84 protein-coding genes, 1 tRNA gene, 1 pseudogene and 1 riboswitch are annotated in these 94698 nt (G+C 67.8%); of the genes and pseudogenes, 35 read left to right on the top strand and 51 right to left on the bottom strand.

Annotation, left to right across the window (positions count from 1 at the left end; genetic code table 11):
- Positions 1-331, top strand: a 331-nt coding sequence (locus tag AC07XS_RS06180) for a GcrA family cell cycle regulator (protein WP_321207993.1), incomplete at its 5' end; no start/stop codon positions are given.
- Between the two features lie 249 nt (positions 332-580).
- Here the strand turns inward: AC07XS_RS06180 and apaG are convergent.
- Complete coding sequence (gene apaG / locus AC07XS_RS06185; RefSeq protein ID WP_152949141.1) at positions 581-988, bottom strand: Co2+/Mg2+ efflux facilitator ApaG/CorD; 408 nt, start codon at positions 986-988, stop codon at positions 581-583.
- 81 nt (positions 989-1069) lie between these two features.
- Between apaG and AC07XS_RS06190 the strand changes: the two genes are divergently transcribed.
- Positions 1070-2095 carry a 2'-deoxycytidine 5'-triphosphate deaminase gene (locus tag AC07XS_RS06190; RefSeq protein WP_182713903.1) on the top strand — a complete coding sequence of 342 codons (1026 nt, stop codon included), beginning with the start codon at positions 1070-1072 and terminating at the stop codon, positions 2093-2095.
- A gap of 107 nt (positions 2096-2202) precedes the next feature.
- Here AC07XS_RS06190 and AC07XS_RS06195 read toward each other — a convergent pair whose 3' ends face one another.
- Positions 2203-3495 (bottom strand): MFS transporter, encoded by a 1293-nt coding sequence (locus tag AC07XS_RS06195; protein WP_321207992.1) that lies wholly within the window; start codon positions 3493-3495, stop codon positions 2203-2205.
- Entirely contained in the window at positions 3492-3968 is a 477-nt protein-coding gene (locus tag AC07XS_RS06200; RefSeq protein ID WP_182713902.1) for a cupin domain-containing protein, read from the bottom strand. Before AC07XS_RS06200 ends, AC07XS_RS06195 begins: the two co-directional genes overlap by 4 nt.
- Positions 3969-4010: 42 nt before the next feature.
- On the opposite strand from AC07XS_RS06200, the gene dapE reads away from it, so the two are divergent.
- The 3 genes from dapE (at position 4011) to AC07XS_RS06215 (ending at position 6221) form a co-directional block, all read left to right on the top strand.
- Entirely contained in the window at positions 4011-5198 is a 1188-nt protein-coding gene (dapE, locus tag AC07XS_RS06205) for a succinyl-diaminopimelate desuccinylase (protein ID WP_182713901.1), read from the top strand.
- Positions 5199-5394: 196 nt separating this feature from the next.
- On the top strand, positions 5395-5748 hold the full coding sequence (locus AC07XS_RS06210; RefSeq protein ID WP_054764233.1) for a hypothetical protein: 354 nt from the start codon (positions 5395-5397) through the stop codon (positions 5746-5748).
- 41 nt (positions 5749-5789) lie between these two features.
- Positions 5790-6221, top strand: a complete 432-nt coding sequence (locus AC07XS_RS06215; RefSeq protein WP_054764234.1) for an SRPBCC domain-containing protein — start codon at positions 5790-5792, stop codon at positions 6219-6221.
- A gap of 4 nt (positions 6222-6225) precedes the next feature.
- Here the strand turns inward: AC07XS_RS06215 and AC07XS_RS06220 are convergent, their stop codons facing one another.
- The 9 genes from AC07XS_RS06220 to AC07XS_RS06260 all read right to left on the bottom strand — a co-directional run bounded on the left by AC07XS_RS06220 (position 6226) and on the right by AC07XS_RS06260 (position 15624).
- Positions 6226-7206 carry a type II secretion system F family protein gene (locus AC07XS_RS06220; RefSeq protein WP_054764235.1) on the bottom strand — a complete coding sequence of 327 codons (981 nt, stop codon included), beginning with the start codon at positions 7204-7206 and terminating at the stop codon, positions 6226-6228.
- A gap of 9 nt (positions 7207-7215) precedes the next feature.
- Complete coding sequence (locus AC07XS_RS06225) at positions 7216-8196, bottom strand: type II secretion system F family protein (RefSeq protein WP_054764236.1); 981 nt, start codon at positions 8194-8196, stop codon at positions 7216-7218.
- 4 nt (positions 8197-8200) lie between these two features.
- Positions 8201-9655 (bottom strand): TadA family conjugal transfer-associated ATPase, encoded by a 1455-nt coding sequence (locus AC07XS_RS06230; RefSeq protein WP_494732657.1) that lies wholly within the window; start codon positions 9653-9655, stop codon positions 8201-8203.
- Between the two features lie 192 nt (positions 9656-9847).
- The gene (locus AC07XS_RS06235; RefSeq protein WP_321207991.1) at positions 9848-11416 is read right to left on the bottom strand and encodes a cellulose synthase operon protein YhjQ/BcsQ; all 1569 of its coding nucleotides are present in this window, start codon (positions 11414-11416) and stop codon (positions 9848-9850) included.
- Positions 11417-11421: 5 nt separating this feature from the next.
- On the bottom strand, positions 11422-12105 hold the full coding sequence (locus AC07XS_RS06240; RefSeq protein WP_182713899.1) for a CpaD family pilus assembly lipoprotein: 684 nt from the start codon (positions 12103-12105) through the stop codon (positions 11422-11424).
- A 4-nt stretch (positions 12106-12109) separates the two neighbouring features.
- On the bottom strand, positions 12110-13768 hold the full coding sequence (locus AC07XS_RS06245; RefSeq protein WP_321207990.1) for a type II and III secretion system protein family protein: 1659 nt from the start codon (positions 13766-13768) through the stop codon (positions 12110-12112).
- Complete coding sequence (cpaB, locus tag AC07XS_RS06250) at positions 13765-14742, bottom strand: Flp pilus assembly protein CpaB (RefSeq protein ID WP_287397193.1); 978 nt, start codon at positions 14740-14742, stop codon at positions 13765-13767. Before cpaB ends, AC07XS_RS06245 begins: the two co-directional genes overlap by 4 nt.
- Positions 14743-14818: 76 nt before the next feature.
- Positions 14819-15340 (bottom strand): A24 family peptidase, encoded by a 522-nt coding sequence (locus AC07XS_RS06255; protein ID WP_054764240.1) that lies wholly within the window; start codon positions 15338-15340, stop codon positions 14819-14821.
- Between the two features lie 107 nt (positions 15341-15447).
- Positions 15448-15624, bottom strand: a complete 177-nt coding sequence (locus AC07XS_RS06260) for a Flp family type IVb pilin (RefSeq protein ID WP_182713898.1) — start codon at positions 15622-15624, stop codon at positions 15448-15450.
- A 240-nt stretch (positions 15625-15864) separates the two neighbouring features.
- Between AC07XS_RS06260 and AC07XS_RS06265 the strand changes: the two genes are divergently transcribed.
- Genes AC07XS_RS06265 through AC07XS_RS06275 form a run of 3 tightly spaced genes read left to right on the top strand, consistent with a single transcriptional unit; the run spans position 15865 to position 17366 of the window.
- On the top strand, positions 15865-16278 hold the full coding sequence (locus AC07XS_RS06265; RefSeq protein ID WP_182713897.1) for a pilus assembly protein N-terminal domain-containing protein: 414 nt from the start codon (positions 15865-15867) through the stop codon (positions 16276-16278).
- A gap of 3 nt (positions 16279-16281) precedes the next feature.
- A complete protein-coding gene (locus AC07XS_RS06270; RefSeq protein ID WP_182713896.1) occupies positions 16282-16812 on the top strand; it encodes a TadE/TadG family type IV pilus assembly protein in 531 nt (176 codons plus the stop codon).
- Positions 16812-17366, top strand: coding sequence for a TadE/TadG family type IV pilus assembly protein (locus tag AC07XS_RS06275; RefSeq protein WP_054764243.1), 555 nt, complete (start codon positions 16812-16814; stop codon positions 17364-17366). The genes AC07XS_RS06270 and AC07XS_RS06275 overlap by 1 nt, the downstream gene beginning before the upstream one ends.
- Here the strand turns inward: AC07XS_RS06275 and AC07XS_RS06280 are convergent.
- The 5 genes from AC07XS_RS06280 to AC07XS_RS06300 all read right to left on the bottom strand — a co-directional run bounded on the left by AC07XS_RS06280 (position 17318) and on the right by AC07XS_RS06300 (position 22223).
- Positions 17318-18664, bottom strand: coding sequence for an anthranilate synthase component I family protein (locus tag AC07XS_RS06280; RefSeq protein ID WP_182713895.1), 1347 nt, complete (start codon positions 18662-18664; stop codon positions 17318-17320). The genes AC07XS_RS06275 and AC07XS_RS06280 overlap by 49 nt on opposite strands.
- Positions 18661-19452 (bottom strand): tyrosine-protein phosphatase, encoded by a 792-nt coding sequence (locus AC07XS_RS06285; protein WP_182713894.1) that lies wholly within the window; start codon positions 19450-19452, stop codon positions 18661-18663. Before AC07XS_RS06285 ends, AC07XS_RS06280 begins: the two co-directional genes overlap by 4 nt.
- A 144-nt stretch (positions 19453-19596) precedes the next feature.
- Positions 19597-19899, bottom strand: a complete 303-nt coding sequence (locus AC07XS_RS06290; protein ID WP_054764246.1) for a winged helix-turn-helix domain-containing protein — start codon at positions 19897-19899, stop codon at positions 19597-19599.
- A complete protein-coding gene (locus AC07XS_RS06295) occupies positions 19899-20522 on the bottom strand; it encodes a hypothetical protein (RefSeq protein WP_054766769.1) in 624 nt (207 codons plus the stop codon). The genes AC07XS_RS06290 and AC07XS_RS06295 overlap by 1 nt, the downstream gene beginning before the upstream one ends.
- Positions 20523-20777: 255 nt before the next feature.
- Entirely contained in the window at positions 20778-22223 is a 1446-nt protein-coding gene (locus AC07XS_RS06300; protein WP_054764247.1) for an AMP nucleosidase, read from the bottom strand.
- A 128-nt stretch (positions 22224-22351) separates the two neighbouring features.
- Between AC07XS_RS06300 and AC07XS_RS06305 the strand changes: the two genes are divergently transcribed.
- Entirely contained in the window at positions 22352-23596 is a 1245-nt protein-coding gene (locus tag AC07XS_RS06305) for a multidrug effflux MFS transporter (RefSeq protein WP_182713893.1), read from the top strand.
- A gap of 84 nt (positions 23597-23680) precedes the next feature.
- Positions 23681-25633 (top strand): M1 family metallopeptidase, encoded by a 1953-nt coding sequence (locus AC07XS_RS06310; protein WP_182713892.1) that lies wholly within the window; start codon positions 23681-23683, stop codon positions 25631-25633.
- 179 nt (positions 25634-25812) lie between these two features.
- On the opposite strand, the gene AC07XS_RS06315 is transcribed toward AC07XS_RS06310, so the two are convergent.
- Positions 25813-26244, bottom strand: a complete 432-nt coding sequence (locus AC07XS_RS06315; protein ID WP_182713891.1) for a DUF488 domain-containing protein — start codon at positions 26242-26244, stop codon at positions 25813-25815.
- Positions 26245-26648: 404 nt separating this feature from the next.
- Here AC07XS_RS06315 and AC07XS_RS06320 point away from each other — a divergent pair, with 404 nt between their 5' ends.
- The 3 genes and pseudogenes from AC07XS_RS06320 (at position 26649) to AC07XS_RS06330 (ending at position 29949) form a co-directional block, all read left to right on the top strand.
- The gene (locus tag AC07XS_RS06320; protein WP_182713890.1) at positions 26649-27626 is read left to right on the top strand and encodes a complex I NDUFA9 subunit family protein; all 978 of its coding nucleotides are present in this window, start codon (positions 26649-26651) and stop codon (positions 27624-27626) included.
- A gap of 85 nt (positions 27627-27711) precedes the next feature.
- Positions 27712-29586, top strand: a pseudogene (gene recQ, locus AC07XS_RS06325) (DNA helicase RecQ); the annotation flags it as partial.
- 66 nt (positions 29587-29652) lie between these two features.
- Positions 29653-29949, top strand: coding sequence for an endonuclease domain-containing protein (locus AC07XS_RS06330; protein WP_444581308.1), 297 nt, complete (start codon positions 29653-29655; stop codon positions 29947-29949).
- A 163-nt stretch (positions 29950-30112) separates the two neighbouring features.
- On the opposite strand, the gene AC07XS_RS06335 is transcribed toward AC07XS_RS06330, so the two are convergent.
- The 3 genes from AC07XS_RS06335 to mutM form a co-directional block, all read right to left on the bottom strand.
- Positions 30113-31009: an alpha/beta fold hydrolase gene (locus tag AC07XS_RS06335; RefSeq protein WP_182713888.1), complete on the bottom strand. Its 897-nt coding sequence runs from the start codon at positions 31007-31009 to the stop codon at positions 30113-30115.
- Positions 31010-31062: 53 nt separating this feature from the next.
- Positions 31063-31848 (bottom strand): enoyl-CoA hydratase, encoded by a 786-nt coding sequence (locus tag AC07XS_RS06340; protein ID WP_182713887.1) that lies wholly within the window; start codon positions 31846-31848, stop codon positions 31063-31065.
- 67 nt (positions 31849-31915) lie between these two features.
- Positions 31916-32779, bottom strand: a complete 864-nt coding sequence (gene mutM / locus AC07XS_RS06345; protein WP_054764254.1) for a bifunctional DNA-formamidopyrimidine glycosylase/DNA-(apurinic or apyrimidinic site) lyase — start codon at positions 32777-32779, stop codon at positions 31916-31918.
- 198 nt (positions 32780-32977) lie between these two features.
- Here mutM and AC07XS_RS06350 point away from each other — a divergent pair, with 198 nt between their 5' ends.
- Together AC07XS_RS06350 and AC07XS_RS06355 are read left to right on the top strand one after the other, a co-directional pair.
- Positions 32978-33712, top strand: coding sequence for a phosphatase PAP2 family protein (locus AC07XS_RS06350; RefSeq protein ID WP_321207989.1), 735 nt, complete (start codon positions 32978-32980; stop codon positions 33710-33712).
- Between the two features lie 78 nt (positions 33713-33790).
- Positions 33791-35851 carry an OPT family oligopeptide transporter gene (locus AC07XS_RS06355; RefSeq protein WP_182713885.1) on the top strand — a complete coding sequence of 687 codons (2061 nt, stop codon included), beginning with the start codon at positions 33791-33793 and terminating at the stop codon, positions 35849-35851.
- 50 nt (positions 35852-35901) lie between these two features.
- On the opposite strand, the gene ubiG is transcribed toward AC07XS_RS06355, so the two are convergent.
- On the bottom strand, positions 35902-36717 hold the full coding sequence (gene ubiG / locus AC07XS_RS06360; RefSeq protein ID WP_182713884.1) for a bifunctional 2-polyprenyl-6-hydroxyphenol methylase/3-demethylubiquinol 3-O-methyltransferase UbiG: 816 nt from the start codon (positions 36715-36717) through the stop codon (positions 35902-35904).
- A gap of 56 nt (positions 36718-36773) precedes the next feature.
- Between ubiG and AC07XS_RS06365 the strand changes: the two genes are divergently transcribed.
- The 6 genes from AC07XS_RS06365 to AC07XS_RS06390 all read left to right on the top strand — a co-directional run bounded on the left by AC07XS_RS06365 (position 36774) and on the right by AC07XS_RS06390 (position 43996).
- A complete protein-coding gene (locus tag AC07XS_RS06365) occupies positions 36774-38048 on the top strand; it encodes an aspartate kinase (RefSeq protein WP_182713883.1) in 1275 nt (424 codons plus the stop codon).
- 61 nt (positions 38049-38109) lie between these two features.
- Positions 38110-40368, top strand: a complete 2259-nt coding sequence (ptsP, locus tag AC07XS_RS06370; RefSeq protein ID WP_321207988.1) for a phosphoenolpyruvate--protein phosphotransferase — start codon at positions 38110-38112, stop codon at positions 40366-40368.
- Between the two features lie 184 nt (positions 40369-40552).
- Positions 40553-41668 (top strand): helix-turn-helix domain-containing protein, encoded by a 1116-nt coding sequence (locus tag AC07XS_RS06375; protein ID WP_182713881.1) that lies wholly within the window; start codon positions 40553-40555, stop codon positions 41666-41668.
- Between the two features lie 49 nt (positions 41669-41717).
- Positions 41718-42866: a flavodoxin-dependent (E)-4-hydroxy-3-methylbut-2-enyl-diphosphate synthase gene (gene ispG / locus AC07XS_RS06380; RefSeq protein ID WP_182713880.1), complete on the top strand. Its 1149-nt coding sequence runs from the start codon at positions 41718-41720 to the stop codon at positions 42864-42866.
- 129 nt (positions 42867-42995) lie between these two features.
- A complete protein-coding gene (locus tag AC07XS_RS06385; protein ID WP_228185923.1) occupies positions 42996-43466 on the top strand; it encodes a PEGA domain-containing protein in 471 nt (156 codons plus the stop codon).
- Positions 43463-43996, top strand: a complete 534-nt coding sequence (locus AC07XS_RS06390) for a hypothetical protein (RefSeq protein WP_182713879.1) — start codon at positions 43463-43465, stop codon at positions 43994-43996. The genes AC07XS_RS06385 and AC07XS_RS06390 overlap by 4 nt, the downstream gene beginning before the upstream one ends.
- A 43-nt stretch (positions 43997-44039) precedes the next feature.
- Here the strand turns inward: AC07XS_RS06390 and AC07XS_RS06395 are convergent, their stop codons facing one another.
- From AC07XS_RS06395 to AC07XS_RS06405, 3 genes are read right to left on the bottom strand one after another with little or no spacing between them, the layout of a single operon-like run.
- Positions 44040-44816 (bottom strand): TSUP family transporter, encoded by a 777-nt coding sequence (locus AC07XS_RS06395; RefSeq protein WP_182713878.1) that lies wholly within the window; start codon positions 44814-44816, stop codon positions 44040-44042.
- A gap of 15 nt (positions 44817-44831) precedes the next feature.
- Positions 44832-45287: an RrF2 family transcriptional regulator gene (locus tag AC07XS_RS06400; RefSeq protein WP_182713877.1), complete on the bottom strand. Its 456-nt coding sequence runs from the start codon at positions 45285-45287 to the stop codon at positions 44832-44834.
- 45 nt (positions 45288-45332) lie between these two features.
- Positions 45333-46010, bottom strand: a complete 678-nt coding sequence (locus AC07XS_RS06405) for a response regulator (protein ID WP_182713876.1) — start codon at positions 46008-46010, stop codon at positions 45333-45335.
- A gap of 187 nt (positions 46011-46197) precedes the next feature.
- On the opposite strand from AC07XS_RS06405, the gene prfA reads away from it, so the two are divergent.
- Positions 46198-47265: a peptide chain release factor 1 gene (gene prfA, locus AC07XS_RS06410; protein WP_182713875.1), complete on the top strand. Its 1068-nt coding sequence runs from the start codon at positions 46198-46200 to the stop codon at positions 47263-47265.
- On the opposite strand, the gene AC07XS_RS06415 is transcribed toward prfA, so the two are convergent.
- The 11 genes from AC07XS_RS06415 to AC07XS_RS06465 all read right to left on the bottom strand — a co-directional run bounded on the left by AC07XS_RS06415 (position 47262) and on the right by AC07XS_RS06465 (position 61649).
- Positions 47262-48269 (bottom strand): DUF2167 domain-containing protein, encoded by a 1008-nt coding sequence (locus tag AC07XS_RS06415; RefSeq protein ID WP_182713874.1) that lies wholly within the window; start codon positions 48267-48269, stop codon positions 47262-47264. The genes prfA and AC07XS_RS06415 overlap by 4 nt on opposite strands.
- A 107-nt stretch (positions 48270-48376) precedes the next feature.
- On the bottom strand, positions 48377-48772 hold the full coding sequence (locus AC07XS_RS06420; RefSeq protein WP_182713873.1) for a hypothetical protein: 396 nt from the start codon (positions 48770-48772) through the stop codon (positions 48377-48379).
- A 173-nt stretch (positions 48773-48945) separates the two neighbouring features.
- Positions 48946-50451, bottom strand: coding sequence for a 2-oxoglutarate dehydrogenase complex dihydrolipoyllysine-residue succinyltransferase (gene odhB, locus AC07XS_RS06425; protein ID WP_152949165.1), 1506 nt, complete (start codon positions 50449-50451; stop codon positions 48946-48948).
- 39 nt (positions 50452-50490) lie between these two features.
- The gene (locus AC07XS_RS06430) at positions 50491-53502 is read right to left on the bottom strand and encodes a 2-oxoglutarate dehydrogenase E1 component (RefSeq protein ID WP_182713872.1); all 3012 of its coding nucleotides are present in this window, start codon (positions 53500-53502) and stop codon (positions 50491-50493) included.
- A 218-nt stretch (positions 53503-53720) separates the two neighbouring features.
- Complete coding sequence (sucD, locus tag AC07XS_RS06435; protein WP_054764268.1) at positions 53721-54623, bottom strand: succinate--CoA ligase subunit alpha; 903 nt, start codon at positions 54621-54623, stop codon at positions 53721-53723.
- Between the two features lie 18 nt (positions 54624-54641).
- Positions 54642-55064, bottom strand: a complete 423-nt coding sequence (locus tag AC07XS_RS06440; protein WP_182713871.1) for a PIN domain-containing protein — start codon at positions 55062-55064, stop codon at positions 54642-54644.
- A complete protein-coding gene (locus AC07XS_RS06445; RefSeq protein WP_054764270.1) occupies positions 55048-55305 on the bottom strand; it encodes a ribbon-helix-helix protein, CopG family in 258 nt (85 codons plus the stop codon). Before AC07XS_RS06445 ends, AC07XS_RS06440 begins: the two co-directional genes overlap by 17 nt.
- Positions 55306-55377: 72 nt before the next feature.
- Positions 55378-56262 (bottom strand): hypothetical protein, encoded by an 885-nt coding sequence (locus AC07XS_RS06450; protein WP_182713870.1) that lies wholly within the window; start codon positions 56260-56262, stop codon positions 55378-55380.
- A gap of 116 nt (positions 56263-56378) precedes the next feature.
- Positions 56379-57569, bottom strand: coding sequence for an ADP-forming succinate--CoA ligase subunit beta (gene sucC / locus AC07XS_RS06455; RefSeq protein ID WP_182713869.1), 1191 nt, complete (start codon positions 57567-57569; stop codon positions 56379-56381).
- A gap of 222 nt (positions 57570-57791) precedes the next feature.
- The gene (locus AC07XS_RS06460; RefSeq protein WP_182713868.1) at positions 57792-59306 is read right to left on the bottom strand and encodes a spinster family MFS transporter; all 1515 of its coding nucleotides are present in this window, start codon (positions 59304-59306) and stop codon (positions 57792-57794) included.
- 117 nt (positions 59307-59423) lie between these two features.
- Positions 59424-61649 carry a TonB-dependent receptor gene (locus AC07XS_RS06465; RefSeq protein WP_182713867.1) on the bottom strand — a complete coding sequence of 742 codons (2226 nt, stop codon included), beginning with the start codon at positions 61647-61649 and terminating at the stop codon, positions 59424-59426.
- Between the two features lie 190 nt (positions 61650-61839).
- On the opposite strand from AC07XS_RS06465, the gene AC07XS_RS06470 reads away from it, so the two are divergent.
- The gene (locus tag AC07XS_RS06470; RefSeq protein ID WP_182713866.1) at positions 61840-62601 is read left to right on the top strand and encodes a TetR/AcrR family transcriptional regulator; all 762 of its coding nucleotides are present in this window, start codon (positions 61840-61842) and stop codon (positions 62599-62601) included.
- Here the strand turns inward: AC07XS_RS06470 and AC07XS_RS06475 are convergent.
- The gene (locus AC07XS_RS06475; RefSeq protein ID WP_182713865.1) at positions 62594-63121 is read right to left on the bottom strand and encodes a DUF2306 domain-containing protein; all 528 of its coding nucleotides are present in this window, start codon (positions 63119-63121) and stop codon (positions 62594-62596) included. The genes AC07XS_RS06470 and AC07XS_RS06475 overlap by 8 nt on opposite strands.
- A gap of 160 nt (positions 63122-63281) precedes the next feature.
- Here AC07XS_RS06475 and AC07XS_RS06480 point away from each other — a divergent pair, with 160 nt between their 5' ends.
- Positions 63282-64046, top strand: a complete 765-nt coding sequence (locus tag AC07XS_RS06480) for a LytTR family DNA-binding domain-containing protein (protein ID WP_182713864.1) — start codon at positions 63282-63284, stop codon at positions 64044-64046.
- A 14-nt stretch (positions 64047-64060) separates the two neighbouring features.
- On the opposite strand, the gene AC07XS_RS06485 is transcribed toward AC07XS_RS06480, so the two are convergent.
- Positions 64061-64765: an NAD(P)H-dependent oxidoreductase gene (locus AC07XS_RS06485; protein WP_182713863.1), complete on the bottom strand. Its 705-nt coding sequence runs from the start codon at positions 64763-64765 to the stop codon at positions 64061-64063.
- 92 nt (positions 64766-64857) lie between these two features.
- Here AC07XS_RS06485 and AC07XS_RS06490 point away from each other — a divergent pair, with 92 nt between their 5' ends.
- On the top strand, positions 64858-65763 hold the full coding sequence (locus AC07XS_RS06490) for a LysR substrate-binding domain-containing protein (RefSeq protein WP_182713862.1): 906 nt from the start codon (positions 64858-64860) through the stop codon (positions 65761-65763).
- A 21-nt stretch (positions 65764-65784) separates the two neighbouring features.
- On the opposite strand, the gene AC07XS_RS06495 is transcribed toward AC07XS_RS06490, so the two are convergent.
- Positions 65785-66243 (bottom strand): hypothetical protein, encoded by a 459-nt coding sequence (locus AC07XS_RS06495; protein WP_182713861.1) that lies wholly within the window; start codon positions 66241-66243, stop codon positions 65785-65787.
- Positions 66244-66324: 81 nt separating this feature from the next.
- On the opposite strand from AC07XS_RS06495, the gene AC07XS_RS06500 reads away from it, so the two are divergent.
- Positions 66325-67479, top strand: a complete 1155-nt coding sequence (locus AC07XS_RS06500; protein ID WP_182713860.1) for a DNA cytosine methyltransferase — start codon at positions 66325-66327, stop codon at positions 67477-67479.
- Positions 67480-67500: 21 nt separating this feature from the next.
- Here AC07XS_RS06500 and AC07XS_RS06505 read toward each other — a convergent pair whose 3' ends face one another.
- From AC07XS_RS06505 to AC07XS_RS06515, 3 genes are all read right to left on the bottom strand, one after another.
- Positions 67501-67860, bottom strand: coding sequence for a DUF1318 domain-containing protein (locus tag AC07XS_RS06505; RefSeq protein ID WP_054764279.1), 360 nt, complete (start codon positions 67858-67860; stop codon positions 67501-67503).
- 33 nt (positions 67861-67893) lie between these two features.
- Complete coding sequence (locus tag AC07XS_RS06510; protein ID WP_182713859.1) at positions 67894-68082, bottom strand: YnbE family lipoprotein; 189 nt, start codon at positions 68080-68082, stop codon at positions 67894-67896.
- 76 nt (positions 68083-68158) lie between these two features.
- The gene (locus tag AC07XS_RS06515) at positions 68159-71350 is read right to left on the bottom strand and encodes an intermembrane phospholipid transport protein YdbH family protein (protein WP_321207986.1); all 3192 of its coding nucleotides are present in this window, start codon (positions 71348-71350) and stop codon (positions 68159-68161) included.
- Positions 71351-71688: 338 nt separating this feature from the next.
- Between AC07XS_RS06515 and AC07XS_RS06520 the strand changes: the two genes are divergently transcribed.
- Positions 71689-73044 carry a M23 family metallopeptidase gene (locus AC07XS_RS06520; RefSeq protein WP_182713858.1) on the top strand — a complete coding sequence of 452 codons (1356 nt, stop codon included), beginning with the start codon at positions 71689-71691 and terminating at the stop codon, positions 73042-73044.
- 50 nt (positions 73045-73094) lie between these two features.
- Here AC07XS_RS06520 and AC07XS_RS06525 read toward each other — a convergent pair whose 3' ends face one another.
- Together AC07XS_RS06525 and AC07XS_RS06530 are read right to left on the bottom strand one after the other, a co-directional pair.
- Positions 73095-73811, bottom strand: a complete 717-nt coding sequence (locus tag AC07XS_RS06525) for a YggS family pyridoxal phosphate-dependent enzyme (RefSeq protein ID WP_182713857.1) — start codon at positions 73809-73811, stop codon at positions 73095-73097.
- The gene (locus tag AC07XS_RS06530; RefSeq protein ID WP_182713856.1) at positions 73808-74512 is read right to left on the bottom strand and encodes a glutamine amidotransferase; all 705 of its coding nucleotides are present in this window, start codon (positions 74510-74512) and stop codon (positions 73808-73810) included. The genes AC07XS_RS06525 and AC07XS_RS06530 overlap by 4 nt, the downstream gene beginning before the upstream one ends.
- Positions 74513-74611: 99 nt before the next feature.
- Here AC07XS_RS06530 and pdxR point away from each other — a divergent pair, with 99 nt between their 5' ends.
- Complete coding sequence (gene pdxR, locus AC07XS_RS06535; RefSeq protein WP_182713905.1) at positions 74612-76048, top strand: MocR-like pyridoxine biosynthesis transcription factor PdxR; 1437 nt, start codon at positions 74612-74614, stop codon at positions 76046-76048.
- 13 nt (positions 76049-76061) lie between these two features.
- On the opposite strand, the gene AC07XS_RS06540 is transcribed toward pdxR, so the two are convergent.
- Complete coding sequence (locus tag AC07XS_RS06540; protein ID WP_182713855.1) at positions 76062-76514, bottom strand: MarR family winged helix-turn-helix transcriptional regulator; 453 nt, start codon at positions 76512-76514, stop codon at positions 76062-76064.
- A 63-nt stretch (positions 76515-76577) separates the two neighbouring features.
- Here AC07XS_RS06540 and AC07XS_RS06545 point away from each other — a divergent pair, with 63 nt between their 5' ends.
- Positions 76578-77420: a recombinase zinc ribbon domain-containing protein gene (locus tag AC07XS_RS06545; RefSeq protein ID WP_182713904.1), complete on the top strand. Its 843-nt coding sequence runs from the start codon at positions 76578-76580 to the stop codon at positions 77418-77420.
- On the opposite strand, the gene AC07XS_RS06550 is transcribed toward AC07XS_RS06545, so the two are convergent.
- Positions 77391-77467, bottom strand: a tRNA-Arg gene (locus AC07XS_RS06550). The two genes, AC07XS_RS06545 and AC07XS_RS06550, sit on opposite strands and share 30 nt — an antisense overlap.
- 144 nt (positions 77468-77611) lie before the next feature.
- Here AC07XS_RS06550 and AC07XS_RS06555 point away from each other — a divergent pair.
- On the top strand, positions 77612-79357 hold the full coding sequence (locus tag AC07XS_RS06555) for a gamma-glutamyltransferase family protein (RefSeq protein WP_182713854.1): 1746 nt from the start codon (positions 77612-77614) through the stop codon (positions 79355-79357).
- Positions 79358-79376: 19 nt separating this feature from the next.
- Here the strand turns inward: AC07XS_RS06555 and AC07XS_RS06560 are convergent, their stop codons facing one another.
- Positions 79377-80207, bottom strand: coding sequence for a lipid A-modifier LpxR family protein (locus AC07XS_RS06560; protein WP_224764248.1), 831 nt, complete (start codon positions 80205-80207; stop codon positions 79377-79379).
- A 217-nt stretch (positions 80208-80424) separates the two neighbouring features.
- Positions 80425-82314 carry a ribonucleoside-diphosphate reductase subunit alpha gene (locus AC07XS_RS06565; protein ID WP_182713852.1) on the bottom strand — a complete coding sequence of 630 codons (1890 nt, stop codon included), beginning with the start codon at positions 82312-82314 and terminating at the stop codon, positions 80425-80427.
- Positions 82315-82588: 274 nt separating this feature from the next.
- Between AC07XS_RS06565 and AC07XS_RS06570 the strand changes: the two genes are divergently transcribed.
- The 3 genes from AC07XS_RS06570 (at position 82589) to AC07XS_RS06580 (ending at position 85605) form a co-directional block, all read left to right on the top strand.
- Entirely contained in the window at positions 82589-83371 is a 783-nt protein-coding gene (locus AC07XS_RS06570) for a phosphatase PAP2 family protein (protein ID WP_182713851.1), read from the top strand.
- 82 nt (positions 83372-83453) lie between these two features.
- Positions 83454-84773, top strand: a complete 1320-nt coding sequence (locus tag AC07XS_RS06575) for an acetyl-CoA hydrolase/transferase family protein (protein ID WP_182713850.1) — start codon at positions 83454-83456, stop codon at positions 84771-84773.
- Between the two features lie 55 nt (positions 84774-84828).
- Positions 84829-84975, top strand: a riboswitch (yybP-ykoY riboswitch).
- Positions 84976-85041: 66 nt separating this feature from the next.
- Positions 85042-85605: a TMEM165/GDT1 family protein gene (locus AC07XS_RS06580; protein WP_182713849.1), complete on the top strand. Its 564-nt coding sequence runs from the start codon at positions 85042-85044 to the stop codon at positions 85603-85605.
- 58 nt (positions 85606-85663) lie between these two features.
- On the opposite strand, the gene AC07XS_RS06585 is transcribed toward AC07XS_RS06580, so the two are convergent.
- Both AC07XS_RS06585 and AC07XS_RS06590 read right to left on the bottom strand, forming a co-directional pair.
- Entirely contained in the window at positions 85664-86245 is a 582-nt protein-coding gene (locus tag AC07XS_RS06585) for an NUDIX domain-containing protein (RefSeq protein ID WP_182713848.1), read from the bottom strand.
- A gap of 22 nt (positions 86246-86267) precedes the next feature.
- Entirely contained in the window at positions 86268-87506 is a 1239-nt protein-coding gene (locus AC07XS_RS06590; protein WP_152949174.1) for an argininosuccinate synthase, read from the bottom strand.
- Between the two features lie 196 nt (positions 87507-87702).
- Here AC07XS_RS06590 and AC07XS_RS06595 point away from each other — a divergent pair, with 196 nt between their 5' ends.
- Positions 87703-90567, top strand: a complete 2865-nt coding sequence (locus AC07XS_RS06595) for a M16 family metallopeptidase (RefSeq protein WP_182713847.1) — start codon at positions 87703-87705, stop codon at positions 90565-90567.
- A gap of 80 nt (positions 90568-90647) precedes the next feature.
- Here the strand turns inward: AC07XS_RS06595 and secA are convergent, their stop codons facing one another.
- Entirely contained in the window at positions 90648-93497 is a 2850-nt protein-coding gene (secA, locus tag AC07XS_RS06600; RefSeq protein WP_182713846.1) for a preprotein translocase subunit SecA, read from the bottom strand.
- Between the two features lie 339 nt (positions 93498-93836).
- On the opposite strand from secA, the gene AC07XS_RS06605 reads away from it, so the two are divergent.
- A partial coding sequence (locus tag AC07XS_RS06605) for a peptidylprolyl isomerase (protein WP_494732658.1) occupies positions 93837-94698 on the top strand: 862 nt, incomplete at its 3' end.

Raw genomic sequence — 94698 nt, forward strand, 5'->3', positions numbered from 1 at the left:
CCGCCCTGCCGCCCCGGCCGCGACGACGGCCGCCCAACCGGCGGCCCCGCGTCGCCTGGAAGTCGTCCAGCCCAAGGCGGTTCAACCGGCCGCCCCGGCGCCCGCCCCGATCCCGGACCTGCCCGGCACGGCCACGGTCATGACCCTGGGCGCCCATATGTGCAAATGGCCGATCGGCGATCCGTCGTCGCGCGAGTTCAGCTTCTGCGGCCGCCGCGCCTCGGAAGGCGTCTATTGCGTCGAACACGCCCGCGTCGCCTACCAACCCCAGGTCAAGCGCGGCAAGGACGGCTCGTCCGACCTGGCCCGCAGCCTGCGGCGCTACATCTAAGGGCGACATGCTCGTAGGCGCTACCGCGCTTCGCGCGACTTGAGCGCCGCGCGGCTGCGGCGCTCTGCGCTCAAGTCGTGAGCGACCGCGTCGCGAACATAGCGCACTAAAATGAAGCGGGTCATGCCCGCGTCACAGATGCTCCTTATGGAGCCGACCTCCCCCTCGCCGGTCGCGCAAGCGGTCGGCGAGACTCTAGGGGGCGGGGCTGCGGTTCATCCGGGTTGACGCAGCCCCATCCGCTTTCGCTCAGTTCAACACCCGTCTTGCACCGGGCGTGTCCAGCGAGAAGGCCGGGATCTCGACCTCGAAACTGCGCCCCTCGGCGTCGGTCATATAATAGGCCCCGACCATGGACCCGCTGTCGGTCGGCAGGGGACAACCCGAGGCGTAGGCATAGCTGCCGCCCGGCTCGATGACCGGCTGTTCGCCGACCACGCCCGGCCCGCGCACCTCCTCGACATGGCCGTGGCCGTCGGTGATGGTCCAGCGGCGCGCCATCAGCTGGACCGTCGTCCCGCTCAGGTTCACGATCTCGACCTGATAGGCCCAGACCCAGCGACCCTCGTCCGGGTCCGACTGGCCCGCCAGGTAGGAGGGCCGGACCCGGATCAGTATGCCGTTCGTTTCGGCGGTATAGGCAGGACCATCGTGCATGGGCTATATGCTCGCCCCGCCGCGCGCGGGCCGCAAGCGCGACTTGGCGACAGGTCGCGAAAACCGTGTGAGACTGACGCCATGAGTTCCTTCCAAGCGCCCCGTCCCGGCATCCTGCCCGCCCAGTCCATCGAGACCCTGATCGCCGCCGGCGCCATCACGTCCGACACCCCCTTCGATCATGACCAGGTTCAGCCCGCCAGCCTGGATCTGCGACTTTCGGACCAGGCCTGGCGCGTGCGCGCCTCCTTCCTGCCCGGCCGGCGCAAGGTCGAGGAACGGATCGCCGACGTGGCCATGCACCGGATCGAGATCACCGACGCCGGCGTCGTGCTGGAAAAGGGCTGCGTCTACATCGTGCGCCTTCAGGAGCGGCTGAACCTGCCCAAGGGCCTGATCGCCCGGGCCAATCCCAAGTCCTCGACCGGCCGGGTGGACGTCTTCGTGCGCCTGCTGACCGACCAGGGCGCCAGTTTCGACGATGTGGCCGAGGGCTATGACGGCCCCCTCTATCTGGAGGTCGCGCCCCAGACCTTCTCCATCCTGGTCCGCCCCGGCACCCGGCTGAACCAACTCAGGCTGAAGGCCGGCGATCCGCCCAAGCTGGAGACCCGCTCGGTCGGCGTCGATCTGCAGGGCGGCGACATCGTCGGATTCCGCGGGCGGCGCCATGCGGGCGTTGTGGATCTGGACCATATCGACGGCCACGACCCGCGCGACTTCTGGGAGCCGCTGACCCTGCGGCGCGGCGAACTGCTGCTGGATCCGGGCGAGTTCTACATCCTGGCCTCGTCCGACGACGTCGAAATCCCGGTCGACCAGGCCGCCGAGATGACCCCCATCGACCCGTCGGTGGGCGAGTTCCGCGTCCACTACGCCGGCTTCTTCGACCCCGGCTTCGGCACGGACGAGGCGCACGGTGCCGGGTCCAAAGGGGTGCTGGAGGTCCGCACCCACGACACCCCCTTCCTCCTGGAACACGGCCAGATCGTCGCCCGCCTGGTCTATGAACCCCTGACGGAGCGCCCTGTGCGCCTGTATGGCGAGAGCGGCAGCCACTATCAAAACCAGGGCCTGAAGCTGTCGAAGCATTTCAGGGGGTGGTGAGGCCTCAGGTCCGCGATTCTGGTGCTAGTGAATAGTGCTGGTGAGCGAGGGCGAGCGGATAGACCCGGCCTTGAAGCTCACTAGCACTATTCACCAGCACTCTGAGCTCACGTCAGCCGATCCGCCCTCCTCAGCCCCGGGAACATGGCCGACCAGGCGCCGGTCGCGGCCAGGGCGCCGAAGCCGCCGAAGACTGCGGCTCCCACCGCGCCCAGCATCCGCACCATGACGCCGGAATAGGCCTCGCCCAGTTCGTTCGAGGCGCCGATGAACAGCATGGAGACCGACGAGACCCGGCCGCGCATATGGTCGGGCGTGGCCAGCTGGATCAGGGTCTGGCGCACATTGACGCTGATCATGTCCGCCGCCCCGCCGATCAGCAGGGCCAGGCCGGACAGCCAGACGATCTTGGACAGGCCGAAGGTCAGGGTGCACAGGCCGAACACCGCCACGGCCGAGAACATCCAGCGCCCGCCGTTCCGTCGGATCGGGAAGCGGCTCAGATAGATGGCCATGCCCATGGCGCCGACGCCGAAGGCCGCCCGCAGCAGGCCGAAGCCCTGGGGGCCGACATGAAGGATGTCGCGGGCGAAGATCGGCGTCAGAAGCGCGACCCCCGCCAGCAGGACCACGACCAGGTCCAGCGAAATGGCGCCGAGCACGATCTTGGTCTTCCACACATAGGCCAGCCCCTCCTTGACCGCGTCGATCGGCGACAGCGGATTGGCTTGGGGCGCCGGCTTGCCGCTGGTGCGGATCAGGATGAAGGCGGCGACGGCCAAGAGGAACATCCCCAGCGACACCGCATAGGCCAGGGGCACATTGACGCCCACGATCACCCCGCCCAGGGCCGGCCCGGCGATGGCCCCGGTCTGGAAGGCGATGGACTGGGCGGCGATGGCGGGCGGCAGGGCCTTGCGGCCCACCACCATCGGCAGGAAGGCCTGGCTGGCCGGCGCCAGAAACGCCCGCGCCGCGCCGAACAGGGCCGCGACCGCCAGCAGCCCCCACAGGGGCGGGTTTCCGTGCAGGGCCATGGCCAGGAAGGAGCCGGCGCAGGCCGCCTCGACCAGGATGGAAATCCAGACGGTGCGTTTCCGGTCGCGCCGGTCGGCCATGGCCCCGGCCGGCAGGGTGAAGGCCAGAAGCGGCAGGAACTGACACAGGCCGACCAGGCCCAGATAGAGACTGGCCTGTTCGATCGGATGATCGCGCCGGGCGATCTCATAGACCTGCCACAACAGGGCCGAGGACTGGATCTGGATGGCCAGAACCGCGACCACGCGCCCGAACCACAGAAGGCGGAAATCGCGGATGCCCCAGGGACTGTCGGGGCCCTCGGGCGGAGGCGGCGGAACCGGCGGGGCGGCGGGGGCGGTGTCGAGGGTTTCGGTGCTCACGTGCGTCTGGGGAACTTCGGATAGGGCGAACCGTCGCGGTGGAAATAGCGGTCCGCGCCCGCGGGCAGGACCATGTCGATGTCGGGGTAGTCGCAAGGGGTGACGGTCGGGCTGCGCGTGCCGACCTCCAGCAGAACCGCCTCGCGGCCGGATCGGTTCTCGAGCCTGTGTCCGTTGGCGACGCCGGCCTTGAAGCCGGCGCAGTCGCCGGGGCGCAGAACCGTCTCGCCGTCCTCCTCGACCAGGACGACCTCGCCCTCGACCACCATGACGAACTCGTCTTCGGCCTCGTGCCAGTGGCGCTGGCTGGACCAGGCGCCGTCGGGCAGGCGCAGCAGGTTGACGCCGAACTGGGTCAGGCCCGCCGCATCGCCCAGCTTCCAGCGGCGGCGCGACAGACAGGGGCCGGCGAATTCGTCCGGATAGGTCGTGCCGTCGCCTCTGGGCGCGGCGTCGATATCGATCTTGGGCATGGGCCTTCTCCCCGTTGCGCGATGTCCCTAAAGCATAGGCGCATGAGCCGCGCATCAACTCCTGTGATCGATCCTGTCGAACTGACCCGCGACCTGATCCGTATTCCATCCGTCACCCCCGCCGACGAGGGGGCCATGGACGTGCTGGAACGCCATCTGACGGCCCTGGGCTTCCACTGCCGGCGCCTGGCCTTCGAGGGACCGGGGGGCGAAGGGGTCCATGCGCGGATCGAGAACCTGTACGCCCGGCGCGGAACCGCCTCGCCCAATCTGTGCTTCGCCGGCCATACGGACGTGGTGCCGACCGGTCCGTCCGATCAGTGGTCGGCCCAGCCCTTCAACGCCGAGGTCAGGGACGGCCTGCTGTACGGCCGGGGCGCGGTGGACATGAAGGGCGGGATCGCCGCCTGGGTCGCCGCCGTGTCCCAGGTGCTGGCGGAAGGCGAGCCGAAGGGCTCCCTCTCCTTCCTGATCACCGGGGACGAGGAAGGCCCGGCGCTTCACGGCACTAAACGGGTGGTCGAGACCCTGGCGGCCGAGGGCGAGGTGATCGACGCCTGTATCGTGGGCGAGCCCTCGTCGTCGCAGCACCTGGGCGACATGATCAAGGTCGGGCGGCGCGGCTCGCTGAACAGTTGGATCACCGTCACGGGCAAACAGGGCCACGTCGCCTATCCGGAGCGGGCGGCCAATCCGGCCCCGGTGATCGCCCGGCTGATGAGCCGGCTGAACGACCATGTGCTGGACGAGGGATACGAAGGCTTCCCGCCGTCGAACCTGGAGATCACCACGATCGATATCGGCAATCCGGCGACCAACATCATTCCGGCCGAGGCCAGGGCGCGGCTGAACATCCGCTTCAACCCCAGCCATACGGGCGATGCCTTGATCGACTGGCTGAACCGCGAGGCCGGGGCCATGCAGGCCGAGACCGGGCTGCAGATCACTCTGGAGCACCTGTGTTCCGGCGAGGCCTTCCTGACCGAGCCGGGGGTCTTCGTGGAGGCGGTGCAGGACGCCGTCGAGGCCCAGCTGGGGCGCCGCCCCGAAGCCTCGACCACCGGCGGCACTTCCGACGCCCGCTTCATCCGCGCCCTGTGCCCGGTGCTGGAGCTAGGCCTGGTCGGCCAGACCATGCACCAGATCGACGAACGGGTGCCGACAGCGGAGCTGGAGGCGCTGACGGCCGTCTATCGCCGGGTGATCGAGACGGTGTTCGAGCGGTTGTAGTCATATCCGTCTCCTCCCCGCTCTGCGGGGAGGGATCGCGAAGCGGTGGAGGGGCCTGTCCGCCGCACCGAGTCCGGGTCAGCAGCCCCTCCGTCACGGCGCTGAAGAAGCGCCGCGCCACCTCCCCGCTAGGCGGGGAGGAGACGACGAACCCATTCCGCTTGTGCAACGACCATCGCTCGGCGACACTCGAATCATGGCCGTCGAAGAGTTCAAGAGCGCAAAGACCGAGTGGAAGGATGTGGTCCTGGTCTGCCGCAAATGCTCCAAGAAGCTGGACGGCGGTTTCGGGCCGGACGGGGACCTGACCCTGAAGAAGGCCCTGCGGAAATATCTGCACCTGAAGAAGGGCAAGAAGGGGCGCAAGGGGGCGCTGACCGTCACCAGCGCCGACTGTTTCGACATCTGTCCCAAGGGCGCCGTCGTCGCGGTCAACGCCGCCCAGCCCAAGAAGCTGCTGATCATTCCGGCCGGCGCCGACCTGTTCGAGGTCAAGACGCGGTTGGGGCTGGACGACGGGCGGCGGCTGAAGATGGTCGTTCCCGACTGAGACGTCTTCCTTCCGCCGTCCAGCCGTGTCAGATCGGCGCCATGGAAGACGCCAAGATCGAACGACGCGCCGGGGTGCAGGCGACCTCTGACCGGCTCTGGGAGCTGGTCTCGGACCTGCCCGGCTGGAACCGCTGGAATCCGCACGAGACCGATGTGGAGGGCGCCATCGCCTTTGGCGGCCAGCTGACGATCACCGAGGCCTTTCCCGGCCAGGGCGAGCGGCGGGCGGCGGCCCGGGTTGCGGAATGGCGGCCCTATGTGCGGCTGGTCTGGACCGAGAACCGGGGCTTTCTGTTCCGCACCCTGCGCTACATCGACATCGAGGAGCTGGAGAAGGGGCGCTGCATCGTCTCGTCTGGCCACAAGTTCGCGGGCCTGCGCGGCGAACTGTTTCACGACAAGCACAGAAACGCCCTGCGCGAGGCGCACCAGGCCATCGTCGACGGATTGAAGGCCGCCGCAGAAGGCTGACGCTTCAGCCCTTGGCCATGGTGTCCATGATGTTCAGGATCGCCGGGCCCAGGATGACGATGAACAGGACCGGCAGGAAGAACAGGATCATCGGCACCGTCAGCTGGGCCGGCAGGGCCGCAGCCTTCTTCTCCGCCGCCGACAGGCGCAGTTCGCGGTTCTCCTTGGCCATGACGCGCAGGGCCGAGGACAGGGGCGTGCCGTAGGTCTCGGCCTGGGTCATGGCGACCGCCACCGACTTGACGCCTGGATGGTTGGTGCGCCGGCCCAGGTTCTCATAGGCCATGCGGCGGTCCGGCAGATAGCTGAGCTCGGCCGACAGCAGGGACAGTTCCTCGGCCAGTTCGATCGAGGAGGAGCCGATCTCCTGGCTGACCTTGTTGACGGCCGCCTCAATCGACATGCCCGCCTCGACGCAGATCAGCAGCAGGTCCAGGGCGTCGGGAAAGGCCAGCATGATCGAGGCCCGGCGTTTGGCGATGCGGTTCTTCACATAGAGGTTCGGCGCATAGAAGCCGGCGACCACGGCGCCCATACAGGCGCTGATCTTGTTCATCGTCGGCCAGTCGACGATCTTGAGCACGAACAGATAGAAGACCGCCACCGCCAGGAACAGGAAGGGCGAGGCGAAGCGGAAGAAGTAGAAGGTGGTCAAGGGACGCGGACCGCGATAGCCGGCTTGGGCCATCTGGTCGGCGACCTTCGGGTCTTCCAGCAGCTTGGTCAGGTTCAGCCGGTCGACGAGCAGCTTCTTGAAGCCCTCGTCATCGCTGTGGCGCAGCGCGCCCTGGCCCGACTGGATCGCAGCGCGTGAGCGACGCTTCAGGTCGTCGCGGCGCTCCGAAACCGCCTTCATCCGCTTGTCCAGCTGAACGCCCCGGGTCATGGAAGACAGCAGGGTCAGGACGGTGGCGAAGACCAGCACCCCCACCCCTATGCTGAGCAGGTTTTGCGGGTCGGTGATGAAGCGAATGAAACCGTCCATGTCCCCGCCTCAGATCTTGAACGAGATCATGCGCTTCATGACGAAGACGCCCAGTCCCATCAGAACCCCCGCCAGCAGCAACAGGGCGTTGCCGCGGATGTCGGTGAACAGGGACATCATGTAGCCGGGACTGGTGAACATCACCATGGCCATGACGGCCGGCGGCAGGGAGCCGATGATCCCGGCCGAAGCCAGGGCTTCGGACGACATGGCCTTGACCTTTTCGGCCATCATCCGGCGGGCGCGCAGAACCGCCGACAGATTGCCCAGGGCCTCGGCCAGATTGCCGCCGGTCTTCTGCTGGATGGCGATGACGATGGTGAAGAAGCGCAGCTCCGGCGACGGCATGCGCTCGTACATCCGCTCCAGCCCCTGTTCCAGCGTCATGCCGACCCCCAGGCCCTCGACCAGCAGCTTGAACTCGGGCCCCAGGGGCGCCGGGCTTTCGCGGGCGATGATCTTGAAACACTCGTGGACCGGCAGGCCGGACTTGATGCCCCGCACGATGACATCGACGGCGTTGGGGAACTCCAGGGAGAATTTCTTCATCCGGCCCTTGGCCAGGAAGCTGACGATCCAGCGCGGCAGGCCCAGCGCCACCCCCACGCCCAGACCGAGCGCCAGAATGACGTGCAGCCCGAACACCAGGCCCAGCAGGGCCGCGATCCCGCCGGCGACGGCGCTGACGATGTAGAAGGTCCGCACGCCTATGCTCAGGCCCGCCTGTTTCAGCCGCACTGACATGGTGGCGCGGGCCTTGCGCTCGCGGCGATCGGCCTCTTTCAACTGTTCGGCGATCTGTTTGCGGCGGGCCTCGGGCGTGCTGGCCGCGGCCGCCGCCCTGCGCGCCGTGGCGGCGTTTCGCTTGGTCTCGCCCAGCTTGTTGGCCCGCTTCAGGGCCTGGCTCGAGGAATCGTCTCCACCGACGAAGACCCAGCCCAGGCCGCCGATGGTGATGAAGGCCAGAACAGCGGCGAGAATCGGCAGCATGCCCCTACTCCGCCGCGTCGAGGGCGTCGGCCAGCTCGCGCTCCAGCCCATAGTAGCGGGCGCGGTCCCAGAAGCGGGGACGCGCGATGCCGGTGGAGCGGTGGCGGCCGACGATCTTGCCGTGCTCGTCCTCGCCGGTGATGTCGTAGACGAACAGGTCCTGGGTCACGATCACATCGCCTTCCAGGCCCACGACCTCGGTGATGTGGGTGATGCGGCGCGAGCCGTCGCGCAGGCGGGCGGCCTGGATGATGACGTCGACCGAGCCGACGATCATCTCTCGGATGGTCCTGGACGGCAGGCCGTAGCCGCCCATGGTGATCATCGACTCCATCCGGCTGATGGCTTCGCGCGGGGAGTTGGCGTGCAGCGTGCCCATCGAGCCGTCGTGGCCGGTGTTCATGGCCTGGAGCAGGTCGAAGGCCTCGGGCCCGCGCACCTCGCCGACGATGATCCGTTCGGGGCGCATCCGCAGACAGTTCTTGACCAGGTCCCGCATGGTGATCTGGCCCTGGCCCTCCAGATTGGGCGGCCGGGTCTCCAGGCGCACGACGTGCGGCTGCTGGAGTTGCAGTTCGGCGGCGTCTTCGCAGGTGATGACCCGCTCGGTCGGGTCGATGAAGGCGGTCAGGGTGTTCAGCAGGGTCGTCTTGCCCGAGCCGGTGCCGCCCGAGATGACCAGATTGCAGCGTGAAGCGCCGATGACGCCGAGGACGCGCGCCCCCTCGGGACTGATGGAGGCGTACTCCACCAGATTCTTCATCGTCAGCTTGTCCTTCTTGAACTTCCGGATCGTCAGGGTCGGTCCGTCGATCGCCAGGGGCGGAGCGATGACGTTGACGCGCGAGCCGTCGGGCAGGCGAGCGTCGCAGATGGGGCTGGATTCATCGACGCGGCGACCGACCTGAGAGACGATCCGCTGGCAGATGTTCATCAGCTGGGCGTTGTCGCGGAAGCGGACATTGGTCAGCTGGACCTTGCCCCCCACTTCGATGAAGACCCGGCCGGCGCCGTTGACCATGATGTCGGCGATGTCGTCGCGCGCCAGCAGCGGCTCCAGCGGGCCATAGCCCAGGACGTCATTGACGATGTCCTGGACCAGGTGCTCCTGCTCGGCCACCGACATGGAGACGTTCTTGATCGCCACCAGTTCGGCGACGATGTCGCGGATCTCTTCCGACGCCGTCTTGTTGTCGAGCTGAGCCAGGTTGGCCAGATCGATGGTGTTCATCAACGCATTGAAGATGGTGGTCTTCGTGGCGTGATAATAGTCGCTCTGTTCCCGGACGATCTCGGCGACCGCCTGGGCCTTCTTCAACTGTTCGAAACCGGCGGTCGGCCGGGGCCCTGCAGCCTTGCCCCCCGACGGGGGCGGGGGCGCCTCGGACGGGGATGAAGGTCGGGCCGCCAGGGCGTCCAGCCGGTCCGGCTTGGGCGGAGCGGCCCAGGCCTGGTCCATTCCGCCGAAACCGCGCCCGGCCCCGGCCTGCTCGTCAGCCCCGCCGAAGGCGAAGGCCTCGGTCTGGACGCCGGGCGTCGGCTGACGCAGGGGCGCGTCGAAACCCGTGGCTGCGGGCGGCGCGGCAGAGGGCGCCTCGCGCAGGGGCGCCGCGCCGACGCCGGGTTGACCTGTGCGTTTGCCGAACATCCGTCAGCGTTTCTTGAACAGAGAGCCGAACAGGGATTTGGACGCCCTGTCCTCCTCGGCGGGTCGCGCCGCCTTGACGGGCTTGCCTGCGGCCGCAGCCGGCAGCTCTCGGCGCGAGACGATCTGGGCCAGGGTCTGGAAGGCTTCGGCCGCCTTGGTCTTGGCGCCGGCGTCCAGGATCATCTGGCCGTTGTTGGCCGCCGCCCCGAAGGTCTTGGCGTCGAACGGGATGATCAGACTGGGATGGACGCCCAGGGCGGCGCCGAAATCCTTGGCCGGAATTTCCGGTCGGCCCGGCACCCCGACCTGATTCAGCACCAGACGCGGCGGAGCGTCGTTGGGCCGCCCCTGACGGATCAGGTCGATCATGTTCTTGGCGTTGCGCAGGGCCGCCAGATCGGGGGTCGCCACCACCACCACTTCGTCGGCGCTGATCAGGGTGCGGCGCATCCAGGGCGACCACAGATGGGGCAGGTCCAGAATGACGAAGGGGGCGGTGGCGCGGATGCGGGTCGTGACCTCTTCGAACGCCTCGGTGGAGATGTCCCAATCGGTGTCCAGGGTCGCGGGCGCGGCGAACAGGCTCAGCTTGTCGGTGCAGCGGACCATCATCCGGTCCAGAAGGGTCGCATCCAGCCGGTCCGGCTGGCCCAGGGCGTCGACCACCCCGTTCAGCGGATCCTGGTTGAAGTCCAGTCCGGCCGTGCCGAACGGCAGATCATAGTCGACGATGACCGTATTGGCCCCGATCCGCTCGGAAATGGCGTAGGCGGTGTTGTGCGCCACGGCCGAGGCCCCCGCCCCACCGCGCGCGCCGACGAAGGCGATGGAGCGGCCGACGAAGGGCTGGGCCGGGTCGTTGAACAGGCCGCCGATCGCCGCGATCAGCTGCAACGGCTGAAGGGGGGCGACCAGATATTCGCTGACGCCGCGCCGCATCAGTTCGCGGAACAGAAGGATGTCGTTGGTCGCCCCGATCACCACCACCTTGGTGCCGGTGTCGCAGACCTCGGCCAGCTGATCCACCTCCCACAGCAGGGTCTGGGGGTCCTTCAGGCATTCGACGATGATCAGGGGCGGGGTCGGCTCATGGCGATAGGTCTCGACTGCCCCCATGACCCCGCCGATGCGGATCTGGGTGGTGGCGCGCGACAGGCGCCGGTCCTGGGCCCCGCGCTCGGCTGCGGCCAGGGTGTCCTGACGTTCGGCGAAAACATGGATGGCGATGCGGGGCACCGACACCTCGCCGATGGCGCCGAGGGGCGCCAGGCTGGTCTCGGCCGACATCATGGGCGCCAGAGCGGGCGCCGAATGGGGCGTCGCCGCAGGCGCGGGCGCAAGCGTCGACTGCGCCCTGGCCACCATCTCGCCGACAGGATTGAAGCTGGAGGGCGCGGGGGCCTGGGGCGAACCCCCGCCGGGGGGCGCCGGCTGGCCCGGATGGGCGCCGGCGCTCAGGAAGGCAGCCGATCGAGCGTCCGACGTCGGGAAGGCGGACGGCTCGGAAAAGTCCATGTCGACGTCGAAACCGTCGTCCAGGGCGTCGAAGGGGCGAGGCGCGGCGGGGTTCATCAGGCTCAGTCCACCGCCGTCGAAATGCGCGCGCTCTCCACCAGCGTCTCCTGGGGTGCGGCGGTCTGCTCGCCGGCGGCGTATTTGTCGAACACCACCGTGCGCCGCCCGGCCGAGGCGGGGGTCATGGCGCGCGGCCCTGCAATGTCGCGCGGGTCGGCGATCTGGGCCGCCAGATTGGCGTTGACCGCGCAGCCGAAGTTGGACGAGGACCTGTTGTCCCCGGTCCGGCTCAGATTGCCCCAGGCCGTTCCGCAGCGGGGCACGGCCGCCTGGACCGTCTCGAAACCGACCAGGACCGGCGCGCGCGGATTGGGTCCGTCGTAGCCGACGATGCGAAGCCGGTCTCCACCCACACCGAGGCGCGTCAGGGCGTCGCGCACGGCGTAGGCGGTCTGGGCGGCGACCGGATCGTCCCCGGCCGGCGCCTCGATCACGATAGAACCGGCGCCGACGGCGGCGAACCGTTCGACCAGGGCGGCTAGGGCGGCGTTCTGATTGGCCGAAAGGCCGTCGTCGTGAACGGCGAGGGCGATCCGGTCCAGGCCGGTCTCCACCTGGAGCGCATAGCGGGAGGCCGGCGTCAGGGGCGGTTCACCGCCCAGGCTGGCCGGGCCGCCGACGCAGGCGGAGAGGCCGAGCGCCGCGCCGGCCAACAGGGCGAGAGGCAAGAACGAGAGACGGGTCATGAGCTCACTCGATCACATAGCCGACGGCGCCCTGCCAGGCGGCGCCTGAACCGGCCGGTCCGGGAGCGGGCGCGCCATAGACCTGGTTCAGCTGTCCGAACAGGATGGTCTGGGAATCCGTGGCGATCCGCAGGCCGTCGGCAGGGGTCTGCATCCGATCCGGCGAGGTCGGACTGACGATATAGGGCTCGACGATGACGACCAGCTCGGTCTCGCCGTTCAGATAGTCGCGCGAGCGGAACAGGGAGCCCAGCACCGGCAGATTGGTCATGCCGGGCAGGGAATCGACCGCCTGCCTCGTGCTTTCCTGCAACAGGCCGGCGATCATCATCGCGCCGCCTGACGGCAGTTCGACCGTGTTTTCGCTGCGTCGGACGGTCAGGCCCGGCAGGGTGATGGACGAGGCCGTGCCGGCGCCGATGGTGAACCCGCCCTGTTCGGTCAGTTCGGACACCTCGACCTTGACCTGAAGCGAGATGCGGCCGCCCGACAGGACGATGGGCCGGAAGGCCAGGCCCACGCCGTAGGGCTTATAGGTCACGGTGATGTTGCCGTCCCGATCCCGCCCGGTCGGCAGGGGAAACTCGCCCCCGGCCAGGAAGTTTGCGGATTCGCCGTTCACCGACGTCAGATTGGGCTCGGCCAGGGTCCGGGCCAGACCGACCCGCTCGAACGCCTCCAGACAGCCGGTGGCGTTCGTGCCCGTCATGGTGCGGAAGGCGGTGGAGGCGATATCCTGGATGGCGTTCGAGACCGAGGCCGCGCTCGAGGAGCCGGTCGACGCCTGGGCCAGGGCCGTTCCAGGGACCTGAACCAGATTGCCGTTGACGTCGGTGACCGTAACCGTTGTCGGGAAGGGGGCGCCCGTCCAGGTCTGGGAGGCGCTGGCGTTCGAGCCGGCGCTCGTCTGACTGCCGCTGGAGACCGTGCTGGTCCCGTTCGTCGTCCGACCGCCCGTCTGATTGTAACAGAGGCCGCCGCCCCCGGCCGCCGCCCCGTTCACTCCATAGGTGTTCGGCCGACTGAAGCCGTAGGAGTGGATGCCCGAGCCCTTCAGGATGTCGGCGTTGAAACCCAGTTGCTTCAGGCTGCTGCGCTGCACCTCGACCACGCGCACCTTCAGCGTCACCTGGTCCGAGCCGGAGACGCTGATCATATTGATCACCTTTTCCGGGGCCGAAACGAAGGCGCGGGCGACCTGGGCCGCCTGGGCCGCCTGGGCCGGGCTGTCCGCCGTTCCGGTCAGTATGACGCTGTCGTTGACGGCCTCGGCGTGGATGCCGCCGCCGGGGGCCACGCGGCTGAGGGTGTCCTGCAGGGCGCTGACGCCCGCATCGACCCGGACGCGCAGGCTCAGAATGGTGCGGCCGGCGGCGTCCAGGAAGACGGCGTCGGTCTCACCCGGCGCGATCCCGATCACGGTGATCCGGCGCGGCGAATGCAGCATGGCCTCGGCCACCTGCGGATTGGAGACGATCACGTCACGGGCGTCGGCCGGCAGATCCACGGCGAAGGAGGTGCCGCGCGGCAGGTTGATCAGCCGCGGCGCCGTCCCCATCGACACGGCGGCGCGCGTCTGGGCCGTTCCGGCGGCCGGCGCCAGGACCAGGCCGGCGGCGGCGACCGTGATCAGGACGGCCTTGGACAGGATCGAGGCTCTCACGGCGTCACCACGGTTTCAGGCGTCCCGCCGCGATAGACCCGCACGTTGCGCGTCAGGGCCGCCGCCTGGGGCGCGCGGGTCGCGCCGGACGGCCCCGCCGTATCGGCGTAGGAGCGCAGCGACAGGGACAGTTCGCCCTCGGACTTGGCCTGGGCCAGAAGCACGGCGTCTTGGGGGCGGACCTCCAGGGTGGCGGTCGCCCCGACCACGGCCTGGGCGTCGTCGCCGACGCGGGTGGACTGGTCGATGGCCAGGACCTTGACGTTCTGCATCACTGTGGCCGACGAATATTTGGAGCCCGAGCCGCCGCCTTCCACCGCCCCGGAAGGAGTCTCCTTCTGGGCGGTCAGGACGACGTCGACCCGGTCGCCGGGCAGGATGAAGCCGCCGGCGGCCGATTCCACCGTGACCGCAATGGCCATGGCGCGCATGCCGGGCTCCAGATAGGCCGCCAGATAGCCGCTGTCGCCCGCGCGCACGATCTTGCGCGCCACGATCGGCTCTCCGGCGAGAATGGGTTCGCGCACGACCGAGCCGACATAGTCGGACTTGACTCCGGTCCCTACCAGGCGGCCGGCGGCCTCGCCGACCCGCTGAACCGCGCCGGCGGTCTTGTCGGCGACGGCCTTTTCATCAGCGGGCTTGGCCTCGGCCGGCTTGTCGGCGGCGGCGGGAAGCGGGACGGAGCCGTCGCTGATGAAGGCGGGGTTCAACTGATCGACCGGCCAGTCCTTCCAGGACAGGTCGCCCTCGGTCAGGCGTTTGCCGGGCTCCAGATCGCGGGCAGCGACCAAAATCTTGGCCATGGGGCGCGCCTCGACAGGCGCGGCGGCGGCCGGCGCGGCGGGCTCGCCCTGCCCCATGGCGCGCACGACCAGAGCCAGGCCCAGTGCGGACACGGCGGCGATGCAAAGGACGACGATGCGGGCGGGCTTCATCCAGACGATCTCCGGCAGGCGCGGCGAGCCGGACATGATCCTCGCCCCCTACCGTTAACGATCATGAGGCCCGAGAGTTAACGCTTCCTAAGCGACGCCCGCTTGCGCAACCTCAAGAAACCGCCAAGGCGCGAACGACCATGTCGCCCTCGGGAAAGGTCAGCAGGGCGCCGATGGCGATGGCGACGCCATAGGGAATATCGCCCTTGGGCTCCAGCAGGCGGGCGACCCACGGAAGGCGCGGCGGGAGCGGAGACAGCAGAGGATAGTATTGGCGGGCGAGGATCAGCAGGAGGCAGAAGCCGCCGCCGGCCAGGGCGATCCACAGCAGCAGCGGCCCCAGATCGCCGAACCCCAACCACAGGCAGGCCGCAGCCAGGGCCTTGGCGTCCCCGCCCCCGATCCAGTTCAGGGCGAACAGGCCCATGCCGAGGATCAGGGCGGCGAAGCCGACGCCCAGATGGACGGCGATCTCAGGCAGGGTCAGGCCGACGAGCAGGGCCGCCGGAAAGAAGGCGGCCAGCAGGGCCAGGGAGATCCAGTTCGGAATCCGCATCGTGGTCAGGTCATGCAGACCCGTAGCCACCATCAGGATCGGAAAGACGGCCAGGAAGGGAAGGCTCAGAAGGTCCATGACCCCATGCTGGCACGGGCGGATTAAGGCCGGGTTGCCGCGCCACAAAGAAGAAGGGCCGGAGCGTGCGCTCCGGCCCTTCCCAGGCTTCAAGACGTGGAGGCGTCTTAGGACTTCTTGCCTTCCAGGCCGTCGGAGACGGCTTGCAGCTTGGTGTTCAGGTTGGTGCCGATGGTGCCGAGCACGGTGATGATCACGACGGCGATCAGAGCGGCGATCAGGCCGTATTCGATGGCGGTGGCGCCGGATTCGTCCTTAGCGAAACGCGAGATGAACTTGGTCATGGTGAGTTCCCTTGTGTATATGTCTAGCGAGCAACTTGGCGGGGGGAGCCGGTAGCCCGCTTGACCCCCAAAACGCACGGTTAGAATGACCAAGAGGCGTTAAGGCCAGGTCACGGTTTTTAGTTACCTGCGGATTCACCACAGAAAATCCCGGATCGACGAACTTCAGCCTTTGTTGAGGAAGCCTGGGCCATCATGCGCGCGTCCGCGCTGATGCGCGCCCTTGTTTCAGAGCCGCCGATGCCCCGCCTTTCCATCGCCGTCATCACCGCCGTCCTCGCCCTGGCCGGCCTGCCCGCCCAGGCGCAGAGCCCGAACGGCGCGCTCAATGTCGAGATCGACCGCTCCGCGCGCGTCCAGCTGCGGGGCGCCGCCGCCTCGGTCATCGTCGCCAATCCTCAGATCGCCGACGTCACCGTGGTGGACGCCAACACCCTGTTCATCGTCGGAAAGGGCTATGGGGTGACCGAGGTGGTGGCGGTCGACGGCGTGGGCCGCACCCTGTTCCAGCGCGAGATCGTGGTTACCGGCGGATCGACCGGATCGGTTCGGGTCTGGCGCGGGGCCCAGGCCACGGAAATGACCTGCGGCGCCTCCTGCGCCCCCAGCCTGCGCGCCGGCGCCGCCGCGACCGGCCCGGCCTCGGCGCCCTGATCCATGGCGGCGCTGGATGGTTCTCCCCGTCGCGGCTCCGCCGGTCACCGTGAAGGCGCGGCGGCGGTGGAGTTCGCCCTGGTCGCCACCCCCTTCTTTCTTCTGCTGTTCTCGATCTTCCAGCTGGGTCTGGTCTTCATCACCGACGCCGTCGCCGAAAACGCCCTGTTGACCGTCAGCCGCGAAATCCGAACCGGCGAGGCCCAGGCCAAGGGTCTGGATCAGGCCGGGTTCAAACAGGCCTTCTGCGATCAGATGAGCGTGTTCAAGAGCGACTGCGCCGCCCGCGCCACCGTCGATGTCCGGGTCGTCGCCAAATTCTCCGACAATATCGACCCGCCCAAGGACGAGAACGGCGTCCTGGACCTGTCCAAGACCGGCTACGACCCCGGCGCGGCCCAGAATCTGGTCGTCGCGCGTGTCTGGTACAAACAGCCGATGATCGTGCCCGCCCTGACCCAGTCCGTGAGCGCCGCGGGGCCCGGACAGATCATGATCTCCGCCACCACCGCCTTCCGCAACGAGCCCTTCTGATGCGCCGGTCGCTGATGCGCAGGCTGGCGCGCGACGAGACCGGGGTCTCTGCGGTCGAATTCGCCCTGATCGCCCCGGTCATGATCCTGTTCTATGCAGGCATGGTCGATCTGTGTCAGGGCTATATGGCTGTGCGTCGCACCAGCCATGTGGCCGCTTCGGTCGCGGATTTGACCGCCCAGTCCCGCGACATCACCAAGGCCGACATCGACAACGTCTTTTTGGTCGGCCCCTCCATCATGGCGCCCTTCGCCCCGGCCTCGCTGGAACAGAGGGTCAGCAGCGTCAGCCGGGACACGACGACCAAATATACGGTGAACTGGAGCCGCAGCTGGGCGGCCTCGGGCGGGAGTGGGGCCCTCAGCGGCCGACTCACCGTCGCGGACGCCGACATTCCCGCTGATCTCCTGCCGGTCGGGTCGTCGATCATCATCGCCGAGGCCCGCTACACCTACGCCTCGCCGTTCCAGCGCTTCCTGCCGTCCGCCAGCTTCACCCGCCGCGCCTATCTGAATCCGCGCGAGGTGACGCAGATCGCCTGTACGGACTGCTGACCCGTCAGAGCCTGTCTCAGGGCGGCGATCTTTGTTTCGGTCTCGGCAAGTTCGGACTGAGGGTCGCTGTCGGCGACGATTCCGGCGCCGGCCAGGGTGCGGAAGGTCCAACACTCGTCCCGGCGCTCGAACGCGGCGGTGCGGATCAGGACCGAGGCGGTCAGCCCCCCGCCGTCTTCCAGAATGAACAGCGACCCGCACCAGGCGCCGCGCGGCGGCTCATATTCGGCGATGACCTTCATGGCCTGGTGTTTGGGCGCCCCGGTGATCGAGCCCGGCGGGAAGGTCGCCTCCAGCAGGTCGGCCGGCGTCACCCCCGGCTCGGCCCGGCCGACCACGGTCGAGACCAGATGGTGGACGGTCGGATGGCTCTCGATCGCGAACAGCCGTTCGACCGCGACCGAGCCGACGCGCGAGGCGCGGGCCAGGTCGTTACGCATCAGATCGACGATCATCAGGTTTTCGGCCCGGTCCTTGGCGCTGGCCTGAAGCGCGGCGGCCAGGGCCGCGTCCTCGAGCGGGTCGGCCGACCGGGCGCGCGTGCCCTTGATCGGCCGCGCCTCGATGCGCCGGGCCTCGCCGTCCAAGGCCAGGAAGAGCTCAGGCGAATTGGACACCAGGGCCCGGTCCCCGATCCGCCAGAAGGCGCCGTAGGGCGAGGCCCGCCCCTGTTGCAGCCGCAGGAAGACGTCGAACGGATCGGCCTTTGGCTTCAGCGCGCCGCCCCAGGCGCGGGCGATATTGGCCTGAAACAGTTCACCGGCCGCGATCCGGGCGACCACCTCGGCCACGCAGTCGCGATAGGCCTGGTCCGGCGCCTCGGCCGCAAAGGTCTCGGCCGGAGCGTCGGGAGTCGCAGGCGTGACCGCCGCCGCCCGCCATTTCGACGCCTGAACGGCCGCCGCCTCGGCCTGCGCCGCCGTCGCCCCCCGGCCGACGGCGCGAACACGCCGCTGATGATGGTCGAAGCTCAGCATGGCCGGATAGCGGGCCAGGATCAGGTCGGGCCACACCAGGGGCCGCTCGCCGGTCGCCGGTCGCGCGCCCGCGTCATAGGCGGCCAGTCCCACCGTCCCTGCGCTCCAGGCCGGATCGCGCAGGGGGTCGAACAGATCGGCTTCGACCCCGCCCACATGAACCCGATCCGGCGCCGTCGCCACATGGGACCAGCGGCCGCCGGGACCGCCGTCCGACAGCAGGGCCAGGGCGCCGTCCGTCCCACCGATCCCGGCCGCGACAGCCAAGGGGTCCGTCCACGGATGATCGCGGACGACCACATGGGTCAGGGCGCCGTTCACGCCGACAGCCGCGCCTCGATTCGGGCGCGCAGGGCGGCGTCGACGCCCAGGGCCTGTTCCAGATAGACGTCCAGGGATCCATGCCGCGCCTCGACCTCGGCGAAGGCGGCCTCCAGATAGGCGGCCTCCACCCCGAGGAAGGCCACCACCGCGTCGTCGGAGGCGACACGGCCGGTCATCTCGTGCAGACGCCGCGCAATGGCGGGGGCGCGACCGACCAGATCGACGGCCGTATTGGTCAGCAGATAGTCCTCGATCAGGTCGTCGTGGTGGACGCCCAGCAGATGATGCGTCAAGGCGGCGAGAAAGCCGGTCCGGTCCTTGCCCGCCGCGCAGTGGATCAGCACGGGTCGGTCCTGATCGCCCCCCATCTGTCCCAGGGCTTGGAAATAGCGGCCGAAAACGTCGATGTGGGCGGCGTCGAACGGCAGGCTGCGATAGGTCTGGGTCATGAAACGCCGACCCGAATCCGGCGTCAGATCCGCCGTTTTCAGGAAGGTGATGTGGGGCGCCTCGGCCCCGTCATCGATCCCGCCCTCGATCACCAGGGCGTCGAAACCGTCATGCCGTCGCGAGGGCTGGTCGCGCCTTTCGCCCGGTCGGCGCAGATCGACCACCGCCCCCAGGCCGAACCCCTTCAGCCGCTCCAGATCGGCCTCGCTGGCCCGGGCGTGATGGCCCGAACGCAGCAGGCGGCCGGGGCGGATGCGTCGCCCGGCCGCCGTGGCGTAGTCGCCATAGTCGCGGAAGTTGTCGATGGCCTCGAAGGCATGGAGACGGTGGCTCATGCCCCGCTTCTAGAGCCTGATCCGTTGAAGAGGAACCGCTTCGCGGTTCCGCTGAAACGGTGAATCAGGCTCCAGATTAGAGCGAGAGCATGATTCACGCTTCTGTCGGAACCGCAAAGCGGTTCCGTCCGAAACGATCATGCTCTAGCGCGCCGGCAGCAGGCCCGCCATGGCGTCCAGATAGGCGACGAAGGCGGCGCGGCCCTCTTCGGTCAGACTGGCCTGGGTCAGGGGCTTGCGGCCGATGAAGCTCTTGGTCACGGCGACGAAGCCCGCCTCCTCCAGCTTCCTCAGATGGACCGACAGATTGCCGTCGGTCGTCTGGAGCCGGGTCTTCAAGGTGTTGAAGTCGGCTGTGTCCGCGCCGGACAGATAGGCCATGATCCCCAGCCGGATCCGCCCGTGGATGACCTCGTCGATCCGGCTGATGTCGAAGTCATCGGCCATCAGACGATCTCCGACGGTTCCTGCCGCATCAGGATCAGACCGGGGACCAGGGCGACGGCGGCCAGGACCAGGGCATAGACCAGATAGATGGCCGGACTGTCCGCAAACCAGGCTATGGCGACGGCGCCGGCGTAGGACAACAGGGCCGTGACGCTCATCCACCGCACGCGCGTCATGGCCGCCGCGACCATCCAGGCCGATCCATAGGCCGTCAGAACCACCGTTGGCATGACCGCCATCCAGGCCCAGCTTCCACTCTTCACCGACAGGGCGGTGAGGGCCAACCAGGTGACGAAGATGCCGAAGCCCACGCCGGACCAGGCCGCGCCCACCGCCCGATTGCCCGACGAATTATAGCCGGGGCGTCCCTTCATCCGCCCGATCAGCACGACCAGGGCGGCCGCGAAGACCAGGGCCGAACCGATCCAAAGCCAGAGCGCCGCCCAGGGATTCAGCGCGATCAAGTCGGTCTTGAGCGCCCACTGCCCCAGGCTGGCGCCTCCGAAGATGATGGCCGCAGCCACCAGTATGGGGCCCGCCAGCAGGGGCGCGTGCCGACCTTCGTGAGCCAAAGCCCGCATATAGGCGATGTCGTCTTGGATCGTCTGCGTGTCGCGCGTCATGGCGAACTCCTCCTGAAATCCGATGATCACAGGATGCACAATGCGCTTTGCATTGTAAAGCGCTTTCTTGATCTGCGACAGCGAACAGACCTTCCCCCGCTTGCGGGGGAAGTGTCAGCTCGTCGAGCGCAGCGAGACGGCTGACGATTGGGGGAAGTCTTCTTTTCAAGTGAAAACTCCCCCTCCGACCCTGGTTCGCAGCGCGAACGCCGGGCCACCTCCCCCGCAAGCGGGAGAGGGTCTATCGCGCCCCTCTTAACGGAACGGCGGCTCGTCGAAGGCGCGGAGCTTGCGGGAGTGGAGTTTCGGTCCCTCGTCCCGCATCAGGCCGACCGCCTGGATGCCGATCTGCAGATGTTCCGAGATCGAGCCTTCGTAGAAGCGGTTGGCCTGGCCCGGCAGTTTGATCTCGCCGTGCAGCGGCTTGTCCGAGACGCACAGCAGGGTGCCGTAGGGCACCCGGAACCGGTAGCCTTGCGCGGCGATGGTGGCGCTTTCCATGTCGATGGCGACGGCGCGGCTCTGGTTGAAGCGAAGCGCCGACTTGGAATAGCGCAGCTCCCAGTTCCGGTCGTCGGTGGTGACCACCGTGCCGGTGCGCAACCTCAGCTTGACCTCGTCGCCCGGCATGCCGCTGACCGACTTGGTGGCGTCATAGAGGGCGCGCTGGACCTCCGCGATCGAGGGGATCGGAATGTCCGGCGGCAGGACCGCGTCCAGTACATGGTCGTCGCGCAGATAGGCGTGGGCCAGCACATAGTCGCCGATGGTCTGGCTGGCGCGCAGACCGCCGCAGTGACCGATCATCAGCCAGACGTGCGGACGGGTGACCGCCAGATGGTCCGTGATCGTCTTGGCGTTGGACGGGCCGACGCCGATATTGACCAGGGTCACTCCTTGGTGGCCCGGCGCCGTCAGGTGATAGGCCGGCATCTGGTGCTTCTTCCAGGCCGTATCGCTGATCGCCGTCTCGGGATTGGGGGTGTCGCGCGTGATCACCACCCCGCCGGCGCAGGACAGGGTCTGATAGGGGGTGCCCGGCGTCTGCAGCTGTTCGATGGCCCAGCGCACGAACTCGTCGACGTAGCGGTTGTAGTTAGTGAACAGGACATAGGACTGGACGTCGTCCACCGGGGTTCCGGTGTAGTGTCTCAGCCGCGCCAGGGAGAAGTCGGTCCGCAGGCCGTCGAAATGCGACAGGGGGAAGTCGCCGCCCATGTCGAACAAGCCATCGGCGATCTCGTCGCCGATGTGGGCCAGGTCCGTGGTCGGGAACCAGCGCGCCAGGGCCGCCGTCATCGACCGGTCCAGCGCCACCTCCAGTCCGTCGGTCACATAGGGGAAGGGGATTTCCTGGTTCGAAATCCCGACCTCGAAGGTCGCGCCGTATTCCTTTTCCAGCAGACCCAGCTGTTCGGTCAGATAGGGGCGGAACAGGTCCGGCCGGGTGACGGTGGTCGAATAGACCCCCTGTTTGGCCAGCCGGGCATAGGCGCGCGGCTCCAGGTCCTGGGGGCGATCCCCGTCCCAGCGGATGCGAAGTTCGGGATAGGCGAACACCCCTTCGGCGCGTTTGACCGGATCGGGCCGGGCGCCGGTGTTGACGAAATCCCGCACGGCGTCGCGCAGGTTGGTCACGGATTGGGTGTAGAGGGTTTCGAGGCGGTCCAGCGCCGCCTGTGCTGTCATCTGTTCTGTCATGACTTCCTCTAGCGAAGCTTCATGACATTGGCGAGGCGCCCGGCGTTCAACCTCGATTTCGCTGCATTGCAGCAATTTATAGCCGGCGACTGGTTGCGGTTCGCGGCGCGGCGGGGCATCTGGCCCGGATGTCCGTTTCCGCCGCGTCAGCCCCCGCCAGAAGAGAACCCGGATTCGTCGAGTTCGTCTGTCTGATCGCCCTGATGATGGCGCTGAACGCCCTGGCGATCGATTCCATGCTGCCCGCCCTGCCCGCCATAGGCGCCGACCTGGGGGTGACGAACGAAAACAGCCGTCAGTGGGTGGTGACCGCCTATCTGCTGGGCTTCGGCGGGGCGCAGCTGATCTATGGTCCGGTCGCAGACCGGTTCGGGCGAAAGCCGATCCTTCTGGCCGGGGTCGGCCTCTATGTGGTCTTCAGCCTTCTGGCGACCCTGGCGCCCACCTTCGAGACCCTGATCCTGGCGCGGATCGGCCAGGGGCTGGGCAGCGCCTGCACCCGGGTGCTGGCGGTCTCCATCGTGCGCGACCGCTATGAGGGCCGCACCATGGCGCGGGTCATGTCGTTCAGCTTCCTGGTCTTCCTGGGCGTGCCCATCCTTGCGCCGTCGCTGGGGCAGTTGATCATGCTGGTCGGGCCGTGGCGCTGGATCTTCGCGGGCCTCGGCCTGATCGGCGTGGCCCTGATCGTCTGGGCATCCTTACGCCTGCCCGAGACCCTGAAGCCGGAGGATCGTCTGCCGATCCAGGTCAAACGCCTGACCTCGGCCTATCGCACCGCCCTGACCGACCGCACCGCCATGGGCTACACCCTGGCCATGACGGCCATCACCGGCGCCCTGTTCGGCTTCATCAACTCCTCGCAGCAGATCTTCGCCGACGTCTTCGACGCCGAGGCCGTCTTCCCCGCCGTCTTCGCCCTGATCGCGGGCGGCATAGCGGTCGCCTCCCTGGTCAACGCCCGACTGGTGGTGCGGCTGGGCTCGCGCAAGATCTCCCACACCGCCCTGATCGGCTTCACCACGGTGTCGGCGGTCCATGCGGCGGTGGCGCTCAGCGGCCATGAGACACTGATCACCTTCGCCGTCCTTCAGACCCTGACCATGTTCTGTTTCGGCCTGATCGCCGGGAACTTCGGCGCCATGGCCATGGAGACCATGGGCCATATCGCCGGCACGGCCGCCTCGATCCAGGGCTTCATCTCCACCATCGCCGGCTCCCTGCTGGGCTTTGCGGTGGGTCAGCAGTTCAACGGCACCACCGTGCCCATGTCCCTCGGCTTCACCGTCTTCGGCCTGACGGCCCTGGCCCTGGTCCTGTTCGCCGAGCGGGGCTGGCTGTTCCGCGCCCATCACGCGCCACCGACCGCATAGGCTGCGGCCGCGTCGAGGCTTGATCTTTTTCGCGTTTCCGCGCGTTCTCCGGGCCAAGCTCATGATCTGATCCGGAAAGCCTCGATGACGCGCAAAGCCTTCGGCCTCGTCTCCGCCCTCGCCCTCGCCTCGGCCCTGGGCCTTTCGGCCTGTTCGACCACGACCGGAAGCGCGGCCCTGGCGCCGCCGGCCGTCGCGCCCGCCCCCGGCCCGGACGCCGTCGACAGCCACACCTACGCCCGTCCCGAGATCGCCCGCGTCGTCGATGTGGCCCTGGACCTGACCGCGAACTTCGAGGCCAAGGCCCTGTCGGGCACGGCGACCCTGGACATCCTGGCCGTCCCCGGCGCCAACGAGATCATTCTCGACATCCGCAATCTGGACATTCAGGACGTGCGCGACGCCTCGGGTCAGCCGCTGCGTTACGTCGTCGGCGACAATGACGCCGTCAAGGGCCAGCCCCTGACCGTCTATTTCCCGGCCTTCGCGCCCAACGAACGGCGCAAGATCACCGTCCGCTATTCGACCCGGCCCGATGCGGCGGCCCTGCAATGGCTGTCGCCCAGCCAGACGGCGGGCGGTCAAAAGCCCTATCTGTTCAGCCAGGGCCAGGCCATCCTGACCCGCACCTGGGTGCCGACCCAGGACAGCCCCGGCATTCGCCAGACCTATTCGGCCCGCATCACCGCGCCCGCCGACCTGACCGTGGTCATGAGCGCCGACCATCTGACGCCGAACGGCGAGCCGGCGGGCAACGGCATGAAGACCTGGCGCTTCCGGATGGACAATCCGATCCCGCCCTATCTGATCGCCATCGGCGTCGGCGACATCGCCTTCGCCCCCTTCGACGAACGCACCGGGGTCTGGACCGAGCCCAGCCGCCTGCGCGCCGCCGCCCATGAGCTGGAGCCGACCGCCGAGATGGTGGACGCGGCCGAAAAGCTCTACGGCCCCTATCGCTGGGGCCGCTACGACCTCTTGGTCCTGCCGCCCTCCTTCCCCTTCGGCGGGATGGAGAACCCCAAACTGACCTTCGCCACCCCGACCATCATCGCGGGCGACCGGTCGCTGGTCTCGCTGGTGGCGCACGAACTGGCCCACTCCTGGTCCGGCAATCTGGTGACCAACGCCACCTGGAACGACTTCTGGCTGAACGAGGGCTTCACCGTCTATTTCGAGAACCGGATCATGGAGTCGGTCTATGGCCATGACCGCGCCATGCAGGAACAGGTTCTGGGCTGGGGCAGCCTGCAGGACACGCTGAAGTCCCTGCCCGCGCCCGACACCCGCCTGCACCTGGATCTTCAGGGCCGCGATCCCGACGACGGCATGAACGACATCGCCTATGAGAAGGGCGCCCTGTTCCTGCGGACCGTCGAACGCACTGTGGGCCGGGATCGGTTCGACGCCTGGCTGCGCGGCTATTTCGACCGCAACGCCTATCGCCCCATGACCACGGCCATGTTCCTGGACGACATCCGCACCCATCTGGTGAAGGGCGACGCGGCCCTGGAATCCCAGCTTCAGCTGGACGCCTGGGTCTATCAGCCCGGCCTGCCGTCCAACGCCGTGGCGCCCGTTTCGAACGCCTTCAAGCCGGTCGATGACGCGGCATGGGCCTTCTTTGTCGGCAAGGGCCCCGCCTCGGCCGTCCCCTGGAAGGACTGGAACACTCAGCAGCGCCAGCGCTTCCTCGGCTGGCGCCCCCCGGTTGGAAACGGCAGCGGCGACTGGCTCACCGACGCCCAGCTGGCGGACATGGAGCGCACCCTGAACCTGGCGAACGAGGGCAACAGCGAACTGACCTTCGCCTGGCTCCAGATCGCCCTGGCCCACCGCTATCAGCCCGCGGTCGCCACGGCCGAGCGGTTCCTGACCAGCCAGGGCCGACGCAAATTCGTCCTGCCCCTGTTCCAGACCCTGTGGAACGAGGGCGACTGGGGCCGGCCCATCGCCCGCCGCATCTACGCCGAGGCCCGGCCCCTGTATCACCCGGTGACCAGCGGCTCGGTCGACGACCTGGTGGGCCGGCCGTAAGGCAAAAGACCCTCTCCCGCTTGCGGGAGAGGTGGCCCGGCGTTCGCGAAGCGAACCAGGGTCGGAGAGGGGGAGTCTTATTTCAGAAGAAAAACGCCCCCCATCGTCGGGCGTGTCGCTTCGCGCCATGACCTGACGCTTCCCCCGCAAGCGGGGGAAGGTGGGCCTCGCCAACACCCCTACAGATTGACCACCGTCGCCCCGTCCTCCTCCGCCAGCCGCTCGGCCAACACCGCGCGGTGGCATCCCGCGTGATCGGCCTCGAAACACAGCAGGGCCACGCGCTTCTCCCCCGCCAAATCCTTCAGCCGCGCATACTCCAGCTGGGCCTGGGGCTCGGCCAGATGGTCGGCGAAAATCGCGCGCATCTCGGCGACATGGCCCTTGCGGGCCGCGTCGCGACCGGCCTTGGGCGTGCCCAGCCCCCGCAGATGCAGATAGTCGATCCCCTCGGCCTTCAGGCTTTCGCCCAGGACCGTCTTGGAAAAGCCGGCGCGGCGCGAGGCGGCGACCGCCCGGACGTCGATCAGCAGATCGACCCCGGCGCCCTTCAGCCGCCCGATCACCTCCGCCTGGGTCGCCCCCTCATATCCGATGGTGAAAATCTGCATGGGCCCTAGATGGGCGAGCGCCGCTCGATCGCCAAGCCGCCCTCAGCCTTTCCAACCGCTTAGGACTCCAAACCCGCCTTCTGCGCCCCTGGGCCGCCCGCCGTGCGACAGTCGCGGATCGACGGGGACGAGCGGAGGCGGCGGACGGGCGAAGAGATCGGATCGGACAGATCGGACACTTCGGACACCTTTTTTGGGAGCGCGCGACCGCGCGAACCGGACACATCGGACACATCGGACACTCTTTTTCAGGAGCGGACGACGGCGCGGATCGGACAAATCAGACACATCGGACACATCGGACACTGTTTTTGGTTTCCTCCCGCCCGGACCGGGTCGCCCGCGTTGCGATGCGGCGCCCCATCGGCTATCCCGCCGACACGGAATTCACTGGAGCTTCTCCCATGGCTGACCTCGCCCCCGGCGTCGTGACCCTCTTCGGAGGTTCGGGCTTCATCGGAGCCCAGGCGGTGCGCGCCCTGGCCCGTCGCGGCTGGCGCATCCGCGTGGCGGTGCGCAACCCGGTCCTGGCCATCGAGGTCCAGACGGCCGGCGATCCGGGCCAGATCCAGTTCATGCGCTGCGACGTCACCAGCGCCGAGGATGTGGCGGCGGCCGTGCGCGGCTCGAACGCCGTGGTCAATCTGGTCGGCGTCCTGCACGACGGCGGCGGCAAGCGCGGCTTCAAGAGCGCCCACGTCGAGGCCGCCAGGAACATCGCCCAGGCGTCCAAGGCCGCCGGCGTCGAACGGGTCGTCCAGATCTCGGCCATCGGCGCCGACGCCGACAGCCCCTCCGCCTACGCCCGCACCAAGGGCGAGGCGGAAAACGAGATCCGCGCCGTCTATCCCGACGCCGTCATCCTGCGTCCGTCCCTGGTCTTCGGCGCCGACGACGGCTTCCTGAACCGGTTCGCCGCCATGGCGACCCTTGCGCCCGCCTTGCCGCTGATCGGCGGCGGCAAGACCCGGTTCCAGCCGGTCTATGTCGGCGATGTGGCCGAGGCCGTGGCCCGGGCCGTGACGCGCGGCGACGCGGCCGGCCGAACCTATGAACTGGGCGGACCGGATATCTATACCTTCCGCGAAGTGCTGGAGCTGGTGAAGCGGGAGACGGGTCGCGACCGTCTGCTGGCGCCCATTCCCTTCCCGGTCGCCCGGCTGCTGGGCTCGCTGCTCCAGACCGTCAGCCTGATCGGTCTGACCCCGCCCCTGACCCGCGATCAGGTCGTCATGCTGCAGAAGGACAATGTGGTCTCGCCGGGCGCCGAGGGTCTGGCCGCGTTGGGCGTCGTCCATCCGGCCAGCATGGAGTCGATCGCGCCCTCCTATCTGTACCGTTATCGCGTCGGCGGCCAGTTCGCCCCCTCGCCCGCGCACTGATCCGTCCCCAGCCGCGTCAGCCGCTCGGCCGTGAAAGCGGTCAAAGGGGCTTCGCAGGCCGGAACAAAGAGTGCACAACCTTCGGATGCCGGCCCTCCAGACCCAGCCCCGCCCCGCCACGACGCCCGGTCTGGCCGACGCCCGCTCCCTGCTGTCGCGGGTCTGGGGCCATGGCGACTTCCGCGGCCTGCAAAGCCAGGTGGTGGCCGAGGTTCTGGCCGGGCGCGACGTCCTGGCCGTCCTGCCGACCGGCGGCGGCAAGAGCGTCTGCTATCAGATCCCGGCCATCCTTCGCCCCGGCCTGGGCCTGGTGGTCTCGCCCCTGATCGCCCTGATGACCGACCAGGTCGAGGCCCTGAAACAGCAGGGGGTGGCGGCCGCCCGGCTGGATTCCGGCGTCTCGCTGGACGAACGGTCGGCCATCTGGGCCGCCGCCCGCTCCGGCGCTCTGGACCTGCTGTACGTCTCGCCCGAAGGCTTGGCGGCCGGAGCCATGATGGACCGGCTGGCCGAGCTGCCGCTCAGCCTGATCGCCATCGACGAGGCCCACTGCGTCAGCCAGTGGGGCCACGACTTCCGCCCCGACTATCGCAACCTGGGCCTGCTGGCCGAGCGCTTCCCCCACGTCCCGCGCATCGCCGTGACCGCCACGGCCGACGCCCGCACGCGCGACGACATCCTGCGCTCGCTGCGGCTGGAGGGGGCCCGGGTCTTCGTCGACAGCTTCGCCCGCCCGAACCTGCAGCTGTCGGCCGAACGCAAGGAGAGCGCCTCGCGCGCCAGGACCGACGCCCGCGTCATCGAACTGGTGCGCGAACGGCGCGGCAAGTCGGGCGTAGTCTATTGCGGCAGCCGCGACGGCTGCGAACGCGTGGCCCAGGCCCTGCGCGACGCCGGGACCAACGCCATCGCCTATCACGCCGGCATGGATACGAAGGAGCGCGACCGCCGTCTGGAGCGGTTCCTGGCCGAGGACGGGGCCGTCATGGTGGCCACCATCGCCTTCGGCATGGGGGTGGACAAGGCCGACGTCCGCTTCGTCATCCACGCCGATCCGCCCGGCAGCCTGGAGGCCTATTGGCAGGAGATCGGCCGGGGCGGCCGGGACGGCGAACCGGCCGAGGGCATCACCCTGTACGGCCCCTCCGACATCGCCTGGACCCTGCGCCGGCTGGACGGCCGCCCGATGGCCGAGGAGGTCAAACAGGTTCAGGTGCGCAAGGCCCGCCAGCTGTTCGCCATGCTGGACGGCGCCGTCTGCCGCGCCCAGGCCGTGCGCCGCTATTTCGGCGAGACCGACGCGGCCCCTTGCGGCGTCTGCGACATCTGCGGCGACCCGCCCCAGACCTATGACGCCACCGTCCCCGCCCAGAAGGCCCTGGCGGCGGTCCAGCGCCTGGGCGGCCGGTTCGGCCGGGGCCGGGTGATCGACCACCTGACCGGCCGCACCAAGGACGTCCAGCCGTGGGAGCAACAGCTGTCCACCTGGGGCATAGGCGCCGACGTCTCGCCCAACGGCTGGCGCGACATCGTCGACCACCTGCTGTTCGAGGGCCTGCTGGTCGAGGATCCGAACGACGGCAAGCCCCTGGTCGGCCTGGGCGAGCCCGAGGCGGTGCGCGCCGTGTACAAGGCCGAGCGCAGGATCGAAGTCCGCCGCGCACCGGTGCGCGCCTCCAGTTCCAGCTCGGGCCGCCGCGACCGCTCTGGCGAGGGCCGCAACGCCGCGCTCGAGACCATGGACGCCGACGTCCGCGCCCGCTTCGAGCGCTTACGCGCCTGGCGCCGCGACCGTGCTTCGGAACAGCACGTCCCGCCCTATGTCATCTTCCAGGACAAGACCCTGCTGGAGATCGCCCAGGCCGAACCCGGCGACCTGACGGCCCTGGCCGCCCTCCCCGGCGTCGGCCAGTCGAAACTGGACCGCTACGGCAAGGGGGTGCTGGAGACGTTGGCGCAGGGTCTGGAGCCCGAAGAAGGTCGTTCGTCCGACATCATCGACAAGGCGCGCGATCTGCGGCGGGACATGAGCCTGCCCGAGGTACAGCTATGGCAGGCGCTGCGGGGCGAGAAATTGGGCGGGCTGAAGTTCCGCCGTCAGCATCCCATCGCCCCCTATGTGCTCGACTTCTACTGCGCCGGCGTTCGACTGGCGGTCGAGATCGACGGCGACAGTCACGACGGCCGTGCGGCGCAGGACGCGCGCCGCGACGCCTTCCTGCTCGAGCAGGGCATACGCACCCTGCGTATCGCGGCCCGCGATGTGCTGAACGATCTGCCCGCCGTCACCGATCACATTTATCGCGAGGCCAAAGGCCGATAAGACCCTCTCCCGCTTGCGGGAGAGGTGGCCCGGCGATCGGCGCAGCCCATCCAGGGTCGGAGAGGGGAGTCTTCCTGCAAGAAACAAGACTTCCCCCATCGTCAGCCGTCTCGCTTCGCTCGACGAGCTGACACTTCCCCCGCAAGCGGGGGAAGGTCTGTGCTTACCCCAAAAATCGCTCCACCGCCGCCTGGAACCGCGCCGGTTGGTCGATCATCACCTGGTGGTCGGCGCCTTCGATGCGGACGAACTGGGCCGGACGCGGCAGGGTGGAGAAGCCGTAGCGGTAAAGCCCCTCCAGCCGGTTGCGTGGATTGTTCGTATCCCGCGTCCAGCCGTAGACCACCGTGACCGGGGCGGTGACGTCGCGCAGCCGGGGCCGCAGATCCACGGTCAGGGCCTCGTACAGCCCCTGGGCCAGAACGCGCCGGTCGCCGCCCTGAAGGCCCAGGCCGTCGAACACCATGTCCCCTGCCAGACCCAGGTCGCCGCCCAGGGCCGAGACCTGGCCCTTCAGCGCCTGGTCGCCGAACAGCATCAGGGCCTGATAGCCCAGCCGCGCCAGGGGCTCGACCTCGCGCGTCGTGACGCGGGAATCGACCAGGGCCGGAAAGAAGGGGGCGGAATCGACCACCATCACCCGTCCCACCCGGTTGCGCATGTCCGCCGCCACCCGCAGCGCGATCTGACCGCCCAGGGAATGGCCGATCAGAGCGGGCCGGGACAGCCTGTGCTCGCGGATGTAGCGTTCGATCTCCAGCGCAGCCGGGGCGGCCAGGGCGCCGCGGGCGTTGGCGCCGATGTCCGTCTGACCAAAGCCGCGGATCGTCACCAGATGAACCCGATAGCGGCCCTCCAGCTTGTCCGCCGTCGACCGCCAGGCCGCCCCGGTCGATCCCAGGCCGGGGATGAAGATCACGTCCGGCCCCGCGCCCCGCGTCTCCACGATGATCCGGTCGGAGCGGAAGGCGGGCAGGAACGCAGCCGACCCCTGAGCCGAGGCGGCTCCGGGCAGGACGACGAACAGGATGGCGAGGAGCGAGACAAGAAGGCGGCGCATGGTCCGCTCCTAACGCCGGATCACGGCGATCGGTTGACGGCTGCGGCGGTCGGTCACCGCCCCTTGAAGTCGGGTTTGCGCTTTTCGACGAAGGCGGCCATGCCCTCCTTCTGATCGTCGAAGGCGAACAGGGAGTGGAACAGGCGACGTTCGAAACGGACGCCCTCGGTCAAGGTCGTCTCCAGGGCGACATTGACCATCTCCTTGTTCATCATCACCGCCAGGGGACTTTGCGAGGCGATCTTGGCGGCCGCCGCGCGGGCCTCGTCCAGCAGGGCCTCGGGGGCGACGACGCGGCTGACCAGGCCGGCGCGCTCGGCTTCCGCCGCATCCATCATCCGGGCTGTCAGGATCATGTCCATGGCCTTGGACTTGCCAACCAGGCGGGTCAGCCGCTGGGAGCCGCCGATGCCGGGCGCCACGCCCAGATTGATCTCGGGCTGGCCGAACTTGGCGGTCTCGGAGGCGATGATGAAGTCGCACAGCATGGCCAGTTCGCAGCCGCCGCCCAGGGCATAGCCCGACACCGCCGCGATGATCGGCTTTCTGAACCGGGTGATCCGGTCATGGCCCAGGGCGAAGAAATTGCCCTTGAACATGTCGGCGTAGGACTGGTCCGCCATCTCCTTGATGTCGGCCCCGGCGGCGAAGGCCTTGGCCGAGCCGGTCAGGATCAGGCAGCGCACGCTGTCGTCGGTCTCGACCGCGTCCAGGAAGGCCGCCAATTCGCCGAACAGGGTCGAGTTCAGGGCGTTCAGCGCCTCGGGCCGGTTCAGGGTCACGACCGCATAGCCGTCGGCGCAGCGTTCGATCAGAAGGGTGGAATAGGCGTCGGCCATGTGCGGTCTCCTCTGTTGACGCCGGTCATAGAGGATCGACGGCCGTTCGTCATGACGGCCGGTCGCCTCAGCGCTTCTGGCAGGACGGGCAGTAGAAGGTGGAGCGTCCGCCCTGGACGATCCGGGCGACCGTCCCCGTGCAGCCCTCGCCCCGGCACGGTTCGCCCTCGCGGCCGTAGACGTCGAACCGGTGCTGGAAATAGCCTTGGCCGCCCTCGGCGTTGGCGAAGTCCTTCAGGGTCGATCCCCCGGCGGCGATGGCGTCGTTCAGCACGTCGCGGACCACCGAGGCCAGGGTCTCCAGCCGCGCCTTCGACAGCGATCCGGCCGCCACCAGGGGCGAGATCCGGGCCCGGTACAGGGCCTCGCAGACATAGATGTTGCCCAGGCCGGCGACGATCCTCTGATCCAGCAGGGAGACCTTGATGTTCTGGCTCTTGCCCGCGAAGGCCTCGGCCAGATGGGCGCCGGAAAAGCCATTGCCCAGCGGCTCGGGCCCCAGGCCGGCGAACCAGGGGTGGGCCTCGACCTGGGCGGTGGGGATCAGGCCCATGAAGCCGAACCGGCGCGCGTCGGCGTAGCCGATCCGGGTCGCAAGGCCGTCGCGCTCGGCGCAGCCGCTGAAATGCTCGTGCTTGCCCGCGATGGGCGCCGCCTCCTCGAACTCGCCCAGCTGGGCGCCGTCCAGGGTGAAACGGCCGGTCATGCCGAGATGGGTGATCCAGGTCTCGCCGGTGGACAGGGGCAGAAGCAGATATTTGGCTCGCCGGTCCACGCGTTCGACCGTCGCCCCCTCCAGCCGCTCAACGAAGCCTTCCGGGAACGGAAAGCGCAGGTCGGGCCGGTTGATCCGCACCCGCGACAGACGCGCGCCCGCCAGCACCGGCGTCAGGCCGCGCCGGACGGTTTCGACCTCGGGAAGTTCAGGCATGGGGCGCTCCTAGCCGGTCTTGGAACCTAGGCCAAGTCGATCGTCCGTGCTCGCCCCGATGTTCGGAAAACATTGTTCGTAATGACGCGGGAACGACACCGCACTCTGGCATTGGCGTCTCCAGACCAATCCGGGGGGAATGTGTCTCAGTCCGTCATCACGCCCGCGCCGCGTCTGCGCCTCTCGTCCTGGACGGACTTGAGCGCTCGCCTTCGCCTCACGCGCGACGACGCAGCCGTTCTGGCTGCGGCGGCCGTCCTGGCGATCAGCGCCTATTTTCTGGTCTTTCCAGGCGTGGACATCGCCGTGAGCCGCTTCTTCTACCGACCTGAGGCCGGCTTCTTCCTGGCGGGCGATCCCGTGCTCAAGGCCTTGCGCAAGAGTTCCACCCTGGTCCTGGCCCTTCTGCTGCTGGGGGTGATCGGCCGCCTGATCTGGCGGGCCCTGCGCGGGCGTTCCGTCGGCGCCGCAGCGCGGCGGGCGATGTTCGCCGTCGCGGCCCTGGCCCTCGGACCGGGGCTGGTCGTCAATCTGCTGTTCAAGAGCCTTTGGGGGCGCGCTCGCCCGGTCCAGATCGACCAGTTCGGCGGCGACGCGGCCTTTACCCCGGCCTGGGTGATCAGCGACGCCTGCCAGTCCAACTGCTCCTTCGTCTCCGGCGAGGGCTCCAGCGCCGCCTGGATGGCGGGCGTCCTGCTGGTGGTCACTCCGGCGCGGTGGCGACCGGCCGTCCTGCCGCTGGGGCTCGTCTACGCCTTGGCCCTGTCGATGAACCGGCTGGCCTTCGGTGGGCATTTCCTGTCCGACATCCTGCTGTCCTGGGCCCTGACGGCCCTGGTCATGGCAGGGGTCTATCGGGTGACGGTGGCCGCCCCGGGCCTAGTTCGGCGGGCGCGCCGGCGCCTTCGCTGGAGCCAGCCCCTCACCGCCTGAGGAGTCCGCTGAGCGTGACCAGTTGCCGCAGCGGCCTTTATGGGCTTACGTCCCGGTCGAACGTGGGAACCGATCTTCATGACTGACGCCGTCGCTGCGCCCCAAACCCGAAAGGGCCGGCTTGAACTGACCCTTCGCGCCCTTGTGCTGGGCTGCCTGCTGGCGGTGATCTTCACCGCCGCCAATACCTATCTGGGCCTGCTGGTCGGCCTGACCTTCGCCTCGGCCATTCCGGCGGCGGTCATCTCCATGGCCGTGCTGCGGGCCTTCAAGACCTCGACCATCTGGGAGAATATGACGGTCCAGACCGTGGCCTCGGTCGGCGGGGCCATGAGCTCGATCATCTTCGTCCTGCCGGGCCTGGTGATGATCGGCTGGTGGCTGGAGTTTCCCTTCTGGCAGTCGGTGGCCATCTGCATCCTGGGCGGCGTCCTGGGGGTGACCTTCTCCATCCCGCTGCGCCGCGCCCTGGTGACGGGCGGCGGCCTGCCCTATCCGGAAGGCGTCGCCGCCGCCGAGGTGTTGAAGGTCGGCTCGCGCGGGTCCGAACAGACCGAGAGCGCGGTGCGCGAGAACAAGTCCGGCCTGTGGGTCGTGGTCGGCGGCGCGGCCGTCTCGGCCGGCTACGCCCTGCTGGTCGCGGGTCGCGTCTTCGCCGGCGAGGCCGCCAAATTCTTCAAGCTTCCGACCGCCCTGGGCGGCGGGGCCACCGGCATGGGCTTCGGCATGCAGTTCGCCCTTCTGGGCGCCGGCCATCTGATCGGCCTGACCGTGGGCCTGGCCCAGCTGTTCGGCCTGATCCTGGCCTGGGCGATCGCCGTGCCGGTCTTGACCAGCCCCGACACCGTCGCCTGGCTGACGGCGCACGGCATTCCTTCCATCGCCTCCACCCTGCCCGCCGGAACGGGCGCCGAGGATCTGGCCGGACGGGTCTGGAGCCGCGAGGTTCGCTTCATGGGCGCCGGCGTCATCGGCGTGGCCGCCATCTGGACCCTGATCAAGCTGGCCGGCCCCCTGGTCGGCGGCCTGACCTCGGCCCTGGCCGCCAACGCCCGCCGAAATCACGGCGAGGCGCTGGAGCTGACCGAACAGGATCTGCCGATCAAGCTGGTCGGCGGGATCTCGGTCGTCTGCCTGATCGGCATCGCCGGCCTTCTGGCCTGGTTCGCCCAGACCGCTCCAGCCCTGGCCGGATCGACGCCCCTGCTGGTGATCGGCGGCCTGGTCTATGTGGTCCTGATCGGCTTCGCCGTGGCCGCCATCTGCGGATACATGGCCGGCCTGATCGGCTCGTCGAACAGCCCGGTCTCGGGCGTCGGCATCCTGGCCGTCGTGATCGCCTCCCTGCTGATGCTGGGCGTGATGACGATCGCGGGCGTGCCCGCCGATCCGTCCATCATCGCCTTCGCCCTGATCGTGACCGCCGTGGTCTTCGCCGTCGCCGTCATCGCCAATGACAATCTCCAGGACCTGAAGACCGGCCAGCTGGTCGAGGCGACGCCCTGGCGCCAGCAGGTCGCCCTGATCGTCGGCGTCGGCGCCGGCGCCATCGTCATTCCCCTGATCCTCAACCTGCTGAACCAGGCCTTCGGCTTCGAGGGCGGCCCGCCCGCCATCGTCGAGGGCGCCAAGACCCTTGCGGCGCCTCAGGCGACCTTGATCTCGGCCCTGGCGCGCGGCGTCATCGGCGGCGACCTGCGCTGGGACCTGATCGGCCTGGGCGCAGTGATCGGCGTGGTCATCATCATCCTGGACGCCGTGCTGGAGAAGGCGACCGGCAAGAAGATCAAGCTGCCGCCCCTGGCCGTCGGCATCGGCTTCTATCTGCCGGCCGCCGTCACGACCATGCTGGTCATCGGCGCCGTCTGCGGCTGGCTCTACGACAAGGCGGTGTCCAGCACCCGTTACGCCGATGTGGCGCGGCGGATGGGCGTGCTGCTGGCCTCGGGCCTGATCGTGGGCGAAAGCCTGTTCGGCGTCTTCACCGCCGGGGTCATCGTCGCCACCCGCGACGACGCGCCGTTCGCCATGCTGCCCGAGGGTTCGACCTGGCCGGCCATGCTGGCGGGGATCGTCGGCTTCGCCGTCGCCGTGGTCGGCCTGTACGCCTGGACGCGGAGCCGCGCTTCGAAGGTGTGAGGCTTCGGCCCAAAAAGGAAAGGCCGCCCTTCGGGGCGGCCTTTCGCGTTTCAGGCCCGCGTGGCCACCATCATATAGTTGATCCCCGCGTCGTCGCTCTGGCTCCAGCGATCCGTCAGCGGGTCATAGTTCAGGCCGTAGGGGCCCTCGACCGTCACCGGCTCCGCCGCCAGCATTTCCCGAATCTCCTCGGGCTTCAGGAACTGGCGCCAGTCGTGCGTCCCGGCCGGCACCCAGCGCAGCACATATTCCGCCGCCACCTTGCCGAGCGCCAGGGACTTCAGGGTGCGGTTCAGGGTGGCGACCATCATCACCCCGCCCGGCCGGACCAGGCGCGAACAGGCGCGCACGAAGCCTTCCGGATCGGCGACATGCTCGATCACCTCCATGGTCAGGACCACATCGAACGGCCCCGCCTTTTCCGCCTCCATCTGTTCAACGGTCGCCGGGCGATAGGCGATGTCCAGCCCGACCATCTCGGCATGGGCGCGCGCTGTGCCGATGTTCTCGGTCGAGGCGTCGATGGCGGTGACGGTGAAGCCCATCCGCCGCATCGGCTCGGCGATCAGCCCGCCGCCGCAGCCGACGTCCAGCAGGGCCAGACCCTCGAACGGGCGGCGCGCTCGCGAATCCCGGCCCAGCCGGGCGCACAGCTGCTCGCGGATCAGCTTCAACCGCGCCGGATTGAACCGATGCAGAGGCGCGAACGGCCCGTGCGCATCCCACCATTCGGCCGCCTGGGCCGAGAAGCGGGCGACGTCGGCCGGGTCAATCGATGCGCCGAATGCGCCTTCGGGCGAATTTTGCGAAAAACCATGCCCTTCGCGGGGTAGGCGAGACGGTGCGGCGTCGCTAGAAGCGGTCATGACGCGAGGGATGGACCTTCGCGCCCTTTCACGCAAGCAGGGGGCGGAACGCCACGATGACGCGGCCCGAAACCACACGACTGGTGATGAAGTTCGGCGGCACCTCCATGGGGGACCTCGAACGCATTCGTCGCGCGGCGCGGATCGTCGCCGCAGAGGCCGCCTCGGGCAAGAAGGTGGCTGTCGTCGTCTCGGCCATGGCCGGCAAGACGAACGAGCTGGTCGCCTGGACCGACGGCGCCGGCCCGGCCGCCGCCGGCCTGCCGCTCAGCGACGACGAATACGATGTGGTGGTGGCCTCGGGCGAACAGGTGACGTCCGGCCTCCTGGCCATGACGCTGCGCAACATGGGTCTGAACGCCCGGTCCTGGATGGGCTGGCAGGTGCCGATCGTCACCGACGACGCCCACGGCCGCGCCCGGATCGTCGACATCCCCGGCGAGAAGCTGGGCGCCGCCGTCGACGCCGGCGAAATCGCCGTCGTGCCTGGCTTCCAGGGCGTGACCCCCGACGGCAAGATCACCACCCTGGGCCGGGGCGGATCCGACACCTCGGCCGTCGCCGTGGCGGCCGCCCTGTCCTGCCCCTGCGACATCTATACCGACGTGGACGGGGTCTATACGACCGACCCCCGCATCGAGAGCCGCGCAAGGCGCCTGAACAAGGTCTCCTTCGAGGAGATGCTGGAAATGGCCTCCCTGGGGGCCAAGGTGCTGCAAACCCGATCGGTCGAACTCGCCATGGCCAAACAGGTGCCGGTGCGGGTTCTGTCCAGCTTCATCGAACCGGACGAGTCCGGCCAAATGCCCGACAAGGGCGGAACCCTGATCTGCGACGAGGAGGAGATCGTGGAAAAACGCATCGTGTCCGGCGTGACCATGAGCCGTGACGAGGCCCGCATCACCCTTTTGGGCCTGTCCGACCGGGTGGACGCCCCTGCGGACGTCTTCACCCGTCTGGCCGAGGCCAACGTCAATGTGGACATGATCGTCCAGAGCCAGGCCCGCACCGCCAATACGGTGAACCTGACCTTCACGACCGGCCGCCGCGACGCCGTGCGCGCCGCCGACATCATGAAGGCGGCCCAGGCCGACCTGGCCTTCGAGGAGATCCGCGTCGACGAGGACGTGGCCAAGGTCTCCGTCGTGGGGGTCGGCATGCGCAGCCACGCCGGCGTGGCCCAGACCATGTTCAAGGCCCTGGCCGACAAGGGGGTCAAGTTCCAGGCGATTTCGACCTCGGAGATCAAGATCAGCGTGCTGATCGACGCCGCCTATGCCGAACTGGCCGTGCGCGCCCTCCATTCGGCTTACGGCCTGGACGCTGTATAGGTGATTTGAACGGGCGCTGCGGCGCCGAGGCGCGGGAGCCATGATGCCGGCAGGCGGCGCGATGACCAGGGGACCACGCAACCTCCTGCGCCAGATCCGCGAGGCTCTGGGCGGGGCGGGCGCGGGCGCGACCCCGGCTCAGGACCGTCTGAACATGGTGGTGCAGATCATCGCCCGGTCGATGGTCGCCGAGGTCTGCTCCATCTATCTGCGCCGCGCCTCGGGCGAGCTGGAGCTTTTCGCGACCGAAGGCCTGAACCCAGACGCCGTCCACAACACCCGGCTGCGCCCCGGCGAGGGTCTGGTCGGCGAAGTGGCGCGGACCGCCCAGCCGATCAGCCTGTCGGACGCCCCGTCGCATCCGGCCTTCTCCTATCGGCCGGAAACGGGCGAAGACCCCTATCACGCCTTCCTCGGCGCCCCCCTGCTGCGCGGCGGTCGCGCCATTGGCGTGCTGGTGGTGCAGAACCGCACTGAGCGGCGCTATGACGAAGACGAGGTCGAGGACATCCAGACCATCGCCATGGTCCTGGCCGAAACCGTCTCCTCGGGCGAACTGCTGGACCAGGAGGAGCTGCGCGACGTCGAACTGGCGCCGCATCGGCCGGAACGGCTGAAAGGCCAGAAGTTCGGCGACGGCCTGGCGTTCGGCCATGTGGTGCTGCACGAGGCGCCCCTGCCGCCGGAAAAACTGCTGGCGGAGGACCCCGGTCTGGAGGAGGCCCGGCTGAAGCTGGCCCTGGCCTCGCTGAAGACCGGCCTGGACGCCATGCTGGACAAGGGCCAGGGCCTGGCCGGTCCCTCGTTCGAGGTGCTGGAGACCTATCGGATGTTCGCCGACGACCGGGGCTGGAACCGGTCGCTGGAAGAGGCGGTGAGGAACGGCCTGACCGCAGAGGCGGCGGTTGACCGAGTCAGGAACGAACACCGCGCCCGCTTCGCCCAGGCGCGCGACCCCTATATCCGCGAGCGGCTGCACGACTTCGAAGACCTGGCCAACCGGCTGCTGCGGGTGCTGGCGGGCGACAAGCCCGGCGAGCGCGAACTGCCCGACGACGCCATAGTGGTGGCGCGCAACCTGGGTCCGGCTGATCTGCTGGAATATCCGCGCGACAAGCTGAAGGGCCTGCTGCTCGAAGAGGGATCGGCGGCCAGCCACGCCGCCATCGTGGCCCGCGCGCTGCAGATTCCCTGCGTCGGTCGTCTGATGGGACTGCGCGACCGGCTGTCGGAAGGCGATATGGTCATCGCCGACGGCGAGACCGGCGAGGCCTATCTGCGCCCTCGCCCCGACATGATCGAGGCGGTCCAGTCGCGGATGGCCGTGCGCGACCAGCGCCGGGCCCAGTTCGCCCAGCTGCGCGACACCCCAGCCGTGACCCTGGACGGCCAGCGGATCAGCCTTCTGACCAACGCCGGCCTGGCGGTGGATCTGGAGAATCTGAACGAGACGGGGGCCGAGGGCATCGGCCTGTTCCGCACCGAATTCCAGTTCATGGTCTCGGACGAACTGCCCCGGCTGGACGCCCAGACGGCCCTTTACAAGCTGGTGCTGGACGCGGCCGGCGACCGGCCCGTCACCTTCCGCACCCTGGACATCGGCGGCGACAAGGTCCTGCCCTATCTGGAGGCCGAGCGGGAGGAGAACCCCGCCCTGGGCCGACGCGCCATCCGCCTGGGCCTGGACCGGCCGTCCCTGCTGCGGATGCAACTTCGGGCCCTGCTGACGGCGGCGGCGGGCCGCGAACTGCGCGTCATGTTCCCGATGATCGCGACGGTGGACGAGTTCCGGGCCGCGCGCGAACTGGTCGACGTCGAATGCGCCTGGGCTCGGCGGCGCGGCCGCGCCCTGCCCGCCCTGTTGCGCGTCGGCGCCATGGTCGAATGCCCGTCCCTGCTGTGGCATTTGGACGCGCTTCTGCCCCTGACCGACTTCGTCTCGATCGGCACCAACGACCTGTTCCAGTACATGTACGCCGCCGACCGGACCAATCCCCTGGTGTCGGACCGCTACGACCCTCTGTCGCCGCCCACCTTGCGTGCGCTCCAGACCATCCAGAAGGCGTGCGCCGACACCGGCACCCCGGTCTCGATCTGCGGCGAGCTGGCGGGCCGGCCGCTGGAGGCCTTCGCCCTGATCACCCTGGGCTTCACCCGCCTGTCGGCGCCTGCGGGCGGGGTCGGGCCGGTCAAACGGATGATCCTGTCGGCCGATCTGACGGCTGCGCGGCGCGGCCTGAACAATCTGCTGAACCTCTCCACCGGTTCGATCCGCAATGAGATCGAATCCCTGGCCCGGAAATTGAACGTCGCCGCCTGAGGATTGGCGCGCGCATCCCGAATCGGGAAACGCCGTTGATGGGGCTGACGATATGGTTTATCCACAGGACGCATGGGGTCCGCCGAAGGGGAGAGGCGCGTCCCGTCGCGAAGACATGCTACCGGACGGGTCCGTTGCGAGTACGGGGCGGCTCTCTGTCGTTCCGAGTGTGGGGTCAGGCGTCATGGCGCTGGATGCGGGGAACGCCCCCGAAGAGTTCAAGGCTCATCCGGACTGGAAGGACCTCGCGCCCTCCATCACCGAGGCCGCGACTCTGGGCGACGGCCTGCGCCGCGCCCGCGAACAGTCGGGAAAGTCCCTGGCCGATCTCTCCGCCGAAACCAAGGTCCATACCCGCTTCCTGATCGCTCTGGAGCAGAACGACTGGTCGTCCCTGCCCTCGCGCGTCTTCGCCATCGGCTATGTGCGGGGCTATGCGGCGGCCCTGGGGCTGGACGAACAGCTGGCCGTGGAGCGGTTCAAGCGCGAAAGCCCGGACACCTCCGCCCCGTTGAAGGCGCCGATCGGCATCGCCTTTGAGGACGTCAAACGCTATTCGCCGCGGATCATCGGTCTCGTCGCCATAGTGGCCGTCGCCCTGATCGGCTGGAACGTGTTTCAGCGCCTCAACATCCACCAGGAGGTCCGCCCGTCCGACATCGCCGCCGTGCCGGAAAGCTGGCGGCTGGGAGAGGTGCCCGGCCAGGCCGCCCCGATCGCGCTGGGCGCCCCCAGGGCTGCGCCGCCGGACCAGACGACGCCCGCCCTCTATGTCACGCCCGGCCTTGAGGCCCAGCTGACCGGGGTCGATCCGAACGATCCGGCGGTGATCGCGGCGGCCCAGGCGGCGGACGCCGCCCCGGTTCAGAAGGCGTTCAATCCGCGCGGCGCCGTCTACGGCGCCCCGGCCACCGCCTCTCAGGTGGTCATTCAGGCCAAGAAGGCCGGCGCGCTGGTGGTTAGGCTGGGCGGGGGTCAGGCCCTGTTCGCCCGGCAGATGGCGCCGGGAGAGGCCTGGCGCGCCCCCATGGGCGTCAGCGCCACGATCGACGTGTCTGATCCAGCCGCCTTTGACGTCTATCTGAACGGCGAGCATAGCGGCGTCCTGCCCGCCCTTCTGACCCCTTTGACCCAGCTGAACAGCCGCGCCGAACAGGCGGCCCGGCAGGTGGCGGAGGAGCAGGCGCGCCGTCAGGCCCAGCTTCAGGCCGAGCGTTCGGCTCAGCTCCTGCGAACCCAGGACGCCGCACCGACGGGCGAGACGGTCGCCAATCCCGGCGCCGGCGTAACGACGAACTGACCGTTACGCCGGTGGTCGCGGAGCCGCAGAGCGCCTATATGGGCCGGAAATGAGCGACCACACTTCAGAACTCGGCCACGTCCGTCCCTGGCGCCATATCGAACGGCGCAAGAGCCGCCAGATTCGCGTCGGCTCAGTCCTGGTCGGCGGCGACGCCCCGATCAGCGTCCAGTCGATGACCAATACGCCGACGTCCGACGCGGCGGCGACGATCGATCAGATCCGTCAGCTGGAAGAGGCCGGCGCCGACATCGTTCGCGTCTCCTGCCCCGACGTTGAATCGACCCAAGCGTTTCGCACCATCGTCCGCGAGGCCAAGGCTCCCTTGGTCGCCGACATCCATTTCCACTACAAGCGCGGCATCGAGGCGGCCGAGGCGGGCGCCGCCTGCCTGCGCATCAATCCGGGCAATATCGGCAGCCCGGATCGGGTCCGCGACGTCATCCAGGCCGCCCGCGACAACGGCTGCTCCATGCGGATCGGCGTCAACGCCGGTTCTCTGGAGAAGGAGCTGCTCGAGAAGTACGGCGAGCCCTGCCCCGACGCCATGGTCGAGAGCGCCCTGAACCACGCCCGCATCCTGCAGGACAACGACTTCCACGAGTTCAAGATCTCGGTAAAGGCGTCGGACCCCTTCCTGACCGTCGCCGCCTATCGGCAGCTGGCGGACGCCATCGACTGCCCCCTGCACCTGGGCGTGACCGAGGCGGGGCCGCTGCGCACCGGCACGATCAAGTCGTCCATCGGCCTGGGCTCCATGCTGTGGGCGGGGATCGGCGACACCATCCGCGTCTCCCTGGCCGCCGATCCGGTCGAGGAGATCAAGGTCGGTTTCGACATTCTGAAGTCGCTGGGCCTGCGTCACCGGGGCGTCAACATCATCGCCTGCCCGTCCTGCGCGCGTCAGGGCTTCAACGTCATCGAGACGGTCGGCCTGCTGGAAGAAAAGCTGGCCCATATCTCGACGCCGATGAGCCTGTCGGTCATCGGCTGCGTCGTGAACGGCCCGGGCGAGGCCCTCTATACCGACATCGGCTTCACCGGCGGCGGCAAGGGCGCGGGCATGGTCTATCTGAACGGCAAGATCGCCCACAAACAGGCCAATGAGGGCATGATCGACCATATCGTCGAGCTGGTGGAACAAAAGGCCGCCGAGCTGGAGGCGGCGCGGGCGGCGGAGCTTCAGGCGGCTGAATAGGTCGCGCGCCCTCCAGTTGTGTCATTTTTGATAAATTTGACGCCGCTTGATTGACGGCTCGGATCCCAAGTGCAACCTAGGCCGTAAGTCCGCCTGGGGAGGGCGGGCTGCAATCCATTGAGGGGCTTCATGAAATTCCGTAATCCCGCGCACATGGGCGTGCGCGCGCTCGCGCTTGTCGGCGTGGCGCTGTCTTTGCCGGCCTGCGCTACCGTGACGCGCGGCTCGAGCCAACAATTCACCGTCCAAAGCACGCCGCCCGGCGCGCAGGTCACCACCTCGAACGGCTTCGAATGCCAGGCCACGCCCTGCACCTTCCGCATGCCGCGCAAGGATGCATTCCGCATCACCGTGTCCAAGGACGGCTATGTTTCGCAGACCCATGACATCACCAGCAGCGTGTCAGGCGCGGGCGGCACGGCCATGGCGGGCAACATCCTGGTCGGGGGCCTGATCGGCGGGGCGATCGACGCCACCTCGGGCGCCATGAATGATCTGAAGCCCAATCCGCTGATCGTCACCCTGCGCACCCCGGCCGAAGAAGCCGCCGCACGCGCCGCCGCGCCCGCCGCGGGCGCCCAGGCGGCGACCCAACAATGATGTTGCGTCGTCTCGCCATGGCCGGCTGCGCGGCCGGGCTCTTAGGCCTAGCCGCCTGCGCCAGTCCGTCCAACCCCGCCATGATGACCCTGCCGGCCACCGCCGGTCTGACCGCCTCTTCAGGCGATCTGGGCTATCGCTCGGTGACGACCGTGACCGTTTCCGGCGGTCAGGCCACCAATCCGATGTGGACGTCCGAAGTCTCCAACGCCGACTTCAAGACGGCGCTGGAAAACTCCCTGGCCGCCGCCGGCTACATGGGAAGCGAAGGGCCGGCCATGACGGCCGCGGCCTCTCTGATCGACCTGAAGCAGCCCCTGGCGGGCTTCGACATGTCGGTGACGAGCCAGGTCCGCTACACGGTGTCCCAGGCAGACCGCACCGTCTTCGATGAAACGGTGGCCGCCACGGGGACGGCGACCATGGGCCAGGCCTTCATGGGGGTCGAACGTCTGCGGATGGCGAACGAGGCGTCCATTCGCGAAAACATCAAGGCCTTCCTGACCCGCTTCCGCGCCCGCGCGCGTTAAGCCGCCTTTCGGCGACCGCCGCCCCCCGCCGCCGCCCCTCGCTTCAGATGACCTTGAACAGCCTCAGCGCCTGATAGCCCGCCGACAGCAGAACCACGGCCCCGACCCCATAGGTCAGCACTCGGCGCGGCGCGATCCGCGCGATAATCCCGGCGAAGGGTGCGGCGATCAGCCCGCCCAGGATCAGGCCCAGCACCGCCATGGCGTGGGTGGCCACGCCCTCGGCCTGGTCCCAGTGGCCGGTCAGCAGCGCCGCCAGGAAGGTGGCGGAGATGGCGGAGGTGACGAAGAACTCGGCCGTATTGGTAGTGCCGATCGAGGCGCGCGGGTCCTGGCCCGATCCCACCAGGGTCGTCGTGACCGTCGGCCCCCAGCCGCCGCCGCCGACGGCGTCGAAGAAGCCCCCGACCACCCCCAGGGGACCGGCCAGTTTCAACGGAAACAGTCGCGCGCGCGTCTGGCGGGTGGCGCGCCAGATGATCACACCGCCCATGATCGCCAGATAGGCAGTGATCCAGGGCTTGATCAGGTCGCCGTCGATGCTGGTGAGGACGAAGGCGCCCAGGCCGCCGCCAACCACCCCACCCAGGGCCAGGGGGGCGAACAGCTTCCAGTTCACATTCTTGTTCACCGTGTGCGACCCCGCAGACGCAGCCGTGGTGAAGACTTCCGCGGCGTGGACGCTGGCCGACGCCGTCGCGGGCGGCACGCCGAACGACAGCAGGACAGTGGACGAGATCACCCCATAGGCCATGCCCAGGGCGCCGTCGACGACCTGGGCCAAGAACCCGACGCACAGAAACAGCAGGAAGTCTTGCATGGCCCCTCCAGAGGGTCACGAGGTTGGGGCTTTATCTCCTACTGGGTCAATAGGAGAAAACTTCGCAGCGGCTTGCAGAAGGGTTCGCGTCTCGAAAACGGCGGCGACGGCGTCGCGCCCGTCCTGCAGCACCGGGCGAAGCGGACAGGTGTCCAGGTCGGGACAGGTTTCACAAGGCCCGAAGGCGGTGCGGGATGCGCAGGGCGCGAGCGCCAAAGGGCCTTCCAGCGCCCGGATCACATCGGCGAAACTGATGCGGTCGGCCGGCGCGGCCAGGGCGTAGCCGCCGGTCCTCCCGCGTTTGGACACCAACAGATGCCGCCGACGCAGGTCCAGCAATATGGCTTCCAGGAACTTTCGCGGCGCCGCGGCGGCCTCGGCGATCTCGCCGATGGTGGCGGGGCCCCCGCCCGACAGGCCGGCGAGATGCACCATGGCGCGGAGGGCGTAGCGGGATCGGTTCGACAGCATGCCGTCTGATCGCCCGCCCACCGGCCGGACGCAAGCGCCTCGCTGTCAGTCCTCGCGTCGCCTACCGGCCAGGGCCGCCAGAATCTGCGCCCCCGTATAGGGTTTGAACACGACAGTCTCGGCCGGATCGGCGCGGCGGACCGCCTCGACGTCACCCGACGTCAGCACCACCCGCATGTCCCAGCGTCGTTTCAATCGCTCCGCCAGTCCCCTTCCCGTCGCCCCGTCCGACAGATTGACGTCCAACAGGGCGGCGTCGATGGCGTGCAGCGCCGCGGCCGCCTCAGCCGGCGCCGCGCTGTGGAACGGCCCGACCACCCTGTGCCCGGCCTCGGTCAGAAGCTCGGTCAAGGCGGCTGCGGCGTCTGGATCGTCTTCAACGACCAGCACCGTCAGGGGGCCTGTTTCGACGGGGGCTGGGGTCTGGGTCGGCGCAGGGGCCGGTTCGGCGACCGGTTGGTCCGACGCCCGCCCCACCGTCCGGCTGATGACGGCGCGCAGATCGCGCCAGACCATGGCGGCGGTACGGTCGACGGCCAGGCCGTATCGAACCGCCAGGGCGTCCAGTTCGCGCCTGCGGCTCGGCGACAGATCGCCCCCTCGCTCCGCCAGGCGCCGGTCGTAGAGGCGGCAGAGTTCCTCTACGTCATGATCGACCGGCGGTCTCGCCGATCGGATGGGGTAGGGGGTTTCAGAAGCGCGATGGGGCAGGCGGTCGAACATGGCGTCCTTCTCACAGCGTCAGCGACTCCACGGCCAGCTAAACCCGGACCATGACGTTCGCCACCGCGGCTGACGCCATCGTTATCAAAGTTCACGAACCCGGCGCCGGGCGGCGTTGCGATGATCGACATCGCCCCCCCAGGCGGGCTAAGGACGGCCCCTCTCATTGTCCCAGGATGGTTCCGCCTTGCGTCTGCCCCAGGCCCGTCTCGATCAGGTGCTCGACCGTTTCCACGAGGTGGAGGCCCGGATGGGGGCGGCGACCGACGGAGCCGAGATCGTCCGTCTGTCCAAGGAACACGCCGAGCTGAAGCCGGTCGCCGACGCGGTCCAGGGCCTGGCCCGGCTGCGCGCCGAAATGGCCGATCTGGAGGCGATGGCGTCCGACCCCGAAATGGCCGCCATGGCCCAGGAGGAGCTGCGCGCCCTGACCGAGCGGCTGCCGCAGTTGGAGCGCGACGTGGCCCTGCTGCTGGCCCCGCGCGACGCCGATGAAAACGCCTCGGCCGTGCTGGAGGTCCGCGCCGGCACCGGCGGAGACGAGGCGGCCCTGTTCGCCGGCGACCTGTTCCGCATGTATTCGCGCTATGCCTCCACCCGGGGCTGGCGGGTCGAGGTCGACAGCGTCTCCGAGGGCGACGCCGGCGGCTACAAGGAAATCGTCGCCACCGTCACCGGCGAAGGCGTCTTCGGCCGACTGAAGTTCGAGAGCGGCGTCCACCGGGTCCAGCGCGTGCCGACCACCGAGGCCGGCGGCCGCATCCACACCTCGGCCGCCACCGTCGCCGTCCTGCCCGAGGTCGAGGATGTCGAGATCGAGATCCGCGACCAGGACATCCGCATCGACACCTTCCGCAGCTCGGGCGCGGGGGGTCAGCACGTCAACAAGACCGACTCGGCCGTGCGGATCACCCACCTGCCGACCGGCATCGTCGTCACCTCGTCCGAAAAGTCCCAGCACGTGAACCGGGACAAGGCGATGAAGAACCTGCGGGTCCGCCTGTACGACATGCAGCGCCAGGCCAAGGATCTGGCCCGCGCCGACTCGCGCAAGTCCCAGGTGGGATCGGGCGACCGGTCCGAACGGATCCGCACCTACAACTTCCCGCAAGGGCGGGTGACCGACCACCGCATCGGCCTGACCCTGCACAGCCTGCCCCAGGTGTTGGAGGGCGACATCGACCCCCTGCTGGACGCCCTGATCGCCGAGGACCAGGCCGCCCGCCTGGCCGATCTGGAGGCCGAGTTCGGCTAGGCCTGGTTTTCGCCTGGGTCCGCGTCGTCCGCGCCTCCCCTTGGCGTGGGATCGGGCTCGGTTTCTTTAACGATGATCGTGTGCGACCCTGCCGGGACCTTGCCGCCCTTGCCAAACTGTCGTCGCAGCCACGTCCAGGCGGCCCCTATCCCGACCAGGATGAACGCGGCGCCCTTTTTCAGGAAAAGCAGAAGGACGCCTAGGAAGCCGACCTTCTTCGCCACCGCAAGCGCAGCGCCGCCGGCTATGAGCCCTGCCACGCCATAGGCGGCCTTGTGATCCTGACCCGGCTGGTAATCGGTATAGCGCGACCCCGCATCGAAAATAGCGGTGTTCATCAGGGCCGTCGCCGCCGGTCCCACCTCCGCCAGGTCATCCAAACCGGCGACGATGTTCAGGCTCAACACCCCCCGCCGTCCCAACACACGAACATCATAGTTAAGCGTAGAATCCTGATTGCCCCCGAACTTTAGGACCTTCGCCCATATTAGGTTGTGCTTTTGGGCGTCATAACTCGGAGGTTGAGCCCATCCTGCCAGATGCACAGTCTCAAACCCGTTGGCCTGGCGCTGACGATTATTCTCGTCTTCACCTTCGCGTAGCGTCGTGAGGAGTTGGTCGGGGTCGATCTCGGCGGCGTCCTCGTCCGACACATAGCCGTCGCCCGTGTAGGTCACCACCGCGCCCCATGTGTCATCTAGCGGGGAAAGGCCCTTAGGGAAAATCATACCCAGGACGCCTTCAACAGCCGACGGCGGATTGCCCCAAAGTTCCGTAAGCACGCGGCGGGAGTCCGCCCTATCGAGAAAATAGTAGTCGTCACCAAGCTGCAGCGAAGCGTCAGCGGCGGGAATCGCGATGTGGCCAGAGCGCGGCTTCAGACTCGCGACAATTGCTTCCAACCGCGCCTGTTCGGCGGCTGCCTGCTCAGACGCCACTGGCGTCTCGGCGGCCAGCACACCTGTCGCAGCCAGCACGAAATACATTACGGCCAACGCCGCCATGACCCGTCTAAACATTCTTCCCCCCCAAGCGTGACCATATCGCACGCTTTACGCAGGGTTGCGAGACTGATCGGGCTGGCTGTTCTGAGAAACTCGTGAGCCCCTATTCAGCCCAGCACACCGACCGTCGGAAGCCACAGCACGATCCCGGTGGCGGCGGTGTAGCCGGTAAAGGCGTGGACCGACTGGCGGCGTCCGCTGACGGCCTCAGGCTCCCCGATACGAGAGACATGATCGGTCCAGAGCAGGTACAGCGCCTGGACCGTCCATCCCGCCATGAAGGCGACGACAGCCCAGCCGCTGAGGGCCGCCAGGGCCGCGCCAGAAAGCATGACCAGCACGCCGGCCAGAACAATCACGCCGTCCCCGACATGCTCGGCGATGGGGATGGCGACCAGGCCCGACAAGGCCCTTTGCAGACGCCAGTTAAGCCAAGCCTGATACAGAAGCATCAGCCCGCCCAAGACGTAGAACACCCCTATCGCGCGCGCCGCCCATTCCATGGCGGGAATAGGGCGCGCCTTTTGGGCGATTTGTCAGTGCGGAAGAACCCGTAGTCACGCAATGACTGCACCTCTGACGTCGCCAAGACACAAACGCCGATATTCGACACTTAGGCGTTGGCCCGGCGTGAGGCCAACAAAAAAGGCGGCGAAATCGCCGCCTTTTCAGTTTCTTACAGGTCCAGCAGGGCCCGCTGCGGGTCTTCCAGCAGCTCCTTGATCCGCACCAGGAAGGTCACGGCCTCCTTGCCGTCGACGATGCGGTGGTCATAGCTGAGGGCCAGATACATCATCGGCCGGATCTTGACCTCGCCGTTGATGGCCATCGGACGCTGGACGATGTTGTGCATGCCCAGGATGCCGGACTGGGGCGCGTTCAGGATCGGCGTCGACATCAGCGACCCATAGGTGCCGCCGTTGGTGATGGTGAAGGTGCCGCCCTGCAGCTGGTCCATGGTCAGGGCGCCGTCGCGGGCGGCCTTGCCCAGGGCGCCGATGCCCTTTTCGATACCGGCCAGGCTCAGGGTGTCGGCGTCGCGCAGCACCGGAACCACCAGACCCTTGTCGGTGCCGACGGCGACGCCGATGTCATAGTGGTTCTTGTAGATGATGTCCGTGCCGTCGATCTCGGCGTTGACTGCGGGGATTTCCTGAAGCGCGGCGACCACCGCCTTGGTGAAGAAGGACATGAAGCCCAGCTTCACCCCGTGGCGCTTCTCGAAGACTTCCTTGTACTGGGCGCGCAGGGCCATGACATTGGTCATGTCCACCTCGTTGAAGGTGGTCAGCTGGGCGGCCGTATTCTGGGATTCCTTCAGGCGACGGGCGATGGTCTGACGCAGGCGCGTCATCTTCACCCGCTCCTCGCGCGGGGCCAGGGCGCGCGGGGCGGAAGGTGCGGCGGCCGGCGCCGGAGCGGCCGCAGCGGCCCCGATCGCGGCGATGGCGTCGCCCTTGGTGATATTGCCCTTGGGTCCGGTGGCGGAAATCGCCTTGGGGTCCAGGTTGTTTTCAGCGACCACGCGCTGGACGGCCGGCGAAAGGGTCTCGTTCTTCACCTGGGCCGAACCGGTATTGGCCGGAGCGGCGACCGGCGCCGGGGCGGCGGCGGCGGGCGCAGCAGCGGCTGCGCCGGAGCCCGACACCGAACCGATCTTCTGGCCCGGCGTGACGGTCGCGCCTTCGTCGGCGGCGATGGTCAGGACGCCGTCCGCCGGGGCCGACACCTCGACCGCGACCTTGTCGGTCTCGATCTCGACCAGCAGTTCATCCTTCTTGACCGCCTCGCCGCTCTTCTTGAGCCACTTGCCCATCGAGCCCTCGGCGACGCTTTCGCCCATCACCGGCACGGTGATGTCGATGCTGGAAGCGGCGGCGGCTGCAGCCGCCTTGGCCTCGCCCTTGGCGGCCTTGGCGGGGGCAGCGGCCGGGGCGGCGGCCGCGCCGCCTTCGGTCACCGAACCCAGGACCGTGCCGGGCGCCACGGTGTCGCCCTCGGCGGCGTTGATGGCGCCCAAGACGCCGTCGGCCGGAGCCACGACTTCCAGAGAGACCTTGTCGGTCTCCAGTTCGACGAGCAGTTCGTCCTTCTTGACCGCGTCGCCGACCTTCTTGGTCCATTTCGCGATGGTGGCTTCGGTGACGGATTCACCGAGGGCGGGGGTCAGGATGTCGGCCATGTCGGGTCCAGCTGTCTCTAGGTCTGTCTTAAACGCTTATCAGGCGAAGGCTTCGTTGGTGAAGGCCTCGAGCTCCTTCAGGTGGCGGCTCATCAGGCCGGCGGCCGTGGAGGCCGAGCCGGGACGGCCGACATAGCGGGCGCGCTTGGCCGCGACGTCCAGCTTGTCCAGCGTCAGCTCCAGCCACGGATCGACGAAGGTCCAGCCGCCCATGTTCTTCGGCTCTTCCTGGCACCAGACCAGTTCGGCCTTCGGGAAGCGGGCCAGTTCCTTGCGCAGCGACTGGATCGGCCACGGATAGAACTGTTCCAGACGCAGGATGTAGACGTCGTCCACCGCCTGGCCTTCCTTCATCTTCTTCTCGCGCACGTCCAGCAGGTCGTAATAGACCTTGCCCGAGCACAGGATCACGCGGCGGATGTCCTTGTCCGCCTTGATCTTGATCCCGGCGACGTCCGGACGGGTCTGGGCGTCGTCGTGCAGCACGCGGTGGAAGGACGAACCCTCGGCCAGGTCGCGCAGCGGCGAGACCGCCTTCTTGTGCCGCAGCAGCGACTTGGGCGTCATCAGGATCAGCGGCTTGCGGAACGGCCGGTGCATCTGGCGACGCAGGATGTGGAAATAGTTGGCCGGGGTCGTGCAGTTGGCGACCTGGATATTGTCCTCGGCGCAGGCCTGGAGGAAGCGCTCCAGGCGGGCGGAGGAGTGTTCCGGCCCCTGGCCTTCATAGCCGTGCGGCAGCAGCATGGTCAGGCCGCTCATCCGCAGCCACTTGCGTTCCCCGGAGGTGATGAACTGGTCGATCACCACCTGGGCGCCGTTCACGAAGTCGCCGAACTGGCCTTCCCACAGCACCAGGGTGTTCGGGTCGGCCAGCGAATAGCCGTACTCGAAGCCCAGCACCGCCTCTTCCGACAGGGCCGAGTCGATGACCTCGAAATTGGCCTGGCCTTCACGCAGATTGTTCAGCGGCATGTACCGCTCTTCGGTCGTCTGGTCGATGATGCCCGAGTGGCGCTGGGAGAAGGTGCCGCGCACCGAATCCTGTCCGGACAGGCGCACGGGGAAGCCCTCGTCCACCAGTGAGGCGAAGGCCAGGCTCTCGGCCGTGGCCCAGTCCAGGCCCTCGCCGGTCGAGACCGCTTCGCGGCGAGCCTCGATGACCCGCTTCAGCGTCTTGTGCATGTCGACGCTGTTCGGAATGGTGGTCAGGCGCGCGCCCAGGTCCTGAAGCTTGGCCAGGGGCACCGCCGTATCGCCGCGCAGCTCCTCCTTGGCGGCGCCCATGCCCTTCCACTGGCCGTCGAGCCAGTCGGCCTTGTCCGCCTTGAAGGTCTTGCCCGCCTCGAACTGTTCGTCGAGGAATTTCTCGAACCGCTCGATCTCGGCGTCGACCTCGGCCTGGGAAATCACGCCCTCTGCGATCAGGCGCTGGGAATAGAGTTCGCGCGTCGAGGGCTGGGCGCGGATCTTCGAATACATCAGCGGCTGGGTGAAGGTCGGGTCGTCGCCTTCGTTGTGGCCGAAGCGGCGGTAGCAGAACATGTCCACCACCGCGTCCTTGTGGAACTTCTGACGATATTCGGTGGCCACCTTGGCGGCGAAGACGACGGCTTCCGGATCGTCGCCGTTCACGTGGAAGATCGGCGCCTGAACCATCAGGGCGACGTCCGACGGATAGGGCGACGAACGCGAGTTCCGCGGGCTGGTGGTGAAGCCGATCTGGTTGTTGATGACGAAATGCAGGGTGCCGCCGGTGCGGTAACCCTTCAGCCCCATCAGGGCGAAACATTCGGCCACCACGCCCTGGCCGGCGAAGGCGGCGTCGCCGTGGATCAGCAGGGGCACGACCTTGGAGCGGTCCAGAGCCCATTCGGCCTCGGGCTTGCCGGCGTTGGCCTCTCGGATGTCGAAGGCCTGTTTGGCGCGCGCCTTGCCCAGGACGACCGGGTTGACGATTTCGAGGTGCGACGGGTTGGCGGTCAGCGACAGGTGGACGTGGTTGCCGTCGAACTCTCGGTTCGAAGAGGCGCCCATGTGATATTTGACGTCGCCCGAGCCTTCGATGTCGCTCGGCACGGCCGAGCCGCCCTGGAACTCGTGGAAGATGACCTTGTAGGGCTTGCCCATTACGGCGGCCAGCACGTTCAGGCGGCCGCGGTGGGCCATGCCCAGCACCACCTCGTCGACGCCCAGGTTGCCGCCGCGCTTGATCACCTGCTCCAGGGCCGGGACCATGGCCTCGCCGCCGTCCAGGCCGAACCGCTTGGTGCCGGGGAAGCGTTTGTGCAGGAAGCGCTCGAAGCCCTCCGCCTCGATCAGCTTGTTCAGGATGGCCAGCTTGCCTTCCTTGGTGAAGGCGTTCTGCTCGAACTTGTCCGGCCCCTCGAACCGCTGCTGAAGCCAGGCCTTCTCCTCCGGCTCGGCGATATGCATGTACTGGATGCCGATATTGCCGCAGTAGGTGCGCTTCAGAATGTCCAGCACCTGGCGGATGGTGCCGGTCTGCAGGCCCAGGACGCCGTCCAGGAAGATCGGCCGATCCAGATCGGCGCCGCTGAAGCCGTAGAATTCCGGCGTCAATTCAGGATTTTCGACCGGCTGTTCGATGCCCAGGGGGTCCAGATTGGCCTGGAGGTGGCCGCGCACGCGATAGCTGCGGATCAGCATCAGGGCGCGGATGGAATCGTGGGCGGCGGCGCGGATCGCCTCGGGCGAAGCTTCCGTCGGCGCGGCTTTGGAGGCTGCGGGCGCCGGGGCGCCGGGCTTCTTGGGATCAGGCTTGGGCGCCGGCCAGCGGCCGTCGAACACGGCGGTCGCCTCGGTCGGCTCGGCGACGGCGGCGCGGCCCCAGCCGCCGGCCTCGGCCGAGGCCTTCACGGCGGCGGCGTTGTCGCGCAACTGGTCGAAGAAGGCCTTCCATTCCGCCGAGACCGAGCCGGGATCATTGGCCCATTTCTCGTGCAGCTCCTCGATATAGGCCGCGTTGGACCCGTAGAGGAAGGAGGTCTCGGCAAAGACCTGGTTCAGCCGACCCGCATCGTCCGCCATTGTTCTCGTCTATTCCCTGGCCCCCGCGGACACATCTCCGTGAGGGGCGCGCCCGTCATATAGGCCCGCTTTCCTTATGGGTCATGACCGAAACGGGGCAATTCGGTGAGAAATTGGTCGCATGCCGAAAGAAAAACGCCCCCGGCCGAAGCCGAGGGCGTCCAATCCTGCCGAGACCGGCATTTTTGATGCGCGAGGCGCCTACGCCGCTTCGGGTCTCAGCCCTTCAGCACTTCCACCAGGGTCTTGCCCAGACGGGCTGGCGATTGCGACATGCGGATGCCGGCGGCTTCCATCGCCGCGATCTTGGATTCCGCATCGCCCTTGCCGCCCGAGACGACGGCGCCGGCGTGGCCCATGGTGCGGCCCTTGGGCGCCGTGCGACCCGCGATGAAGCCGGCCATCGGCTTCTTGCGGCCCTTCTTGGCCTCGTCGATCAGGAACTGGGCGGCGTCTTCTTCCGCGCCGCCGCCGATTTCACCGATCATGATGATCGAGGTGGTTTCGGGATCGGCCAGGAACATCTCCAGCACGTCGATGAATTCGGTGCCCTTGACCGGGTCGCCGCCGATGCCCACGGCCGTGGTCTGACCCAGGCCCTCATTGGTGGTCTGGAACACGGCCTCATAGGTCAGGGTGCCCGAACGCGACACGATGCCGACCGAGCCCTTCTTGAAGATATTGCCCGGCATGATGCCGATCTTGCACTCGTCCGGCGTCAGGACGCCCGGGCAGTTCGGGCCCAAGAGGCGGGAGTTGGAGCCTTCCAGCCGGCGCTTGACCTTGACCATGTCCATCACCGGAATGCCCTCGGTGATGCAGGTGATGAAGGGAATTTCGGCGTCGATGGCTTCGATGATGGCGGCGGCGGCGCCTGACGGCGGGACATAGATGACCGAGGCGTCGGCGCCCGTGGCGTCCTTGGCTTCGGCGACCGAGGCGTAGATCGGCAGGGTTTCGCCGTGTGAACCGGTCCAGTTCGTGCCGCCCTTGGTCGGGTGGACGCCGGCGACCATCTGGGTGCCGTGATAGGCCAGGGCCTGTTCGGTGTGGAAGCCGCCGGTCTTGCCGGTCAGGCCCTGGACGATGATCTTGGTGTCTTTGTTGACGAGGATGGACATGGAGTCTCGCTTGTTGGGTTAGGCGGGAAGGAAGGGGTTTTCGACACGGACCGACCCATAGGTCTGACCGTGATTGAGGTCTTCGGAATAGAGCACCTTGGCGCCCAGCCGTTCGGCGGCGGCGATGATGGCGCCGTCCCAGTAGGAAATCATGTAACGCTGGGCGTTCTCGATACCGCTGCGGACCACCCTGTAGTCGATGGGCTGGAAGGGCTTCTTGGACAACCGAAACACCCACTCCTGCGCCTCCTCCGGAGTCAGAGGGCGCGCACCCTTGCGTTGGGCGGTGACATAGAATTCGGCCAGAACCTGACCCGAGGTGCCGAAGCGTCGGGTCAGAAGTTCAAGCGCACGATCGTACTTCGCCGGTTCATCGACAGAACCGAGCGCGGCGTAGATCAGGATGTTGGTGTCCAGGAAGACGTCAGCGCCAGCGATCAAAACGAGGCTCGCCGCTATATGCATCTTCTCTGGCGGGGCGCCAGTCGCCCATCCGGCCTTCGCTTTCGCGGGCCAGCTTCAGCAAGGCTTCGGTCGCCTCGTCGTGTTCCGTTTCTTCCTCGACCAGTCGAGCCAGGAAACCGCGCACCATCTCATTGACGCTGGTCCGCTTCATAGCGGCCAGAACACGCACCTTGTCGAGCAGGGCGTCATCTATGGCGAGGGTGATGTTGCGGGTCATGTTCGCGAGCGGGGCGGCTTACACGGGTTATGTGGAGCACATAGGCCGCGTGGACAGACCAGGCAAGCCCGGTCAGATATTCAGTAACAACCCGAGCCGTCGCAAGATCGCCTGCTGCCAGGGTTTCAGGGCGTAGAGGTCCGCGAACAGGGCGGCTTCCTCACCCGCTTCTCGCGCCTGAACATAGGCCGCCTGCTGGCGGCGGCGACGGCGCCCCATTTCGGCGGTGTCGCCCGCCGCGACGCGCCGGTCCCACTTGGCCCGCCAGGCGTCCAAGCCGATGGCGTCGTGATGCAGCAGCCAGGCCGTGCGCCCCGTCCCGGGATCGCGCGCCCGCGCCGCCTTCAACGGCCGGTCCCCGCGCTTGGACTCATGGATGCAGACCATGACGTCAGGCAGGCCACGCCGCACCGCGTGCTTGCCCATGTGATGCGCCAGAAGACCACGAACGAAGAAGCGCCCGCGTCCAGGATAGATCAGGTCTGCGAACTGGTCCGACAAAGGGCCGTGATAGGGTTTGCGCGCCAGCGTGGCTCCATACTCGCGCGTCAGGTCGTCGCCGGCCCGCCACACCGCCTCGAGCGAGGGGAAGATGACCGCCTCGCGTTCGGCCGCCACGGCGCCGAGCACAGCGGAGACGTCGACATCGCCCAGGATCATCTCGTCGATGTCCACGACCAGCAGCCAATCGGAGGCCAGGGTGGAATAGGCCTCGGCATAGACGACCCTCTGGCGATCCTCGACCGCCTGGGGCCGACCACCGCGCGTCGCCCAGAAGGCCGCGTCGCAGACTATAAGATCCTTGGGATCGAGCCCGACCTGGACCGGGTCAGGTGCATCCTCGCCGTCGAAATAGATTCTGATCCGCGCCGGGTGCTTAGCCCGATAATGGTCGGTGAAGGCCGCGAGATGACGCGCGGGCGCCAAAGCCATCGCGACCACTTCGAAATCCGGCAAGGCTCCCTCCGTCCATAGGCGACGACTATGGCGGGGCGTCGCAGCCCTCCGCAACGAGAAACGGCGACGCTGCAAGCAGCGCCGCCGTCAGAGCATCAAAGACGATCTCTTGACGTTTAGCCGACCGCAGCCACGATCTTCTGGGCGGCGTCGTCCAGATCGTCGGCGGCCTGGATGGTCAGGCCCGACTCGTTCAGGATTTTCTTGCCCAGTTCGGCGTTGGTGCCTTCCAGACGCACGACCAGCGGCACCTTCAGGCCCACTTCCTTCACGGCCGCGACCACGCCCTCGGCGATGACGTCGCACTTCATGATGCCGCCGAAGATGTTGACCAGGATGCCCTGGACGTTCGGGTCGGCGGTGATGATCTTGAAGGCCGCCGCGACCTTCTCCTTGCCGGCGCCGCCGCCGACGTCGCAGAAGTTGGCCGGCTCCTTGCCGTACAGTTTGATGATGTCCATCGTCGCCATGGCCAGGCCGGCGCCGTTGACCATGCAACCGATGTTGCCGTCCAGCGAGACATAGGCCAGGTCCCACTTGGAGGCTTCGATTTCCTTGGCGTCTTCCTCGGTCTCGTCGCGCAGGGCCTTGATGTCTTCGTGGCGGAACAGGGCGTTGCCGTCGAAGCTGACCTTGGCGTCCAGGACGCGCAGATGGCCGTCCTTCATGACGATCAGCGGGTTCACCTCCAGCATGTCCATGTCCTTCTCGACGAAGGCCTTGTACAGGGCGGGGAACAGCGACTTGCCGTCTTCGGCCGCAGCGCCCGTCAGGCCGTAGGCGGCGTTGATGGCGGCGACGTCGGCTTCGGTCACGCCCGTGGCGGGGTCGATGACGATGTTCTGGATCTTCTCGGGCGTGTCGTGGGCGACGGTTTCGATGTCCATGCCGCCCTCGGTCGAGACGACGAAGGCGATGCGGCCATAGGCGCGATCGACCAGCAGCGAGCAATACAGCTCACGATCAATGTCGGCGCCGTCTTCGATATAGAGGCGGTTGACCTGTTTGCCGGCCTCGCCCGTCTGGGCGGTGACCAGGGTGTTGCCCAGCATCTCCTTGGCGTGGGCGACGACTTCCTCGATCGAGAAGGCCAGGCGCACGCCGCCCTTGGCGTCGGCGGGCAGTTCCTTGAACTTGCCCTTGCCGCGGCCGCCGGCGTGGATCTGCGACTTCACGACATAGAGCGGGCCAGGCAGTTGCTTGGCGGCGGCCTCGGCCTGATCGGCCGAGGTGATGGGCACGCCCTCGGCGACGGGGGCGCCGAAGCCCTTGAGAACCTGCTTGGCCTGATATTCGTGGATGTTCATGGAGACCGCCGCAATCTTTGCTGGGAAGAGTTTGCGGGGCTTATAGGCTCCGCGCCTTCGCAGGTGCAACCGTCTGATTATGACCCTTTAGAGCATGATCGTTTCGGACGGAACCGCTTCGCGGTTCCGGCAGAAGCGTGAATCATGCTCTCGCTTCAATCTGGAGCCTGATTCACCGTTTCAGCGGAACCGCGAAGCGGTTCCTCCTCAACGGATCAGGCTCTAGTCCACCCAGTCCCGCTTCAGCGTCCGCGAGGCCCCAAACAGCAGAATGGCCGCCAGCACATAGAAGCTCATGCCCGTGTAGATGGCCCACCTCAGGCTCTCCTCCCCGAACCGGGGCGCCAGGAGGTCGCTCATCCAGCCGAAGTAGTAGAAGCCGACCGCGATCCCCAGCAGGTTGTTGATCAGCAGGAACAGGGCCGAGGCGGTGGAGCGCATGGCCGCCGGGACCAGATGCTGGACCGCCGCCGTGATCGGCCCCAGCCAGGCCAGGTTCAGCCCCGTGGGCAGAAGGAAGATCAGGAAGGCCAGGATCAGCTGCTGGGCATGGCTGCCCCCGCCCGGCAGGACCAGGCCGATCAGCCAGGGCGAGTTCATCGCCAGGATGAAACAGGGCGCCGAGATCAGAAAGGCCACGGCCGGGGTCAGGGGATAGGCGCCCTTGCCCTTCTTCGACAGCTTGTCGGCGATCGTCCCGCCCAGCCAGATGCCCAGCAGGCCGCCGATCAGAACAATGCCCGAATAATACCAGCTGGTCTGACGCAGGGTCAGGTCAAAGCTGCGCATGAAAAACAGCGGCAGCCAGCCCGCCACCCCATAGCCGCACACCGAGGACGAGGCCGCGCCGAGCGCCAGCAGCCAGAAACTGGGCTTTCTGATCACCACCGAGGCGGTCAGACGCGCTACCATCAGCGATGCGCCGACCACCCCCGCCAGCAGGCCGCCGAAGCCCAGGACCAGCGGATTGCCCAGGGATAGGCCGAACAGCCAGCTCAAGGCCGCCAGGATCAGCAGCCCCGCCCCCAGGCCCAGCATGACCTGGGCCGCGATCCTGCCGACCCGATCCGTGCCGACCGGCGCGGCCGCCAGGGCCGCAGCCCGGGCCTCGGTCTTGACCGCATCGGTTCCGCCGCGCTTCGGATCCTTCACCGTCAGCCGCAGCAGGGGCGCCACAAGCACGCCCATCAGACCGACGACGATGAAGGCGGTGCGCCAGCCGTAGGTCGCCGCCAGCAGCCCCCCGACCAGCGTCCCGGCCGCCATGCCCAGCGGAATCCCGAAGGCGAAGGCCGCCAGGGCCCGCGCTCTCTGATGCGGCGGGAAATAGTCGGCGATCAGCGAATAGGCCGGCGCCACCCCGCCCGCCTCGCCCACGCCCACCCCCATCCGGCACAGGAACAGCTGGCCGAACGAGCCCGCCATGCCGCACAGGGCGGTGAAGCCGGACCAGACGGCGAGCGCCCCGGTCATGATCCAGACCCGGCTGAACCGGTCGGCCAGCCAGGCCAGGGGAATGGCCAGGGTCGAATAGACCGAGGCGAAGGCGATGCCGCCCAACAGACCGAACTGGCTGTCGGACATGCCGAACTCTTCCTTCAGCGGCGCGGCCAGGATGCCGATGATCTGCCGGTCCAGGAAGTTCAGCATGTAGATCAGGATCAGCACCGCCAGCACATAGTAGCGGTAGCCCGGTCGATGCGGCGCGGGCGCCTCCGTCACGGTGTCGGTCCTCATCGGCGTTTCCCTCGACATGTTCTTCTTGTTGGGGCGAACCTAGCCGCAAGTCCGCCCCCTGCAAAGCAAAGGGCGGCGGCCGTTGGACCGCCGCCCTCCGTCAGGCGTCTGTGGCGATCAGAACCGGTAGGTCAGGCGGGCCGAATAGGTGGTCGGCGGGCCGTAGAAGGCGCTGATCGAGTTGTTGTAGGTCGCGCCAGGGAAGCTGTAGCCCCCGACCTTGTAGCGAACATCGGTCAGGTTGCGGCCGAACAGACCGACCTCCCACCGCTGGCTGGGCGCCGTCCACACCACGCTGGCGTCGGCCAGGACATAGCTGTCCTGGTCCAGGATTGGGTCCGGCGTGTCGAACAGGTGGTAGTCGGACCGGTACGACAGCGACGGCGTCACCCGGATCTCCCCGCCCATAATGTCGCCCCGCCAGGTCATGCCGTAATAGGCCGACCATTCCGGCGAGTTCTGCGGCTCGCGCGTGTCCGAAATATCGACCGGCGTGCCGGTGATCCGGGTGATGAACTCGTCGAACTCGTTCTTCAGATAGCCCAGCGAGAAGTTGGCGGTGATGTCGTCGGTCAGGAAGGCCGAACCTTCCAGCTCGAAGCCGTAGATGGTCGAGGCGCCGGCGTTGTCGACCACCGAGGCGATGCCGACGGCCGGGGGCGTGGCCACCTGCTGGGTCGTGATCTGCTGGTCCTTGTAGTCGGAATAGAAGATCGCCGAGGCGAAGTTCATCCGCCGGTCGAAGGCCGAACCCTTCAGGCCCAGCTCATAGGTGGTGACCGTCTCGGGCTGGTAGCCGTCGACCGTCTGCGGCACGAGGGCGGCGTCGCCCCGCATGTCCCAGCCGCCCGACTTGAAGCCCTGGCTGACCGAGGCGTAGCCGGTGATGTCTTCACTGAAGTCATACGAGATGCTGGCGCGGGGCGTGAACTTCTCGAAGGTGTCGGACGCTGAATAGTTGGTCCGGGTGGCGAAGATCGCCCGGTCGGTCCCGCCGGTATAGGGGGTGCGGGTCGCGCCCAGATAGAAGAGGCGCAGGACCGAGGCGTCCTTGTCGTCCTTGGTGTAGCGTCCGCCCAGCGAGACGTGCAGCCGGTCGGTGAGGTCATAGCTGAAGTCGCCGAACACCGAGAAGGACTTGGTGTCCACCGATCCCGCCGCCGCAATGGCCAGACCCAGATTGCCGGCGATGGTGTCGAAGGCGCCGGACGAGGTGCCGTCCAGATAGAAGACGCCGGCCACGCCCGACCAGCGGTCGCCGGTGAACAGGGCCTGGAACTCCTGGGTGAACTGGTCGTCCGAATAGATGGCCGGCACGTCCAGGGTCGGCAGGGGCGTCTGGTCGAAGTCGATGATGGTCTGGGTGTCGCCCGAGCGATAGGCGGTGATCGACTTCAGGGTCAGCATGTCGTTGACCCGGTACTCGCCGGTCAGGGACACGCCCTCGGTGACCACCTTCTGCTCGCCGGTGATCCCGGCATAGGTATCGTATTCGTTGGCCGGGGGCGTATAGCCGCCGGTGGTCGAGTTCACCTCGCGGTGGCCGTGACGCGGGCTGGAATCGTCCTCGACCCGGTCCCAGGCCAGGCGGAAGAACAGGCTGTCGTTCGGCGTCCACTCGGCGCTGGCGCGATAGGCGGTGACGTCCTTGTCATACTGATCCTGGCCGGTGTTCAGGTTCTGGCCGTAGCCGTCGTGCTGATAGGTGGCGACCGCGCCCCCGATCGCGAAGGTGTCGCCGACGGGGACCGAGCCGGACAGCAGGAAGTTGTGCTCATTGTACGAGCCCACCTCGGCCCGCGCCGTCAGGCTGGGATCGACGCCCAGGCGCTTGGTCACATATTTGATCGCCCCGCCGATGGTGTTGCGGCCGTAGAGGGTGCCCTGCGGCCCGCGCAGCACCTCGATGCGCTGGATGTCGAAGATGTCCAGCACGGCGCCCTGCGGACGGGCGACATAGACGTCGTCGATATAGAGGCCGACGCCGGGCTCGAAGCCCCACAGCGGGTCCTGTTGGCCCACGCCGCGGATGAAGCTGATCAGGGTCGAGTTGGAGCCGCGCGCGACCTGAACAGTGGCGTTCGGCGTCTGCTGCTGCAGGGCGGTGATATTGGTCGCGCCCGTCTGTTCCAGCCGCTCGGCGCTCAGCGCCGAGACGGCCACCGGCACGTCCTTCAGCTGTTCGTCGCGCCGACGGGCGGTGACGACGATGTCGTCCACCATATTGGCTTGTCCGGCGTTGGCCGCCTGGGCCGCCGCCTCGGCGTCCTGGGCCGTGGAAGCCCCCGCCAGCACGCCCCACGCCGCGCCGGCCAGCAGCGCGCACTTCACATGACGATTCATGATCCTTAACCCCTTTGTCGTTTCCAGCCTGGTTGACGCTTTTATTCAGCGTTCAATGATTTTCTTGAACCTGACCCGGTTTCGACCGTCTGTCAAACCCCGGAGCTGCCGCAACGTCGTCATCCGCCCACACGGAACGTGCAGCGTGGCGCCGTTGCACCGGCGCCGACCCTGGCCTAGCGTCGCCGCCATGAGCCAGATCCCCGCCGCGCCCCGTCCCGTCGCCGCCGCCCGGCGCAAGACGGCCGCGCCGGATGCGACGCCTGCGCGGCGCGGCCGTCCGCCCAAGGCCCAGGCCAAGGCGGCGGGTGAAACCCGCGAGCTGATCCTGGATGCGGCCGAGGATCTGTTTTCCAAACACGGCTTCTACGGCGTCACCATCCGCGAGGTGGCGCGTGAGGCCGGCGTCGACACCGCCCTGGTCCACTATTATTTCGGGGCCAAGCGAGACCTGTTCGACGCGGTCTTTCTGCGTCGCGCCGAGGTCTGGAACAATGAACGAGTCGCCGCCATCAACCGTTACGCCGCCCAGGCTGAGGAGACCGGGCGGCCCATGACGCTGGAGGGGCTGCTGGAAGCCTTTCTGCGACCGCCGTTCGAATGGTCGCTCAAGGGCGGGCCGGGTTGGAAACACTATTCCGCCCTGGTGGCCCAGACCAACGCCAACCCAACCTTCGGCGGCGAAACCATGGCCCGCTATTTCGACCCGGCCATCCGGCGGCTGATCGAACTGATCGCCCAGGTCCTGCCCGAGGCCAGCGAGGTCGATCTCTACTGGGGCTATCACAATCTGTCGGGCGCCCTGACCCTGACCCTGGGCGAGACCGGACGTCTGGACCGACTGTCGGGCGGTCGCGCCCGATCCGGGGATCTTCAGACGGCCGGCGACTATATGGTCCGGTTCGCGGCGGCCGGCTTTCGCGCCGTGGCGGGACTGTCGCCTTCTAGCTGAAGAAGACCGCCCACATCAGCCGGCCGGGCAGGAAGGTCAGAAGGCCGGCCACGATCAGTCCTCCGACGAACATGGAGGTCATGGCCCGCCGATGGGCCTGCACCCTATGGCGACGGGCGGCGTAGACCGCCATGGGCAGGCCGACCACCGTCCAACCGCTGAGCAGATGGATCAAGGACAGGCCCGCAGGTCCGCCGGGATTGATGGCGTGAATGAAGAAGGAGCTGATCGCCGTCGTTCCCATCGCCGCCACCCAGGCCCAGCCCAGCGTCCGGTGCAGCCGCGTGCCCTTCACCCCGATCAGCAGCACGATCCCGATCGCCAGGGCCGTCAGGGCGGCCGCCACATGAACTTGGATCGCCGTCGGCGCGGCGGCCAAGAGGTCCAGCTTCGGCGCGTGCGGACGGAAACCCAGCCGTGCGATCTGACCATTGTCTCGGGTCAGATAGATGAGGATCGGAACGCCCAGCAGGAAGAGACCGGCGGCGGACGGCAGATGACGGGCGAGACGGGGGGACATGGCGGGAAAACTCCGGATGAAGGCGGCCCTCCTGCCCGGGGTCCGGTCCTTCCGCATCCGCCCCTGCGTGAACGCCCACCTCGGTTTCGCGAACGCCCACCCCCTTCCGCCCTGGAGGAAATCATGGTTTCAGATCGGACTCCGAACGTAGAAGGCCCTCATGACGTCACCCGCCGACGACCGCCGTCGAACCTTTCTGAGGGGCCTGGTCGTGGCGGTCCTGGTCGGAGTCTTTCTGGCCTCGACCGGCGCCTTCGGCAGCGCCGGCGCGCCCTATCTGGAACGGCTGGCCTATTGGGTTCTGATGATGATCCTGGGCGGCCTTTGGGGCCATCTGTGCAGCGGCTTGGTCACCCGCTTCATCGACGTGGACGACCGGCCCTGGTTGACGATCGGCCTGATGACGGCGGTGATCACCGGCCCGTTGAGCCTGATCATCTGGGCCGCGACGGGTCTCTTCTTCGCCCAGCGCCTTTATCCCCTGTCCGCCCTGCCCCAGCTGTTCGGCCCGGTCCTGATCGTCACCCTGGCGGTGACGACGGTCAACGTCTTCCTGGGACGCGCCCAGCCGGTCCAGACCCACGCCGCGCCGCCCAGCCAGCCGACGCGTCCGGCGCGCTTTCTGGATCGCCTGCCCCCCAGGCTGAAGGGCGCGACCCTCTACGCCGTTCAGGCCGAGGACCACTATCTGCGCCTTCACACCGATCGCGGCTCGGACCTGATCCTGATGCGCCTGTCCGACGCGGTCGAAGAGTTGGAGGGACTGGAAGGCGCCCGCACCCACCGCAGCTGGTGGGTGGCCCGTTCGGCCGTGCGCGGCGTCGAGCGCGGCGACGGCCGCGCCACCCTGACCTTGGAGGGCGGGCTGAACGTCCCGGTCAGCCGCCGCTACGCCCGCACCCTGCGCGAAGCCGACTGGTGGTGAAGCGTCGGGCCGCTTCAAGTGGCGGGGTAGTCTGCCATGGCCAACTGATCGACCAAAGCATCCACGGACATCTCGGCCTCCGAGATCGAGGCGGCGAGACGATCGTCGGAAAACTCATCGTATTCAACGGCGACGACTTCGCTTTCGTAAAGACCGATGTAGGCAAGGGGAATCTTCAGCCCCGCCTCCACGAGGTTCATGTGCGCCAAACGGCCGTCCGGTCCATAACCATAGTCACCACGCGCCGTCAGAATGATCAGACGCTTGCCGGTCGGCAGCATAGGCCAATAGGGAACGTCTGATCGCGCGCGATCGAAACCGAAGGTCACCCCGACACGCACCACATTGTCGATCCAAGCCTTTAGCGGTGCGGGCAATCCGAAATTGTACATGGGCGCGCCGATGACGACGAGATCCGCCTTCATCAAGGCGTCAGTCAAGGCGTCGCTCTCCGCCAATACGACCTTCTGAGCTTCCGTGCGCAGTTCAGGCGGACAGAAGGCGGCGGCGATCCAGGCCTGGCTCACTGGCGTCGGCGGCGTCCGTCCCACGTCAAGATAATCGACGATGTCCTGCGGCCTCATCTCCCTCCAACGATGGATGAAGCGTCGACTGAGGCGGCGGGTATGCGATCCATGCTTGTCGCGCCCGGACTCTCCCTGCCGGGCGCTGGAGTCGATGTGAAGCAGGCGAATTGGGTCTAGGATGGAGGGGCTCATGACAAGCTGAACTCACGTGATATGGAAGACATGCGAGCTTATTTGTGTGTAGGCACGGTTGACGAACGCAAAATTTTCGATAGATGGGTGAAATGGATTCATCCGCAGGGACACCGCGAAGACTTCCGCCCCTGGGGGCTTTGCGCGCGTTCGAGGCGGCCGCCCGACGTCTGAGCTTCCGGCGCGCGGCCGAAGAGCTTTGCGTGACGCCGACCGCTGTCAGCCATCAGATCCGCCTTTTGGAAGAGTGGCTGGGACAGCCGCTCTTCCTTCGCCTGGTCCGCCGGGTGGTCTTGACGAAGGCCGGCGAAACGCTTCTTCCAACCCTCCAGGGCGGCTTCGACGCCTTCGAACGAACGCTTGCGGACATCCGGCAGCACGACCGGCGAAAGGCGGTGACCTTGACCGCGCCCGTCCTCTTCACCGCGCGGCGGCTGATCCCGGCCCTCGCAGATTTCCAGGCCGGCGATTTGGATTTGCGGCTCCACGCGAGCGACGCCGTGGTCGACCTCAACGGAGGCGGAGCCGATCTGGCGGTGCGCTATGGAGCCGGCCCCTTTTCCGGCTTGGTGTCAGAACCGCTCGTCTCGGAACGTTTCGGCGTGGTCAGCAGCCCTCGTCTGCGCCTGACCCGCGTCGACGACCTGTTTAGCGTCCCCTTGCTTCATATCGACTGGAGACGCGCCGGGGACGACCCCGATTGGAAGCGATGGGCGACGGAGGCTGGGCTAAGCGGATTGGCCGTGGAAAAGGGCGCACGCTTCTCTGACGACACCCATGCGTTGGCCGCCGCGACAGCGGGCCGGGGCGCCGCAATCGCGGCCCTTGAGCTGGCGCGACCCGAGTTGGAAGCGGGGCTTCTGGTCAATCCCTTCGGTCCGATTCTCCAGGGGCAACCATACCATTTGGCCGCGACCCCTGAAGCTTGGGAGGACGAAAGGGTTCAGGCGGTGGCGTCTTGGCTCAGACAGGCGATCATCGGGGCAGCGACCGACTGAAGATAGGCGCCTAGCTGTGACTCAGCCGGCCTCGTCTCTGGTTGCCAACGCCGCCACCGAGGCGGCGCAGCCGGTCAGGGTGTCGTCGCCGATCTCGACCTTGGCCGTCAGGGGATAGGTTCGGTCGCTCATTCCGTCTGAACATTCCGTGGCGATAAGGACCACGTTGAGCGCTTCGTTCAGGTCGGTCGAGGTGGCGTAGGTGGCGACCGTGCCCTGCACCGTGGCGCCCCGGTTCGGCGCATGCTGCGCCGGCTGATCCACACGGGTATAGGTCAGGCCGTCCGGCGTGATGTCGACGCTCCAGAACGGTTCGGTTCCGAGAGCGCGCACCGGCTTGCCCAGATCGACGCCCGCCAGCACGGGGGCGGGCTCGGGCGGCGGCGCCGCCTCCGGCGCTTGATCCTTGCGATCATAGCAGCCCGCCAGCAGGGGCAGGACCAGAACGATCGCCGTCAGGGCGGCGGGGATCGGGCGCATGCGGAGACCTCTCTCGATTGGCCAGCAAGTGTGGGCGACATCCTCTTCGGTCAAGGGCGGCGGCTGAGTTATGGTGCGGGAATGTCGATTCGCCTGACCGCATACGAGTTCTTCGCCGGCGGCGGTTTGGCCGGCCTCGGCCTGAACGGGGCGAATCCCGGCGGCGTCTCGGGAATAGAGACCGTCTTCGCCAATGACATGGACCGGGCCAAGGCGGCCGCCTTCACGGCCAATCATCCACGGATCCCGTTTCATCTGGGCGACGTCTGGGACCTGACGACGGCGGACCTGCCCGGCGCGCCGGACCTGGCCTGGGCGTCGTCCCCCTGCCAGGACGTCAGCCTGGCGGGTGGGCGCGGCGGGCTGACGGCGGGGCGGTCCGGCGCCTTCTGGGGCTTCTGGCGTCTGATCGAGGGCTTGTCGCGCGAGGGACGCGCGCCCGGGATCATCGTTCTGGAGAATGTAATCGGTCTGTTGACCTCGGGCGCAGCGCAGGGCGAGGACTTCGCGGCCGTCTGCACGGCCATGGCGGCCGGCGGCTGGCGGATCGGGGCCTTGGAGATGGACGCCGCCCACTGGCTGCCCCAGTCGCGCCCGCGTCTGTTCGTCGTCGCCATGGCCGAAGAGATTGCTGCGGCGGCGCCGCAGACGCGCGCGCCGAACGGGCCTTTCCACTCGTCCCGGCTGATCGCGGCTGAGGCCCGTCTGCCGCAGGCGGCGCGTGACGCCTGGACCTGGTGGAGCCTGCCGGTCCCCTCGCGCCGCAATCTTGATCTCGACGCCCTGCTCGAACCGGACGAGACCGCCGTCTGGCTCGACGACGGCGAGGCGATCCTGGCCCTGGCCGCTCCGCTGCACCGCGCCCGGCTGGAGGCGGCGATCGCCTCGGGCCGGCGCACGGTCGGCGCGGCCTATCGCCGGGTTCGCCGAGAAAACGGCCGCAAGGTCCAGCGTCTCGAAATCCGGTTCGACGGCCTGGCGGGCTGCCTCAGAACGCCCGCCGGCGGTTCGTCGCGCCAATATGTCGTCGTCTGCGACGAGGGACGCGCCCGGGTGCGGCGGCTGACCGGCCGCGAGGCGGCGCGCCTGATGGGCGTGTCGGACGACTATCTGTTGCCGCCCAGCCAGAGCGCGGCCCTGAAGCTGATGGGCGACGCCGTCGCCGTGCCGGTGGTGCGCGCCCTGGCGGAGGGACTGCTGAAGCCCGCGCTTTCGGCGCGGCGAGCGGCGGCCTGAGGCGTCAGGCCGCTCAAGACCTCAGCGCTGGACCCACTGGCCCTGGGCGTTTCGATACCATTGGCCGGCCGGAATCCGGGGCAGAAGCTGGCTCTGGAACATCCGGGCCCCGGCCACGTCGGGGGTGGCGCCCGCCTCGGCGGCGCTGCGGGCGTAGGCGGCGCGGCGGCCGGCGTTGGTCGCTTCGACGGCCGCGCGCAGATCGGCGTCGGCGCTTGAGGTGCGAAAGCCCAGATAGCCGTCCGCCTGTTCACCCACGACCCCGGCGGCCTTGGCCTGATCGATCATGGCCTTTTGGGCGCTGGTCTGAGCCAGGGCGGCGCCGGCCATGGAGACGGCGGCGGCGACGGCGCCGACGGCGATAAATCTGCGAAAGCTCATGTCAGCCTGTCCTTTCAGGAAAAAGCGAGGCGATCAGAAGAGGTTGGGGTTCTGTTGCAGCAGTTGCTGCAACTCTTGATCCAGCCGGACACGCACGTCTGCGTCCAATTTGGCGTAGATCTGGATGGGCGCAACCTCCAGACGGACCGTCGGGGCGCAGCCGACGACGGCGGCGGCGGCGGCTCCGAGGCCCAGTCCGGCCAACTGGCGCTTGGTGATCATGGCTTAGACTCCGGCTCGATCAGGTTTGAAGATGCAATAGCACGGCTGCGCGTGAACGGTCTCTGAATGGCCGGGCTCACGGCGCCGCCTCTTCCTGCTGCCCTTGGCGGGCGCGATTCACCGCCAGCAGATCCGAGAACAGCTGATTGGCGTTCAGGGTCGTATCCAGCGTCAGGTCGATCTGGGTGCCGGACGGCAGGGGCAGTTCCCGCTTGAGGAATTCGCGACTGATCAGCTCCGCCAGGGTCAGACGCAGTTCCTGACGCTGGGGCGGCGCGTGCCGGCCGCGAATACGGAACAGGACCGACAGCCGCCCGCCGTCCAGACTGTTCACATCGGCGCTAAGCACGTCGAAGGCCAGGTTCTCCATCGCCTGATAGGCCAGATCCTCGACCATGTTCGGCGGCACCTCCGCCCCGCCTCCGCCGGCGTCCACATCGGTCAGAACCTCGCGCTTGATCGACAGCCGCCCGGGCTGAACCGCCGCCAGGCTCCCGTTGCGGATCGTCAGTCCTGTCTTGGGGTCCATGGTGAAGGGCAGACGGCCCGAGACCACCGCATCCAGCACCACCTTGTCGTCGAAACCGGTGTCGGCCACCACATCGCCCAGTTGGACCCGGTCCAGCACCACCACCCCGTCATAGGGCTGGGCGGCGTCCAGCGGCACGACGAACGGCTCTACCGAGACGACGCCGCCGCCGGCCTGAACCGAGCCTGCGGAGATCTTGATCCCGGCTGCGTCGACGGCGAAGGTCAGGTCCAGATCCGTCGCCTCCGTCCCCACGGCCAGACTGTCCACCGTCAGCTTCTGATCCGGCGCGGTGATCAGCGGCGTCAGGCTGGTGAAGATAATGTCGCCCTTGACGCCCTTGACCGCCCCGGCCGGGCTGACGAAGTCCAGCCCCGGCACGCTCAGACGCCCGCTCGACGTCGGTTCGGCGGTCTTGGTCCAGTCGAACCGGCCCTCGAAGGCGACCGAACCGGTCACGGGCGACTGCACCAGGTCTGCGACCAGGGGCGTCAGCATGGCTGGTTGCAGGCCGCCCTCGACGAAGGTCACCTGGGGAACCGAAATCTGGAGGCCGCCGGCGCCGCTGCGGCCGTCGTGGGTCAGGGTCAAGCGCCCCATGGCGGCCCCTGCCGCCTTGCCGGTCCCTTCCAGGTCGAAACCGCCGCGCCACACCTCCTCGGCCAGCCGCACCTGTCCGACGGCGGCGAGCGGTTCGAACCGCTTCGGGGTCAGGGCGTCCACCGCCCGCGCCTGGGTCACCGTCGCCGTCAGCCCCACGCCGGAGGATGCGCCGTCCACCGTCACCCGACCGGCGGCCCCTTCGAACCGCATGCCCAGGAAGGGCGCCTGGGCCGAAAGGCGATCAAAGCCGCCGACGACGCGCCAGACCCCCTCCTTGGCGCTGAGCAAGGGCGCGTCCCTGGGACAGAGGGCGCCGGCGACTTCATGGACGTCGTTCTCGTCCAGCTCCAGCCGTTCGACCGTCAGGTCCGCACATTCGGGGGTGGTGTAGGTGATCCGTCCGTCCGCAAGGGCCAGAAGCCCCCGCGTCCGGGCGTCGATCCCGCGCGCCACGTCGAAATCCAGTCGCGCACGGCCGTCCAGTTGAGCCTCGAAGCCGGCGTCGGTCAGCCGCCACTGCGGTACGTCCACCGCCATTTCCGGCAGTCCCCGTCCCCGCGTCGCCGTCAACCTCAGCGCGCCGCCGCCCAGCCGTCCCGGCTCGGCGGCGTAGGCGGTCTGGCCCGCCGGCTGCGACAGGGTCAACACGCCGCCGTTGGCGGGCTTGGCCGTGACCGGTCGCAGGACGCTGGCCTCCGTCCCGGCCGACCCTGTGACCAGGCGAACCGCCGGGGCGTTCAGGGCGAAACCGCCCAACGCCCGCTTCATCTCGGCCAGTTCGGCGATGTCGTCGGGCCCGACCGGCCCGAACAGGGGCCAGGCGCCGTCCGCCGACCGGATTGCGCCCTGGGCGACGATGCGGACCGCCTCGTCCTTGACGACGTCCAGGCTCAGATCGGCGGTCCCACGCCTTAACGTCAGGTCGCCCCAGCCGATACGGTCGAAGCCGGCCTTGACCGGCCCGGTCGCCTCGAAAGCCGCGTCGCGCCCGCCCAACGTCAAGGCTCCGGAACGGATCGAAAGACCGCGCGCCTCGACCCCGCCCGCCGCGCCGGCCTCGGCGGTCAGGACCAGCGGCGTCTCCAGCCCCCAGCCCAGGGCGTCTGCGCGCTTGACCTCAAGGCGTCCGCCCTCCGCCCGGACCCGCGCCTGCGTCGCCTTCAGCCCCGGGCCGTCCACGGCCGCCGCCGCCAAGGCCAGGCCGGTCTCGCCGTCCAGCTGGAAGTCTTCGATCCATCCGGCGGTTCGACCGTCGAACCGGGCCTGGATCTCTGCATCACGCGCCTGGGTCGCCCCCAGGCCGAGAACCTCGCCCGTCAAACGCGCATGGAGGCGCGCGCGACCATCGCCGCGTCGCGTCTTCAAATCCGGATAAGGCAGGTCTCCGTCCAGGCTCAGCAGGGCCCGACGCCCGCTCAGGCCGGCGCCGACGAAACGCTCGGCCTCACCACGCAATTTCAATTTCACCCGGTCGCCGGTCGTCGTCAGATCGATCGCAGCGGCGAACCCCTGGGCCTGAACCTCGCCGCTTTGAAGCACGGTCGCCGGAACCGCCGCCTTCAGCCGCATCAGCTTGCCGTCGTCCACCCGCGCATCGCCCAGAATCCGCACGGCGCCGTAGTCCGTCTCCAACAGCGCCCGGCCGTCTTCGAGGATGACCAGGGGCGCGCGCGCATCGGGACGCGGCGGGCCGCCCGTGAAGGATTTGATCACCGGGTCCAGCGATCCGAACGCCAGCTTCCCGTCCTTCCAACTGGCGCGCATCACCGGCCTGACCAGTCGAACGCGGCTGGGCGTCACTCCCAGCCCCGTCTTCGACCAGGGCCAGGCCACGGCGTAGTCCACCTCGACCCGCTCGACCGTCACGTCCGGATTTTTGGGATCGCCGATGCGGATACGCCCGACGAAGCCGTCCAGCTCGATCCGCTCGACCTCGACCTCCGCCTGGACCCCGCGCCGGTCCAGCCAACCCACCAGCACCTCGCGCGCCGCCGCTCGACGATTCAGATAAAGCGCCGCAAGCAGGAGGGCGACGACCAGCACCACAACGCCGGCGACGCGGCCGAGCCGACGCAGCGGATCGTTCCGCCGGGACGGCGGACGCGACCGGTCGGATGGCGTCGTCGTATCGGTCAAACGTCCAGACCGGAAAGCGAAAGAACCATTTTCCAGACCGCCATCGCTGCCCCCGATGAAGATTTACGCCCCAAGCGTCGCCTTGAAGACGCGCGTCCGCAACGTCCGTTCTCATCTTCCGTTGCAGCCAAGCGGGGCGACAAGAGGGCAACCTATGGAACGGGGGCAGGACGACTACGCACCCTTACGGGCTTGAGCCGTCTCTTAACGCCTTGTAAGCAACCGCCTTCCCAAAGTGGAACAGGCGAGGTATAGGCCTAGCCTTCGCATTTTCAGGAATGCGGCGCAGTTTGGTGACTATGGTTTGACGCCTCTGGCGTTGCAGCACGACGAGACCGATGGCTCAGTTCGACCCTCGCCGACAGCCGATGCGCCTCGCCCCGCACGCTCTGACCGCCGCCGCCGCGGTCTCGGTGGCGCTTCTGGCCGGCAGAGTCTATCAACCCGCCAGGGCTGAAGAAGTTCCCGTCCCCTCCTCGGCCCAGATGGCCGCCATGGAGGTTCAGGCCTTCGCCGCCGCCAATGCTCCGGCCGGCATGACCGCCCCGGAGGCCGTTCCCGTCCAGATCCGTCGCGGCGAAACCTTTGAAGAGGCCGTGCGCCGCACCGGCGTCGCCCCGGAAGAGGCCAGCGCCGTCGCCGCCACCGTCGCCAACGCCTTCGACCTGTCCGACCTGCGCGCCGGCCTTCGTTTCGAGACCGCCATCGCCAAGCCGCGCGACGGCCGAGGCGACGCCCGCCTGATCGGCCTGACCATGCGAACCGGCCCGGCCAGCCAGCTGACGGTGTCGCGCAGCTTCGACGGCGCCCTGCGCCTGCGCTCGCTTGAGGAAAAGGTCACCCACGAGACCGTGGTGCTGAAGGGGGACGTCGAACGCTCCCTGTCCGCCAGCGCCCGCGAACTGGGCGCCACCGCCTCCATCGTCCGCGCCGCCAGCCGACTGTTCGCCACCAAGTTCGACATGCAACGCGACATCCGCGCCTCGGACGAGTTCACCATGGTCTTCGACCGGGACGTGACCGAGGCCGGCCGCACCGTCGCCGTGGGCGATCTGGTCTATGCCGAACTGCGCGGCGTGACCTTCTATCGCTTCAAGCCGGCCGGCGCCAAAGAGGCGCAGTTCTTCGACGCCTCGGGCAAGAACCTGCGCTCGGCCATGATGCGCACCCCGCTGCAGAACTTCCGGCGCGTGTCGTCGGGCTTCGGCTTCCGGACCCATCCGATTTCCGGCTATCGCAAGATGCACCAGGGCATCGACTTCGCCGCCGGCACCGGGACGCCGGTCGTCGCCCCCGCCGACGGCGTGGTGGTCGAGGCGCGCCGCTGGGGCGGCTACGGCAACTGGCTGCGCATTCGCCACAACAACGGTCTGGAAAGCGGCTACGGCCACCTGTCCCGCTACGGCGCCGGCATCCGCGCCGGCCAGCGGGTCAGCCAGGGCCAGATCGTCGCCTATGTCGGCTCGACCGGCGCCTCCACCGGTCCGCACCTTCACTACGAAATTTGGCGCAACGGTCAGCGGATCAATCCGGCCGGCGTCAAAACCCAGGAAGGCACCGAACTGTCGGGCGCCGACCTGGCCGCCTTCCGCGCCGAAAAAGCCCGGATCGACCGCATCATCGCCTCCGGCGGCCAAAAACGGCCCGCTCTCCAGCAAGCCTCCGCCGACGGCCTGCGCGCCGCCCAGGGATAATCTCGGCCGGCCGGCGAAGCGGCGATAGGGATTGGCGCGACGTCTGACTTTCAGGACGGCCAATAGTGCGAATCCGGCAGCGGGCGCGGACCGAACACCGCCTGGCCCACGCGCACGATGGTCGCCCCCTCTTCGATCGCCCAAGGATAGTCGCCCGACATGCCCATCGAGAGATCGGCAAGCGCGGCGCCCTGCGGCGCGTCCTGGCGCGCCCGGTCGCGGACGTCGCGTAGCAGGCGAAAGCAGCGCCGCACCTCGGCCTCGTCCGGCGTAAAGGTGGCGAGGGTCATGAAGCCCTTGGGGCGTATTGCGTCACACGCCGCCACATCCTTGAGGAAACCCGATACGTCCTGAGGCGCCAGCCCGTATTTGCTTGCTTCACCGGAGGAATTGACCTGGACCAGCACATCAAGGCCTCGGCCGAGATGCTGAAGCCGCTTGTCCAGCGCTTCGGCGAGCGACAGGCGGTCAAGCGACTGCACCTCATCGGCGAAGCGCAGCACGTCCTTGACCTTGTTGGTTTGCAGGTGACCGATCATCGACCAGCGTAGTGGCAGATCGGCCAATGCTTCGGCCTTCTTGCGTCCTTCCTGAACCTTGTTCTCGCCAAGGTCGGTCTGGCCGTGCCGAATCGCCTCGCGTATCCGCTCAGGGGAGACGGTCTTGGAGACCAGGACGAGGCGGACCGCATCGGGCGCGCGGCCCGAGCGCACCGCCGCCTCCCGGATCGTCGCGCGGGTTTTCTCCAGATTGGCGGCGACCGTCATGCCCGCAGCCCCTGCAGCCAATCGGACAGCACCTTGCGGCCGCCGTCGCGAAGGGCAGGCCCGAATTTGGCGGCGTCCTCGCGTATTTGGCACAGATCGACGCCGGCCGCCGCCAGCTCGCACGCATGGCCGATCAGCCAGCGTTCGAACCCATCCGACACGTCCGCCTCGGGATGGAACTGGACGCCGAGGATATTGTGACCAAACGAGAAGGCCTGATTAACGCAAAGCGGCGTCTGCGCCAGTCGCTCGCCCCCGGCAGGCATGCTGAACATATCGCCGTGCCAGTGCAGTACCGGCACGTCGGCGAGATGGCGCATTGGCCCGGCCGCCCCCGCGGGCGTCAGCGTCAGGGGGGCGAAGCCGATCTCCTTGGCGCCGGTCGACGCGACGGCGGCGCCGAGCGCCGCCGCGACCAACTGCGCGCCGAGGCAGATGCCGAGCGTCGGGCGCCCTTCGGCTAGCCGCGCACGCAGAAAGTTCAGTTCCTCGGCTAAGAACGGATAGCGCTCGGTCTCATACACGCCGATCGGGCCGCCCAGCACGATCACCAGCGCGGTCTTGACCGGGTCCAGCGTCCACAACGCATCCACGCCGATATCGTAATAGCGGACCTTGTAACCCGCGGCCTCCAGCACCGTCTGAAACGATCCCAGATCCTCGAATGCGACATGCCGGAGCGCGACGGCGGTTCGGAGCATGACGGCTGCTCTCCTGATTTGATTGGACCTTTCGGATTCAGTAAAGCGAAACTGGATGGTCAATCACGGCCAGTTTTCAGAATTTCGACAGGCCAGTTGATGCAGGAAATCGTCTTTGGCCTGAACGAGGCGTCTGGACAGCCGGTATTCCTCCGACTTTCACAGGCGATTATCGAGGCGATTGAGCAAGGCCGGCTGAAGCCCGGCCAGCGCCTGCCGGGTACGCGCACGCTGGCGGCCACGCTGAAACTCCATCGTAACACGGTCGACGCGGCCTATCACGAAGCAGCGATGCAGGGATGGCTCGTCACCGAGGCGGCGCGCGGCACCTTCGTCGCCCGCGACCTGCCGGTCGAGAGCGGGGCCCGGCGCAACGGCTCCCCGCCGCCTGCCGCACAGCCCACGAAGCCGTCCCGTGTCGCGGCCGATCGCGACATGCTGCGCTTTTCCGACGGCGTTCCGGACGCCCGTCTGCTGCCCTCTGCCGAACTTGCCCGCGCCGTGCGCCACGCGCTCCGCCGGCCCGATTTCCTGACGCCGGGCGGCTATGGCGATCCGCGCGGCGCGCCGGCCCTGCGCGACGCCCTGGCCGGGCATCTCGCCAGCGAACGCGGCATGACTGTTTCGGCGGACGACCTCATCGTCACACGTGGCAGCCAAATGGCGCTGTTTCTGGCCGCGAACGTCCTGCTGTCACCCGGCGAGGCGATCGCAGTGGAGGAGCCGGGCTACCCGCTCGCCGTCTCCGCCTTCCGCGCGGCGGGCGCCCGCGTCGTGCCGATCCCGGTCGATGGCGAAGGCCTATCGCTGACGCATCTGGAGGCCGCGCTCGCCGCCACGCCGGGACTGCGCGCGGTCTATGTCACGCCCCACCACCAATATCCGACGACGGTGACAATGAGCGCCGCGCGGCGGATCGGCCTGATAGACCTTGCCGCTCGTCACCCCCTTGCGATCATTGAGGACGATTACGATCACGAATACCGTTTCGACGGCCGGCCTGTGCTCCCGCTCGCCGCGCGTGCCGGCTCCGGGGTGAAACTGGTCTATGTCGGGTCGTTGTCCAAGGTGCTGGCGCCCGGTATCCGGCTCGGCTACGCCGCCGGACCAAGGAGCCTCGTGCAGCGGATGGCCGACACGCGGCAGGCGATCGACCGGCAGGGCGACATGCCGATCGAACATGCGGTCGCGACCCTGTTCGCCGAGGGCGATCTCGGCCGTCATGTCCGCAAGACCCGCCGCATCTACCGCTCGCGGCGCGATCATCTCGCCATGCTCCTGGGCGACAGGTTGGGAAGCCGGCTGTCCTTCGCGATCCCGGCGGGCGGCCTCGCCTTATGGGCGCGGTTGGCGGATGGCGTCGACGCCGAGTGCTGGAGCAAGACGGCCCGCGGCCTCGGCCTTGCGGTGACGCCGGGCGTCGCGCTCTGCATCGATACTGCGACGGCGCGCCAGGCGTTCCGTCTCGGCTTTGCGAACCTCGACGAAGACGAAATCACGCGCGCGGTCGAATTGCTGACGACAGCAGCGCCTTAACCGATCCCCTCCCTTAGGCGGACTTCGACTCCTCGAAGCAAGCCAGCCATTTGGCGAGCAGCCTGTCGAGTTCGGCGCTTTCCCTCTTGTCCAAACCCTCCATCAGGCGATGCTGGTTCGCGACGTGCTCGCCGATCAATGCGTCGATCAGGGTGAAGCCTTCGTCCGTCAGAGCCACGACGCTTGCCCGGCCGTCGCTGGGATCAGGTGAGCGCGAGACCAGCCCCGCCCTTTCCAGACGGTCGATCCGATTGGTCATCGTGCCGGAGGTAACCATCGTCCAGTCGATCAGGGCGGACGGGCTAAGCGCATAGGGCGGCCCGGACCGGCGCAGCGTGGCGAGCACGTCAAAGCTCGCTGCGTTCAACCCCCCCGCTGCAAAAACGGCATTGCGAGGCCAAGGGCTGGGAAGCGACGGCGGAGTATGTCGAGCCGGGCAACACCGCCTCCGACGACCGCCGCCCATCCTTCCAATCCATGGTTGAGGCGGCCCTGACCAAGCCGCCCGCCTTTGTCCGAGCACGCCGTCATGGCGGTGCCGCCGATTGTCTCAAAGGCGGACTATGAGGCCGTTCGGGCGCGCTTGGCTTCCCGGAACCCGAAGTGGACGCCGCCGCGTGTCTCGACGGGGCCGAACCTGCTGACCGGAATCTGCTTCTGCGGCGCCTGCGGCGGCGCCATGACACTGCGGACAGGAAAGGGCCAGGCGGGCGGCCAGTATCGCTACTACGCCTGTTCGACCAAGGCTCGCATGGGCGAGGCGGGATGCACGGGCTTGGCCGTCCCCATGGACAAGCTGGACGACGCCATTATCGACCACCTGGAAACCCGGCTGCTCGATCCGGACAGACTTGCCGCGCTGATGGAGCAGCTTTTGGATCGTCGGGAGGAATGGGCTGACCAAAGGCGCAGCCATATCGCGGAGATGCGCAAGCGCGCGACTGAGGCGGAGGCCAAGCTCAATCGGTTCTACGAGGCTATCGAGAACGGTCTGCTGTCGCCGGACGACGCCTCGCTGAAGGATCGGGTCGCTGAACTCTCCGGCGTTCGCGATCAGGCCCGAGCAGACGCTGAGCGGATCAGCGCGTCCGTGGAGCGGCTGGCGCCTACGATTACGCCGGACGCCCTAAACCGATTTGCCAGCGCCGCGCGGCGCAAGCTGCGGGATCGCACCAGCGGCTATCGGCGGGATCACCTGCGCGCCCTGACGCAGCGGGTGGAGGTCATCAGCAAGACCGAGGCGCGCATCATCGGCTCACGAACCGAGCTTCTGCGGGCCTTGGCGTCTAGCGATGGTGGGAGTTACGCCGCCGCTGGCGGATTTCTCGGTTTTAAACCGAAGTGGCGCACCCGAAGAGATTCGAACTCCTGACCCCCAGATTCGTAGTCTGGTGCTCTATCCAGCTGAGCTACGGGTGCGTCTGCCTTGCGGCGAGGGCGGGTCTTTAGCCGCTGAACGGGGTGGACGCAAGCGGGGGAATGCAGTTTCTGTAGCGGTGTTGATCGGCGTGGTCCCTTGGCGGGCCTCGTCATCCGGACCTCCTCCCCTGTCGGACCGCCTGAATGTTGTTTTTGCGTCGTCGTCTCGTGTCCCTGTTGGTCGCGGCGGTTTCCGTCCCGACGCTTCTGGCCGGATGCCAGACCCCGGCCGCGGCGCCTTCGCTGGAGGCGCGGTCGGACCCGGCCGGGGCCCCGTCGATCGCGCGGGGGCCGTTCGTCGCCGCCGCCAACCCGCTGGCGGTCGAGGCCGGGATGAAGGTGCTGCGCCGGGGCGGCTCGGCGGTGGATGCGGCGGTCGCCGTCCAGGCGGTGCTGGGGCTGGTGGAACCCCAATCGTCGGGCCTGGGGGGCGGGGCCTTTCTGATGAGCTATGAGGCCAAGACCGGCCGGATCACCGCCTATGACGGGCGCGAGACGGCCCCCGCCTCGGCCACGCCCGAACTGTTCTATGAGGACGGCGAGCCCCTGCCCTTCACCGACGCCATACTGTCGGGCCGATCGGCCGGAGCGCCGGGGGCGGTGGCCATGCTGGCCATGGCCCATCAGGATCAGGGACGGCTGGCCTGGCGCGATCTGTTCGATGACGCCGAACGGCTGGCGCGCGACGGTTTTGTGGTCAGTCCGCGCCTGGCGGGCATGATCAATGGGTCATCGCCCCAGGCCAAGACCCGTTGGGCGACCGCCCTGTTCACCGGCCCAGACGGCCGCCGCTACCGGACCGGGGACGTGATGCGCAATCCGGCCTACGCCCGGACGGTTCAGGCTCTGGCGACCGAGGGGCCCGGCGTCTTCTACGGAGGGCGCATCGGCCGGGAGATCGCCCGCACCGTCGCCGAGGGTCCGCGGCCGGGCGGCCTGACCGAGGCGGACATCGCCGCCTATCGTCCGCTGCGCCGGGACGCCCTGTGTCGGCCCTATCGAATCTATGTGATCTGCGTTCCGCCCCCGCCGTCCAGCGGGGTGGCCCTGTTGCAGTTCCTGGCCATGGCGGAACACACGCCCGACATCCAGAAGGGGGCCGACAGTCCCGAGGCCTGGGTGGCCTTCGGCCGGCTGCAAAGGCTGATGTATGCCGATCGTGACCGCTATGTCGGCGATGCGGATTTCGTGGGCGTGCCGATCGCGGGCCTGCTGGACCCCGCCTATGTGGCCCAGCGCGCGGCCCTGGTCCCCGAGGTCGACGGGCCGGTTCCGGCGGGCGCGCCGCCCGGCTCTGCGCCGCGCAGCGCGGACGCCACGGCCGAGCCGGGCGGAACCTCGCACATGGTCATCGTCGATGCGGACGGGAATGCAGTCAGCATGACCACCACGGTCGAAAGCATCTTCGGCGACGGGCGGGTGGTCGAGGGCTTCTTCCTGAACAATCAACTGACCGACTTTTCCTTCACCCCGACCGAAGACGGCCATCCGGCGGCCAACGCCGTAGCGGCGGGCAAGCGGCCGCGCTCGTCCATGACCCCCGTTCTGATCCTGGATCAGCAGGGGCGTCTGGTCGGGGCGATCGGGTCGCCCGGCGGGTCCAGCATCCTGGCCTATGTGGCCAAGGCCCTGGTGGGGATGATCGACTGGAACCTGCCGGTCCAGGAGGCGATCGCCCTGCCGAATCTGGTGGTGCGGGGCGGTTCGGTCGGCGCCGATACGGCGCAGATCGCGCCGGACATCGCCCAAGCCCTGGGAGCGGCCGGCATGGGGCTGAGGCCCAACGCCACGGAGACCTCGGGCCTGCATGGCGCGATGTGGCGCGACGGCCGCTGGGACGGCGGGGCCGATCCTCGGCGGGAGGGGGTTGCGGTGTCGGAAGCGCCTTGAGGCGCAGAGCCGGGCGTGATCAGCGGCGGGGTTTGATCGAGAGCTGAAAGGCGATCAGCCCCTCATCCACGTCGGTGTCCAGCCCGTTCATGCCGCGCAGCCCCTTGCCGGCGTCGATTTCGCGATAGACCAGCCCGACCGAGGTCTGGATGGCGCCACGGCGATAGGCCACGCCTACGGAAGCGTCGCCCAGGAAGGCCCCGCGGTCCTGGGTATAGCCGGACCGGGCGTAGTCGCCGTCGCGGGTGCGGGCGAAATTATAGCCGACGGCGCGGCCCGAGCCGGCGGCATAGAGGTACCAGCGCGGACGCTGGCCGAACCGGGCGTCGCCGTCGGGCGCCAGGCGGTCCAGCCCCTCGCCGATCTTCAAAGTGGCGCCGGCTTCGGCCGATCCGCCCTCGCTGCCCAGGCCGACGCCGGCATGGGGCGTCAGACTGACCTCCAGGCCAGAGGCCGTGCGGCCGACCGCGCTGCGGAAGCCGCGCACATAGCGCAGATCATAGGCTTCGGGCTCCAGAACGGCCCGGTCCTGGAGGGTGACCGGCAGAGGGGAGCCGTCGGCGCGTGTCAGGCGGCCCGCGGTCTCTAGGCTGAGCCGATCGGTGAAGCCTTGGCGGTCGATCCAGATGTCGCGGCGGGTGCTGGCGGCGATCCCTTGAGCCTCACCCGAGATCGCCAGGGGCGTCTTCATCTCGATCTCAGGGCCGAAGGGCGCGTCGGGAGAGACCCGAAAACTCTGCTGTTCGTTCAACCGAGCCGTGACGTTCGATCCGGTTTCGGGTGCGGCGTCAAAGGCGTCGGGGACCCAGGCCTGGGCGCGAGCATCGACCGCGCCGGCGGACGCCAGCACGCTTGCCACTCCAAACAACCAGGCCGCTACACGCATTCGGTCTCCCCACCGTCCGCTGTTCTCCAGCTTGCACCATGCAGGGCGGGAGTCCAACAGACATTTTCACGACATTCTTTGGTCGTTTTTCAACGCCGCGCCTTGTGGCGAGTTCCGAACACGAAAAAAGGGCTCCGTGACCACGGAGCCCTTTCACGCCAGGTGCTGCGGCGCAGGAGGCCTATTGGCAGGCCAGACACTCGTCGTAGTCGGTCTTGGGCATGGAGAAGAGGTCTGGCTGGTTCGGGTCGATCTCGGCCTCGGCCTTGTCCTCGGCGCCGGCGAAGGCGGCGCGCTGAACCGACTTGGATCGCAGATAGTACAGGGACTTCACGCCGCGTTCCCAGGCCGACCAGTGCAGCATGTGCAGGTCCCACTTGTTGACGTCTCCGGGGATGAAGAGGTTCAGCGACTGGGCCTGGCAGATTTCCGGGGCGCGGTCGGCGGCCAGTTCCACCACCCAGCGCTGGTCCAGTTCGAAGGCGGTCTTGAAGATCCCCTTCTCGTCCTCGCTGAGGGCGTCCAGATGCTGGACCGAGCCCTCGTGCTGGAGGATGGAGCTCCAGACCGCCTCGGTGTTGATCCCCTTCTCGTCCAGCAGACGCTCCAGATAGGGGTTCTTGACGGCGAAGGAGCCCGACAGGGTCTTGTGGGTGTAGATATTGGCCGGGATCGGCTCGATGCCGGCCGACGTCCCGCCGCAGATGATCGAGATCGAGGCGGTCGGGGCGATGGCCAGCTTGTGGCTGAACCGCTCCATCACGCCGCGCTCCTCGGCGTCGAGGCAGGGGCCCTTCTCCTCGGCCAGGACGCGGCTGGCCTTGTCGGCCTCGCGACGCAGGTGCTTGAACAAGCGCATGTTCCACGACTTGGCCATGGCGCTTTCGAAGGCCACGCCCTGCGACTGCAGGAAAGAGTGGAAGCCCATCAGGCCCAGGCCCACCGAACGCTCGCGCTTGGCCGAATAGACGGCGGCGGCCATGGCGGGCGGGGCGCGGCGGATGAAGTCTTCCAGAACATTGTCCAGGAAGCGCATCAGGTCCTCGACGAAGCGGGGCTCCTCGCGCCACTCCAGGAAGGTCTCGGCGTTGACCGACGACAGGCAGCAGACGGCGGTCCGGTCCACGCCCAGGTGGTCGCGGCCGGTGTGCAGCATGATCTCGGCGCACAGGTTCGACTGTTTGACCTTCAGGCCCAGATCTCGCTGGTGCGGCGCCATCTGGCGGTTCACCGTGTCGGAGAAGATCATATAGGGCTCGCCGGTCTGCATCCGGATGTCGAGCAGCTTGGTCCACAGCGAGCGGGCGTCGACGGTCTTCAGCACCTCGCCGGTCTTGGGCGAGCGCAGGCCGAAGGTGGAGCCGGTCTTCACCGCCTCCATGAACTCGTCGGTGACGTTGACGCCGTGGTGCAGGTTCAGGGAGCGACGGTTGAAGTCGCCCGACGGTTTGCGGATCTCGAGGAACTCCTCGATCTCCGGGTGGTGGATGTCCAGATAGACGGCGGCCGAGCCGCGCCGCAGCGACCCCTGGCTGATCGCCAGGGTCAGGCTGTCCATCACGCGGATGAAGGGGATGATGCCCGAGGTCTTGCCCGCGCCCTTGACCTTCTCGCCGATCGAGCGGACGCCGCCCCAGTAGGTGCCGATGCCGCCGCCGTTCGAGGCCAGGGCGACGTTCTCGTTCCAAACGCTCTGGATGCCGTCCAGACTGTCCCCGACGGCGTTCAGGAAGCAGGAGATCGGCAGGCCGCGATCGGCGCCGCCGTTCGACAGGACCGGGGTCGCCGGCATGAACCACAGGCGGCTCATATAGTCATACAGGCGCTGGGCGTGGTCGGCGTCGTCCGAGAAGGCGGTCGAGACGCGGGCGAACATGTCCTGATAGCTCTCGCCCGGCAGCAGGTAGCGGTCCTCCAGCGTCTTCTTGCCGAAATCGGTCAGCAGGGCGTCGCGCGAACGATCCACCTGGACCGATTTCACGACGGTCAGATGCGGTTTCTCAGGCGCCGCGTTCGTCGCAACACCTTGGAATTCCGCTGTCTTCAAAGCCTCGCCGCCAGCCATAGTCATCTGCGTCCTGAACAATAAACTGCCTAGAGCCACCTGCGCCGGAACCACATCATCTAGTGGCTCCAACGCTCCCCGAGCCCACATATAGGGCGCACATGCCTAATAAGCCGTCAACGTCTTGACGCTCGCTTTGTCGGCGAATCGGTCGGACAAGTCGGCCTCGCCTGGGGAAAGTTCAGCGCGCAAGCCAGCAAACCCCTCTCGGGCCTTCGCGGCCGCGACATCACGAAGGCGTGATCGGAACTTCGGTCCAGCTTGGCCGTTCCGACGCCCCATGGCCGTTTCCGACTTCCGTCCCTTTTTGATACGCCTGCTGACGGTCGCGCGCGCCGAGACGGCCGCTTTGACGGCCCTGTTCGTCGCCGCCTTGGGCGTGACGGTGTTCGTCGAGATCGCCGACGACATGACCGAGACCGACGGTCAGAGCTTTGATCGTCAGGTGCTTGGCCTGATGCGGCCCTATGCCGACGATCCTGGCCGCCCCTGGGGGCCGTGGTGGCTGAAGGAGGCGGCGGCGGACCTCACATCGCTGGGCGGCATATCGGTGCTGGGCCTGTTCGCCCTGATCGTCGTCCTCTTTCTGCTGAGCCAGAGGAAATGGCTGTCGTCCCTGCTGCTGGTCCTGGGGCTGACGGGCGGCGTCATGCTGAGCGAGGGGCTGAAGGCGGTGTTCGAACGCGAACGTCCGCCCCAGGCGCTTCAGGCGGTCGAGACGATCAACGCCAGCTTCCCCTCCGGTCACGCCCTGCTCGCGACAGTCTTCTATCTGAGCGTGGCCGTCATGCTGACCCGCGCCTTTCCTCGCAGGCGGTTCAAGATCTTCGTCCTGGGCGTGGGCATGGTCATGGCCCTGCTGGTCGGCCTGACCCGCATCTATCTGGGCGCCCACTGGGCGACGGACGTCTTCGCCGGCTGGGCCGTGGGCTCGGCCTGGGCCATGCTTCTGTGGCTGGTCGCCTATGGGGTCGCGCGTTGGCAGAAGCGTCGCCGGGCGCCCTTGCAGGACGAACCGTCTCCGACGGCGGACGAGACGCCCGGCGATCCGACCAAAGTCTAGAACCTACTCAACCGCGGGAGGCCCCATAGTCGGCGCCGACGACGCCTCGTCCGAACAGGGGCGCGCAGACGGGAGAGACGCCATGGATCACGCCGCCCTCTACGCCGAGCGGCTGAAGACGCCGGACGAAGCCGCCGCCCTGATCCGATCCGGCGCCAGGATCGCCATGGGCCTGGGCGTGTCCCAGCCCCCGGCCCTGCTGAAGGCCCTAGCCCAACGGGCCGAGCGGGGCGAGGTCGAAGACCTGAACCTCTATTATCTCCTCTCCACCGCCATCGCCGGCGACACCGTGCTGCGCTACGAGCTGATGGACCGCATCCGGCCCTGGAGCCTGTTCCACAGCGCCGTCGAACGCCGGCTGGAGCAGCGCGCCTTTGAGGAGGGGCGACCCAGCCCGGTCCAGTTCATCCCGACCGGTTTCCAGCAATCGCCCCGACTGCTGTGCGACGAGGTCGGCGTCGATACCTTAGTCTGCACCGTCTCGCCGATGGACGCCGACGGCTTCTTCTCCTTCGGCACCAATACCGACTACGCCAAGCCGGTGTCGGAGACGGCCCGCACCATCGTGGTCGAGGTCAATCCGCATATGCCGCGCGTGTACGGCGACTGCACCGTCCATGTTTCCCGGGTGTCCGGAATCGTCGAACACGCCGCTCCGCTTCTGGCCGTGCCCAAGGCCGAACCCCAGCCGGCCGACCTGGCCATCGGCCGGATCATCGCCGACCTGGTCGAGGACGGCGCGACATTGCAGATGGGGATCGGCGCCCTGCCCAACGCCGTCTGCGACGCCCTGAAGAACCACCGCGACCTGGGCGTCCACACCGAAATGCTGACACCGGGCCTGGTCGAGCTGATGCAGGTCGGGGTGGCGAACCATACCCGCAAGACCCTGCACCCCGGCGTCGGGGTCTTCGCCTTCTCGATGGGCGACCAGAACACCTATGACTTCCTGCACGAGAACCGGGGACTGGAGGCCCGGCCTGTCTCCTATGTCAACGATCCGGCCGTCATCGCCCGCAACGCCAGGATGGTCTCGGTCAACGCCACGCTACAGATCGACCTGAGCGGCGCCTGCTGTTCGGAGTATCTGAACGGCCGCCAGTTCACCGCCTCGGGCGGACAGCTGGACTTCGTGCGCGGCGCCTATGGCTCCGACGGCGGCAAGTCGATCATCGCCTGTCATGCGACGGCGGCCAGGGGGACCTGTTCGCGCATCGTCGCCCGGCTGGACGGGCCCGTCACCACGCCCCGCAACGACGTGCATATCGTCGTCACCGAGCACGGGTGGACCAACCTGAAGGGCCGATCGACCAGCGAGCGGGCCCGCGCCCTAATCGCCCTCGCCGCGCCCGAGTTCCGCGACGGCCTCACGGCCGAGGCCAGGCGGCAGGGTCTGATCTGAACCCCTTCTTGCGAGTCGTTATCGGCTTTTCATTTCCGGCGTCCTGGCCTAAACCCCGCCGCGTCATCGGGGAGTAGCCGCCCGCAACCATCAGCGGGGCCCGCGTCAACATACTTCCTCTCCCGGAGAGGATGGCGCGGGAACGGTCCAGGGTCTTTCAGATCCGGATCACGGCAAGACCGGCGGCTTTCGCAGGGACGTCCATGCGGGGCCCGGCTGCGAACGCCACAGGTCCGTCCGCCGAGGCTCCCGCGCATACAGGTTCCCTTTGGAAGCCTTCCTCATTTCGACCGGCCTGGTCTCCATCGCGGAGATCGGGGACAAGACCATGTTGCTGTCCATCGTGATGGCGGCGACCTGGCGACGGCCCACGCCCATCATCCTGGGCATTCTGGCGGCCACCCTGCTGAACCACGCCTTCGCCGCCCTGGCCGGCACCGTCCTGGCCCATTTCATCACGGGCGAGTGGATGCGCTGGATCGTCGGCCTCGCCTTTCTGGGTTTCGCGGCCTGGGCCCTGATCCCCGACACGCTGGACGAGCAGAAGGGCGAGGTCCAGCGCGGCTTCTGGGCCATCTTCTGGACCACCGCCTCGGCCTTCTTCCTGATCGAGATGGGCGACAAGACCCAGGTGGCCACCGCCATGCTGGCCGCCCGATTCGAGAATCTGCCGGTGGTGGTCGCCGGCTCGACCCTGGGCATGATGCTGGTCAACGGGCCCGCCGTCCTGCTGGGCGAGACGGCGGCGAAGAAGCTGCCGCTGAAATGGATCCGGTTCGCCGCCGCCGCCGGTTTCGCCGCGACGGGCCTGTGGATTCTGCTGACGCCTTAGAGCCTGATCGGTTGAAGCGGGATCGCTTCGCGATCCCGCTGAAGCCGTTAGGCATGCTTCAGCGGAAGACCGTCAAAGCGAGGTGCTGCAACAGCATGATGGTTTTGGCGTCGCGGATGCGGCCGTCGGCGATCATGGCCAGGGCCTCGTCCACGGTCGGCTCCAGCACCTCGATGTCCTCGCCCTCGTCCGGATGGCCGCCGTCGTCGCCGATCCGCATGGACGCATCATATTCGGCGACGAAGAAGTGCAGGATTTCGGTGACAGAGCCGGGGCTCATGAAGGCCTCGAACACCTTGCGCACCGCGCCGAGGCGATAGCCCAGCTCCTCCTCGACCTCGGCGCGGATCCGCACCTCGGGCTCGGCGTCGTCCAGCAGGCCGGCCGCCGCCTCGATCAGCAGGTCGTCATAGCCGTTCAGATAGGCCGGCAGCCGGAACTGCCGCACCAGCAGCACGGTGCGCGCCGCCGGATTATAGGGCAGAAGCACCGCCCCATTGCCCCGGTCGTAATGCTCCCGCTCCTGGGTCTGCCAGACGCCGTCGCGCCGTTTCCAGTCGAAACGGGTCGTCTTCAGCACATACCAGTTGTCCGAGAGAAGCCGGGTCTGATGGATCCTGATGCGGTCCTTTACGGTCATTCGGCTTCTCCCGCGACGCAGCCTAGCCCTGGCGCGCGCCGCGCTTGGCTAGAACACGCAGGCGGAGCGCATTCAGCTTGATGAAGCCGGCGGCGTCCTTGTGGTCATAGGCCTGGACGCCTTCCTCGAAGGTCACCAGATCCTGGTCGTACAGGCTATTGGGGCTCTCGCGGCCGATGACCGAGACATTGCCCTTGTACAGCTTGACCTTGACCGTGCCGGAGACGTTTTCCTGGCTCTTGTCGATAGCGGCCTGAAGCATCTCGCGCTCGGGCGAGAACCAGAAACCGTTGTAGATCAGCTCGGCGTATTTCGGCATCAGCTGGTCCTTCAGGTGCATGGAGCCGCCGTCCAGGGTGATGCTCTCGATGCCGCGGTGGGCCGCGATCAGTATGGTCCCGCCGGGGGTCTCATAGACGCCGCGCGACTTCATGCCGACGAAACGGTTCTCGACCAGGTCGAGACGGCCGATGCCGTTGTCGTGGCCGTACTGGTTCAGGGCGGTCAGGAGGGTGGCCGGGCTCATGGCCTCGCCGTTGATCGACACGGCGTCGCCCTTTTCGAAACCGATCTCGATGACCGTGGCCTTGTCCGGCGCGTCCTCGGGCGAAATGGTCCGCTGGTGGACGAACTCGGGTGCCTCGACCGCCGGGTCTTCCAGCACCTTGCCCTCGGAGGAGGAGTGCAGAAGGTTGGCGTCGACCGAGAAGGGCGCCTCGCCGCGCTTGTCCTTGGCGATCGGGATCTGGTTCTTCTCGGCGAAGTCCAGCAGGGCCTCGCGGCTGCGGAACGCCCACTCGCGCCAGGGGGCGATGACGCGGATGTCCGGCTCCAGGGCGTAATAGCCCAGTTCGAAGCGGACCTGGTCGTTGCCCTTGCCGGTCGCGCCGTGACAGACGGCGTCGGCGCCGACCTGGCGGGCGATCTCGATCTGGCGCTTGGAGATCAGCGGGCGAGCAATGGAGGTGCCCAACAGATAGTCGCCCTCATACTGGGCGTTGGCGCGGAACATGGGGAAGACGAAGTCGCGCACGAATTCCTCGCGCAGGTCGTCGATGAAGATGTTCTCGGGCTTGATGCCCAGCTTCAGCGCCTTTTCGCGTGCGGGGCCAAGCTCCTCGCCCTGGCCCAGGTCGGCGGTGAAGGTCACCACCTCGGCGTTATATTCCGTCTGCAGCCATTTCAGGATGATCGAGGTGTCCAGACCGCCCGAATAGGCGAGGACGACTTTCTTCACGGGCTTGTCGGCGGGGGCGGACATGGCGGCTCTTTCGGTAAATTCGACGGCGCGATGGGGAGAATTGACGCGCGCATAAGACCGGGGGTCCGGCGATGCAACCTTTTCCGGGGCGGCCCCACGGAAAGATGAAGCTTTGTTCATGTTCACTTGGTCGCGTTGCCAGTGGATCGACCGTCGTTATGGTCGTCGTTCATCTGTCACCAAGGATGTCGAACCCATGCGTCGCGCCTCTTCCCTCGTCGCCGCCGCCGCCCTTCTGGCGGTCTCTACCCCGGTCTGGGCCTCAAACGCCGCCGTGTCGGCCCCCGCAGCCTCGGCCCAGGCCGCCGCGCCCGCCCTGCGGGCCGCACCGGTGTCCGAACTGGTCGCCGAGGTGGACATTCCCTACACCCGCTTCACCCTGGACAACGGCCTGACCGTTCTGGTGCATGAAGACCACAAGGCCCCGGTCGTGGCCGTATCGGTCTGGTACAACGTCGGCTCCAAGGACGAGCCTGAGGGCAAGACGGGCTTCGCCCACCTGTTCGAACACCTGATGTTCGGCGGCTCGGAGAATGCGCCGGGCAGCTATTTCACCCCGATGCGCAACATGGGCGCGACGGACATGAACGGGACCACCTGGTTCGACCGCACCAACTATTTCGAGACGGTTCCGACCCCGGCGCTGGAACAGGCCCTGTTCATGGAAAGCGACCGCATGGGCTATATGCTGGGCGCCATCAGCCAGGAGACGCTCGATCTCCAGCGCGGCGTGGTCCAGAACGAGAAGCGCCAAGGCGACAACCAGCCCTACGGCCTGAACCAGTATAAGCAGCTGGAGGCCCTGTTCCCCGAAGGCCACCCCTATCGCCACTCGACCATCGGCTCGATGGCCGATCTGGACGCGGCCTCGATGGAGACGGTGCGCGACTGGTTCCGTTCCAAATACGGGCCGAACAATGCGGTGCTGGTCCTGGCCGGCGACATCACCCCGGCCAAGGCGCGCGAGCTGACCGAGAAATATTTCGGCCCGATTCCGCGCGGCCCGGTCAACACCCCGGCCCAGGCGTCCGTGCCGACCCTGCTGGCGCCGGTCAATGAGACGACCCACGACCGGGTGTCCAACGCCCGCGTCGAGATCAGCTGGGCCGTGCCCGGCATGCTGGATCCGGATTCCGTGCCGCTCAGCATCGGCGCCTCGGTGCTAGGCGGCCTGGCCAGCTCGCGGCTGGATAATGAACTGGTGCGCGGGGAGCAGACCGCCGTCTCGGTCAGCGCGAACAACGGCGCCTATCATCGCGTCGGCATGTTCGAGATCACCGTCGACGTGAAGCCGGGCCAGGACCCGGCGGCCGTCGAGGCCCGCGCCCGCCAGATCCTGAACGATCTGATCGCCAACGGCCCGACGGCGGCCGAGGTGGAACGGGTCAAGACCCAGTACGTCTCGCGCACGGTTCAAGGTCTGGAACAGGTCGGCGGCTTCGGCGGCAAGGCCGTGGCCCTGGCTGAGGGCCAGCTCTACGCCGGCGATCCGGAGCACTACAAGAAGGAGCTCCAGGCCTATGCGGCGGCCACCCCCGCCCAGGTCCAGGCGGCCATGCAGAAATGGCTGACCCGTCCGGCCTATACACTGACCACCCTGCCGGGCGAGCGTGAGGCCTATCAGGAGGCGGCGGAGGCTCCCTCGGGCGCCAACCGCACCCCGGCGCCCCCGATCGAGCGCGTGGCCCGCATGCCCAAGCCCGAGATCGCCGCCGTCGCCAACGTCGACTTCCCCACTGTGGAGCGCACGCGCCTGTCGAACGGGGTCGAGGTGGTCTACGCCCAGCGCGACGCCGTGCCTGCGACCAAGATCGCCATCGAGTTCGACGCGGGCATCGCCGCCGACGAGGCGTCCAAGCTGGGGCTGCAGACCCTGATGCTGGACCTGATGGACGAGGGCACCCGCAGCATGAACGCCACCCAGCTGGCCGAGGCGCAAGAAACCCTCGGCGCCGCCATCTCGACCGGCGCCTCGATGGACCGATCGGTGGTCCAGTTGTCGGCCGTGACCCCGAACCTGGAGCCCTCGGTCGCCCTGCTGGCCGAGGTGGTCAAGACCCCCGCCTTCGCCGCCTCGGAGCTGGAGCGTCTGCGCGCCACCCGTTTGGCGCGGATCGCGGCGGAACGGACCCAGCCGGCCGCCCTGGCCAACCGCGCCCTGCCCGAACTGATCTACGGCTCGGCCAACCCCTATGGCCGCCCGTTCAGCGGCAACGGCGACGAGGCCAGCGTCAAGGCCATCACCGAGGCCGACATCCGCGCGGACTACGCCGAGTGGATCCGTCCCGACAACGCCAAGATCTTCGTGGTCTCGGACAAGCCTCTGGCGGAGATCAAGCCTCTGCTCGACGCCCAGTTCGGCCATTGGGTCCCCTCGGCCACCCCCAAGGGCGTGAAGGATTATTCCGCGCCGATCCCCGCGACCCCGTCGAAGATCGTGCTGATCGACCGGCCGCAGTCGCCTCAGTCCTACATCATGGGCGGGACGGTCTTGTCGGCCAAGGGCTCGGACGACCTGCTGGTCTTCAACGCCGCCAACAATGTGCTGGGCAACGACTTCCTGTCGCGCATCAACTCGGACCTGCGCGAGACCAAGGGGTGGTCTTACGGCGTCAACGCCTCGACCGCCGGCTTCGTCGGCCGCGTGCCCTATCTGATCACCGCCCCGGTCCAGGCCGACCAGACCGGGCCGGCCATCACCGCCCTGAACGCCCAGTTCAACGACTTCCTGAAGGGCGGCAAGGGCGTGACGCCGGCTGAGCTGGAGCGGACCGTCAACGGCAATACCCGCCGTCTGGCCGGCAGCTATGAAACCTCCTTGGCGGTTCTGAACGCCATGCGGGTCAACGACATGCTGGGCCGTCCGGACGACTATCCGGAAACGGTGGCCGCTCGCACCAACGCCCTGACGACGGCCGAACTGGACGCCGCGGCCCAGGCCGCGCTCGACCCGTCCCGCTTCGTCTGGGTGGTCGTCGGCGACGCCTCGGTGGTCAAGCCCCAGCTCGACGCCCTGGGCCTGCCGGTCGAGGTTCGCTCGGCGAGCGGCGCCGCCCAGTAAGAGCCTCGTCAGTCGCAAACGACAAAGGCCCGGAGCATTTGCTCCGGGCCTTCTTTTTCGTCCTTACCGCGCCGAAAGGCTCAGATCAGGGCGCCGTGGCAGTGTTTGAACTTGCGGCCCGAGCCGCAGGGGCAGGGCGCATTGCGGCCGGTCATCTCCCAGCCCGGCGGAAGCGCCTCGACCGGCAGTTTCGACCGGTCGTCGCCGATCAGCTGGCCTTCGGGGTTCTGAGCGGCCGGATCGGCCATCTCATTTTCGCCGGTGCCGGGGTTCAGGTGGATTTCCTGGAACTCAGGCAGTTCAGGCGGCGCCTGGAAGCGGAACTCCACCGTCATCAGCCAGCGGGTGACGTTGTGGCGCAGGTCGTAGAGCAGACCTTCGAACAGGTTGAAGGCCTCGGTCTTATACTCCTGCAACGGGTCGCGCTGGCCGTAGCCGCGCAGGCCGATCACGCCGCGCAGATGGTCCAGATGGACCAGGTGTTCGCGCCACTGCATGTCGATCATCTGCAGCATGAATTGCTTTTCCAGGCCGCGCGTCTGTTCGGCGCCGATCAGCTCCAGACGTTCGGCCGCGCGGGCGTCGGCGGCGGCGAGCAGCCGCTCCTCGATCTCCTCGTTGGAGACGCCTTCCTCGGCCGCCCAGTCGTGGAGCGGCAGCTCCAGCCCCAGGGTCGAGCGGACCTTTTCATCCAGGCCGTCGATGTCCCACTGTTCGGCATAGGCCTTGGGCGGCATGTAGCGTTCGACCAGGTCGGACACGACGTCACGGCGGAAGTCGCCGACCAGTTCCGACAGATCCTCGGAATCCATGAACTCCTGGCGCTGTTCGAACACGGCCTTGCGCTGGTCGTTCACGACGTCGTCGTACTTCAGCAGGTTCTTGCGGATGTCGTAGTTGCGGGTCTCGACCCGCTTCTGGGCGGTCTCGATGGCGCGGTTCAGCCAGGGATGGGTGATGGCCTCGCCCTCAGCGACGCCGAAGGTCTTCATGATCGAGTCCAGACGGTCGCCGGCGAAGATGCGCAGCAGGTCGTCCTCGCAGGACAGATAGAATTTCGACACGCCGGGGTCGCCCTGGCGGCCGGTGCGGCCGCGCAGCTGGTTGTCGATCCGGCGGCTCTCATGGCGTTCGGTGCCCAGGACGAACAGACCGCCGGCGGCCAGGGCCTTCTCGCGGTTGACGGCGATCTCGGCCTTGAACTCGGCCTCCTTGGCCGCGTGCATCTCGGGCGTGACCTCGACGGCCATGTTCCGCTGTTCCAGCAGCCATTTCTGCATCTTCATCTCGAGGTTGCCCCCGAGCTGGATGTCGGTGCCGCGGCCGGCCATGTTGGTGGCGATGGTCACCGCGCCCGGCAGACCGGCGTCGGCGACGATATAGGCCTCCTGCTCATGCTGGCGCGCGTTCAGGACCGAGTGCGGAATGCCGCGCAGCTTGGTCTCATAGGTGATGTCATAGGCGGCGTCGCCGATCTTCTCGGCCTCCTTGGCCTTGCCCTCGTACTGGGGCTTCAGCTTGCGCGAGACCTCGACCTTGTACTCATAGGTGCGCAGCAGCTCGGACAGTTGTTCGGAGCGCTCGATCGAGACCGTGCCGACCAGGATGGGCTGACCCGCCAGGTGGCATTCGGCGATCTGCCGGGCGATGGCCTGGCTCTTTTCCGCATGGGTCCGATAGACTTCGTCGTCATAGTCCTTGCGCTGGATCGGCCGGTTGGTCGGCACCTCCAGCACCTCCATCTTGTAGATGTCGCCGAACTCCTGGGCCTCGGTCGCGGCCGTGCCGGTCATGCCGGACAGCTTCTGATAAAGGCGGAAGTAGTTCTGGATCGTCACCGAGGCCAGGGTCTGGTTCTCGGGCTGGATCTTGACGTCCTCCTTGGCCTCGATGGCCTGGTGCAGGCCTTCGGACAGGCGCCGGCCGGTCATCATCCGACCGGTGAACTCGTCGATCAGAATGATCTCGCCGCCCTTGATGATATAGTCCTTGTCGCGCTGATACAGGGTGTTGGCGCGCAGGGCCTGGTTGGAGTGGTGGACCAGGCTGATGTTGGCGGCGTCATAAAGACCGGTGGTGTCGGGGGCGAAATGGCCGCCCTTCTCCAGGGCCTCTTCCAGACGCTCGGAGCCCAGCTCGGTCAGCAGAACCTGTTTCTGCTTCTCGTCCAGTTCATAGGTGTCCTTGTCCTTGATCAGATCTTTGATCAGGGCGTCCAGCACCTTGTAAAGGTCCGACCGATCCTCGGTGGGGCCCGAGATGATCAGGGGCGTGCGCGCCTCGTCGATCAGGATGGAGTCGACCTCGTCGACGATGGCGAAGTTGTGGGGGCGCTGCACCATCTCGCGCCGGTCATAGACCAGGTTGTCGCGCAGGTAGTCGAAGCCGAACTCATTATTGGTGCCGTAGGTCACGTCGGCCGCGTAGGCGGCCTGGCGCTGGCCCTGGGACAGGCCGTTGACGATGACCCCGACCTCAAGACCCAGGAAGCGATAGACCCGGCCCATGGTCTCGGCGTCGCGGCGGGCCAGATAGTCGTTGACGGTGATGACGTGGACGCCCTTGCCTTCCAGGGCGTTCAGATAGACCGGCGCCACGGCGACCAGGGTCTTGCCTTCGCCGGTCCGCATTTCGGCGATGCCGCCCTCATGCAGGATCATGCCGCCCGCCAGCTGGACGTCATATTGACGCTGGCCCAGCACCCGCTTGGACGCCTCGCGCACGACGGCGAAGGCTTCGGGCAGGATCTTGTCCAGGCTTTCGCCATTGCTCAGACGGTCGCGGAAAGCGTCAGTCATCATCCGCAGCTCGTCGTCCGACAGGGCGGCGAACTTGGGCTCGAGCGCATTGATGCGCTGGGCGTGGTCCTGGAAAGCCTTGACCTTGCGGTCGTTGGAAGAGCCGAAGAGTTTCTTGGCGAAGCCGAGCATGTCAGATCCGGTAAAGGTCGAGCGTCATTAAGGAGCGGCTCTGAAATCCCGTGAGGGGCGGCGAGGATCGCGCCCCAAGCGGCGTTCGGACCGATGACGACCCCGCCGCGCCGACACAGGCGCGCGCGAAGGGCCGCGCAGACGATCAAAACCCCTCGACTTGGGCGCAGGCGGGACTTAAGCACCGCCCTAACCCCTGTCAACGCGGGGGCTTTCGGCCGCCTTCGACGGAGCGTCCCCTTGATCCCATTCCGGCGCCTCCATTTCCGACACGCCCCTTCCCGAGGGGGCCTTGGATCGGTCGGCGGCATCGCCTTGGTCGCCGCGACGGCCTTGGCGATGACGCTGGCCGCCTGTTCGCGCGGCGGCGACGACGATCGGGCGCCGCAGCCGGGCGACCAGCAGGTGGCCAAGGTTCAGGACCAGATCATCTGGGCCTCGGACGTCAAACGCGAGGCGGTGGCGCAGGGTCTGGTCGGGGAAGGCGAGCCCCTGGATGTGACCTCCGAGCTTTTCCGCCGGGTTCTGGACGAGGTGGTCGATCAGAAGCTGCTGGCGCGCGAGGCGGAGCGCCGTCGCCTGGACGCCTCGCCTCTGGCGCAGCGGCGGCTGGAGGCGACCCGCGAACGGATTCTAGGCGACATGCTGGTCGAGAGCGTCGTCAACGGCGCCATCTCCGATCAGGCGATCCAGACGCTTTACAATGAGCAGCTGCGCCTGGCGAAGACGTCCGAGGAGATCCGGGTCCGCCTGATCCTGTCGCGCACCAAGCCCGAGGCGGACGCCGTCATCGGCATTCTGGGCCAGGGCGCCAGCTTCGAGGCCGTGGCCATGGAGCGGTCGATCGACGAGGCCACCCGCTTTTCTGGCGGCGACCTGGGCTATTCCACCCTGGACGTCATGCCCCAGGCCTATGCCGGCGCCCTGCGTGACAAGCCGGCCGGTTCGACCGTCGGTCCCTTCCAGACCGAGGGCGGCTGGGCCGTGCTGCGGGTCGAGGACCGGCGCAAGGAAAACCCGCCGACTCTGGAACAGGCCCGGCCGCAAATCGTCCGCTACCTGACCTATGAAGGGGTGAGACGTCTGTTGGAACAGCTGCGCGGCAAGGCCAAGGTCGATATTCTGCTGCCCGGCGGTCCCGGCGCGGGTGAAGAGGAGCCGGCGTCGGCGCCGTCGGCGGGCCTGCCCCGCCCCGCTCCCG

The sequence above is a fragment of the Brevundimonas sp. GW456-12-10-14-LB3 genome (assembly GCF_059424365.1).

Excerpts from the sequence above, each read along its gene's own strand:
- apaG (WP_152949141.1), bottom strand. The coding sequence starts at position 988 with ATGCACGATGGTCCTGCCTATACCGCCGAAACGAACGGCATACTGATC.
- AC07XS_RS06190 (WP_182713903.1), top strand. The coding sequence starts at position 1,070 with ATGAGTTCCTTCCAAGCGCCCCGTCCCGGCATCCTGCCCGCCCAGTCC.
- AC07XS_RS06200 (WP_182713902.1), bottom strand. The coding sequence starts at position 3,968 with ATGCCCAAGATCGATATCGACGCCGCGCCCAGAGGCGACGGCACGACC.
- dapE (WP_182713901.1), top strand. The coding sequence starts at position 4,011 with ATGAGCCGCGCATCAACTCCTGTGATCGATCCTGTCGAACTGACCCGC.
- AC07XS_RS06210 (WP_054764233.1), top strand. The coding sequence starts at position 5,395 with ATGGCCGTCGAAGAGTTCAAGAGCGCAAAGACCGAGTGGAAGGATGTG.
- AC07XS_RS06215 (WP_054764234.1), top strand. The coding sequence starts at position 5,790 with ATGGAAGACGCCAAGATCGAACGACGCGCCGGGGTGCAGGCGACCTCT.
- AC07XS_RS06220 (WP_054764235.1), bottom strand. The coding sequence starts at position 7,206 with ATGGACGGTTTCATTCGCTTCATCACCGACCCGCAAAACCTGCTCAGC.
- AC07XS_RS06225 (WP_054764236.1), bottom strand. The coding sequence starts at position 8,196 with ATGCTGCCGATTCTCGCCGCTGTTCTGGCCTTCATCACCATCGGCGGC.
- AC07XS_RS06230 (WP_494732657.1), bottom strand. The coding sequence starts at position 9,655 with ATGGACCAGGCCTGGGCCGCTCCGCCCAAGCCGGACCGGCTGGACGCC.
- AC07XS_RS06235 (WP_321207991.1), bottom strand. The coding sequence starts at position 11,416 with ATGAACCCCGCCGCGCCTCGCCCCTTCGACGCCCTGGACGACGGTTTC.
- AC07XS_RS06240 (WP_182713899.1), bottom strand. The coding sequence starts at position 12,105 with ATGACCCGTCTCTCGTTCTTGCCTCTCGCCCTGTTGGCCGGCGCGGCG.
- cpaB (WP_287397193.1), bottom strand. The coding sequence starts at position 14,742 with ATGTCCGGCTCGCCGCGCCTGCCGGAGATCGTCTGGATGAAGCCCGCC.
- AC07XS_RS06255 (WP_054764240.1), bottom strand. The coding sequence starts at position 15,340 with ATGGACCTTCTGAGCCTTCCCTTCCTGGCCGTCTTTCCGATCCTGATG.
- AC07XS_RS06260 (WP_182713898.1), bottom strand. The coding sequence starts at position 15,624 with ATGACCAAGTTCATCTCGCGTTTCGCTAAGGACGAATCCGGCGCCACC.
- AC07XS_RS06265 (WP_182713897.1), top strand. The coding sequence starts at position 15,865 with ATGCCCCGCCTTTCCATCGCCGTCATCACCGCCGTCCTCGCCCTGGCC.
- AC07XS_RS06270 (WP_182713896.1), top strand. The coding sequence starts at position 16,282 with ATGGCGGCGCTGGATGGTTCTCCCCGTCGCGGCTCCGCCGGTCACCGT.
- AC07XS_RS06275 (WP_054764243.1), top strand. The coding sequence starts at position 16,812 with ATGCGCCGGTCGCTGATGCGCAGGCTGGCGCGCGACGAGACCGGGGTC.
- AC07XS_RS06285 (WP_182713894.1), bottom strand. The coding sequence starts at position 19,452 with ATGAGCCACCGTCTCCATGCCTTCGAGGCCATCGACAACTTCCGCGAC.
- AC07XS_RS06290 (WP_054764246.1), bottom strand. The coding sequence starts at position 19,899 with ATGGCCGATGACTTCGACATCAGCCGGATCGACGAGGTCATCCACGGG.
- AC07XS_RS06295 (WP_054766769.1), bottom strand. The coding sequence starts at position 20,522 with ATGACGCGCGACACGCAGACGATCCAAGACGACATCGCCTATATGCGG.
- AC07XS_RS06300 (WP_054764247.1), bottom strand. The coding sequence starts at position 22,223 with ATGACAGAACAGATGACAGCACAGGCGGCGCTGGACCGCCTCGAAACC.
- AC07XS_RS06305 (WP_182713893.1), top strand. The coding sequence starts at position 22,352 with ATGTCCGTTTCCGCCGCGTCAGCCCCCGCCAGAAGAGAACCCGGATTC.
- AC07XS_RS06310 (WP_182713892.1), top strand. The coding sequence starts at position 23,681 with ATGACGCGCAAAGCCTTCGGCCTCGTCTCCGCCCTCGCCCTCGCCTCG.
- AC07XS_RS06315 (WP_182713891.1), bottom strand. The coding sequence starts at position 26,244 with ATGCAGATTTTCACCATCGGATATGAGGGGGCGACCCAGGCGGAGGTG.
- AC07XS_RS06320 (WP_182713890.1), top strand. The coding sequence starts at position 26,649 with ATGGCTGACCTCGCCCCCGGCGTCGTGACCCTCTTCGGAGGTTCGGGC.
- AC07XS_RS06330 (WP_444581308.1), top strand. The coding sequence starts at position 29,653 with ATGAGCCTGCCCGAGGTACAGCTATGGCAGGCGCTGCGGGGCGAGAAA.
- AC07XS_RS06335 (WP_182713888.1), bottom strand. The coding sequence starts at position 31,009 with ATGCGCCGCCTTCTTGTCTCGCTCCTCGCCATCCTGTTCGTCGTCCTG.
- AC07XS_RS06340 (WP_182713887.1), bottom strand. The coding sequence starts at position 31,848 with ATGGCCGACGCCTATTCCACCCTTCTGATCGAACGCTGCGCCGACGGC.
- mutM (WP_054764254.1), bottom strand. The coding sequence starts at position 32,779 with ATGCCTGAACTTCCCGAGGTCGAAACCGTCCGGCGCGGCCTGACGCCG.
- AC07XS_RS06355 (WP_182713885.1), top strand. The coding sequence starts at position 33,791 with ATGACTGACGCCGTCGCTGCGCCCCAAACCCGAAAGGGCCGGCTTGAA.
- ubiG (WP_182713884.1), bottom strand. The coding sequence starts at position 36,717 with ATGACCGCTTCTAGCGACGCCGCACCGTCTCGCCTACCCCGCGAAGGG.
- AC07XS_RS06365 (WP_182713883.1), top strand. The coding sequence starts at position 36,774 with ATGACGCGGCCCGAAACCACACGACTGGTGATGAAGTTCGGCGGCACC.
- ptsP (WP_321207988.1), top strand. The coding sequence starts at position 38,110 with ATGACCAGGGGACCACGCAACCTCCTGCGCCAGATCCGCGAGGCTCTG.
- AC07XS_RS06375 (WP_182713881.1), top strand. The coding sequence starts at position 40,553 with ATGGCGCTGGATGCGGGGAACGCCCCCGAAGAGTTCAAGGCTCATCCG.
- ispG (WP_182713880.1), top strand. The coding sequence starts at position 41,718 with ATGAGCGACCACACTTCAGAACTCGGCCACGTCCGTCCCTGGCGCCAT.
- AC07XS_RS06385 (WP_228185923.1), top strand. The coding sequence starts at position 42,996 with ATGAAATTCCGTAATCCCGCGCACATGGGCGTGCGCGCGCTCGCGCTT.
- AC07XS_RS06390 (WP_182713879.1), top strand. The coding sequence starts at position 43,463 with ATGATGTTGCGTCGTCTCGCCATGGCCGGCTGCGCGGCCGGGCTCTTA.
- AC07XS_RS06395 (WP_182713878.1), bottom strand. The coding sequence starts at position 44,816 with ATGCAAGACTTCCTGCTGTTTCTGTGCGTCGGGTTCTTGGCCCAGGTC.
- AC07XS_RS06400 (WP_182713877.1), bottom strand. The coding sequence starts at position 45,287 with ATGCTGTCGAACCGATCCCGCTACGCCCTCCGCGCCATGGTGCATCTC.
- AC07XS_RS06405 (WP_182713876.1), bottom strand. The coding sequence starts at position 46,010 with ATGTTCGACCGCCTGCCCCATCGCGCTTCTGAAACCCCCTACCCCATC.
- AC07XS_RS06415 (WP_182713874.1), bottom strand. The coding sequence starts at position 48,269 with ATGGCGGCGTTGGCCGTAATGTATTTCGTGCTGGCTGCGACAGGTGTG.
- AC07XS_RS06420 (WP_182713873.1), bottom strand. The coding sequence starts at position 48,772 with ATGGAATGGGCGGCGCGCGCGATAGGGGTGTTCTACGTCTTGGGCGGG.
- odhB (WP_152949165.1), bottom strand. The coding sequence starts at position 50,451 with ATGGCCGACATCCTGACCCCCGCCCTCGGTGAATCCGTCACCGAAGCC.
- AC07XS_RS06430 (WP_182713872.1), bottom strand. The coding sequence starts at position 53,502 with ATGGCGGACGATGCGGGTCGGCTGAACCAGGTCTTTGCCGAGACCTCC.
- sucD (WP_054764268.1), bottom strand. The coding sequence starts at position 54,623 with ATGTCCATCCTCGTCAACAAAGACACCAAGATCATCGTCCAGGGCCTG.
- AC07XS_RS06445 (WP_054764270.1), bottom strand. The coding sequence starts at position 55,305 with ATGACCCGCAACATCACCCTCGCCATAGATGACGCCCTGCTCGACAAG.
- sucC (WP_182713869.1), bottom strand. The coding sequence starts at position 57,569 with ATGAACATCCACGAATATCAGGCCAAGCAGGTTCTCAAGGGCTTCGGC.
- AC07XS_RS06460 (WP_182713868.1), bottom strand. The coding sequence starts at position 59,306 with ATGAGGACCGACACCGTGACGGAGGCGCCCGCGCCGCATCGACCGGGC.
- AC07XS_RS06465 (WP_182713867.1), bottom strand. The coding sequence starts at position 61,649 with ATGAATCGTCATGTGAAGTGCGCGCTGCTGGCCGGCGCGGCGTGGGGC.
- AC07XS_RS06470 (WP_182713866.1), top strand. The coding sequence starts at position 61,840 with ATGAGCCAGATCCCCGCCGCGCCCCGTCCCGTCGCCGCCGCCCGGCGC.
- AC07XS_RS06475 (WP_182713865.1), bottom strand. The coding sequence starts at position 63,121 with ATGTCCCCCCGTCTCGCCCGTCATCTGCCGTCCGCCGCCGGTCTCTTC.
- AC07XS_RS06480 (WP_182713864.1), top strand. The coding sequence starts at position 63,282 with ATGACGTCACCCGCCGACGACCGCCGTCGAACCTTTCTGAGGGGCCTG.
- AC07XS_RS06485 (WP_182713863.1), bottom strand. The coding sequence starts at position 64,765 with ATGAGCCCCTCCATCCTAGACCCAATTCGCCTGCTTCACATCGACTCC.
- AC07XS_RS06490 (WP_182713862.1), top strand. The coding sequence starts at position 64,858 with ATGGATTCATCCGCAGGGACACCGCGAAGACTTCCGCCCCTGGGGGCT.
- AC07XS_RS06495 (WP_182713861.1), bottom strand. The coding sequence starts at position 66,243 with ATGCGCCCGATCCCCGCCGCCCTGACGGCGATCGTTCTGGTCCTGCCC.
- AC07XS_RS06500 (WP_182713860.1), top strand. The coding sequence starts at position 66,325 with ATGTCGATTCGCCTGACCGCATACGAGTTCTTCGCCGGCGGCGGTTTG.
- AC07XS_RS06505 (WP_054764279.1), bottom strand. The coding sequence starts at position 67,860 with ATGAGCTTTCGCAGATTTATCGCCGTCGGCGCCGTCGCCGCCGCCGTC.
- AC07XS_RS06510 (WP_182713859.1), bottom strand. The coding sequence starts at position 68,082 with ATGATCACCAAGCGCCAGTTGGCCGGACTGGGCCTCGGAGCCGCCGCC.
- AC07XS_RS06520 (WP_182713858.1), top strand. The coding sequence starts at position 71,689 with ATGGCTCAGTTCGACCCTCGCCGACAGCCGATGCGCCTCGCCCCGCAC.
- AC07XS_RS06525 (WP_182713857.1), bottom strand. The coding sequence starts at position 73,811 with ATGACGGTCGCCGCCAATCTGGAGAAAACCCGCGCGACGATCCGGGAG.
- AC07XS_RS06530 (WP_182713856.1), bottom strand. The coding sequence starts at position 74,512 with ATGCTCCGAACCGCCGTCGCGCTCCGGCATGTCGCATTCGAGGATCTG.
- pdxR (WP_182713905.1), top strand. The coding sequence starts at position 74,612 with ATGCAGGAAATCGTCTTTGGCCTGAACGAGGCGTCTGGACAGCCGGTA.
- AC07XS_RS06540 (WP_182713855.1), bottom strand. The coding sequence starts at position 76,514 with ATGGGCGGCGGTCGTCGGAGGCGGTGTTGCCCGGCTCGACATACTCCG.
- AC07XS_RS06545 (WP_182713904.1), top strand. The coding sequence starts at position 76,578 with ATGGCGGTGCCGCCGATTGTCTCAAAGGCGGACTATGAGGCCGTTCGG.
- AC07XS_RS06555 (WP_182713854.1), top strand. The coding sequence starts at position 77,612 with ATGTTGTTTTTGCGTCGTCGTCTCGTGTCCCTGTTGGTCGCGGCGGTT.
- AC07XS_RS06565 (WP_182713852.1), bottom strand. The coding sequence starts at position 82,314 with ATGACTATGGCTGGCGGCGAGGCTTTGAAGACAGCGGAATTCCAAGGT.
- AC07XS_RS06570 (WP_182713851.1), top strand. The coding sequence starts at position 82,589 with ATGGCCGTTTCCGACTTCCGTCCCTTTTTGATACGCCTGCTGACGGTC.
- AC07XS_RS06575 (WP_182713850.1), top strand. The coding sequence starts at position 83,454 with ATGGATCACGCCGCCCTCTACGCCGAGCGGCTGAAGACGCCGGACGAA.
- AC07XS_RS06585 (WP_182713848.1), bottom strand. The coding sequence starts at position 86,245 with ATGACCGTAAAGGACCGCATCAGGATCCATCAGACCCGGCTTCTCTCG.
- AC07XS_RS06590 (WP_152949174.1), bottom strand. The coding sequence starts at position 87,506 with ATGTCCGCCCCCGCCGACAAGCCCGTGAAGAAAGTCGTCCTCGCCTAT.
- AC07XS_RS06595 (WP_182713847.1), top strand. The coding sequence starts at position 87,703 with ATGCGTCGCGCCTCTTCCCTCGTCGCCGCCGCCGCCCTTCTGGCGGTC.
- secA (WP_182713846.1), bottom strand. The coding sequence starts at position 93,497 with ATGCTCGGCTTCGCCAAGAAACTCTTCGGCTCTTCCAACGACCGCAAG.